This is a genomic window from Caballeronia sp. GAFFF2, from assembly GCF_023631485.1.
Lineage (GTDB): Bacteria > Pseudomonadota > Gammaproteobacteria > Burkholderiales > Burkholderiaceae > Caballeronia.
The window spans coordinates 114,792-214,865 of sequence record NZ_JALQDA010000015.1; the positions used below are offsets into that span (position 1 = coordinate 114,792).

At 60.2% G+C, this 100,074-nt stretch carries 79 protein-coding genes and 1 pseudogene (1 of these 80 cut by a window edge); 28 read left to right on the forward strand and 52 right to left on the reverse strand.

The window, feature by feature from the left end:
• The 6 genes from gmd to NCT04_RS11220 all read right to left on the reverse strand — a co-directional run.
• Nucleotides 1-1,106: the 5' portion of a GDP-mannose 4,6-dehydratase gene (gene gmd / locus NCT04_RS11195; protein ID WP_244826041.1), read on the reverse strand. Its footprint begins 13 nt before the window's first position; the window shows 1,106 of its 1,119 coding nt (coding positions 1-1,106); it begins with the start codon at nt 1,104-1,106; the stop codon falls past the left edge of the window.
• An 88-nt stretch (nt 1,107-1,194) separates the two neighbouring features.
• A complete protein-coding gene (locus tag NCT04_RS11200) occupies nt 1,195-3,423 on the reverse strand; it encodes a polysaccharide biosynthesis tyrosine autokinase (RefSeq protein WP_244826043.1) in 2,229 nt (742 codons plus the stop codon).
• Nucleotides 3,424-3,492: 69 nt separating this feature from the next.
• Entirely contained in the window at nt 3,493-4,686 is a 1,194-nt protein-coding gene (locus NCT04_RS11205) for a polysaccharide biosynthesis/export family protein (RefSeq protein WP_409014955.1), read from the reverse strand.
• Nucleotides 4,687-4,702: 16 nt separating this feature from the next.
• Entirely contained in the window at nt 4,703-6,082 is a 1,380-nt protein-coding gene (locus NCT04_RS11210) for an undecaprenyl-phosphate glucose phosphotransferase (RefSeq protein ID WP_250465406.1), read from the reverse strand.
• A 129-nt stretch (nt 6,083-6,211) separates the two neighbouring features.
• On the reverse strand, nt 6,212-7,741 hold the full coding sequence (locus NCT04_RS11215) for a mannose-1-phosphate guanylyltransferase/mannose-6-phosphate isomerase (RefSeq protein ID WP_244826048.1): 1,530 nt from the start codon (nt 7,739-7,741) through the stop codon (nt 6,212-6,214).
• A gap of 164 nt (nt 7,742-7,905) precedes the next feature.
• Nucleotides 7,906-8,919 carry a GlxA family transcriptional regulator gene (locus NCT04_RS11220; RefSeq protein WP_244826049.1) on the reverse strand — a complete coding sequence of 338 codons (1,014 nt, stop codon included), beginning with the start codon at nt 8,917-8,919 and terminating at the stop codon, nt 7,906-7,908.
• Nucleotides 8,920-10,160: 1,241 nt separating this feature from the next.
• Between NCT04_RS11220 and NCT04_RS11225 the strand changes: the two genes are divergently transcribed.
• Nucleotides 10,161-12,356, forward strand: coding sequence for a hypothetical protein (locus NCT04_RS11225; protein WP_250465408.1), 2,196 nt, complete (start codon nt 10,161-10,163; stop codon nt 12,354-12,356).
• A gap of 169 nt (nt 12,357-12,525) precedes the next feature.
• Nucleotides 12,526-12,978, forward strand: a complete 453-nt coding sequence (locus tag NCT04_RS11230) for a GDP-mannose mannosyl hydrolase (protein ID WP_244826052.1) — start codon at nt 12,526-12,528, stop codon at nt 12,976-12,978.
• Nucleotides 12,979-13,045: 67 nt separating this feature from the next.
• On the opposite strand, the gene galU is transcribed toward NCT04_RS11230, so the two are convergent.
• Nucleotides 13,046-13,996: a UTP--glucose-1-phosphate uridylyltransferase GalU gene (galU, locus tag NCT04_RS11235; protein WP_250465410.1), complete on the reverse strand. Its 951-nt coding sequence runs from the start codon at nt 13,994-13,996 to the stop codon at nt 13,046-13,048.
• A 297-nt stretch (nt 13,997-14,293) separates the two neighbouring features.
• Here galU and NCT04_RS11240 point away from each other — a divergent pair, with 297 nt between their 5' ends.
• The 3 genes from NCT04_RS11240 to NCT04_RS11250 all read left to right on the forward strand — a co-directional run bounded on the left by NCT04_RS11240 (nt 14,294) and on the right by NCT04_RS11250 (nt 17,084).
• The gene (locus NCT04_RS11240) at nt 14,294-15,367 is read left to right on the forward strand and encodes a GlxA family transcriptional regulator (protein ID WP_250465412.1); all 1,074 of its coding nucleotides are present in this window, start codon (nt 14,294-14,296) and stop codon (nt 15,365-15,367) included.
• A gap of 68 nt (nt 15,368-15,435) precedes the next feature.
• Entirely contained in the window at nt 15,436-16,026 is a 591-nt protein-coding gene (locus NCT04_RS11245) for a phosphatase PAP2 family protein (protein WP_244826057.1), read from the forward strand.
• 125 nt (nt 16,027-16,151) lie between these two features.
• Nucleotides 16,152-17,084 (forward strand): LysR family transcriptional regulator, encoded by a 933-nt coding sequence (locus NCT04_RS11250; protein ID WP_250465414.1) that lies wholly within the window; start codon nt 16,152-16,154, stop codon nt 17,082-17,084.
• Here NCT04_RS11250 and NCT04_RS11255 read toward each other — a convergent pair.
• From NCT04_RS11255 to NCT04_RS11305, 11 genes are all read right to left on the reverse strand, one after another.
• Nucleotides 17,008-18,120: a glycosyltransferase family 9 protein gene (locus tag NCT04_RS11255; RefSeq protein WP_250465415.1), complete on the reverse strand. Its 1,113-nt coding sequence runs from the start codon at nt 18,118-18,120 to the stop codon at nt 17,008-17,010. The two genes, NCT04_RS11250 and NCT04_RS11255, sit on opposite strands and share 77 nt — an antisense overlap.
• A 15-nt stretch (nt 18,121-18,135) precedes the next feature.
• Nucleotides 18,136-20,052: a polysaccharide biosynthesis protein gene (locus NCT04_RS11260; protein ID WP_244826062.1), complete on the reverse strand. Its 1,917-nt coding sequence runs from the start codon at nt 20,050-20,052 to the stop codon at nt 18,136-18,138.
• A complete protein-coding gene (locus NCT04_RS11265; RefSeq protein WP_250465417.1) occupies nt 20,049-21,098 on the reverse strand; it encodes an MraY family glycosyltransferase in 1,050 nt (349 codons plus the stop codon). Before NCT04_RS11265 ends, NCT04_RS11260 begins: the two co-directional genes overlap by 4 nt.
• Nucleotides 21,099-21,223: 125 nt before the next feature.
• The gene (locus NCT04_RS11270; protein ID WP_250465419.1) at nt 21,224-22,183 is read right to left on the reverse strand and encodes a UDP-glucose 4-epimerase family protein; all 960 of its coding nucleotides are present in this window, start codon (nt 22,181-22,183) and stop codon (nt 21,224-21,226) included.
• Nucleotides 22,180-23,022, reverse strand: a complete 843-nt coding sequence (locus NCT04_RS11275) for a glycosyltransferase family 2 protein (protein ID WP_250465421.1) — start codon at nt 23,020-23,022, stop codon at nt 22,180-22,182. The genes NCT04_RS11270 and NCT04_RS11275 overlap by 4 nt, the downstream gene beginning before the upstream one ends.
• Before the next feature lie 1,123 nt (nt 23,023-24,145).
• Nucleotides 24,146-25,102, reverse strand: coding sequence for a hypothetical protein (locus tag NCT04_RS11280; RefSeq protein WP_250465423.1), 957 nt, complete (start codon nt 25,100-25,102; stop codon nt 24,146-24,148).
• Between the two features lie 763 nt (nt 25,103-25,865).
• Nucleotides 25,866-26,339, reverse strand: coding sequence for a hypothetical protein (locus tag NCT04_RS11285; protein WP_250465425.1), 474 nt, complete (start codon nt 26,337-26,339; stop codon nt 25,866-25,868).
• A 691-nt stretch (nt 26,340-27,030) separates the two neighbouring features.
• Entirely contained in the window at nt 27,031-27,606 is a 576-nt protein-coding gene (locus NCT04_RS11290) for a nuclease-related domain-containing protein (RefSeq protein ID WP_250465427.1), read from the reverse strand.
• A 1,494-nt stretch (nt 27,607-29,100) separates the two neighbouring features.
• A complete protein-coding gene (locus tag NCT04_RS11295) occupies nt 29,101-30,135 on the reverse strand; it encodes a hypothetical protein (protein ID WP_250465428.1) in 1,035 nt (344 codons plus the stop codon).
• A gap of 792 nt (nt 30,136-30,927) precedes the next feature.
• Nucleotides 30,928-31,584 (reverse strand): hypothetical protein, encoded by a 657-nt coding sequence (locus NCT04_RS11300; protein ID WP_250465429.1) that lies wholly within the window; start codon nt 31,582-31,584, stop codon nt 30,928-30,930.
• Nucleotides 31,585-32,986: 1,402 nt separating this feature from the next.
• A complete protein-coding gene (locus NCT04_RS11305; protein ID WP_250465431.1) occupies nt 32,987-34,267 on the reverse strand; it encodes an integrase domain-containing protein in 1,281 nt (426 codons plus the stop codon).
• 1,269 nt (nt 34,268-35,536) lie between these two features.
• Between NCT04_RS11305 and NCT04_RS11310 the strand changes: the two genes are divergently transcribed.
• The 7 genes from NCT04_RS11310 (at nt 35,537) to NCT04_RS11340 (ending at nt 43,589) form a co-directional block, all read left to right on the forward strand.
• Nucleotides 35,537-36,961, forward strand: coding sequence for a UbiA family prenyltransferase (locus NCT04_RS11310; RefSeq protein WP_250465432.1), 1,425 nt, complete (start codon nt 35,537-35,539; stop codon nt 36,959-36,961).
• A gap of 3 nt (nt 36,962-36,964) precedes the next feature.
• Entirely contained in the window at nt 36,965-38,278 is a 1,314-nt protein-coding gene (locus tag NCT04_RS11315; RefSeq protein WP_250465434.1) for an FAD-binding protein, read from the forward strand.
• Nucleotides 38,275-39,015 carry an SDR family oxidoreductase gene (locus NCT04_RS11320; RefSeq protein WP_250465436.1) on the forward strand — a complete coding sequence of 247 codons (741 nt, stop codon included), beginning with the start codon at nt 38,275-38,277 and terminating at the stop codon, nt 39,013-39,015. The genes NCT04_RS11315 and NCT04_RS11320 overlap by 4 nt, the downstream gene beginning before the upstream one ends.
• 146 nt (nt 39,016-39,161) lie before the next feature.
• Nucleotides 39,162-40,100 carry an NAD-dependent epimerase/dehydratase family protein gene (locus NCT04_RS11325; RefSeq protein WP_250465437.1) on the forward strand — a complete coding sequence of 313 codons (939 nt, stop codon included), beginning with the start codon at nt 39,162-39,164 and terminating at the stop codon, nt 40,098-40,100.
• Between the two features lie 11 nt (nt 40,101-40,111).
• On the forward strand, nt 40,112-41,395 hold the full coding sequence (locus NCT04_RS11330; protein WP_250465439.1) for an NAD(P)/FAD-dependent oxidoreductase: 1,284 nt from the start codon (nt 40,112-40,114) through the stop codon (nt 41,393-41,395).
• The gene (locus NCT04_RS11335; protein WP_250465441.1) at nt 41,392-41,814 is read left to right on the forward strand and encodes a GtrA family protein; all 423 of its coding nucleotides are present in this window, start codon (nt 41,392-41,394) and stop codon (nt 41,812-41,814) included. Before NCT04_RS11330 ends, NCT04_RS11335 begins: the two co-directional genes overlap by 4 nt.
• Nucleotides 41,815-41,948: 134 nt before the next feature.
• Nucleotides 41,949-43,589, forward strand: coding sequence for a hypothetical protein (locus tag NCT04_RS11340; RefSeq protein WP_250465444.1), 1,641 nt, complete (start codon nt 41,949-41,951; stop codon nt 43,587-43,589).
• Between the two features lie 125 nt (nt 43,590-43,714).
• On the opposite strand, the gene NCT04_RS11345 is transcribed toward NCT04_RS11340, so the two are convergent.
• From NCT04_RS11345 to rfbB, 14 genes are all read right to left on the reverse strand, one after another.
• Nucleotides 43,715-45,346, reverse strand: a complete 1,632-nt coding sequence (locus NCT04_RS11345; RefSeq protein WP_250465445.1) for a hypothetical protein — start codon at nt 45,344-45,346, stop codon at nt 43,715-43,717.
• Nucleotides 45,347-45,486: 140 nt separating this feature from the next.
• Nucleotides 45,487-48,198 (reverse strand): rhamnan synthesis F family protein, encoded by a 2,712-nt coding sequence (locus tag NCT04_RS11350; RefSeq protein ID WP_250465446.1) that lies wholly within the window; start codon nt 48,196-48,198, stop codon nt 45,487-45,489.
• Between the two features lie 89 nt (nt 48,199-48,287).
• A complete protein-coding gene (locus NCT04_RS11355; protein WP_250465448.1) occupies nt 48,288-50,456 on the reverse strand; it encodes a class I SAM-dependent methyltransferase in 2,169 nt (722 codons plus the stop codon).
• 143 nt (nt 50,457-50,599) lie between these two features.
• Nucleotides 50,600-52,615: a class I SAM-dependent methyltransferase gene (locus NCT04_RS11360; RefSeq protein WP_250465450.1), complete on the reverse strand. Its 2,016-nt coding sequence runs from the start codon at nt 52,613-52,615 to the stop codon at nt 50,600-50,602.
• 85 nt (nt 52,616-52,700) lie between these two features.
• On the reverse strand, nt 52,701-54,029 hold the full coding sequence (locus NCT04_RS11365; protein ID WP_250465451.1) for an ABC transporter ATP-binding protein: 1,329 nt from the start codon (nt 54,027-54,029) through the stop codon (nt 52,701-52,703).
• Nucleotides 54,019-54,792, reverse strand: coding sequence for an ABC transporter permease (locus tag NCT04_RS11370; protein ID WP_350030008.1), 774 nt, complete (start codon nt 54,790-54,792; stop codon nt 54,019-54,021). The genes NCT04_RS11365 and NCT04_RS11370 overlap by 11 nt, the downstream gene beginning before the upstream one ends.
• Before the next feature lie 87 nt (nt 54,793-54,879).
• On the reverse strand, nt 54,880-55,812 hold the full coding sequence (locus tag NCT04_RS11375; protein WP_250465454.1) for an NAD-dependent epimerase/dehydratase family protein: 933 nt from the start codon (nt 55,810-55,812) through the stop codon (nt 54,880-54,882).
• Between the two features lie 96 nt (nt 55,813-55,908).
• The gene (locus NCT04_RS11380; RefSeq protein ID WP_250465456.1) at nt 55,909-57,690 is read right to left on the reverse strand and encodes an HAD family hydrolase; all 1,782 of its coding nucleotides are present in this window, start codon (nt 57,688-57,690) and stop codon (nt 55,909-55,911) included.
• Nucleotides 57,691-57,759: 69 nt separating this feature from the next.
• The gene (locus NCT04_RS11385) at nt 57,760-59,754 is read right to left on the reverse strand and encodes a glycosyltransferase family 2 protein (RefSeq protein WP_250465457.1); all 1,995 of its coding nucleotides are present in this window, start codon (nt 59,752-59,754) and stop codon (nt 57,760-57,762) included.
• Nucleotides 59,755-59,848: 94 nt separating this feature from the next.
• On the reverse strand, nt 59,849-60,781 hold the full coding sequence (locus tag NCT04_RS11390; protein WP_250465459.1) for a glycosyltransferase family 2 protein: 933 nt from the start codon (nt 60,779-60,781) through the stop codon (nt 59,849-59,851).
• Complete coding sequence (rfbD, locus tag NCT04_RS11395) at nt 60,762-61,667, reverse strand: dTDP-4-dehydrorhamnose reductase (protein WP_250465461.1); 906 nt, start codon at nt 61,665-61,667, stop codon at nt 60,762-60,764. The genes NCT04_RS11390 and rfbD overlap by 20 nt, the downstream gene beginning before the upstream one ends.
• Nucleotides 61,668-61,674: 7 nt before the next feature.
• The gene (rfbC, locus tag NCT04_RS11400; RefSeq protein ID WP_250465463.1) at nt 61,675-62,226 is read right to left on the reverse strand and encodes a dTDP-4-dehydrorhamnose 3,5-epimerase; all 552 of its coding nucleotides are present in this window, start codon (nt 62,224-62,226) and stop codon (nt 61,675-61,677) included.
• The gene (gene rfbA / locus NCT04_RS11405; RefSeq protein WP_250465465.1) at nt 62,211-63,104 is read right to left on the reverse strand and encodes a glucose-1-phosphate thymidylyltransferase RfbA; all 894 of its coding nucleotides are present in this window, start codon (nt 63,102-63,104) and stop codon (nt 62,211-62,213) included. The genes rfbC and rfbA overlap by 16 nt, the downstream gene beginning before the upstream one ends.
• Nucleotides 63,105-63,114: 10 nt before the next feature.
• Nucleotides 63,115-64,176 carry a dTDP-glucose 4,6-dehydratase gene (rfbB, locus tag NCT04_RS11410; protein ID WP_250465467.1) on the reverse strand — a complete coding sequence of 354 codons (1,062 nt, stop codon included), beginning with the start codon at nt 64,174-64,176 and terminating at the stop codon, nt 63,115-63,117.
• Between the two features lie 365 nt (nt 64,177-64,541).
• On the opposite strand from rfbB, the gene NCT04_RS11415 reads away from it, so the two are divergent.
• Nucleotides 64,542-65,408, forward strand: a complete 867-nt coding sequence (locus tag NCT04_RS11415; RefSeq protein ID WP_250465468.1) for a symmetrical bis(5'-nucleosyl)-tetraphosphatase — start codon at nt 64,542-64,544, stop codon at nt 65,406-65,408.
• Here NCT04_RS11415 and NCT04_RS11420 read toward each other — a convergent pair.
• Genes NCT04_RS11420 through NCT04_RS11445 form a run of 6 tightly spaced genes read right to left on the reverse strand, consistent with a single transcriptional unit; the run spans nt 65,368 to nt 70,065 of the window.
• A complete protein-coding gene (locus tag NCT04_RS11420; protein WP_250465469.1) occupies nt 65,368-66,183 on the reverse strand; it encodes a lysophospholipid acyltransferase family protein in 816 nt (271 codons plus the stop codon). The genes NCT04_RS11415 and NCT04_RS11420 overlap by 41 nt on opposite strands.
• Before the next feature lie 15 nt (nt 66,184-66,198).
• Nucleotides 66,199-67,476 carry a dihydroorotase gene (locus NCT04_RS11425; protein WP_244826102.1) on the reverse strand — a complete coding sequence of 426 codons (1,278 nt, stop codon included), beginning with the start codon at nt 67,474-67,476 and terminating at the stop codon, nt 66,199-66,201.
• A gap of 9 nt (nt 67,477-67,485) precedes the next feature.
• Nucleotides 67,486-68,514, reverse strand: coding sequence for an aspartate carbamoyltransferase catalytic subunit (locus tag NCT04_RS11430; RefSeq protein ID WP_244826104.1), 1,029 nt, complete (start codon nt 68,512-68,514; stop codon nt 67,486-67,488).
• A gap of 27 nt (nt 68,515-68,541) precedes the next feature.
• Nucleotides 68,542-69,057: a bifunctional pyr operon transcriptional regulator/uracil phosphoribosyltransferase PyrR gene (pyrR, locus tag NCT04_RS11435; RefSeq protein ID WP_244826106.1), complete on the reverse strand. Its 516-nt coding sequence runs from the start codon at nt 69,055-69,057 to the stop codon at nt 68,542-68,544.
• Nucleotides 69,044-69,490, reverse strand: a complete 447-nt coding sequence (gene ruvX, locus NCT04_RS11440; RefSeq protein WP_250465470.1) for a Holliday junction resolvase RuvX — start codon at nt 69,488-69,490, stop codon at nt 69,044-69,046. Before ruvX ends, pyrR begins: the two co-directional genes overlap by 14 nt.
• Nucleotides 69,487-70,065, reverse strand: a complete 579-nt coding sequence (locus tag NCT04_RS11445; protein WP_244826109.1) for a YqgE/AlgH family protein — start codon at nt 70,063-70,065, stop codon at nt 69,487-69,489. Before NCT04_RS11445 ends, ruvX begins: the two co-directional genes overlap by 4 nt.
• 30 nt (nt 70,066-70,095) lie before the next feature.
• On the opposite strand from NCT04_RS11445, the gene NCT04_RS11450 reads away from it, so the two are divergent.
• On the forward strand, nt 70,096-71,625 hold the full coding sequence (locus tag NCT04_RS11450) for a cryptochrome/photolyase family protein (RefSeq protein ID WP_250465472.1): 1,530 nt from the start codon (nt 70,096-70,098) through the stop codon (nt 71,623-71,625).
• Here NCT04_RS11450 and NCT04_RS11455 read toward each other — a convergent pair.
• Entirely contained in the window at nt 71,615-73,006 is a 1,392-nt protein-coding gene (locus NCT04_RS11455; RefSeq protein ID WP_244826113.1) for a FimL-related protein, read from the reverse strand. The two genes, NCT04_RS11450 and NCT04_RS11455, sit on opposite strands and share 11 nt — an antisense overlap.
• 223 nt (nt 73,007-73,229) lie before the next feature.
• Here NCT04_RS11455 and NCT04_RS11460 point away from each other — a divergent pair, with 223 nt between their 5' ends.
• Nucleotides 73,230-73,406 carry a hypothetical protein gene (locus NCT04_RS11460; RefSeq protein WP_250465474.1) on the forward strand — a complete coding sequence of 59 codons (177 nt, stop codon included), beginning with the start codon at nt 73,230-73,232 and terminating at the stop codon, nt 73,404-73,406.
• Nucleotides 73,407-73,416: 10 nt separating this feature from the next.
• On the opposite strand, the gene NCT04_RS11465 is transcribed toward NCT04_RS11460, so the two are convergent.
• Complete coding sequence (locus NCT04_RS11465) at nt 73,417-73,587, reverse strand: rubredoxin (protein ID WP_025527884.1); 171 nt, start codon at nt 73,585-73,587, stop codon at nt 73,417-73,419.
• Nucleotides 73,588-73,909: 322 nt separating this feature from the next.
• Between NCT04_RS11465 and NCT04_RS11470 the strand changes: the two genes are divergently transcribed.
• From NCT04_RS11470 to NCT04_RS11480, 3 genes are all read left to right on the forward strand, one after another.
• A complete protein-coding gene (locus NCT04_RS11470; protein WP_244828100.1) occupies nt 73,910-74,785 on the forward strand; it encodes a hydroxymethylpyrimidine/phosphomethylpyrimidine kinase in 876 nt (291 codons plus the stop codon).
• Between the two features lie 37 nt (nt 74,786-74,822).
• Nucleotides 74,823-75,599 (forward strand): DUF72 domain-containing protein, encoded by a 777-nt coding sequence (locus tag NCT04_RS11475; protein WP_250465475.1) that lies wholly within the window; start codon nt 74,823-74,825, stop codon nt 75,597-75,599.
• A 73-nt stretch (nt 75,600-75,672) separates the two neighbouring features.
• Nucleotides 75,673-76,056 (forward strand): hypothetical protein, encoded by a 384-nt coding sequence (locus tag NCT04_RS11480; RefSeq protein ID WP_250465498.1) that lies wholly within the window; start codon nt 75,673-75,675, stop codon nt 76,054-76,056.
• 119 nt (nt 76,057-76,175) lie between these two features.
• Here the strand turns inward: NCT04_RS11480 and groL are convergent, their stop codons facing one another.
• Complete coding sequence (groL, locus tag NCT04_RS11485) at nt 76,176-77,816, reverse strand: chaperonin GroEL (RefSeq protein ID WP_244826118.1); 1,641 nt, start codon at nt 77,814-77,816, stop codon at nt 76,176-76,178.
• A gap of 93 nt (nt 77,817-77,909) precedes the next feature.
• Complete coding sequence (locus tag NCT04_RS11490) at nt 77,910-78,200, reverse strand: co-chaperone GroES (RefSeq protein WP_244826120.1); 291 nt, start codon at nt 78,198-78,200, stop codon at nt 77,910-77,912.
• Nucleotides 78,201-78,568: 368 nt separating this feature from the next.
• Here NCT04_RS11490 and NCT04_RS11495 point away from each other — a divergent pair, with 368 nt between their 5' ends.
• Together NCT04_RS11495 and NCT04_RS11500 are read left to right on the forward strand one after the other, a co-directional pair.
• Nucleotides 78,569-78,886, forward strand: coding sequence for a DUF4148 domain-containing protein (locus NCT04_RS11495; RefSeq protein ID WP_250465477.1), 318 nt, complete (start codon nt 78,569-78,571; stop codon nt 78,884-78,886).
• Between the two features lie 184 nt (nt 78,887-79,070).
• Entirely contained in the window at nt 79,071-79,802 is a 732-nt protein-coding gene (locus tag NCT04_RS11500; protein WP_250465479.1) for a DUF2242 domain-containing protein, read from the forward strand.
• Nucleotides 79,803-80,080: 278 nt separating this feature from the next.
• On the opposite strand, the gene NCT04_RS11505 is transcribed toward NCT04_RS11500, so the two are convergent.
• Both NCT04_RS11505 and NCT04_RS11510 read right to left on the reverse strand, forming a co-directional pair.
• The gene (locus NCT04_RS11505; protein ID WP_250465481.1) at nt 80,081-82,204 is read right to left on the reverse strand and encodes a D-(-)-3-hydroxybutyrate oligomer hydrolase; all 2,124 of its coding nucleotides are present in this window, start codon (nt 82,202-82,204) and stop codon (nt 80,081-80,083) included.
• A 257-nt stretch (nt 82,205-82,461) separates the two neighbouring features.
• Entirely contained in the window at nt 82,462-82,824 is a 363-nt protein-coding gene (locus NCT04_RS11510; protein WP_244826125.1) for a BON domain-containing protein, read from the reverse strand.
• A 675-nt stretch (nt 82,825-83,499) separates the two neighbouring features.
• Between NCT04_RS11510 and NCT04_RS11515 the strand changes: the two genes are divergently transcribed.
• The 4 genes from NCT04_RS11515 to NCT04_RS11530 all read left to right on the forward strand — a co-directional run bounded on the left by NCT04_RS11515 (nt 83,500) and on the right by NCT04_RS11530 (nt 87,877).
• Nucleotides 83,500-84,942: a TAXI family TRAP transporter solute-binding subunit gene (locus NCT04_RS11515; protein WP_244826127.1), complete on the forward strand. Its 1,443-nt coding sequence runs from the start codon at nt 83,500-83,502 to the stop codon at nt 84,940-84,942.
• 129 nt (nt 84,943-85,071) lie between these two features.
• Complete coding sequence (locus tag NCT04_RS11520; protein WP_250465482.1) at nt 85,072-85,731, forward strand: 2-hydroxychromene-2-carboxylate isomerase; 660 nt, start codon at nt 85,072-85,074, stop codon at nt 85,729-85,731.
• Between the two features lie 196 nt (nt 85,732-85,927).
• Nucleotides 85,928-86,899, forward strand: coding sequence for a LysR family transcriptional regulator (locus NCT04_RS11525; RefSeq protein ID WP_244826130.1), 972 nt, complete (start codon nt 85,928-85,930; stop codon nt 86,897-86,899).
• A gap of 57 nt (nt 86,900-86,956) precedes the next feature.
• Nucleotides 86,957-87,877 carry an AraC family transcriptional regulator gene (locus tag NCT04_RS11530; protein WP_244826132.1) on the forward strand — a complete coding sequence of 307 codons (921 nt, stop codon included), beginning with the start codon at nt 86,957-86,959 and terminating at the stop codon, nt 87,875-87,877.
• Between the two features lie 9 nt (nt 87,878-87,886).
• On the opposite strand, the gene xdhC is transcribed toward NCT04_RS11530, so the two are convergent.
• From xdhC to xdhA, 3 genes are read right to left on the reverse strand one after another with little or no spacing between them, the layout of a single operon-like run.
• Nucleotides 87,887-88,393: a xanthine dehydrogenase accessory protein XdhC gene (gene xdhC / locus NCT04_RS11535; RefSeq protein ID WP_244826133.1), complete on the reverse strand. Its 507-nt coding sequence runs from the start codon at nt 88,391-88,393 to the stop codon at nt 87,887-87,889.
• The gene (xdhB, locus tag NCT04_RS11540; RefSeq protein ID WP_250465484.1) at nt 88,390-90,753 is read right to left on the reverse strand and encodes a xanthine dehydrogenase molybdopterin binding subunit; all 2,364 of its coding nucleotides are present in this window, start codon (nt 90,751-90,753) and stop codon (nt 88,390-88,392) included. The genes xdhC and xdhB overlap by 4 nt, the downstream gene beginning before the upstream one ends.
• A gap of 15 nt (nt 90,754-90,768) precedes the next feature.
• Nucleotides 90,769-92,292, reverse strand: coding sequence for a xanthine dehydrogenase small subunit (gene xdhA, locus NCT04_RS11545; RefSeq protein ID WP_250465485.1), 1,524 nt, complete (start codon nt 92,290-92,292; stop codon nt 90,769-90,771).
• Between the two features lie 352 nt (nt 92,293-92,644).
• Here xdhA and NCT04_RS11550 point away from each other — a divergent pair, with 352 nt between their 5' ends.
• Nucleotides 92,645-93,859, forward strand: coding sequence for an MFS transporter (locus tag NCT04_RS11550; RefSeq protein WP_244826137.1), 1,215 nt, complete (start codon nt 92,645-92,647; stop codon nt 93,857-93,859).
• A gap of 5 nt (nt 93,860-93,864) precedes the next feature.
• Here NCT04_RS11550 and NCT04_RS11555 read toward each other — a convergent pair whose 3' ends face one another.
• Together NCT04_RS11555 and NCT04_RS11560 are read right to left on the reverse strand one after the other, a co-directional pair.
• The gene (locus NCT04_RS11555; RefSeq protein ID WP_250465486.1) at nt 93,865-94,170 is read right to left on the reverse strand and encodes an addiction module antidote protein; all 306 of its coding nucleotides are present in this window, start codon (nt 94,168-94,170) and stop codon (nt 93,865-93,867) included.
• A 3-nt stretch (nt 94,171-94,173) separates the two neighbouring features.
• Complete coding sequence (locus NCT04_RS11560) at nt 94,174-94,482, reverse strand: type II toxin-antitoxin system RelE/ParE family toxin (RefSeq protein ID WP_250465488.1); 309 nt, start codon at nt 94,480-94,482, stop codon at nt 94,174-94,176.
• A gap of 257 nt (nt 94,483-94,739) precedes the next feature.
• Between NCT04_RS11560 and NCT04_RS11565 the strand changes: the two genes are divergently transcribed.
• The 3 genes from NCT04_RS11565 (at nt 94,740) to NCT04_RS11575 (ending at nt 98,495) form a co-directional block, all read left to right on the forward strand.
• A complete protein-coding gene (locus tag NCT04_RS11565; protein WP_244826142.1) occupies nt 94,740-95,486 on the forward strand; it encodes a GntR family transcriptional regulator in 747 nt (248 codons plus the stop codon).
• Between the two features lie 19 nt (nt 95,487-95,505).
• A complete protein-coding gene (gene mdtD / locus NCT04_RS11570) occupies nt 95,506-96,939 on the forward strand; it encodes a multidrug transporter subunit MdtD (protein WP_250465490.1) in 1,434 nt (477 codons plus the stop codon).
• Nucleotides 96,940-97,220: 281 nt separating this feature from the next.
• Entirely contained in the window at nt 97,221-98,495 is a 1,275-nt protein-coding gene (locus NCT04_RS11575; protein ID WP_244826144.1) for an EAL domain-containing protein, read from the forward strand.
• 9 nt (nt 98,496-98,504) lie between these two features.
• On the opposite strand, the gene NCT04_RS11580 is transcribed toward NCT04_RS11575, so the two are convergent.
• The 3 genes and pseudogenes from NCT04_RS11580 to NCT04_RS11590 form a co-directional block, all read right to left on the reverse strand.
• A complete protein-coding gene (locus NCT04_RS11580; RefSeq protein ID WP_244826145.1) occupies nt 98,505-98,657 on the reverse strand; it encodes a hypothetical protein in 153 nt (50 codons plus the stop codon).
• Nucleotides 98,658-98,856: 199 nt separating this feature from the next.
• Complete coding sequence (locus NCT04_RS11585) at nt 98,857-99,438, reverse strand: superoxide dismutase (RefSeq protein WP_250465492.1); 582 nt, start codon at nt 99,436-99,438, stop codon at nt 98,857-98,859.
• A gap of 198 nt (nt 99,439-99,636) precedes the next feature.
• Nucleotides 99,637-100,005 (reverse strand): annotated as a pseudogene (locus NCT04_RS11590) (exodeoxyribonuclease VII large subunit); the annotation flags it as partial.
• Nucleotides 100,006-100,074: the final 69 nt, after the last annotated feature.

The following is a 100,074-nucleotide window of genomic DNA, read 5'->3' on the forward strand; positions in this document are numbered from 1 at the left end:
TCCAGGGCCTTGAAACCGGCGAGCGTGACGAGTGCGTCGCGTCGGGCAATCTGATAGTCCGCGCGCACCATCTCCTTGACGAGCGTCTGGAAGGTGGTCTGCGGACGCCAGCCGAGCTTGGCATGCGCCTTCGACGGATCGCCGAGCAGCGTTTCCACTTCGGTCGGACGGAAGTAGCGCGGATCGACGCGCACGATCACCTGACCCGGCTTCAGCTTCGTCTCGCGGCCTTCCACTCGATCGACGATACCCACTTCATCCACGCCCTCGCCTTCGAAGCGCACGTGCACGCCGAGTTCGGCCGCTGCCTGTTGCACGAATTCACGCACGCTGTATTGCACGCCCGTTGCAATCACGAAGTCTTCCGGCTGCTCTTGCTGCAGCATCATCCATTGCATCTCGACGTAGTCGCGCGCATGGCCCCAGTCGCGCAGCGCGGACATGTTGCCGAGGTACAGATCGTCCTGCATGCCGACCGCGATACGCGCGATGGCACGCGTGATCTTGCGCGTGACGAAAGTCTCGCCGCGCACCGGCGATTCGTGGTTGAACAGAATGCCGTTGCATGCATACATGCCATACGCTTCGCGGTAGTTCACCGTGATCCAGTAGGCGTAGAGCTTCGCGACCGCATAGGGGCTGCGCGGATAGAACGGCGTGGTTTCGCGCTGGGGAATTTCCTGCACGAGACCATAGAGTTCGGAAGTCGATGCCTGATAGAAACGCGTCTTCTTTTCGAGGCCGAGAATGCGGATGGCTTCGAGAATACGCAGCGCCCCGAGACCGTCGGCGTTGGCCGTGTATTCCGGTTCCTCGAACGACACCGCAACGTGGCTTTGTGCCGCGAGGTTATAGATTTCGTCGGGCATCACGCGCTGGATGATACGCACGAGGCTCGTCGAATCCGTAAGGTCGCCGTGATGCAGAAACAGACGCTGGTCCGGATCGTGCGGATCACGATACAGGTGATCGATGCGGTCAGTGTTGAAGAGCGAACTACGGCGCTTGATGCCGTGCACCTCATAGCCTTTTTCGAGCAGCAATTCGGCCAGGTACGACCCGTCTTGCCCCGTGATGCCCGTGATCAAAGCGACTTTGCGGTCCATGCTTAACCTCTCGTATGCGGTCTGAGTGTTGGCGCGCCCATGCACATGGTGCGCGCCGGTCATTGTTCTTACAGGCGGCGTCCGGTTTTTATTCTGCGATGCTTTCGTAGCCGTAATAGCCAGCGTAGGTGCTGCCCATCAACATCTTCGATTGCGGTACATCCGTGAGCAGTACGCCCTTCATGTTCACGCCGCCGTGATGCAGGCGCTTCATCGTTTCCCCGATTTCCTGCACCTGATTCTTGCCATGCCGCACGACGAGAAGACTCGTGCCCGCATGCTTGCCGATCACCGTTGCGTCGGTCACCGCCAGCACCGGCGGGGTATCGACGATCACGAGGTCATACAGTTGCTTCAAATGCTCGAGCACTTCGCCCAGGCGATCGCTTGCCAGCAGTTCCGACGGATGCGAAGGCAGCGAGCCCTTGGTGATAAGGTCCACGCCCGGCAGGACATCGTGCAGGATCGCGCTCGTCACGTCCGCGCCCATCAGCACATCCGACAGACCCGGCGAATGACGCACGCCGAAATGCGAGTGAATGTCGCCACGGCGCATGTCGCCGTCGATCAGAAGCACGCGCTTTCTCGTCGATGCAACCAGCGTCGCCAGATTCACCGAAAGGAACGACTTGCCCGCTTCAGGACGCGAACCGGTGAGCATCACGACGTTGTTGCGCGCATCGGCCAGTTGCAGGTTGAGCGACGTGCGCAGGCCGCGAATGCCTTCGACAGCGGCATCTTCCGGCGCTTGCGCGGCAAGCACGTGCAGTCCTTCGCGGCGCATGCCCACCTTGCGTTGCAGACGCAGTTGCTGGGTGCTGCGCGGCACGATGGCGAACACACGCACGCCGAGTTGCTTTTCGATCTCTTCCGGACGTTCGACACCGCCGTACAGGGACTTGCGCACGAAGGCGATCAGAATGCCGAGCACGAGGCCGATACCGGCTGCGATCAGGATCACGATCACGCGCTTCGGACGGACAGGATCATCGGGCGCTTGCGCATAGTCGACCACGCGCACGTTGCCAATCTGCCCGGCCTTCGCAATGCGCAGTTGCTGCGCGCTGTTCAGGAGGTTCGTGTAGAGCTCGGTGTTGACACGCACGTCACGCAGATAACGCAGCGCGGTCTGCTCGGTATCCGGCAGCGTCGAGACGTTCTTGCCGAGACGCGTTTGCGCGCCGGTGAGCGATGCGATCTGCGCATCGAGCGCCTGCACCGACGGATGGTTGGCCGTAAAGCGCAGCGACAGTTCGGCGCGTTGCTGTTGCAGGTCCGTGAGCTTGGTCTTGTTATCGACGATCTGTTGCAGCAGCAGGCGGCTTTCCTCGGAAAGGTCGACGGTGCCTTGCTTGTTGCGGAACGTGTTGTACTTCTGCTCGGCTTCGTCCAGTTGCTTCTTCAGAATGGGCAACTGCTGATCGAGGAACGACAGCGTGTTCTCGGCTTCGGCGGAACGCTTGTTGGCGTCCTGCGCGACGTAGCGATTAGCGATGTTGTTGACGATCTGCGCGATTTCCTTCGGGTTGCCGCCTTCGAGGCTCAAACCGATGATGCCCGATTGCAGCGCCGTTTCCGCCACCGTCAGACGCTTCTGGAGATTGTCGATGGTCGTGAGCGTCGAGAAGCGTTGCAGTTCGAACTGCACGCCTGCCGGGCTTTCGAGCTTGTCCACCTTGAGCTTGACCGGACCGAACGCGGTCACGCCCGCGGCTTCCTGGCCGACCTTGCCCGTGAGAATGGAAACGCCGTCCGGGTCGTTCAGCACGTAGGTGCCGTTTTCTCCGGCGACCAGCGTGAACTTCTTTTCGTAGAGTTCCTTCGGCGTGTCGAAGAGCGGCACGTCGATCTGTTCATTGCCCCACGCAAAGCGCGAGAGGTAGCCCGAGGGAATGGGCATGTTGAACATGTTGAACACGCTGCCAACCACACCGCCCACGAAGGGCATGGTGTGCGGAAGCGCGCTGATGTCGAGGTGCAGACGGCGCACCGTGTCGTCGACGACGAGGCGCGAGCGCAGCAGTTCGATCTGCGCGGCCGTGGTCGACTTCGCGTCGAACATCTGCGAGACGGCCTGCAATGCGTTGGGGTTCGCTTGAGCGTTGCCCGCGTTATTCGACTCTTCCACCTGGATCAGCGCGTCGGCCTTGTAAGTAGGCGGCGCGATGAAAGCGTACGCGGCACCCAGTGCGACCACCGCGAGCATCACGGTCATCACGAGCTTCCAGTTGCCCAGTACAGCGGCCAGGTAGTCGGATAATCGCAACTCGTCGCCGGTCGAGACGTCCGAGTATCGTGTATCAAAGTTCATGGCCATGGTCTCGCTCGCTCTTTCTTTAAGTCGCACAAGGTGGACCGGCGCGCCCCTGCGCACCGGTCTTGAGGCTTACTTTGTAATCACGGCCGCGGTCAGGCCTGCATTGATCGCCGGCAGCAACAGGTTAAGCACGCGGCTGAAACGGACGAGTCCGTTGTTATCCACGTAGACGACATCCTTCGGTTGCAATTCGAAACTGTTCGCAAGCAGCATGGACACAGGCGAACGCGCGTCCAGCTTGTAGACTTCAGGCGTATCGGTCTGGCCATTGCGGATCACGTACAGCTCCTTCGGATCCGAAGTCTCGGCGTTGAAGCTGCCGGCTTGCGAGATCGCGTCGGACAAGGTCAGCTTGCCGTTGCGCATCGGGATCACGGTGGCGGGCTTGGTCACTTCGCCCATCACGTAGACGCCGTTCTCGTCGCGCGAATCGATACGCAGCGCATCGCCCGGCTTGAGCATGATGTCCGACGGGCTGCGGCCCTTCGAGGTCATGCTGGCCATGTTGATGTGATACGTGACGCCATCGCGGATCAGCGTGACGCGGCTCTGGTCCGCCGTCGTCGCGAAACCGCCCGCGCGTCCGATCGCTTCGGTCAACGTCATCGGAATGTCGTTGATCTGTTGCGAGCCGGGCGTACGCACGTCGCCGTCGATATACACCTGCGAAGCGCGGAACGAAGCCACGCGCACCGTCACCTGCGGCTTCACGAAAACCTTCGACAACTCCGAGTACAGCTCGCGCTGCACTTGCGATTCCGTCTTGCCCGCGACGTGCAGCGTGCGGTTCACATACGGGAACTGCAAGTTGCCGTCCGCATCGACGATAAAGCCGGGAGCGGCATCCGCGATACGCGTCTGCTGGGCCGGTTGGCCGAGCGCGGCCACGAGTTCCGGGTGATCCCATACCGTGATCTGCAGCACGTCGCCCACGCCGAGCTTGTACGGCGTCGCCTTGCCATAGAGGCTCGCGTTCGGATCGTCGGTGGCCGACGGTTGCGCGGCCTTCAACTTGCGCACGAGCGAGAGATCGATCGGCGTGATCGGAATGTTGACCGTGGTTGCCGGGTCGCCCTGGTCCGTCGAAGTTTCGACGAGAGCCGCGGGCTTCTCCATTTTCATACCCGGTGCGAGACCGCAGCCTGCCATCACGACGCAAAGCGTGGCTGCCGCCGCAAGGCTGCTGAGCCGGAAGCCCGACGACTTCGACATTTGGATATTGGCGGCCATGGAGATGCTGCCTGGTTGTTGTTGGTTGTGCATGTAGGTCGTCCCTGCATCAGTAAGCGTTGGTGTGGCGTAGTCCCTTGAAGATCGTAGCGGCGATGATTCTCATATCGAGTCCGAACGACCAATTACCGAGGTAGTACAAGTCATGAGCGACGCGTCCTTCCATTTTTTCGATGCGGTCGGTTTCCCCGCGAAAGCCGTTGACCTGAGCCCAGCCGGTGATGCCCGGCTTGATCCGGTAACGATGGATGTACCCCGACACGACCTTTTGATAAAGGTCGTCATGTTCGAGTGCGTGCGGACGCGGGCCCACGACCGACATGTCGCCGCGCAGAACGTTGAAGAACTGCGGCAGCTCATCGAGGCTGGTACGGCGCAGGAACGCTCCGACACGAGTCACGCGCGGATCATTGCGCGTGGCCTGACGAAGCACTCCGGCCTGTTCCGTGTGCATGCGCATCGAACGGAACTTGTAGATGTTGAAGACGCGGCCATCCGCGCCTTTACGGCGTTGCGTGAAGAGCACCGGACCGCGCGAAGACAGCTTCACGGCGATGGCGCAGGCAATCAGCAAGGGAGCGACGGCGATGATCGCGGCAAGCGCGAAGGCGCGGTCGAAGAGTTCTTTCTGCAGAAGCGCGCTGGGCGACAACGGCGACGCGACGAGATTGATGGCGGGTTCGCCGAGCAGATCCGTCACACCGCTTTCGAAGAGCGCGAGGCTGCGCACGTCGGGAATGAAACGCACGTTGACGAGGTCGTTGCGGAACTCGTTCACGAAACGAAGGATGGTGCGTTCTTCCGAGAGCGGCAAGGCGAGCCAGACTTCATGCACGTTCTGGGTACGCACGTAGTCGACGAACGCGTCGAAGTCTTCGTACACCGGCACACGCGTGTTGAGACGGCCCTGACCGGGCGTTGCGTTGAACGCGGCGCTGGCGCGAAAGCCGGCGTCGGTCGTGCGGTCGATCTTTCTGACGATGGAATCGCAATGCTTGCCGCAACCGACGATCGCCACCTGGTGCAGGTTGAGACCGGCGTTGCGTACATTGGCGAGGACCGCATGGGTGAGCAGACGGCCGGCGATCAGAAGCGCGCCGGACATCGCGGTCCAGTAGGCGAACCAGAGGCGCGAGACGTAGTCGAGGCGATGCAGCGAGAACATCAGCGCAAGTGCGCAGCCCTGCACGACGAGCCAGCCCAGTGAGACCTGGCACGCGAGCATGAGCTTGCTACGGCCGCGCCACGATTCGTACACGCCGAAGCCGGGAAACAGCGCGAGCGAGAAAGCCGCCGCAAAGGCGACGAACGCCACCGAATAGGCGTGTGCCTCTATGTACTCGAACCGGATCTGCGACGCCACAGCGGCGCCGCCGACGATCATGGCCACGTCAAAAAGACGCGCCAGCAATCCTTGTAAATCGCGCATGTCATTCCCCCGAACGCAATCGCTTGTTGCCTGACACCACCTGCCTCTTTTGTCCTCCCTTCGCGTAACGGTCTTTATGTCGTTGGTTACCGCTGCAAAGAAGACTGCCTTGTTCGTATGCGCCGTCGATCAGCTGCGGCCATACGTATCGTCGAAGCGCACGATGTCGTCTTCGCCGAGATAACTGCCGGACTGCACTTCGATCATTTCGAGCGGTACCTTGCCCGGGTTTTCCAGACGGTGACGCACGCCGAGCGGAATGAAGGTCGATTCGTTTTCCGAGAGCAGGAACTGCTCTTCGCCACGCGTGACGAGCGCCGTGCCGCTCACGACGATCCAGTGCTCCGCGCGATGGTGATGCATCTGCAACGAGAGCTGTGCGCCCGGCGTCACGACGATGCGCTTCACCTGGAACCGCTCGCCATGTTCGATGGAGTCGTAGAAGCCCCACGGACGGCGCACCTTGCGGTGGGTGTCGGCTTCCGGCGCATGCTGCTCGCGGATACGCGCGACGAGACCCTTGATGTCCTGCACGCGGGAACGGTCGGCCACGAGCACGGCGTCATCCGTTTCCACGACGATGATGTTGGTCGTGCCGACGCAGGCCACAAGACGGCCGCCCTCGGAGCGCGCATAGCTCGAGGTCGCGCCTTCGAACACCACGCGGCCGCTTGCCACGTTGCCCGAGTCGTCCTTGTCCATCGCGTCCCACACGGCGTCCCACGAACCGAGGTCCGACCAGCCCGCGACGAGCGGCACCACCACGCCTTCGCACGGCGCGCTCGGCGTGCCGATGTGTTCCATGACCGCGTAGTCGATCGAATCGGACGGCGCGCGGCCGAATTGCGCGGCCTGCGGACGGATGAACTTGCCGTCGTCCTTGCCTTCCGAAATCGCGGCGCAGCAGGCCGAGTGCATGTCGATGTTGAGCTTCTCGAGCGCGGCGAGCCAGACACTGGCGCGCACGACGAAGATGCCGCTGTTCCACCAGTACGTGCCCGCGGCGACGTACTGCGCGGCGAGTTCGGCGGCGGGCTTTTCGACGAAGCGGTCGATCTGATGCGCGCCGTCTTCGAGCGCCTGACCGATACGGATATAACCGAAGCCCGTATCCGGGCGCGTCGGCGGAATACCGAGCGTGGCGATCACGCCGCGCTCAGCGTGTTCGGCGGCAATCGCGATTGCGCGATGCAGCGCCGGCAAATCGGCGATGGAGTGATCGGCGGGCATCGCCACCATGATCGCGTCCTGACCGCCCTTCACGGCTTGCAGCGCGGCGAGCGTGAGCGCGGGCGCCGTGTCGCGGCGTGCCGGTTCGACGATGATGCGTGCGTTCACGCCGCTTTCGCGGGTCTGCTCTTCCGTCGTGAAGCGATGCTCTTCACCGCACACGATGATCGGATCGGCTTCGACCTTGAAGTTGCCGGAGAAGCCCTTGAGGCGTCCGACCGTGGCTTGCAAAAGCGAATCGCGGCCAACGATGCCGATCAGTTGCTTCGGGAATTGCTCGCGGGACATCGGCCACAGGCGCGTGCCCGAGCCGCCGGCGAGAATGACGGGCACCAGGCGCCGGCATGCCTCGGCCGTCGTGGCCGAAGACGCTTCTGCGTTCGCTGCGTTCACCGTCACTTCGCTTTCCGTGCGTGCATCATTGCTCATATCAGGACTCCTGCCTGCAAGTTCGAACGCGCAGCATCTGCCGCCCGAGAATGATTGAGTCCCGGACCAATCTGGTCCGGCCAAATGTTCGACGCTAAACGCCATCCTTGTCCGCTACCCCACAGAAGGCGGGGTCTGTCGAACCGGCGTCCAGTCCGAGTGGATCAACCGTTAGCTTCGCGCCGGCTCTGCATCCGATATTCGGTCGGAGAGATCAGAAGGCGCTTGCGAAAAATCTTGGCGAGCCGGTCGCCGTTGCCCATGCCGCTTCTGCGCGCGATCTTGTCCACCGGCAGTTCCGAGTCGGTGAGCAGCGCGCAGGTCACGGCGAGGCGTGCCTGCAACAGATAATCGGACGGCGTGATGCCCATCTCGATCTTGAAGCGGCGCAGAAAGTTGCGCTCGCTCATGGCGGCGACCTGAGCCGCATCGACGACGGAGATCGGCCGCTCGCAGTTGTCCTGGAGCCAGCGCGCCGCCGCGCGAATCTTGTCGCCCGCGGATGCCGCGCCGCTGTCGCCCAGGATGGACACGAGCTTGGCGGCGGACCCCGGCATCAGGCGTTCGGCCACGTTGCGCGAGATGTCCAGCCCGAGGTCGCGCTTGACAAGCAGGAGCGCGCCCTTCATCGATTCGTAGCGATCGCCGCCATCGGCGGACGGTTCGTCGCGCACGAGGTGGATCATGCTGTTGCCGTAGCGCGCCTGCGGGTCGTTGAGGCCCGGATGCACGCTGCCGATACCCGCGGCTTCCAGCACCTTGCGGCCTTCGGAGATCGCCTTGACGACGGTGGTCTTCGAATTCACGCGGCGCACCCATTCGATGATGCGGTCGTCGCGGGCCGCTTCATCCGCGCCGCGACCGCCGGCCACGAAGAGCGCATCGAAACCGCCGTAGTGACGAGCATCGAGACCGTCGGTCCAGACGCGCACCGACGACGAGCACGCGACGTTGCCGCCCTCCACCGAGAGAAAGCGCACGTCGTACTTGCAGTCGGCCTTCGCTTTCACCGACGACAGTTCGTTCGCCATGTGAAAAACTTCCGCGACGATTCCCGCGCCGAGGAGCGAAAATCCGTCGAACAGCAAAATCGCGATGCGTTTCACCTCGGTCTGAGACGGTCTCGTCGCGGGCGGCATCCAACCCATCACTGCGGGTTCGAGAGTGGCGTAAGGCATGGTCATCCTCTGCTGCTTTTTTGTTCCAGGAGTACGGCTTGCGTTCTCGGCCATTGCATTGCATCAAGGACTTTCCCGAACTGCGCCGGGTTGTCGTGACCGATGGGAACGAGAGGTTGGCGGAATCGATCCGTTGGTGTGAATAATAAGCAGACAAAGTTTTTTGTGGTGCGGATTTTCGCTCTTAAACCACAAAATCTGTTCGGTTGTGAGGGTGACCGCACATTGATATCTATCCCCAAATTCTTTTAGCGCAATCGTCCAAAGACTGACGAAACAAATACCGCGATTCATCATACAAACGTTATGCAAAGCGCCGGCTTGAAAAGAATTCGCGTATCGTAGAAACCGCTTTAGAAACTCCCGCCAAGCCCTAGCGCACGGCCCTGTGCGGCTCACAGACGATTGGGCCCTCGTGGGGGAAGCGTCGAAACTGATTCATCCGTGCAACATCGAAGGCTTGGCGACTGTTCAGACGTTTCATCGAAATCGGAAATTTTTGGTTAATCCTCGATCCGGCGCCTATTCTCCAATTGATTAATTAGCTGTCTTGAATTAGATAAGTTTTGGAACGCTAATAATATTTCCTGGATTATATGAGCGCGCCAATTCGGATTATCAAAAACGCTTTGGACGTGGGAATCAAAAGCCGAAATTAATTAACTTTTGAAACATTTCCTAAGACCTATCCTGCTGCATTGCAAGGCCGCGTTTCGCCGCAAACCACCGTGCACGTTAGACGTGCGCAGCGTGCTTATCCGCCAATGATTAGTCGTTTGCGGCGGTTTCTGTTCTGAGCCCCTTTTTGAATGACCGATTGAAAGAATCTGTAATCTGCAATCTTCGATTCACGATTAATGGGCGTAATCGCGTATTTGACTGATCAGCGAATTCTTCGCACCGAGTCCCGCGCCGGCGGTCAACTTTTCCGCGCCGGCCGGGCCCTTCGTTACGATTTGGAACGCCTCGGGTGTTTCACTCCTGATAAGCGCGCGGTCGTGCTCGAAGATCGGTCTTTTCGACACGATGAAGCTGCTATCGCACGCCGGTGGCCTGTATTCATCGGACGAAGCGGGCTTGCACGTGCGCGCGCGCACGCAGTGGATGAAGAAGTGGACGGCATCATCGCTTGCGAACGGCACCACGCGCGCGCTAGAAACGTTTCAGTTTCGTAGCATCGGCGGCGCTTGGCGTCACGGCTTGCTCCTCATATCTCCCATACGGCCAAGGTCACGCGAACGATGAACGGATTACTCGCACCCCGCTTCACCGCCCTTCGCGTTGGCTGCCTCGCGTTTGCGCTCGCCTTCCTTGGGTCGATGACCGGCTGCGACGACGCCGCGTCCGAGGAAGCGGCGCCTGCCGCCAGCGCGGTGATCATCGACGGCGCCGCGTGGATTCCCTGCGCCGCCGAATACGGCGTCTGCACATTCGGAGGCGCCACGCGCGTGCTGTACGGCACGCCCGCGCAACACGCGATCAAGACCTTCACGGGCAGCGCACGCTGCGACAACAGCGCCTTCGACGACCCCGCTCCCGGCGTCGAAAAACATTGCTGGTATGCGAGCACGACCAAGACGGCAGCGCCCCGCGCGCAGTCCGCCGCGGCCGAACAACAAACCGCTCCCGCCGATACCCCGCCGCTTCGCTGCAGCGCGCCGACACCGCCCGTATCGGCGTCAGTGAGCGGCGATATGCTCGAAGCGGACACGCCCGGCAGTGACGGCACGCGCATGTTCGCGCTGAAGACGCCGGTGCGCGTGGCCATCACCACGCGCGCCAAGGGCGCCGATACCGTCACATGGCAGATCCGCGACGTATGGAACACGGTCAAGGCGAGCGGCCAGTTTGCCGTCGATGCGCGCCCCGCGACTACTACGATCGTCTGCACGTCGGAGGCGGCGGGTTACTTCGCGGTGAGCGCATCGCTCAAGTCGGGTAAGAGCGCGTTGCCAACGCGCGGCACACGGCCCACCGGCATCGCCACCTTCGGTGTGCTGCCGGTGGTGGCTCCGGTGCTGCCGCCCGTGGCGTTCGAGCATCCGGATCAGCATCGCTTCGGCGGACAAGGCGCGGCATATCTCAAGCCGGGTCAAAGCTGCTGTTCCGGCGACGGTTATCGTCCGCTCTATCCCGAGCTAGGTCTCACTTGGGTCAACGACAACCGCAACTGGTACATGACCGAGGAAAAAGGCCCGAACACGTTCAACGCGGCAGCGGACAACCTCGCGCCTTACTTCAAGCCGGGCGATCTGCTGCGCCTCATCCAGCTCGATGGCATTCCCGCATGGGCGAGCCCCACGCACGAGCGCACGCACAGCTACGCGCCTTCCTCGCTCGATGCATACAGCGCCTACATGAAACGTGTCGGCGTGGAATCGAATGCAGTGAGAAGGCGCTGGTTCCCGCAGCAAGCGCACAACTACTACCAGGTAACATGGGAACCGGACTACGAAGGCGGTCTGCCCTGGCGCGACACGGACGCCAATCTCGTCGCGATGTACAAGGCCACCGCCGAGGCCATTCACGCGGGCGACCCCAACGCCGTCGTAATGGGCCTGACGCTGTCGAATCTGGCTTCAAACACGACGTGGCTCAAGCGTCTGGCGCCGCTTGGCATCGGCAAGTATCTGGATGGCGTGAGCGCGCATGGTTATTACGACGTGGGCACGTCGCCGTCGCACCCGCCGGAACGTTTCGATGCCGACGCCTCCACCGCATCGAAAGCGATGCCCGCCGCGATGCGAGAGCTGCGCCGCACGATGACCGAAGTCGTGAAGCCGGGCGCAAAGCTCTTCGTCACCGAGACAGGTATCAGCTACGACCTGAACACGAAGTACGGCCCGGCGACGCCGAACTGGAACGTGCTCTATGCACAAGGCGCGGTGACGGCGCGCGCGCATCTGATATTGCTTGGCGAAGGCGCGGACGTGAGCTTCGTGTTCTATTCCGCCGATCCGCCCGAGGTGGGCTATGGCGTGTTCTTCGATCTCGTGAATGCGCAAGGCGGCTACGGGCAGACGCAGATCAGCCCGAAGCCCGCCGCGATGGCCGTGGCCGCCATGACGCGTCTGATCGACGGCACGACCACGCTCGGCTATGTGAACGGCACGCCCAAAGGCGTCTACGCCTACGCGTTCCAGCGGCTGAATGGCGGCAAGGTGGTCACCGCGCTCTGGACCCATAGCAATGCGGTATGGCCGGGACCGAAGGGCTTCGATGCGTCGCATAGAGCGAACTACAGCCTCATCGTCGATGCGCCCGCGAAGTCCGGCACGGTGACGGTATTCGACATGATGGGCAATGCATCGGCCATGAAGTACAGCGACGGACGCCTGCCGCTCGTGCTGACCGAGGCGCCCATATACGTCGTCTCCGATAACGCCGATGCCATGCGCGCCAACGTCACGAAGCCCGCCGGATACACGGGTCAATGAGCCCTTGGCGAGCGGAAAAACCCGTGGCACACGCGGACGATCTTTCGGCGCTTTTCGCCAGTGTCGTTCATGCCTGTCGCGAGAATTCGCGCGCTACACTGAACGCGCGCCGTGCATATCGCGCGAGCAGCATCCATAACGATTAAAAGCAAAGACCAATGGAGCAGCAATGCTGAACGTGGACGATTTCATGACGGTGGTCCGGCTCACGCCGCTCATTTCGATCGACCTGATCGTGACCGACGGCAACCGCCGGGTTCTGGTCGGTCATCGCCGCAATCGACCCGCACAGGGCACGTGGTTCGTGCCGGGCGGGCGCGTGGACAAGGACGAATCGCTCGATGCCGCGTTCAAGCGCGTCGTCAGTAACGAACTGGGCGTGGCGAGCGTCGAGCGTTCGTCGTCTCGCTTTTATGGCGTGTTCGAGCATCGCTACGACGATAACTTCGCCGGCGAGCCCGGCTTCGGCACGCACTACATCGTGCTTGCCTACGCGATGAACCTGAGCGGCACGGTGCCCATCGGCCGCTTCGATCAGCACAGCGATTATCGATGGCTGCTGCCCGATGAACTGCTCGCACGCGAAGACGTGCACGAGAACACGAAGGCTTACTTCCGCTAAGCCGTGCAGCAAAAAAACGGCGCGCATCGCTGCGCGCCGTTCTCATCGAACCGAAACAGATGATGCTTCAGGCGATGACCGTGGAATCTTCGCTCGTGTCGTCGACATCCACATCGGTGCGGACTTCTTCTGCTTGCGCCGCTTCCAGCTTGCCGAAATGCGCGTTCAGGTAGGCGGCGAACTCATCGCGCACTTCCGGATGACGCAGGGCGAATTCGACCGTCGCCTTCAGATAGCCGAGCTTGCTGCCGCAGTCGAAACGCTTGCCATGATAGCGATACGCGAGCACCTGTTCCTGCTCGAGCAACGCGGCAATGGCGTCCGTCAGTTGAATCTCGCCGCCTGCGCCCGGCTTCTGCTCACGCAGGAAGTCGAACACGCGCGGCATCAGCACATAGCGGCCGACCACGCCGAAGTTCGAAGGCGCGAGCGCCGGTTCCGGCTTTTCGACCACGCGCGAGAGCTTGAAGAGACCGTCGTCCCAGGGCTTGCCCTCGATCACGCCATACGAGCGCGAATCCTTGCGGTCGATCTCCTCGACGCCGATCACCGACGAATGATAGTGGTCGAACACATCGACCATTTGCGAGAGCACGGGCGGCTTGCCGTCGAGCAGGTCGTCCGCGAGCACGACCGCGAACGGTTCGCCGCCGACGAGCTTTTCCGCGCACAACACGGCGTGACCGAGACCGAGCGCTTCGGCCTGACGCACGTACATGCAGGTGACATGGCTCGGCAAGATGCCGCGCACGAGTTCGAGCAGCTTGTCCTTGCCGCGCGCTTCGAGTTCGGCTTCGACTTCATAGGACTTGTCGAAGTGGTCTTCGATTGCGCGCTTGCTGCGCCCGGTCACGAAGATCATCTCCGTGATGCCAGCGGCCATCGCTTCTTCGACCGCGTACTGAATCAGCGGCTTGTCCACGACGGGCAGCATTTCCTTCGGACTCGCCTTCGTCGCGGGCAGGAAGCGCGTGCCGAGACCGGCTACTGGGAATACCGCCTTGCGTACCTTGAGCATCGGCTCACCTCGGTTGTCGGTTGCACGAGGCGTTGCGACGCGTCTTGGAGCGTTCGCGGCCGCCTCTTGTTGTGGGATATGTAGTGGAATCAATCGCCCGATTTCATCAGACGACATGAGTGATGCCAGCTTATCGTCCGAATATCGAAATCATCTGCCAACAGTTCGCCATTATCCGACGATGGCGACGGCGTTTGCTGCCTGCCGCGTATAGTGCCACGCATATAGCTTGGTTTTCCCTCTGCTTTTCGCTCCACCAGGGAGATTACGACACAGGGGATGAACAGGAGAAAGTCGATGGTATATGCCAACGGTATGGCCCGGCTGCAGGTCGTGCGCTCGCCCGAAACCGACGCGCCGCCCGCCGATGTGGCCAGCATGGCGAAGCGAATCGGCATTCTGATCTTCGAGGACTTCTCGCTCGTCGAAGTCAGTTCTATTTCCGAAGTCTTTTCGCTTGCCAACCAGGTTCGCCTGCCTGCTCATGCGGGCTCGAACGCTGCGGCGCCGAACTATTCGCTGATGTTCGTGTCCAGTGAAGGCGGGAGCGTGGCGAGCAGCTGTTCCATGCGCATCTGGAGCGAAAGCCTCGAAAACCGCTGGATGAACGAGTGCGATGCCCTTTTCATCGCGGGCGGCGAAGGCGCGCGGCACGCGCGGCACGACGTCATGTTGCGCAAACGCCTTGGGCGTATCGCACCGAAGATCCCGTTCATCAAGGCTATCGGCGAAGGCGCGCACATTCTGGCGGCGGCGAATCTCACGCTGCAGAACCGTTCGCTCGATTTCGGCGATGAACCCGCGCAGGACGCGTTGTCCTCGGCCTTGTCGCCTGCGTTGTCGAACGCACTTTTCATCGCGGAACAAACGCTTACGCTGGACGATCCTAAAGGCCCGATCGCGGCGGCGTTGTCCATCATCAAGCGCGATCACGGCGCGGCGGTAGCGCGCGAAGTGTCGGAGCGCACGCTGCCGGGCGCGTGGCATAAGCTGGCAACCGTGCTGGAAGACACCGACAGCGGCGGCGTGCGCCAGAAGATCGACGCAGCCGCGCGCTGGATGCGCGAGAACTACGTGAAGCCGATTTCGATCACCGATGCGGCGCGCGTCGCGGCCATGAGCGAACGCAACTTCCTGCGCCGCTTCAAGGCGCAAATCGGGCTCACGCCTTCTGAGTATCTCTTGCGCGCGCGACTGGACGCGAGTTGCATGCTTCTTGCGGGAACGGATTTACCGGTGGACAAGATTGCGCGCCGATGCGGCGCGGGCAGTGGCGACGGCCTCGCGAAGATCTTTCGCAAGCGGCTGTCTATCTCGCCGACGGAATACCGCATGGCGGGACGGCGCAAGCAAGCGGCCGACACGACATAGACTTTATGGCGACATAAGCTTAAACAGCGCATGGACCGATGCGCGCCAGGACGGGGTAACAAAAAAGCATGGAAACGAAAATACTCTGGATTTTTTCCAATCTCGGCGACGCGGCGCTTCTTTTGCCGCTCGCACTCGTTTGCGCACTGTGGTTGCGCTCGGTGGACATGCGGCTCGCCATTCGCTGGGCCGTGCTGCTGACGGCCGGCATGGGATTGGTCGGCCTTTCGAAGATTCTCTATGCAGGCTGCGGCCTCGAAGTGCCGGCCATCGAATTTCGTATGATCAGCGGGCACACCATGCTCGCGGCATCGATCTATACGGTCGCCGCAGGCTTGCTCGCGGGCGGGCTCGGAAGAGCGTGGTATCTGCTGGGCGCGGCAGCGGGACTCGTGCTCGCGGCGCTGATCGGCGCAAGTCGTATTCTGCAGGACGCGCACACGCCCGCCGAAGTCGTGGCTGGCTGGCTGCTCGGCGGCCTCATCGCCTTCCTGTTGTTGCGCCATGTGTTTGCCGTGCCGCGCAAGATGCCGCGCGCGCTCGTGGCGGGCCTCGGGCTGCTCGCCGTCTCTTCGATCGCTTACGGTCATCACGCGCCGTTCCAGCGGATGATCGAACACTACTCGTGGTGGCTGTGCCGCGGACTCGGACTGTCGTGATCGTGCGCGCCGGCCACGGTTGCTGCGCGGCTGGCGGGTTCCAAAGTATGATCCCCGCTTGATCAACAGTTCGACCGCCGTGCATGCCTGCATCTTTGCGCGCGCGGCCGTGATTGCAGACGAGTATGGATCGCTTTCTCGCCATGAAGGTCTTTGCGCGCGTCGTCGAGGCGGGCAGCTTCTCCAAGGCCGCCGATGCGCTGCGCCTGCCGCCCGCGAGCGTATCGCGCACGCTGCAAGCGCTCGAAGCGCATCTCGGCGCACGCCTCATCAATCGCACCACACGCAGCATCAGCATCACCGAAGACGGCGAGGCTTACTACGATCGCTGCGTGCGCGTGCTGGGCGAGATCGACGACATGGAAGCGTCGCTCTCGCATTCGAAGCTCAGTCCCAAGGGCAACGTCAAGGTCAGCCTGCCGCAGGTCATGGCGAAGAGCACCATCATTCCCGCCTTGCCGGAATTCTTCGCGGCCTATCCGGATATCGGCGTCGAATTGCTTTTGACGGACCGCTCGGTCGATCTCGTCGAGGAAGCCGTGGATTGCGTGGTGCGCGTCGGCGCGGTCGGCGATGTCGGCCTCGTGGCCAAGCGCATTGGCGCGTATTCGCAGATCACGTGCGCATCGCCCGGCTATCTCGAGAAGTACGGCACGCCGCGCACGCTCGACGATCTCGAACAGCATCTCGCGGTCGGCTACGTGCTCAACAAGTCGGGGCGCGTGCGCAACTGGGAATTCGTCGTCGATAACGAAACGCGCACCATCGCGATGAAGCACAAGATCGCGGTGAACGACGGCGATTCGTACATTGCGTGCGGCGTCTCGGGCCTCGGACTCATCCAGAGTTCGAGCTACACGCTCGACCCTTATGTGAAAAGCGGCGCGCTCGTGGAAGTGCTGAACGAGTATCCGTCGTATGCGCGCGTGGTGTCGGTGCTGTATGCGGCGAACCGGCATCAGCCACGGCGCGTGCGCGTGTTCATCGACTGGGTGGCGGAGCTGTATGGACGCTTGCCCGCGTTTCAGGCGAGCGGCAAAACGGTCTCGCCGTCGTGACGATCGGCATGGTGCGCCAGTCGTAGGCGCCATACACACGTTCGAGCGCGCGAAGGTCCTGCGCTCGGGCACTCGCGTGAATCCCTTGCAGCTCGCTCAGTTTGAACTCCACTGCATGACAGTTGGCGTAATCGCGCGAGCGTAACGCTGCGCCGATGGTCGTGAAGAAAGCCGTCGTCGGCACGTCGAAGCCCGCTGCGATATGCAGCGCGGCGGTATCGGGCGTCGCCAGATAACAGGCGTGTCCGATCCACGCGATGAATTCCGCCGTATCCCTGGAATGCGCCGCGATGTCGCGATAGTGCGGGTGATCGATCGCGCCGAAGCCATACACGGGCAAGCCGAATTCGTCCCACAGACGCGCGACGATGCGCCCACGCGCCGCCTGCGGCACGCTGCGCACTGGCGTGCTCGCGTTGGGACAGAACAGCACATACGCCGCGTCGGCTGCGTGACGCGCGGGCAAGGGCAAGGCCAGATCACGCAGCCAGCGATTGCGCTTGTCTTCCGGCGCTACGCTTAGCGGGTCCACGCCTAACGCGCGGATGAAGAAATCGATCATCGGCATCGAGGCGAAGCTCGGCCAGAAGAGATGATTGCCGAGGTCGATCTTCGGTTCATCGGCGGGCAGGATTGCGAGCGGCACCGGCAGATCGATCACAACGCCCCCGACGAGCGGCGCGGCCAGTTCATACAAGCGCTTCACGTAGCCTGGCGCATGAGCCGGCCGATAAATCGTAAACGTGAGATGCGGCCAGTGTCGCTTGATCGCGAAGAGCGCGGACAGGCCGATGATCGAATCGCCCAGCGTCACACCGAACGCGTTGATGAGATGAACGCGGCGCGCGGCTGCATAGTTCGCCGTGAAGGGCGTGGAGACGGCGCAGAGAATGTCGCGCCGCGCGTCATGTAATGACGTGAAGCCGGAGGCATCGCTACCGGTGGCTTCGAGATCGTAGGACGCGACGATCTCGCCGTGCCTCGATAACAACGAACCCGCATGGGTCAGCGCATGGACTTCGTCGAAAGTCGTCATGCGCTGTTGGCTCCGTCAGAGCGACGCGCCGCGCTCGTTGGCCACTTTCGCCACTTTCGCCACTTTCGCAACCGGCACGCTCTGCAGCGTGGGGTTGGTCACCGTCTGATACTCCGGCACCCAGCGACGCAGATCGCGCCGCACTTCGTCATCCGCGAGCACGCGATGCTGCATGAGCCACGGCAACAACTCGTCGATGAAGTTTTCTGGCACACCTCGCGCCTGCGCGATCCGCAGTTTGGGATGCGGCGTGCGCGTGGTGGTTTCGTCGTCGGCGAGTAGTTCCTCGTAAAGCTTCTCGCCCGGCCGCAAGCCGGTGAACACGATGCGAATCTGTTCTTCGCTGTAACCGTAGAGCCGGATCAGATCGCGCGCCAGATCGACGATCTTCACGGGCTGACCCATATCCAGAATAAAAATCTCGCCGCCACGTCCCATGCTCGACGCCTGCAACACGAGTTGCGCGGCTTCGGGAATGGTCATGAAGAAGCGCGTGATTTCCGGATGCGTCACCGTGACCGGGCCGCCCTTCGCAATCTGCTGCTGGAACTTGGGGATCACGCTGCCCGCGCTGCCGAGCACATTGCCGAAGCGCACCGTCTCGAACTGCGTGTGCGGCGCGGCCTGCTGCAAGGCCTGACACGCCATCTCGGCGAGCCGCTTGCTGGCGCCCATCACGTTGGTCGGATTGACGGCCTTGTCGGTGGAAATCAAAACGAAGTGGCGCACGTCATGGCGAATCGCCGCGCGCGCGACGCGCAGCGTGCCGAGCACGTTATTGCGCACGGCTTGCCAGGCGTTCTGCTCTTCCATCAGCGGCACGTGCTTGTAGGCGGCCGCATGAAACACGATATGCGGCGCAAAGCGCGCCATGGTCTGATCGAGCAGCAGCGAATCCTTGGCGTCGCCGACGACCGGAATCACCGAGCAATCCGTGAATTTCTCGTGCAACTCCTCGATCAGGCGATACATCGCGTATTCGCTCAGATCGTAGGCGACGAGTTGCGCCGGCGAGAAACGCAGAATCTGCCGGCAGAGTTCCGAGCCGATAGAACCGCCCGCGCCCGTCACCATCACCACACGACCGTGCAGCAACTGTTCGACGTGCGGCATGTCGATTTTGACGGGCTCGCGGCCGAGCAAATCCTCGAGATCGATCTGCCGCACGCGCGACAGGAAACCGCCCTCGCCTTGCGTCAATTGACTAAGCGCGGGCAGCACCATGACCTTCACGCCCGCGCGCACGCACAGCGTGGCGACGCGGCGCTGCTCTTCCGCCGATGCCGAGGGAATCGCGATGATCGCGTAATCGGTCTTGTATTGCTCCGCGACCTGCTGCAAGTCGCCGAAACTGCCGAGCACCTTGTGGCCGAGCACTTCGCGGCCTTGCTTCGAGCGGTCGTCATCGAGCAGGCCGACCAGACGCCATTCGCTCGAACGCGCAAGTTCACGCGCCAGCATGGCGCCCGCAGTGCCCGCGCCGAGTACGATCACAGGCTTGCCCTGCCCGACGAGCCCGCCATAGAGATAGAACTCCTTGGTCGCACGATAGAGCGCGCGCGCGCCGCCCATTGCGAGAAACAGCAACAGCGGCTCGACGATCAGCACCGAGCGAGGAATGACCGGCGTTGGTTGCGCCATGACCGCGCCGATCATGACGACGAGCGCGCCGACGGCGACCGACTTCGAGATGCGCATCAGATCGGGCAGACTCGCGAACACCCACATGCCGCGATAGAGACCGAAGACGCGGAACATGACGCCGTAGACAGGCAGCACCCAGATGAGCGCCATGAATGCGCCGTGCTGAAACTCGGGTGGCACCGCGCCGTTGAAGCGGATCATGTAGGCGACGAGCCATGTCGCGGCAACCGCGCACAGATCGAACGCGAAGGCTCCGGCGGAAAGCCAAGGAGCTTTGTATCGAATCATCCGCGTGTACCTCTAGGTTGTCCGGAGTGAAGCGCTTGATGACGGCGCCAGCAAACATCGACGACTGAGCCTGCCGCCACGACAACGACCACCCATACTGCGACCGCCAGCCACTGGCTCGCGGGAGACCACGCGAGCGCCGAGATGGCGAGCACGACGCCCGCGAGCATCAGCAAATACCACGCAAGCGCCGTCCGCGCGTGGCCGGCGCCGGCTTGAACCATGCGTTGATAGTAATGCTCCCGGTGAGCCTGCCAAAACCTTTCTCCGCGCGCGAGACGCTTGAGCAGCGTCACCGACGCGTCGCCGATGAACGGCGAAAACACCAGCGCCGGAAACCAAACGGGCCACGTGCCCTTGAGCCAGCCCCAATATCCGAGTGCTCCAGCCAAGAATCCTAAGGGAATCGACCCCGAATCTCCCAGAAAAATCCTAGCCGGATGAAAATTGAATAGCAAGAAGCCCGCTGCGGCACCGGCGAGCGCCGCGCTCGCGACGCCTAAATCGATCTGCGGCACGGGCCCGGAGAGTGCCGCGACGGCGTAACCGCCGAAACCGAATAGCGCCATGCCGCCTGCAAGGCCGTCGGAGCCATCCATGAAGTTGTAGAGGTTGACGAGCCAGACCATGAGGAAGCCGACCGCAACCAGCGCCCACCAAGGCACCGGCGCGGGATTCAGCGCGATGAGCAGCGCAACGGCGGCCACGTGCGCGCCGAAGCGCACGCGGGCGGGCAAGCCGCGACGATCGTCGATTTGCGATACAGCCGCGAGCACCACGGTCAAGAGCGCGGCAAGCCACAGCGTGGGCGTGGCGACCAGCATGGCGATGACGGCAACCGGAACGATTCCCCATCCGCCGACACGCGGCGTCGGACGGCTATGAAGCGAACGTTCGTTCGGAATATCAGTGGCGAGGCGCCAGGCCAAGCCCGTGCAAAGCAAGGCTGAGAGGATCGCGGCGCATGCTGCGAGCGATCCCGCCGCGACTAAAGCAGCGGCAATCCATGGAGAACTGACGACAAAGGGTGACAGCGGCTGGGTCATTTCCCGGAAGTTGCAAGGTGAGGTTCTTTCGACTGTGACAAATCATGCCCTCTTCGACGCGGTGCGCGTGTTACCGGGGCTTATCCGTTGTTACCGGACGTTAACTCGACATAATTAGCTCGGAATTATGTTTTCCGCAGACGATACGCGCGATACCAGTCCGCCGTTGCGGCGAGGCCTTCGTCGAGCGTGTACGGCGGGCGCCAGCCTAGCACATCGCGGATGTGAGTCGAGTCGATCTGGAGGCTGCCGGTCAGGCGAGCGATTTGAGGAGATTTGCCGGTGAGTCTGCCTGCCAGTTTCAAGGCGCCGACCGGCACGGAGACCAGCCGCGCGGGCTTATGCAGATGATGCCCTAGACGCCGGGCGAGGTCTGCGACACCGGCATCTTCGCCGTCGGTGATGTGGAATAGCTGATTCGCGGCGCGCGGATGCGTGGCGCAGGTGACGAGCGCATCGGCGAGATTCATCACGTAGCAAAGGCTTCTGCGTGCTTCCACCGCGCCGATGGGCAACGGCATGCCCTTGGCGATCGCGTCCATCAGGCTCAGGAAATTGGCGCGCACATCGGGGCCATAGACCAGCGGCGGACGCGCGATCACGATTTCCAGCCCGGTGCGCGCGCCGAACTCCTTCAGCCTGATCTCCGCTTCGAGCTTGGAGACGCCGTATGGATCGGGTGGATGCGGCGTATCGGTTTCCTTTAGCGGACGGCCATCGTCCAGTTCGGCGAGCGCCTTGATGCTGCTCACGAAGACCAAGCGCCGCGCGCCTGCGCGATGTGCCGCGTCGGCGACGCTGAGGGTGCCATCGACATTGATTGCGCGAAAGGCGGCGAGCGGGTCGGTGGCCGCGTCGCTCATGACGTGGACGCGCGCGGCCAGATGAATCACCGACGCGCACTTTTCGAAGGATGTGGGCGTGATTGCATCGAGCGAGCCGATGTGCACGGGCGTGACGCCCGGCTCGACCGCTGCAGCCTCGCGCACGATGCCTACAGGCTCTTTGCCCGCATCGAGCAGCAAGCGCGACACGGCCCGCCCGACGAACCCGTTTGCTCCGGTCACGCCGATGCGCTCGCTCATAGCCATTTCCAGCCGAAGCGGTTGAAGAACCTGCACGCCGATGTGACGAAGAGCTTGATGTGTTTGAAGCCCTTGCGCGCCGCGTCGCCACCATGATGCAGCACGCGTACCGAGGGCACGTAGGCCACGCGGGCAATTTCGTGGGTACGCAGGCTCAGGTCGTAGTCTTCGAAATAGAGGAAATAGCGCGGGTCGAAGCCGCCGAGTTTTTTGAGAACCTCGGTGCGGAATAGCATGAAGCAGCCGCTGACGATGGGCGGGTCCCAGAGGATGCTTTTATCGCCGATGAGGTCGCGCATTTCGTATCGCGCCAGCCGCGCTTCAAATGGCTTTCTCAGGCTTTCGGGGAGGAAGCCTCGGATGAAGAGGTCGAAGACGGTCGGGTAGCGGCGGCAGAGGAATTGCTGGCTGCCGTCGTCTTCAAGTATGAACGGGGAAAGCAGACCGGCTTCCGGATGCGCGTCCATGAAGGCGATTGCCTGAACGAGCGCGTCGCTTTCCAGTTCGATGTCAGGATTCAGGATCAGGTGGTAACGGCTCGATGTGCGTTCTATCGCGAGATTATGGCCCCGGCCATAGCCGACGTTGCCCTGGCCTTCGATGACGTGCGTTTGAAGCGCCGTTTCGCCGGCAACCTCGGACAGGTTGAACCCTTCGTCCGCTCCGTTGTTGATCAGATACAGCGGCGCAGAGACGCTGAGCTCGGCGGGTAACACACAATGCAACGCGTTATCGAGCGTAGTCAGCGTGCGTTCAAGAAGCTGCCGATGCGGCCGGTACACAACGAGGGATACGCTTATCAATTGAGCTGAGCTTGCGCTGGCGTATAGGGAGTTCAACTGCATCCTTAGCGACTGAGTTCTGAACGCGCCACCCTACCGTCGGACGACGCAGCCGACATTTTCCCTGAAATGCGTCGTGCGTAGGAAATAATCAAACGCGGTTTATGCTGGCGGGATGGTTGCGCCGCCCCTGTGAAAGCCTGCGAACCTCGGTATTTTCCACAAGGTGCTCGACTCGACGCTCTTCCAAATGTTACTCAACTCTTCCGCGGAGCAGATGCTTGGGAATAAGCAGCGCCTGAAGGTTGTGGCTGCTATGGCAAGCGCACGGCCTGCTCTCTCTGATTGGCATAACGCGAACTTTCACCGCGTCACCATAGCATTGAAGAAACGACGTCTGCCTCGGCGCTCCGATGTTGAGGGACGATTCTGAACCGGTAAGCCCAACTGTTGACGTACCGGGTCCCTCGACGTACTCGCTGCGTCAACGTCATCTCTATTTCAGTTCCTTTATGGTCAATCACAGCGAGGAATACACCCGGCATATCCCGGCCATTTTTTCCGCAGTAAGGATTGGCATTTTCCCAGACAGCAAGATACCTTGGGTTCTATCACAAAGTAGCTTCGGTGCTGTGACCGGTACGCATTGTTTCCCTTTCACGATGAAAATGTACGCACAATGACTCCATTACTGGTGCACCACAAAACCTCATGCAATCAACGAAGGGGACACGCGCCGTTGTTATCAGCGTTTAACGCCGCAGCCCGCGCTCTCTCTTTGCTCTTCTCTAACAGCGTGCAGCGTAACCTCGTTGAATTAATGCCTAAGACTTTTAGATGCTGCTTCCGCGAGAGCCTGCGGAGCCTGAGTGCTGCTGGACACACACGTGCTATGACTGGCAGCCCTTAACGAAAAGGAGGAGCGACTGAGGATACGTCCGCGCGGACGCCACCGATCACCTTTTTTCCGTCACGACCGATCGCAATCTGTTCAAGCAAATTAGCCGGGAAGGGCAGCTTGCCAATAAGCCCGCGCATCCAACTAGCATAATCCCGACTGCAGTGAGCGACATACGGACAAGTCGATGGCGAGGCATGCGCGCCGCTAAACGCGGAACGATCGTTAAGCAACAACACACGTCACGTAAGCAGCAATGTTGAACTGCGACCCAATCGCACACTACGCACCCAGTCGGGATATCTGAGACTTCACGTGTAGCCAGATTGACAACTGCCGTTCGAGATATTTGCGAAACTTCCTGTCGCCATTTAGTACGAAGGTAGTAACTGTATTGGCTGTCGCATGCCGCCAATGGCCGAAAATAAGCACAGTGTCGTTTCGCTTGAGCGAATGCAACCATTCAGCTTGATTGGTCCATGCCGTCGCGTGCGCGAGTTCTCCTACCATCGGGTCACGAGAATATGAATGCGCTGCAGACGACTTCATATGCAAAACATACAACGATCGACCATGTCTCTTGATAGCCTCAATTTTTGTTACCGTACCCACCAGCGCGACTGGAAAAGAAGTTGCAGTCTTACCGAGCCAACGATAGGCTGCAAGAAATCGCGCTTCCTCGTAGTAGAAATCCTCCCAATTCACCGACATGCCATTGAAGACGAATTCCAGACGGTCTCTAAGACCGGAATCGCTCGCACACAAACTTCGAAGTTGTATCACTCGCTTCGCCGCGCTAATGTACGCCGACAGAAAACGGCGGGAGTCGCTTGAAAAGAACGCACTGCCGTTTCCTGCCATATCAGCCTTGCAAGATGTTTTCGAACGCTTTGAATGCTGGTCCACGTCGCGTATATCAGCGATCGCGAGCAGACGAAAGCGATATTGTCCCCGTTCGATGGCCTGCAAAAGACCAAAGGAACGACGCGCTATCACTTTCAGTTGTTCCTCGACGTTGAACATGCAGCGCTTGTTATGCGCCACCTTCGGAAATAAGCGGAAATACGCCTTGACCGTGCAGGCTTTGCCCCGACTCTCGCGTGCGTGCTGCGGAACGTAACTGACGGGCGCGCTGCAATACACACATTTCAACGGCGGAGCCTCTTGGAGAGAATCGATCGTCTCGGCGGAGATTTCTTGCCCGTCCATTGTTCTAGCCACCCACATTCTTGCAGCCATCTTTTCCCCTCCTTGTTCGTTTGCTAGACACGGTGAAGACCATGCAATGACGCGATGATTTGATGCCACTTCCTTTCTTTCAGCGCACGCAAGTCAACCCTGGCGTCTCTGCGTGCACTGACCCCAAGACGGAATCGAGGGGCGGATACGAAAGTGCGGGAGACAGCTCGCTTGGTGAAGCCTTGGCTGGCACCTTCAGAAAGCGGACGCTCTGACCCGGCGCCCATCTTTTTCCGCGCGATGCTGTTTTCACGGAGGTTCGCGTTGCTGCTCTTCGGCTGTGGCAGCAGTGACGGTGATGAGCGTCCCGCTGCACACGAACGCCGCTCGCCAACAATGACCACTGAATTCGTGGGCACCGGAGGCACCCTCGCCCTTGATCTCAATGTGCGTCGGTCTTGTAATCCCTGCCTTCGTAGGCCGGGCAAAGCAGAGCATCCCGGCTTAAGTACGCCGACGACCGAGGCTGGACAACGCCTTAGAGATTGACGTTTACAAGATTCTTCGCTGGGGTAACGAAGGGCGCACTGCCGCGCAGGGCCCGACGGTTATGACGTCCGGATTTCTCAGCAAGACGTGAGTGTCCAGATTGATTGGACGCGTAAGTGGCGCGAGCGGAATCGCCAGTCGCTAATGAGGCAGACCACGCCAAGCGGCGTGGTCTGCATAAACAACGTCGATCGACTCTGAAGTCAACGTCGCGTCGACGAACGGGCGAAGCACTGCTAAGAAGAAGCCAATAAGACGAGCTTCAGCATCATCGTCACGTCGATTCGTGATCACCCGGAAAGCACATATGTCCGATGATGAATAAAGCCGCGGACGTGAGGCAAAGCAACGCGGTTTCAACGATCACACCTGCGTCCCAGTCCTTGCTTGACTGAACGAGGTAGCACGCGCCGATCAACGAAAGGGCACTCAGCATATGGGCGAAGCGCCGGTTGAGTCGCCGTTGAGCGCGATTGGGAGTTGCGACACTTTTGAGAATCGTCACTAGACGCTCACCGAAAGGCAGCTTGTCCCCCACGGCAAATTCGCCGTCGGGGGCGCCTGTAACGCGATAGATGACGCCGTCTAGCGAAACTCGAATTGACGTGCGGCGCTCTGTCTTTTCGAGTTCGGTAAGCATCGCGCTCAAGCGCGGCGGCAGCAAAATGCGGAATGACGGCTGAACGACAACGCGGTCGGTCAGGATCAAGCCCCCTGCATAGCGGACTTCTAGTACGGCGATTTTCATAAAGCCTCCTTGGCTAAGAAAGTAGCGGCCTTCGGCGATGTGCCGAGCCAGACTACGGTGGTGAAATTGGACAGCGGTGGATCGTGCGCGACGTATGACCGGTCGCGCAGAGAGCCAGCGTGACGGGGAGTTGCTGAAAACGGACAACGAGCAACGTTCTGCGACCGCGCGTGCGCAAGCGTGGCCGTTGCACAGATGTCTGTTTTCATCCGAGGCAAGGCGTTCGTTCCTGCACAAAGCGCCCTCGACTTGCACGAGAACACGAAGGACGACGGGGCACGGAGACCAGCGCTCGAATGCAACGATGGGAAACGATCGAGGGTCGCTCAACGAGCTCGCGTGCGAACCGGGAGAGCGACTCCCCCGAGAGGCCAGGTATAAAAGAAGTGGCAAGCGCGCGTCAGCCGTGCGCTCAGCTAAGGTCGATGCGTAAATACGCGGTGGGTCCAACCAATATAGCGCGCCCAGTGGACGGTTTCCGCTGGAAAGCTTCGTAAAGACGGCGTCTTTTCAGTCTGATAGCGGATATTGATGTCACGGAGCGGGCGGCTCGAGCGGCGGTTGCCGTTCGAGGGCGATAGAGCTCGGTTGGCCCGACGCCGCACCACGGGCAACTTTCGAGGGTTGGCTTGGTTTTCACGTTGCTGCCACAGCGCTGCGATACAACGAAACAGCGATTCGGGCGCCGGTATCACGGGCGCGTGCGCCTGCGAGAGCAAGACCAGTCGATATGGGAAGCGACGTTGTCCGCATCTAAGTAGCGCCGATGCGTTGCACGAAAGCGGTTCAACCTCATGCGCAGGAAGTAGTGCAAGTCTGGCAGGGTCAAGACGCCATCCGGCACGGTCGGATGCAGGCTGCAGCCCGCTTCGCCTAGAACGGCGATACTCTCGACCGGACAGTCGTGTTGAGCCAACACGCAGCGCAAATGCCGCACGGCCGGCTTCGTTCGGCGCAGCGGCGACGTATGAATCGTTATATCGCCGCGGTCATCGACAACGGCCAGTTCATCTTCGTTGGTGCCCGGTTTGACCAGGCCCGTCCAGTGGAAGTGGTTCAAGATGAAGACGCCAAACGGGGTTATCGCGAGGCAATCAACCTGTGTTGTCGGGTTCTTGGTGCCCGGTGCATGTTCGAGTTCGATTGAATGACGCACATGCGCCCAGCCATCGCACGCATGCTGAAAGATCGGCGCAATGCGCATCAGCAACGCGCGGCTCACGCGTTGACGGTTTTTCGCTCCGTTGGTCGGGTCTTTCCTTGTCATGCGGGAATGGCTGAAGGTTTCGTCAGCGGCGCAGGCTGTCTCGTTCGGTAGGTCGTGCGTCGGCATTCCGTCGTGGTTGTGCTTTCTCACTTAGTCCCTCGGCTTTCGTTCATGGGATGGACTTCCAAGAAGAGTCATCGCATGCCACTGCGATCTCATTTGCAAGTCACGCCGCCTACCGCGCCGCCACGTCTGTCGGCATAGCTCGACCGAGCGTCATTGAGTGAGGCGAGCGGTACTAGGCGAATAAGAAGGTGGGTAGGTTGTGTTACGGAACCACCGCCGGGCGAATCTACGCGCACTGACACTCGCGCGGCTCGCTCTGCAGCAGCAACCTTCGCAATGCCGCGACGCGTTGCTGCTGAGTTGGAATGAGGCAAGTTTTTCGCTCGATTCGCTCGAGCCGTGCGAGCCAATAAGACTGAGGCAAATACTCAGGTAAAAACGGGCCGTGAGTGCCAGTGACGTGACGAATCATCGCTTCAAGATGTCGGATTTCGGTGTCCGCGCACCGCGCGGGTAGACGCACCGTCGGGGACGGTACGCTGAGGGCGGGCGGACTTATTAATCCTGCTAGGCGTTGCCGGAGGGAATGCCCGGGCGCGACGCGCACTGGCGTGTGAGTGCGTTTGCGTTCGGACGGGTGTTCCGTCGAACCGCGACTATCAATGAGTCTTGCTCGTTGGGGGGAATACGCGTGGCGCAAACGTTTCTGTATTGGCATGTCTGCAATGGATTTGGTTGGGACAAATCCAGCATGCCTACTCCCGTGAAAAGTCAAGGCAACGCCTCGGCTTGGCGACAGACGTTTTCAGGAAGTCGAAATGGCGCCTGCCAAGCGCGGTAGCACACAGCAGAAAGCCCTCGCCTTATGAATTGATCGTCGAAACGACGCGATAAAAGGATGCCGTGCCATGCCAAGGCTGCCTTCCCTAAGAGCGTACAAGGAACGTGGGCCGCGCTTAGCAGTTCGGCGGCGTGCCCGACGTTGCTTCGAAAAAATTGCTCAACGCACTTCTTGCTTGACGCACGTTCCGAAAAATAGATACGCGATGACTTGCTCAGAAGGCCAAAATCCTTCCATTGTCCCAATGGTGTGATAGTCTGGGATCGACAAGCGCCGCGCGCCATCACTACACCGTTAGCATAACTACATTCTAGACTGCGCACGGACCGTTCGGCACCGTGGTAGACGCCCGAGAGGTTGATGACGTAGAGCGCAATATCAGAGGGTGGTTGCGAGTTACATGAATCCACGCGCCTTCTCCTGCGGATATCGAGCTACGACGGCAGCCATTGAGCGGGGGATGCGACAAATTGTCGGGCAACACACCGATCTCGCGAACGATTCGAACGCAAGCGGAGATGGACGCGGGTTCGTCAGCCGCCAAAGCGACGGCGAGGACGGGTGTAGCCGCTTCTTGTGCCTTTGCGACAGCGACCGCGCGCGAAGCCGCTAGGCCAGCCGAGGTGAGTTCGTTGCACCGAAAGACCCTACCCTCGAAGCACGCCGGATGGATCAGGATGGACCTGGGCGGAAGGGCGGAATGTACTTGGCAGCCGGTCTACAAAAGGCAAAGCCGCGCGCTGAGTGCTACGTATTCCGCGCATGAACGCAACAAACTCCACATCTGTGACACGCTTCTTCAAGACCTTGCAGATCGCCTTCTCGATCTCGCGGCGGTATCTGAGAATCAATTTCGGATCTTTACATTCGATAACAAGCCGGTTCGCACCTCGTCCCTTCTTGATTTGGATACGCCTGAAGGAGCTCGCCGGCCGAATATTCTCGTCGTTTATTTCGGACAAGATGTTGTCGGAAGTGCGCCCGCCTACGTCGTACATAGAGTCCTTAAATCGCGCCCGCGAAAGTAGTTCGTCAAGGCCGATCTCGCGCTTGAGCGCAAGCAGTTTTCGGCCGACCGAAAAGGTCAACGCTTCCTCATGGAATAGATGGCGGATCGCATCGGGCAGCGCCCGGATGGCAACGGCGTCGCTGATGTTGCGTCGCGGTGTATGCAGTGTCTTCGCGCATGCACTGAAAGAATTCCATTCTCCTTGTGTCACCCCTAAGTGATAGCGGTCAGAGATGTTTTTCGGGAGATTTAAGGTGCGGGACACGATCTTCTCTGGATTTTGTCCAGACCATCGCAGCATTTTTTTCGACTCCAGTGCTTGCCCTTTGACGATACTCAACACCGTCTTTTTAGAGTGTTTTGCGCCGGAAGCCCCACTTTGCTCGATACGGCGTAGGACCGTGCTAAGGCCATCGCGACGGATCGCGTAGCTAATAACGCGGACTGTATGGCTGCTGATGTCGATGTTATCTTCGAACAGGTCAATAATCCTTTCAGGGAGTTCGTGAAGCTGCATCGCCATTGACAGGTCGCCTTGACTGACGCCGAGCGCATTCAACGCGCCAAGTTGTGTGGTCCATTTTCCTTCAGTTAGTCCTTCGCGATAAAGCTGCGCGAGGCGCAAGCAACTTCGACGGCTGATCAATCGATACGGCCTTTTTGGACGGCTCATTATGGTCTCCTTTGGATCAAGCGACCGGATCATTGCATACTGGAAGCATCAATGCGCAACTAATTTTTCCAATTAAATTCGGAATTCCATAATCAAAGGCGAAAGGCGCTTAAAATCACGCGTCTTTCGCTTCGAACCGGTGAAAAGAGGTATAAACCCGCCCTTTCAACTGATGTCAGTCACTGCACTTCACTTCAAATAGCCCGACGCAGGTTGACGCGGACGCAAAGCGCTCGTATTAGTCTGTGGGTGCGAGCGATGGCTTTACGCATGCAGCTTGCACTCAGCTACGAGTCGCGTTAGATTTCGCCAACTGCAGTTCTCAAATGGCACGCTTGTATCGTAGCGGCGCTGTCACAGCCCCCTCCGCTTTCGTCGTTGCACACCCCCACTTCTCAAGTTGAACCGTAAGACCTGGGCTGAAAGAGTTCATCCGGAGAACGCCCCTTCGCTCGCGCTCGCGCGGGCTCCAACCCTGTGATTTCAAGCGGGTAAAGAGCGAATATTGCGAAATCGCCTCGGTGCACTCAGACGTTCAAATTTCGCATCGGCAGCTTACAAATTGCTTTTTCACACGCATGTGGCCGCATAAGATTCTTGGGCGGGATGCAAAAAAGTTCCAAATGCCCGCCGTGTTGTGACTGATGCCACCGTCCCGGCGGGGCCTCGCGCATCTGGGAGCTGATGCAATGGTTGGGCAGTCGACCGGTGGCGGGACTGCGCCGATCGAAGCAACCGACTTGGCCAACCATTGCGCGCACGGCTCTCGTTAGGCGCCAAGCCGGCCCATACCTACGCCTCAGCCACTTCCTTGTCCCAATCACGACACCCCTGCCGGATGCGTGCACTGATCTGGTTGACATCGAAAAAGGACCACTGCACCCCAACGAACGGCGCATACCTTTGGCGCAGGAACTGGTCGAGTTCGTGAAGTTTCATAATTGAAGGGGGAAGGTCGAAATCGATTTTGCATGCGTCCTCGGTTGTAATGGCGATGGCCTCGACAGGGCACTTAATATCGGCCAATAGCGCGGACAGAAAATGCACGACTGGCGCGGCTTGCCAAAGGGGACAGCGAATGGCGTGCTCCGTGGCGGACTCGGTGACGAGCAGCTCATTTGCTTTTGTCGTCAAGCTTAGCGTTCCGACCGACCGAATGTGCGTGATGACGAACACCCCGAAGCGAGTAACAGCCACGCAGTCCGCGCCTGCCGCCCCGCCGGAGAATCCGAGGCTGGTCTGAACCATCATGTGTTCGAGCAATGCATAGCGGTTGAGCAGCAACGGAGCGAAGACTGCGCGAAGCTTGCGTGAGAAGTCGGCGTATTCGCGCCGGCGTTGCCTAAGCGACGGTTCCTGTTGGTAACCCTCGGGGTACCCTAGGTACGCCTGCGTTGGAAAAAAGGCGGTAGGCTGCGTTTGCGCGTGCGAGCGGGATCGTCTTGACATTGCAAAGCTCCAGGTCTGCGGTGGTCACTAGGTTTCGATTTATCGTTTCGGGTGCTGCAGAACCAATCTTAGGTTCGACGTCGCGCTTCAGGAGTTCGCAAAGGCCACGATTTCGTTAGCTCTTTCAATAAAAAGGAAGAAATATCGCTCGTCAGGCTTGCATGCCGCTCGAAACGGTCTCGAGGCGGGATGTACGTGCAGTGCGCACAGGTCTGCGTAGCGCAAACGTGACGTTCAACGCGTCGCAAATGACCGTCGAAGCGAGTGAATTGCTGGCGTCAACCAAATGTGCTCAACCCTTTCGATTAGGCCCAGGCTCTGTTTGTCACGTAGGCCGGCTCACGCGTGTATAGCCGTATGTCCTCGTTGCTTACGCTGCTGAACCTGCGGAAACGTGCTCATTGAATCGCCGCGGTGTGTTCCGGTCGTAACACTTCCTGGAAACGTTATCGGAAGTTTCGAGTTTGAAACGGATGGCGTTTTTGGGGCGATCCGCGAGATTCAAGCAGGCCTCGCTCTTTCCAAGAAGTCGCTGGCGCGGGCAGACTTTTCATGTAGCATTCCTTATCAATTCGACGGACGAGTGGTGGACGTCTTGACGGTGGAGTCGTCCTCGGGCACGTTCCCCGGTTAAAAAACTGGCGTCGGTTTGTCTGTTTGCGGATAAATGCGTTGTCTGGAACAAGCAGCCTTGACGGGGTCACGCTTTGCGCTGCGGAAGTCGCGGTATCAAGGCATTGTCACTACGCTTGTCTAGGTCTAGTGCCGGGGAATTTTGTTGGCCAATATAGTGCAAGGTAGACCATACCTTCGCGGGTGGTGCGTTTTGTTCTTAGCCGACGTCCTTAGCTTGGCGGGCGGCTAGCAACGTGAGCCGCGGTTGTTTGGCCGCGAGCAACGCTCTCCGGAGAGCGTCCCGTTACGTTTCTTCGGCCGAGGCAACCGATTGAATGCAAGAGTAAATTTGCCTGTTACAAAAACGTGCCGAATATTCACCTCCCCATTTCGGCAAGCTTTCACATCGTGAAATGACTCTATTGGGTGGGGAATGGTCGCTTGCGAGTCAAAGGAATAGCTGTGCACGAGAACTTCGACGGGAGCAAACGACACGCTCTTAGAGACGCACCTACACGGCATGTTCCGATTCGAGCATGGCCAGGCGATCCCATAAGCATCGAGTTCATCGAAATCCGCGGCAAGCGCGTTGGTGACACTTTGGCCGACTACCACCGACGACGAGTGACACGGGGTGTGACCAAGCGTACAACATCTTCGTAGCTTGCGCAGAGTCCTATGCTGATGATTGTTCATCATGACCACCGTCGACCGTCAACTGCACCTCGGGGCTGGAAGCCGTCGCGGATGATGACGACCGCGACGTCGTCGGATGGCGACGGCAAACCTACTCGGCGAGCAGTGAAAGCTGGTCCGGTGTGGCGTTGTTGATCGTCAGAGCCAACGGTGGATCTTGGAAGACCTCGTTGGGCGCGGATGTCGGCAGTGCTTCCGTTTCGGCGACGTATGCGGGCGTTACAGTTGGCATCGGGCCGCCTTTTGCAAGTATCCGATAGAGCGCCTGCCGTGAGATTTTCAGGCGCTTTGCCGCCTCCGATTTGACGCCGTTCGCCGCATCAAGAGCCGCGATCGCCTGCTCGAAGGTCACCACAGGTCGCGACAGGCGCTCCGCCGTCGCGAAGGTCGAGATGTAGGCCGTCGCCTTCGCTGCAAGGCTATGCCCCGCGGCTTCGACCAGCTGTTGCATGGCCCTTTGATGAAGTTCCGGATCGGGCCGATGATCGGGCAGTTTGATCGGCGCCGGCACCCCGGTTATATCCTCGTACATCTTCTGGAGGTAAGCGTGGCGCAGTCCGTGCACCGTGACGCCCAAGCCGCTACGCGTGATGCCCTCTTTCTGGAGGACGTGATAGAAATGGCGGTACCACCGCTTGAGCGACCATGGCTCCGGAATCATTGAGCCGGTGCGCGGATTTGCGAGCCTCGCTGCACGGATAAGGACTTCGTATTGCCATTCAGCATCGATCGGCACGAGCCGGGGCCTGCCGCCCTTCGTGCCATCGATGACGTGAAGGTGGCCCGAAACGCGCAGGCATTGCAGTGGCCGCAGGAGCATGCTTTCTTGGGCGCGCAAACCGAACGTCGCTTGCAATTCGACTTGAATCGCGACCCACCGATCATGCTCGCAGAGACGGGAGATGACTTCGTTGACGTCAACGTTAGCCGCTTCCCAGGATTTATCTTCCTGCGCGACGTAATAGCGGCGATAACCGTCGGGACGCTTGATGTAGTCATCGACGGTGCCCACGAGCTGGTGCTTTTTCATCCAAGCGGCAAGCGTGCGCCAATAGGTTAGTTTGTTCTCGACCGTTCCGGGTGCCTGGTCTTTTTCGGCGACCCAAAGCTTGACCAGATAGGCGATGTGTTTTTCGGACAGGTTCCAAGGCGACTGCAATGCGAAGCCGCCCTTGCGTAGTTCGCGAAAGCCGGCAATCAGATGCCGCACGCGATAGCTCTGCGTCTTGATGGAGATTGCGTTCGACGTCACGCGCGTCGTGCTATGGGGTTTCGAAAGGTGCCGATTGAAGAGTTCGGCGAGCTCCTTGGTGAGCCGCTGAGGCAGCCCCGCATTGTCTAACAGGGGTGAAAAATTGAATTGGATCTTCATGGCCGTCGCATCAAAGGCGACGTTCTCACCTATCAGAAGAACGTCCCGGGTTGTTGGAATACTGCACGCTTTGCTTTCCGGGATCTTAGAGATCAGATTTTCGATTCACCCGGCGCAGGGAAGCACTGCCGCCTGATGATCCATGCGCCGGGACAAACCGATGCATGGCTACTTGACCGCGGGCGTAAGCCCGTCGAGCCAAGCAATTCCTTTTGCGCTTTTTTGTATCGGCAGCGCGAGCCGACAGAATGGGATATAGAAATCTGCACACACGGTGCAAATGATTTCCCGTCTTGCGAGCTTGTTCATCACGATCGCCTCGATTTGGAACCGCGCGAGTCAAGCTTGGCGAGAGTCGCCTTTGACGAAAGGCATAGGTGACGTTCGCACTGTCCGTGCGAAGTTGTTCTCAGACGATGCGGTACTGCCTATCGCTCGATCCGCCAGTGCCGATGCGGTTCTGAGCGAACTCAGTCTACAACAGGCATCACGTGGCGTTATGGCAGGGTCACTGCGGAGGGAAAAAGTTGCATCGGACGGACGCTAAGATAGAAATAGAGCGCTGGGCACTCAGGTCGATGCGTCAATGACGCGGATAGGTAATAGGATGATGCGGGTCTTTTCTAGTCAAAGCGCCCGCAAAGCTCACTATTTTTGTACGTCTTTCGGCCGTTTCTTTCGACGTGCGCTATTAGAGAAAGCTCGTGCAGCGCTAAGTCGACCAGTCCGTGAGCCTTTCATTAAGCTTCATTGTTGCCTGACTAAGCCTGGAAACCCCTCGCAACACGCCGGAAAGCGTCGCGTGGTCGAAGGTGCCCGGTTAAGTTTGCATGGCGTCCGTCTTGGGTTAAACAACCATCGGAAAGGCGCCTGCGTCGTGCCAACCAAGCTGAGCGGCCGCTGCGTGGGTTAGTCTTGTATGATACGGCCAGTGCACCGATTCGAACTGCAGGCGCCGGTTTGCCGGATGACTCCGACTTCGTGTGGGCAAAAGCGGCGTCCCACTGAACGGTGGCACGGGAACATTGAACCATGTGATCTAAGCTTGAGCTGATTTCTGCGATCAATGTCCGGCGGCACGCGGGACTCACATTATGAAGAACAACTTTTGCGAGATCTCAACTTGGGGATGTCAACCGATTCAGTTTGTCTTTTCTCATGCCCAAAAGTAGAGTAGCACCCGCGTGACATGTCAAAGGCACCCTTGGCCTGTTTTGCTGCAAGCAACAACGGCTTTTCTCCATATTGTTGGACTCAAAATCGATTTGAATGCGCGATAAACCGATTGTTGTTGATCTTGACGGCACGCTAATTCGTTCAGACTTGCTCGTCGAAAGCGGTTTCGCGTTTTTGAAGGCCGCTCCGCACCGCTTCTACGAACCGGTTGCCTGGCTGTCGAGTGGTGGGAAGCCAGCGCTTAAATCACGTCTTGCAAACGAAGCCCACGTAGACGTGAAGGTCCTCCCCTACGATATGCAAATAGTTTCTTGGCTCAAAGAAGCGCGCGCCGCCGGCCGGCCGATCGTGCTCGCTACAGCGAGTCACGAGCGCTTCGCTGCGGGCATCGCAGAGCATCTCGGAATCTTCGATCGGGTTTTTGCGACCAACGAACAAGTGAACCTCTCTGCGGCCAAGAAGCGCGATGCGCTTGTCGCTGCCTACGGCGAGAAGGGCTTTGATTACGTCGGCAATTCGCATGACGACGTGCCCGTCTGGAAAGCGGCGGACCGCGCTTATGTGGTCAATCCGCTGCCCGGCGTCGAGCGCGCAGCATACAAGCAAGGCAACGTGGAGCGCGTGTTCCAGAACCGCGCGCCGCGCCTGAGGGTTTGGGCGAAATCGCTGCGCCTGCATCAGTGGCTCAAGAACATGCTGATCTTCCTGCCGCTACTCGCAGGACATTTCGCGAATGATCCACATCGCGTACTAGTCGCGCTGATCGCGTTTATTACTTTTGGCATGTGCGCGTCAAGCGTCTATCTGCTCAACGATCTGCTGGATCTTGAAGACGACCGGCATCATCCAGTGAAGAGGAAGCGTCCGCTCGCCTCGGGCGCCATGCCGCTAATGTCCGGCCTCGCGCTCACGCCCGTGCTGCTTTTTGTCGGATTTGCGATGGCCTTCGCTTTGCTGCCCTGGCGCTTCTCCGCGGTCTTGGCGGGTTACTATGTGCTGACGCTTGCCTATTCGATCGTGCTGAAGCGCCGCGTGATGGTCGATGTTGTCGTGCTAGCTGTCCTCTACACCATGCGTATCGTCGCCGGCACTGCGGCGATCGGCGCGCAGCTCACCTTTTGGCTACTTGCCTTCTCGATGTTCATTTTTCTCAGCCTCGCGCTCGTCAAGCGTTATGCCGAGCTGCATTCCATGCGCGAACGCGGGCTCGTGAAGACGCGTGGCCGGGGCTACGTCGCGAGCGATCTTCCACTAATCGCGTCGCTCGGCACGTCATCGGGATACCTCGCAGTGCTCGTGCTCGCGCTCTACATACAAGATCGCGGGACCATGGCGCTCTATCGACATCCGCAGATCATCTGGCTCGCTTGCCCGCTTCTGCTTTATTGGATCAGCCGTACCTGGATCATCGCGCATCGCGGCGGCATGAACGACGACCCGATCGTGTTCGCTGCCAAGGACCGCACGAGCAACGCGGTCGTTGCGCTGTGTGGCCTGATCTTCTGGCTGGCCATCTGACCTATGGCAGAACTCCTGTCCTGGGGTCGTTATCCAAAAGCTCCGCAAGAGTCGCATTCCGTCGCCTGGCGCGACATGACCGCGCGCGTGCTGCAAGAAGCCGCTGCAACGGGGAGCACGCTCGCTTTTGGCAACGGGCGCAGTTATGGCGACAGTTGCCTGGCTGTATCAGGACAAGTCGTGCATATGCTGCCGCTCGACCGCGTAATTGCGGCCAATTGGGAAACCGGCACGTTGCGCGCTGAGGCAGGTATTACGCTCGAACAGATTCTCGAGATCGCCATTCCGCGTGGCTGGATGCTGTCGGTCACGCCCGGCACGAAGTACGCGACCTTGGGCGGAGCGATCGCCAACGACGTGCACGGTAAAAATCACCATGTACGCGGCACGTTCGGCCGGCATGTGAACGCTTTCTCGCTTTTACGCAGCGACGGCACGGCGAAGGAATGCTCGCCCTTGTCCAACGCCACGCTATTCGAAGCGACTATCGGCGGGCTAGGGCTGACGGGCGTCATCACGTGGGCGGAAATTCGCCTGATGCCAATCCGCTCCAGTCTTATCGATGTGACGAGCATTCGCTTCGCCAATCTCGACGAATTCTTCACGCTTTCCGAGGAACTCGATGCGAAGCACGAATATAGCGTCGCGTGGATTGACTGTCTGTCGACCGGCAGCGCGCTCGGGCGCGGCATTTTCATGGTCGGCGATCATTCGATGCACGGCGTGCTCGAGGTCGATCGCCGCAAGAAGCACACGGTGCCGATCACGCCGCCCTTCGCGCCGATCAACGGCCTGACGCTGCGCGCCTTCAACGAACTTTATTTTCGTCGTCAGCGCGGCGACCGCGTCTGGTCGCGCGTCGGCTACGACGGCTATTTCTATCCGCTCGACAGCCTGCTTCAGTGGAACCGCATTTACGGCCGAGCCGGGTTTCAGCAATATCAGTGCGTCGTGCCAACCGAGCAGTCGCGCGACGCGATTCGCGCGATTCTGCAGGCCATTTCGGCAAGCGGGACGGGATCGTTTCTCGCGGTGCTCAAACGCTGCGGCGACGTCGTCTCCCCCGGAGTGCTTTCGTTTCCAATTCCCGGCGCTTCGCTTGCGCTCGACTTTCCGCAACACGACGCGCGTAACGAGCGACTCTTTGCCACACTTGACCGGATCTTGCGCGAAGCTGGCGGCCGCATCTATCCCGCGAAGGATGCGCACATGCCAGGCGCGGATTTTCGAGCAGCGTATCCACGATGGGAAGAACTGGAAGCGCTGCGCGATCCGGTTATGCTGTCGCGCTTCTGGGAGCGAGTCACCAAATCATGAAGAAGATTGTCATCATCGGCGCGACGTCCGCCATTGCCATTGCTTGCGCACGCGAGTGGGCGGCCAAGGGCGCGCGCCTTTTTCTTGTCGCCCGAAACGGCGAACGGCTTGAACAAGTGGCTGCGGACCTCACTGCGCGCGGCGCACAGCTTGTGTCGTGTTACCGGCTAGATATCGACGACCTCGATGCGCATGCCGCGATGCTCACGCAGTGCGTCGCTGAGCTTGTCTCGCTCGATATCGTGCTGGTTGCGCCGGGCACGCTGCCCGATCAGAAGGCCTGCGAAACCGATGCCGCAGTCGCGGTGCGTGAGTTCAACACCAATGCGGTGTCGCTGATCGCGTTGCTCACGCCGCTCGCTAATGTGCTCGAGGGTCAGAGGCACGGTGCACTCGCAGTCATTTCATCGGTGGCAGGCGATCGCGGGCGCCCATCGAATTATCTATACGGCAGCGCCAAGGCCGCGCTTTCCGCGTTCCTCGAAGGATTACGCGCGCGTCTCTTCAAGGCGGGCGTGTCTGTCTTGACCATCAAGCCGGGCTTCGTCGCCACGCCGATGACTGCGGGTCTGCCGCTGCCGGGCCCGCTCGTCGCTACGCCGGACAAGGTCGCCAAGGATATCGTCCGGGGTATCGACGCGAAGAAGAACGTGATTTATACGCCGTGGTTCTGGTGGGGGATCATGGCGATCATCAGGAACGTGCCGCAGTTTTTGTTCAAGCGGGTGTCGCTGTGACGGGTCTGGCAGTGCCGGCCGCCGCTGACTCGAGGCAGCCCGTTCGAGGATCAGCGCCCGTCAAGGAGCGTTACTCGCTCGCGTTAGAATGGCGAGTTCGATCGGCAAGGCCGCGACTTTTCAAGTTTTACTAATCGAGCAAACGCATGAAGCAAACCCGCATCCTTCTCCCTGGTGGCGCTGGCCTCGTGGGCCAGAATCTCGTCGCGCGTCTCAAGGCTCAGGGATACAACAATCTCGTCGTGCTCGACAAGTTCCGGGAAAACCTCGAAGTATTGCGCCAGACTCATCCGGATGTCTTGGCAATCTACGCGGATCTTGCGGAACCGGGCGAGTGGGAGAAGCATTTCGAAGGGGCTGAAGTCGTGGTCATGCTGCAAGCGCAGATTGGCGCGCCGACGCTCGAGCCTTTCATTCGCAACAACATTACTTCTACGCGTCACGTGCTGGAGGCTATCGACCGCTACAAGGTGCCTTACACCGTGCACATCAGCTCGTCCGTGGTGAATTCCGTTGCCAAGGACTTCTATACCGATACCAAGCGCAAACAGGAAGAAACCGTGCTTGCGTCCGGCATCGACTGCGTGGTGCTGCGTCCCACGCTCATGTTCGGATGGTTCGACCGCAAACATCTGGGGTGGTTGTCGCGCTTCATGCATCGCGTGCCCGTGTTTCCCATTCCGGGAAGCGGCAAGTACATGCGGCAACCGCTGTACGTCGGCGATTTCTGCAATGTGATCATCAGTTGCATCGAGTCGCGCATAAAGGGCGCCGCTTACAACATTTCGGGCCTCGAAGAGGTCGACTACATCGACATCATTCGGCAGATCAAACGTGCGACCCGAGCGCGCTGCGCGATTGTGAAGATTCCCTATAGACTCTTTGCGGTTTTGCTCAAACTCTGGGCGCTGTTCGACAAAAACCCGCCCTTCACGGCAGATCAATTGAAGGCTCTCACGGCTGGCGATCAGTTCGAAGTGATCGACTGGCCGGACATCTTCAAGATTCGTCCGACGCCGTTTGCCATCGCAATGGACGAGACCTTTAACGATCCCGTGTATAGCCACATCGCACTCAAATTTTGAACTTGCAGAACATGAACGACGAGCGAATTGCAGTATTGGGCGCGGGACCAATGGGCCTCGGCGCCGCCTACCAACTGGTGAAGGATGGCCGCAGGCCGGTCATCTTCGAAGCGGACGATCGCGTCGGCGGTATGGCTGCATGCTTCGACTTCGGCGGTTTGTCGATCGAACGTTACTACCATTTTCATGCGATCTCAGACCATGCTTTCCTTAAGGTCCTGGACGAACTCGGTCTGCAGGACAAGATGAAATGGCGCGAGACGAAGATGGGCTATTTCTATCAGAATCGTGTGCAGGCTTGGGGCAACCCGATCGCCTTGCTGAAGTTCAAGGGACTAAGTTTCACAGCGAAGTTTCGCTATGGACTCCATGCATTCCTTTGCACCAAACGCAACGACTGGAAATCGCTTGACAACGTGGAGGCGACTAGCTGGATTCGCCGCTGGATTGGGGAAGAGGCTTGGGAAGTTTTGTGGCGAAGACTCTTCGACTACAAGTTTTATGACCACGCGTACAATCTTTCGGCTGCGTGGATTTGGAGCCGTATCCGGCGCATAGGGCGCTCGCGCTACAATCTCTTTCATGAAAAGCTCGGCTTTCTCGAAGGCGGCTCGGACACGCTGCTTAAGGGCATGCGTCGCTATATCGAAGCCAACGGCGGCGAGTTCCGGCTTGCCACGCCCGTACAAAAAGTCGTAATCGAAGGTGGCAAAGTCACAGGCATCGAAGCCGGCGGCGCGTTCCACCCGTTCGATAAGGTTATTAGCACCATTCCGCTTCCGTATGTTTCTAGAATCATGCCTGATCTACCGCCGGCAATTCTTGATGCCTTCGAAAGCAAGAAGAATGTTGCGGTGGTATGCGTGATCGCGAAACTAAAGAGGGCTGTCACTGAGAACTTCTGGCTCAACACGAACGACCCGGAAATGGATATTCCCGGGATTGTCGAGTACACGAATCTGCGGCCACTAGACCAGCATATTGTATATGTTCCGTTCTATGTACCGGGAGAGCATCCGAAATATCAGGAGCCGGACTCGGCGTTCATCGACAAGGTGAAACGTTATCTGATGAAGATCAACCCGGCGCTGCAGGCGGATGATTTCATAGAGGTTCGAGCAAGCCGATATCGCTTTGCACAGCCTATTTGCGAGCCAGGCTATCTAGACCGACTGCCTCCTATCCAGCTACCGGTTGAAGGACTGCTCGTCGCAGACACGTCGTACTACTATCCCGAAGACCGCGGAATCTCGGAGAGTATCGATCTGTCGCGTCAAATGGCCAGAATGCTATGACGCGCACCCATACCTTGGTGACGAAGGCGTTTTTTTCGCGCGAATTTCTTATATTCCTACTGACAGGTGGCTTTGCGGCTGCTGTCAACTGGGGCAGCCGCATTGTGTACAACATCTGGATGCCCTATTCAGCCGCAATCGTGGTGGCTTATGTTACCGGAATGATTACGGCGTTCATCCTTGCAAAACTTTTTGTATTTACGAGCAGTTCGCAATCGACAGGACGGTCGGTTTTTTTCTTCGTGCTGGTGAATTTTGTAGCGGTACTACAAACTTGGGGAGTCAGCGTGGCGCTCGCCTACTATTTCTTCCCTTCAATTGGTTTGCATTGGCACGATAGAGATATAGCTCATCTGATCGGTGTGGTCGTTCCGGTTTTCACTAGCTATTTGGGGCACAAGCGCTTTAGTTTTCGTTAATGAGCCCCGTCGCTTTTCATCCGGTCGGTGGAAACGGACCAACTGCGAGGGAAAAGCGAACTTGCAACAGTCCAGCAGGGCATCAACATATCGATGACTAGTCCGCTGCACATTAGAAACAGCTAAGGAGTCTAATGCCGCGTCTGCTGCCTTTGTGGGCCGCTTTTCTTGCGATCATCATCGTCCTGACCTCGGTCTACGGCGGATATCACTATTATTCGCCAATTCCTTTTTGGGACCAGTGGGACGACTATGTCGGCTTGTTCCGTAGAATCGAGCAAGGACAGTACAGCATCTTCTGGGCTCAGCATATGGAGCACAGGCTCATACTGCCGAGAGCCGTTTTTCTTCTGGACATTCTTCTGTTCGGCGGCTGGAACATATTCGATATCGCCGTTGTCTATGCCTTGTTATTCGGCATTGCGCGCATCTTCTGGAACGAATACACGCGCGGACGCGCGCAACACTACCCGCGTTTGATGATTGGCTCGCTGATCGTAGGCTTTCTCCTCCTATGGTGCCAAAAAGAAAATTTGACTTGGGGGTTTCAGGTTCAGGTGCCGGCCATCTACCTGTTCTCACTTCTCGCTTTCGCTGAGTTTTCGAAACTTGATAAGCGCGCACTGCGTGTTTGCCTCGCTGTCGCGTTCGGAATTCTCGCCACGGCGAGTATGGGCAATGGGCTAGTCGCATTCTTCGTTATGGCGATTCAGGGACTTATCCAACGTCGCCCGTGGCGCGAATCTACCATTACCGCTATTGTTGGTGCTGCAGTCGCAACAATATATTTTCACAACTACATCAAGCCCCAATTGGAGATTGATCCTGTAGTGGCTCAGATAAGTTTCGCCCGAGTGAAGTTCTTCTTCATGTTTCTGGGCAGTCCCGCGTATTACGTCTGGGAAAATCTTTTCTTCAGCGCGAGCGTCGGAATCATGTTTGTGGTGGTGGGTTCGGTCACGACTGCATACCTGTATCTCGCGCGGGCAGTTACACCTTACCGGTCCTTCCTCATTGCAACGTTTGGAATGACGGTAGCTGGCGCGATGGGCGCCGCGAATAGTCGTTGGATGCTGGGCCTAATCGGCGCGTCCGCAAGTCGATATACAACTCCCGTGCTCATTGGCTACATCACGGTCATGTTATTGTTTTTCGATTTGGTCAAGACACGCAGCGCAAGAACAAAAACCGGAATAATTGCGCTGCTCGTGCTAACCTTCTTGGCTGGTGTGCAGCTCAAAGTCGGACGCGATAATGCTTACCTTTATGACTGGAAGCTTGCGGTCCTTGGACAGAAGATCGGCCTAGACCACCCATCGTACGATGGAATGATCTACCCGATGCATATGCACGACAATTACCTTTTGAATAGCGCGTATGCCGCGACGACTTCGATAGGTCCATGGGGCAGCGGGTGGCTGCACGATGCAGGCACCGTAAAATTCAATTCTGCGCAAGTTGATACCACTTTGTGCATGGGATACATAGATACTACGTCGCCCGATGGCAGCGGGACCGTCGCCACCGGGTGGATAGTGCAACGAAAACCCAACTGGCGACGTTCTTCTGCCCTGATCGTGCTAACTGACGCTGCCGGTCAGACGGTCGGCTATGGGGTCACCGGACAGAAACGGACTGATGTCGAAGCACAGGTAGGCGCTGTAGGGATGAATGGGGGCTGGACTGGATTTGCTCAAGGCCGAGCGAAAGATCTGAGCGCCTATGCGTATCTGGAGCGTAAGTTCTGTCCGTTGCAACGGGTCAGTCGCCGCTGAAATACAGATCGAAGCCATCTCGTACGGTGAGGCCGCTGACTTGAGCGTCTAACCTTCGAAAGACGTTTGTAGTTCACCGTACGACCGCGGTACGTTACTTGCCGGCGCGCGAATTTCGATACAGGTTACGCCGAACAGGCAAGTGACACGCCGTCCTTTCGCGGCTGTCCAATATAACCTTGAAAGCCCGACAACGCGGCATCGCGGCCAATCGCGTTTTCCACGTCCGGCCGGCTTGCACCGGTAAGCGCCGCGCCGGTGATGACGTCGTCGGACACGAAGTAAACCACGCGTGGCACCTTTTTCGTGGCAGCGTTGATTGCCCATCCTTGTACCCGGAAGTGGCGGGCGTCGCCGTCTAGCGGGGTGATAACATCCAATGACCCCTGACAAGTTTTCAACCCCATCGACTCCGGCGACTTGCCAAGCCCGTTCCGGATACTTTGTAATGGCTCACGGCCAAACACAGACTTCTTAACCTTGATTGTTCGTTCAGCGATACTTCGGACGCGATCAATACGCCACTGCTCGTCTTCCGGATACACCGTACTGATCATCTCCTTATCCGTCGCGCCCACAGTCAAAGCCAGCGCTGCCTGCATCCGATTCCAACGCTGCGCTTCACTGGAGATATTCAAAGTCGTTAACTGAAAGCCGAACAACATTACCGAAGTAGTCACGCAAAGCGTTCGCATGCCGCCAGCCATCGCTTCGCTGTCGCGGTAAAGATGAGCGAATGACATTATAATCGAGGCGAACGCAAGCAATGCAGGCGTCTCGTAACGACCGGCAAGTGCTGCACCTGCGCCTGCAAAGCCTCGCCCCATCGCCGCGCCAACGCTCGCAGCACCTATATAAGCCAAGAACAGGATCAAAGCGAGAAACAGTGGTTCCCGGCTTTTACCTGAAAACCACGCCATGACGAAAAAAACACCGCTTGCGATGACCGAAACACCCAGTACGAGTGCCAGCGGTTCGCTGTGGAAGATCCACATCGACGGTGCTCCTAAGAACATTAGGACGAAGTGAGCGATTTGTGTTGCCGAAGCGTGAGGATGTGGCTTCGGAATATAATTGTGTTGCCATAACGTCAACGTGATTGCAGTGATCGCAACCAGCGCGATCATTCGCTTTTTGGTCGATTGCCCGCTTATTGGGAGCATGGCGATTAACAAAAACGGTGCCAGCAATCCGTTGGCCATAGTGATGGTTGAGGCTTCACCTAGAAGAACGGACAACCAGAAGCACCACTCTTTCCGTGGATGTTTCAACCACTGAGCCATGGCGATAAGAGCGAGCAGCGGTACCAAATAAGCTAGAAAAAACTGACTTTGATAGCCCCATGTGATGTTCTCAGCCTGAAGCCAAGAGAAGCACAGGATCCCTATAAGGACTGAGCAGTAGAAGGCCAAACTACGCGAGGCTCCCATTAAAGAGTAGGCAATATGGACTAGGGCACTCCACAACATCGCCAGCAAAAGCAGGTTGACCACAATGAGGAATGCGTTAAATCCTCCGAATATCGTCCAGTCCACCCAAAATAGAATCTTCGAGAGAATGATGCGATGCTCGTTTGCCTGTTGAAGGAAAGCCGAAATTCCTGTCGATTCAGCATTTAAGTTGAAAGTGACATATCCATCCCACATGTCCCAAAAGGGCACAGGGGAAAACCACCTGTAAGCGCCGACTATCGTCGTCAACACGAAAAATAGCACAGGTGCAGTCCAGATCATGGTTCGGACGGAATACTTTTTCATTTGCGACTATTCATGGTTTTGGCGTGATGGGCAAGACTACGCAAGTCGACTGCGCACGGCGATTAAAAAAACGAAGAAAGCGTAATGAGCGGTTCAGGAACGGTATCTGCCCAAACCCCTCGTTGCATGGTGTTCTCCGTCTATCTCGATACGCCAGGAATAAAGGTCGAAGCGTAGCGATAACCCTGATACTTTGTAATCGTAGGCAAGATACGCTCGATTGCGTGCAGGATCGATCCGTCAATGGGCAAGGGCTCTCGCGGGTAATCAGTCCACTCAAGCCCGATATCGAAAAGCGGTTGCAGCGCCCTGGGCCGCGCCCAAAACATTGTACCCACCGGAAAGCTCAGCAGCGTGCGAGGTAACGAAGGCACGCCTGTCTTCCGCGCGAGAACTTCGGCAAACGGCCAGTTCAGCCCCCAGCCCACTGCGTGGGGGTCATCTGCATAAACGAGTCCTAGCGATGGATCGCGCGCGAAATGCGACGCGATGATATCTGCTGTTCGATACGTGCCGCCTGCAAGATTCTCGAGCAAAAAAGCCACCCAAGCCTTGACAAACGCCGGGTTCGACACGTGCACGCTTTTTTTGGTATGCAAATGGCCGATGAGGTCGTAGGTCTGCAGTTCGCTCGCAAACTCCGTGAACATCGGACCGATGTCCCGACCTCGATTAGGCACAGTTCGTACCGTTACCGCACCGCGATCAAAACCGGAGATTCGTTCGTCGACTTCTCTTGCAGACTCGATCGACGGCGTGCTGATGAATAGGTCGAAGCGAATCTCGTTGAGTCTTAGGCGATCCAAAATGCCGTCGAGCAAGTCCGAATAGTGAGCATGAATATGTACAGCGCATCGCAACGCATTGGTATCATTGAGCGATCTGCTATTTTCTTCGAACTCCGCAGCGGCCTGTGAAAAGTCGATTACATCACCAAGCCATGGCCCCACCGGACGGCCCGCGCGCACGTAGTGCGCAAACTCGTTTATCGGCAAGTCGGCGAGGTCCTGCGCGAGTCGGTAGGACGGCGCATCGAAGCCGGGAACTGGCTTACGATAATTGATCACTTGACTCACCGACGAACGCACGAATTCGCGGATCGCACCATCACGAGTCTGCCCCACATGCGCCACGGGCGAGACCGAATATCGCTCGTCGAAATCCTGCGACAATCCGAGCGTCAGAACGTCGGCCCGCTCTTGCATGCTGATATCGCTGGCCTCGTTGGCTAGCTCAACCAGTTGCTCAACATACGCGTTCATCTGGAAAACCTTTGCCGCAATTTCCCGAACCCGGCTGGACAAAGCCTCACGCAGTGGCTGCGAATTAAATATCTCGATCACCTTCGCGGCAGCATCTGAAATATTCGAGAACGTCACTGCACACGTCCTCAAGAGCGGGTCTTGAGCCAGGATTTCGGCAATGCCAGTGCCTCCCTCGAAGCAGATGACGGGCAGACCTACGGTCATCGCATCGATACAGACGTTCGGCAGCGGGTCCATGCGCGACGGGAGATAGAACAAGTCGGCGTAACGGTAGACCTCTTCGAGATACGACACTTCGTCTAACAGAATAAATGGGCTATTCTTGCCCGCATCGCGTATCTGCTGCTCGAGGCAACCGGTGTAATTAGGGTCGATAGTGGGATCCCGACCTATCCACACAAAACGGATGTCTGCATCAGGCAACCGGCGGCGTACCTCCACAGCACTGGCAATAAAAAGATCCACACCCTTGCGGAAATGCAGTGTGCCAGCGCCGAGCACGATAAACGGCTTCGCATGCTCAGTGATGCCTAGCGCCTGTAAGAAGTCGTCGATCGACCCAGCATCTTGCCCCGCCTTTCCTTTACCCGATTCGGCGCCGGCAGGAATGAGCGACTTCCCCTGCGGCAGAATCATGCTCTGCGCAATTGCCCCGTGCGTCGTGCCGTTCAGCGCGTTCACCTGCACGACCTTCGCCGAAAACACCGTGCGCGTGGCCCATTGCAAGGCTGCGTCGAATTCGTTGTGAGGCTTGGAGTACGCGTAATACTCGTGAACCAGAAAAACTGAGGGACAAAAAATCTCGGCAAGCGGCTTCAGTACGAAGCGCGACTCAATACTATTGACAATCGCGAATTTGATCGATAGCTGTTCGCACAATGCTTGGATAAAGTAGCGCAGCACCACCGGATGCCGGTTCGATGGAGGTAGCGGGCCGACTAGCGCATCGCATGCTTCCGCAAAATTTTCTTTGAGCGGACCTGGTCCGAGTAGAAGCCCCGCCACGTTGAACTTTGTGCGCAACTCGAGGCAGATGTTCCACGCGAGAATCGGGGCACCGCTACGCGAAGCTTCGTGCGATACGACGAGCACGGTCTCGCGCATTTCGAAACCTTCGCGGCGCGGCTCGCGCCACTGAATATCCGGGACGGGTGGCTGTCCGAGGCGCCCCTCGGCACGGCCATACTTGACGAAGTGCTCATGCAGATCGACGCCGCTTTCAGCGACGTCGACATTCACTTCTGCATAGAACACGGGGTCGAACAAAAGCTTCACCTGTCCTTCAGTGTCTGGCTGCGGCCGCGGCGCCTCGCCAAGCCGGCCTTCGGCTCGCCCGTACATAACGTAATGAACGTAAGGGTCCACGCCGCTGGTCGAGACGTCCGGATACGTCCGCAGGTAGAACTCTTCGTCAAAAGGCTGCGCCGCTTCGTCGAGTTTATCTTGCCCGATCACGAGGCCTGGCTCGTCGAATTCTTCGTCGCCTTCCGCTGCGGCGGTCAATGGCGTCGCCAGACGACTGCTGCTGGAGAACGTATCTGCCGGGTTCGCCTGGCGACGCCGAAAAAGGTTGATCACGCTTTTCATTGTTTAATTGTGCACATACACGTTTAACAGACGACTTGTCTTGGAGTGCTGCTTGGTGATTCCAGTCGGAGCACCGACCATCGGCTGGTTCAGCCGACTCCTCGGCGACGCCGAATCAAGCGCAGGATCTTTTGTGTTGCCCGTTCCATCAGGCCTCCCGCTTTAGGCCGGTCAGCAAAATAACGAAGTCCCTCGGACAGAACGGCGATGCGCCGCAAACCGGTCTCAGTCATGGCATTCGCCTCCTTTAATGATCGCTCCAACGCCGCGATCTGCTCGGATTGGCGGCCATACTGGTCGCTCAGGATACCGAACTCGCGCTGCACGCGTCGTACGCGTAAAGAAACCTGCTCGAGACGCTCCTGCGTCTCCGCCAGATCGTCAAGAGAACGGTCAGCGCGTGATTGGCTGATCGCAAGGTTCGAACGAAGTTCATTACGCTCGACATCCAATTCGTTACACAGCGCCGCGAGATCTTCCACCCGTTGCGCAAACGCGGCCTCAAGAACAGCCCTTTCGTCGGCTTCGGCTTTTATTTGCGCATGGTCGACAGCATGACCCGGCGAGCCCGTCGGCAGATTCGATTCGAACCATTCCTGCGCCGAAACGGACTGTGGATTGCCGGTGGCAAAGGCGAGGAAGTTCGACTCGCGTTGCCAGTAATCGGCGCATGTGTCAGCCGTGAATGTCAGCCCGAGCTCGCGATACACCTCCGCAAACAAGGTGCGCCGATTCAGCAAACCGGGAGTGGCAGGCATCGCATAGCGTGAGACAAAGCCTGAGAGATTCAGCAGCGCGCGAAAGACCATGTAACCCAGCGGTAGCGGGGCTTTGGACCGCCACTCCAGATCATACGGAGCATAGTTTTGTGCTGAAGCTTCTGCTGCTTCCGGGATACAAATGTTGCTCGGAATGAAATCCAGAAGCGCTCCCGCAAGCAGAGTCGATTCGTGCACAGGCGACTCGACATGACACGAGCGTGCATTCGACTCAGTCAACAGCAACTCGATATAACGCCGGAAAAAGTCTGCCAGCGTCGCAACATTCCAACCAGGCGTGGAGACGATGACTTCGAAATCTACGTCGAACGATCGGCCAGTAAGAAATGCTTCGTCTTCGAGCACGAAGAGAAACTCGCTGTCGTTCAAGTCCGGCAAGGCGGTGCCTACCTTTCGACGTTCGACGCGAATGCCATCCTTACGCGTGAAACTCGTGGCTTTACAAAATGCGGCGCGCCGGTCCGTAGAATAGTGATAGGCGAGATCTTCCGCGGAAAAGCACGGCACGAGAGGATTCCAGCGTGCCGCATAGACAAAGGAATTAGCGAGGTCCGCAATTAATCGGTCGCGGCCAGCGGCGCGCCAGGCCGGCTCGATCCCGAAGTGAAGCTCCGGCGGCAAGCTGGGGTCGCGCGAGGCCGACTGCGCGGCGAGCACGGAACCTTCAAACCCGCTATTCGCGCTTAGCCCGGTCGGCGTGAGCAGCGAACGGGTAAGCTTGTGATCAGGAAAAGCCGCCGCGACTTCGGTCTTGACGAAATCTAGCTCACGCAAGGCTGCGAGCACGCTAGTTTTCGAGAAAATATCCGCATTGTCGTATGTCTCGGTTTTGGCCAAACCAGTGAAAAGCTGCGCGTCACGTCCCGGTTCCTTAGCCGAAGCAAGCCACCGCAGTCCGAAACGATTCTCGCATGCCAGAATAAGCAAACCGTCTGGCCGCAGAAGCGACGCCGCCTTGCGCAACATCGCGCGCATGCCGCCACCGCCGTCGGACCATTCGTCGGCGCTTTCTGCCGCATTCAAGATGGTGACAACGTCGAAGCGCGCCTCAGTTTCGAGGCCGCGCAGTGATTCGCACACGACCTGAGCAAAAGGAAGATCGCTAAGCCGCCGCGCAGCGGCGCTGGCGCGCATCGGTACCGGTTCAAGCGCAATGACTCGTGCGCCGGATTCGGCAAGATAGCGCGACGCCACGCCGTATTGCGCGCCTATCTCTAGTACGTCTGCTTGGAGGAACGCTTCGAATGGACGCAATGCGTTTGCTCGTACCGGGCTCAGCGCGTACTCCATTTCGAGATCGGTCCATGACCCTCGCAACTCTTCGGAGAAAAGACTCAGATCGGTGGCGGCGAAAAGTTTGGCGGTTACGCGGCCGCCAGCTGAATCGTCATCGCCCGTCGCCGCACCGAAGCGAAACCAGACCCCACTGTCGGAATCCCTGTGATACCGCTCGCTGAGTTTGATGTCTTGCCTTGCCATTTGTTGGTCCATTGGCATCGACTTTCGAAGCCTTGATTGCGATGGTTCGAAAGTGTGCGCCCTAACTTCGTTCTGCTCGATAACTTCCGCGTTCGCGACGGAACCGGATGTACCCTTGTCCTGATGATGAAATGGCTTCCGGCTTATCGGCGCGTACCGGGAATCAGTAGCGAAGCGATCAGGCTTGCAACTCGTGCCAACTGCTTCGCCGAATGAGGCCGCTCCAGCAATGCGGCACGAATCAGATGCCACTTCGTGTTGAGTAGCGCTTCATGCTGCATGCGCAATGCATTCAGTTCATTCTGTACGCGTTGCAGGTCTTCGCGCCCCCGTCCGTCTTCGGCGGTAGAAGCTGTCGCACGCGTTTGCGCCTGCCTTCTCGCAATGTCCGATCGAAGTTGCTCCAATTGCGCTTCGCGCGCGGCGCATACCGCTCCGAGATGAGCAACCTGATTCTTAAGAAGCCCATAGTTTTCGGACGTTGACGGGACGACGGCGAGTTCAGCGGTGGCTGCGCCTTCGAGATCGATCTCAGAATGCCCGCGTGTGCGCAATTCGAACTCGCGCTCCTTCCGCACATAACGATCGAGGTCGAGCGAAGCCGTATTCGCGTGCAACGGTTCCAGCACGCGCTTGAACAGAGCAGCGAACCGCGTGCTTGTTCCGGCGACCGGTACGGCAACCGACCGAATCTCGGCAAACGCGCAAAATAAGCCACGGAACAGCAGAAAGCCGAGGTCGCACGAATCGCCAAACTTCCATTCGAGTCCAAAAAAATGAGTCGAACCGTCGTCTGCCACGATGAGATTGCGCGGCAGTGCTCCAAGAAAGCGCGCATCGATTTGAGTGGTAAGCACATCGAACCCTGGATTAGACTCGACGCCGGCAAGCAAGAGTACCGCGTGCGCCCACGTCCCATACCACTCGACCAGTTGGTCCGCTGTCCATCCCGGTGTGGCGACGATCTGATTCAGGCGATGCTGCCAATGCCTGCCCATATAAAACGGCAATTCGGCGATCTCGACTTTTTGCACCGATTCGTCTGTGATCGCGGTCGGATGGATTGCCGAATAACGGACTCCGAGCGTGCCGTCTGAGCTCTGGTAGAACTCTGACGCCCGCGTGTACGCCGCGAGCCGGTCCACCGCGTACTGGAAGGCTACCGCATCAGACGCGACAGCTTGCGGCTCTACTTTCGACGCGAGAACGAGAAACGAATTCGACAGTTCGCCAGCCATGCCGTTTCGATACACCGGCTGCCACGCTCGTTCGAGCGCGAATACATGATCGGCCGGCCGCTGGGGGTCGGCCGCCGAAGCACGTGAAATGATAGGGCCGAAGTCGGCTGCGAGCCCCCCTGTGACGGCCGCCTCGCCAAGTACGCAGAGCGGGAGCTTATAATCCGGAAAGGGGTACCACCATTGCTGCAGCGGAAAGCCCGCCTTTTCGATAAACGTGCTCAGTTCGCGTTTCCCAAAGGTAGTGACGCCCTCCTTCTCATATCGCTCCTCGATGCCGAACATCGGAATCCCGACGTGGTCTTCTCCAGCTCCGGCAAAGTACTTGAGGCCCAGCTGATTCTCGATTGCCACAAACAAAAGGCCGTCACCCGCAAGTTGCGCCCTGCAGCCTTCGAGGAGACGCTCCGTGCCGCGCGGCCCCAGGAATTTGCGCGCGTACTCCAGCACACCGATCAGCAGCACCGCATCGAACTTGTCCAGTTCGTCCACTTGATCGCTCGTCGCGCAGATGACCTCAACGTTATCGAGATCACGGCATCGTTCGCGGGCTATGGTTGCGCGCATCATGCTACCTTCGACCGAGATGACGTCGGCGCCGGCCTCGCCGAGAAAGCGCGTGACGGCGCCGCAGCCGCAGCCGATCTCAAGCACTCGCTTGCCCGCGAACCAGGACGCAAAAGGTCGTAAAAGGTTGCCGCGGCGAGGACTCAGGTGATAAGTCGACGGCCAGTCGACCATGCGCGAGACGAGTTCCGTCGACAATGCGCTCAGGTCGCGCGTGGCTTTCAATGCCTCGAGAATGTACTGTTCCTGCGCAGCGCCGTCCGTGTAGTCGAATTGCGCGTATCCACGGCGCGCCCACACCCCCGTGTCTGAATCAAAAGTGAAGAAGCGGGAGAGATCCAATTTTTGCATCATCGTAGTATACATTCGGTTTCGCAGGCCACCGCGCCAGCCTGGGCGGTTAGGCGATGACTCTGTTCAAGGCGCTTCGCATTGGAATTTACGGCGCAGCTACCTCTTTGACGCCCATCGTCATGTCGAGATCGATTAACCCGTAAAACATATGGTTGGGCGCAACCGTGAAATGAACCGCGTCATAGCGCCGGTCGTGAGGAATAATGGTCTCAGTTGTACGCGAGGCCACGCCCAGCGAGATAAAGTAATCGCCCGCTGCCAGACGGCACTGGAAGGTCATGTGCACGACCACGCCGCTTCCGGGCAGTCCCATCCCATGGGTGTGCACTTCCGACGACAACAGCTCGCTGTTCGTGCCCGCGACAGTCACGCCCTCCTTCGTCTTGATCGTGACACCGAAGATAGGCCTGACGACCTGACGATTGAAACGCACAGACACAGACAGCCCGACGGTTTGCCCAATTACCACAAATTGCGGGTCTCTGTGGCCGTCGGCATCGAGCCCGAAGTCGAGAATCGATGCAGCGCCGTCGCCCCATCGATATTCGTGCTGGTTATAGCCGAACTTCTCGGAAAAGACATCATGCGAAAGGCTGAGCGGATTGAGATCGGTGCCGTGCTCACTCGTGCCTGACACAATGAGTTCAGGTGAATTGCGCTCGGCTTCCTCTCGTTCGCGGCCAAACAGCAAATCCATATAGCGATTCACGACTTCGCGCGGTTCGCCCTGCATAACGAGATTGCCACTGTCGAGCAGTACCGCACGCGTGCAGTGATTGACGATCTGGTCGCTTGAATGCGTGACGAGCAGAATGCTCGTGCCGCTTTCTTTGAGCCGCCTTAGGCGATCGAAGCACTTAGCCTGGAAGCGAGCATCGCCGACCGCCAGCGCCTCGTCGACGATCAGCACATCGGGATCGATCTGGGACTGCACAGCGAATGCGAGCCGTAACGCCATGCCGCTAGAATACGTTTTGACCGGTTGATCAATGAATTCGGCGATATCGGCGAAATTGACGATATCGTCGAACCGGTGTTCGGTCTCTGAGCGCGACAGTCCAAGCACTGCTGCACTCATATACACATTTTCCCGGCCAGTGAATTCAGGGTTGAAGCCCGAACCCAATTCCAGCAGCGCACCAACGCGACCCTTGACCTGAATGTTTCCCCTAGTGGTAGACAACGTGCCGCAAATCATCTGCAAGAGTGTGGACTTGCCTGAACCATTTCGCCCGACAATTCCCACCGTTTCGCCACGGCCGACGTTAAACGAGATGTTGCGCAACGCCCAGAATTTGCGGCCGTAGGTTCGCCTGCTACCCCACACCATTTGTAGAAGGCGGTCACGCGGTTTGTCGTAGATGGGAAAACACTTGCTCACATCTTCGACGACGATCGACTTGTCAGAGGACATCGCTGAAGCCTCCTCGAGTCTTCTGGAAACTGGCGTATCCGAGCCATGAAATCACGATGCTGATGGCAAGCAGGAGGCAGTAGACCCCCAAGTCCGGCAGCTTGCCCCATATCAGGACGTCGCGAGCCTGCTCCACGATGGCCGCGAGAGGGTTGAGCACGAACACAATCTGCAGCCGCTGCGGGACTGCCGATGCAGGAAAGAAGATTGGCGTGACGAACATCAGCGTGGTAGTGAGGACGCCAGTGATCTGAGCCACGTCACGAAGATAAACGCCGAGCGCGGCAAGAAACCAGGTTGCGCCCAAAGTGATCAGCACAAGAGGAACGACGATGAAGGGCAGAAGGAGCGCCGTTACCGGCGGGAGCCCCAGCACCGCCATATAGAAGACGAGCCACACGACGAGACTGATCAGCATCTGAAACAAGGAAGCCACGACCGTGACGATGGAAAGAATCTCCAACGGAAACACGACCTTCTTAACGAAGTTGACGTTCGAAACGATTTGTGTCGGCGCGCGGTTGATGCAGTCGGCAAACGTGTTGAATAGCATGAGTCCGGCGAATAAGACCAGCGCGAATTCAGTTTTAGAGTCGGTGTCCACCCGCCATCTGGCCTTGAAGATATAACTGAACACGAACGTGTATATAGCCAACATCAAGATCGGGATGAGCAAGGACCAAACAATGCCTAATGCCGACCCGCGATAGCGAGATGCGATCTCACGCACAACCATTTGCGTGATCAGATTGCGTTGCTTCATGACCAAGAGAGCAAGACCTCGGGGAGATGCTGAAAACGTTTCCATTAACACTAATAGCCAAAGTTAGTAATCCACCATTAGGTGAGATCAATGCTTCATCGCCGCCCATAGCAATGCGCAGCCCTGCTCAAGTGCGATTCTCGGAGTCCAGTCGGTTTCTCCGGTGATTCGGGCAATGTCCAGGTAAATCTCCTGCACATCGAACGCTCGGGCCGGCCGAAAACTGACCTTCGCCTTCTTCCCGCTGATGCGCTGAACAATGTCGAGAATCTCAGTCAGCGAATGTCCCTCTCCGCTGCCGACGTTGTAAAGGTTAAAGCCGTCGAGCGTCGCCGCCGTGAGCATGGCGCCGATCGCATCGTCGACATGGATATAGTCGCGCACCACCGAGCCGTCGCCCCAGATCACTATTTCCTCTTCCGCGGCCACCCTCGCGAAGAAGGTCGCAATGACGCCATGAACGCCGATCCGCGTTTCGCCGGGACCATAAGGATTCGCCAGGCGCAACGCCGTCGCATGGACGCCATGCAGCTTAGCGCCGATTCGCAGATAGTTCTCGATGCCCGCCTTCACGACGCCATACGAACAGATAGGTTCGAGCGGCGCGGTCTCTGGCACCGGCAACACTCGCGGATTGCCATAGACTGTTCCGCCCGAGGACAAAAACACAATCCGGTGCACGCCTGCCGTCTCCATTACTTCGAGCAAACGCAATGTGCCGACGAGATTGCTCGTCACGTCGAAGGTCGGGTCGGCGTCCGACGTGCTCGGAATGGTTGTACTGATCAGGTGAAAGACAACATCGACGCCCGTCAATGCTTCCAGCAGTCTTTGGCCAGTTGCGAAATCACCCACGATGTCTTGGTCGCGCGCCTGAGCATGGTGGCCGCGGTCATAGATTCGCACGCTGACGCCCTCGGCTTCCAAAGCGCGCACCAAATTGCGTCCTAAAAAACCATTACCGCCAAGCAGCAACGCCTTTCGCGGCAAACTCGCGAACTTTGCGCTTCGATTCGTCAATCGTCTTCTCCTTTATGCCCCGGCACCGACTGCGTGCGCCGACCCGAATTGTAACGTTAGCGCAGGCTTCCGCTGCCGTCAGCGCCGGGAGCACTATTAGGCGAGATACTCGTCTAGCCTCATCGCGCGGTTGCGGCTGCTTGCCCAAGCGTCGAAGTTCGTCACGGACGAAAGCAACTTCCTGGTTTCCGCAGACGGGGCCTGCACGAAATCGAGCAGCGGCTTTACGACTTCAAGCGGCTCCGGCGTTACGCCAACTCTCTGGTAAAGCGCACTAGCGTATGCGCCGTATCGTTCGATTCCGCTTGAGATCGCATCTGCGGTCGACGACAATCCCGCCGTGCTGCCGCGCCCCGGATCCTCGACCGCATGCACACGGCGTCCCGCACCAAACTCGTAACCGATGATCGCGGCATGCGGCGCCGAAAAGAAAAGTTCGACGGCTACGCGGTTGGCGTAAAGTCGCTCAACCGCTGCGGTGCCGACCGAGCTGGCGGACAGCAACGACTCCATCCGTAGCATCTTCTTGCGGCGATTACATTCGGGACGCTCGGTCAGACAAAGGTAGTAGCCGAACAACTCGATGTCGTAGAGCCCGTTGAGCGCCTCGTTGAAGGCCTCTTGAGTCGTACCGTTCCAGCCGACATCGACCATCGCCACGCGCATGCCGTCTTTCACGCCTAGTTCGGCAAGATAAGTAAACAAGCCCGCCCTCACGATCCGGCACGTCTTGAGAATGTCCCATCGGCATGCCCACAGGAACGAACGGAACCGATCGACGTTTCGATCGTTGAGGCGCACTTCCGGTCCTAGATCAAGGTCGCGCATGACGTGATCGGCCGGCGGCGTCACGCCAATGCGCTCCAGCAGCTCGAACGGCGACAGTTCTTGCGCGCCGGAGAGCAGAAACGGCAAGCGCGCTTCAAAATTGGTTTCGTTCGTTGCCGCAAGTGTTAGTGCGGTCCGCGAGCTTTTGAAGTATACGGCGCGTGGGAATTCCCCCGCGTTGCCCCGCTTTTCCATTCGTTCGAGGACGTAACCGTCGCGCGCGGTGAACAACACGAGATCGATCGAATCGCGTCGCGCCATCGTTTTTATCCAGTGCAGGAAACTCAGCGCGGCCGGACCGCCCACCTCGAACCCGAGCGCCTCGAACGATCCGGGCTCGATGGTCTCCAGGAACGTGCGTGGCAAGCCAAAAGCGATCGAGGCCGCAGGCGTCAAAGCCCTAGCGGGCAAGCGGTTGCGGCGTAAATCGACGTAATGGAAAGTGCTCAGCCGCTGTTCCGCAGCGCGGCGAATGTCCGATAGTTCGTTGTCGCCCACATGCAGAATTCGCTCCGGCGCCACGCCCATCTCGGCAGATACGAGCTGGAACAACTCACCGGCATCGCGCTTAGTCGCATTTCGTGCTGACGAAATAAAAAGCGGCAACGCCGGCAGACCGTGCTTTGCGAACAGCGTTTCGAAAAACTCCTGCGGCAAGTACATGTCGGAGGTGATGACGACGCGCTTCGTGCGTGCGAGCTCGACGAACCATCCAATCAATTCGGGATTGGGTAGCGTCAGCATGAGTTCGAGTTCGTGCTCTGCCTGCTTCAGCAATTCGGCGTCGACCGGCAGCTTGCCAAACGACTCGTAAATCCCGTCAAGCGTAATTTCCTTCAAACCTCTTGCGTGCATTGTCTGGAACGCTTTAGTCTGAGCGGAGCGGCGTAGCCGTCGGAAGTCTGGAATCTCGAATCGCGCGCCGATCATGTCGAAAAGATCTTCGGGATCGCACAGCGGCCGTACGAAAAGGGTGTCAAAAAGGTCGAACGACACCACTTCGGCTACGGTGGCTTTGGTCGCGAGTGATTCGAGCGAGTGCTGTTGCATGTTCAGTCCTGTCAATACGGTCAATACCAAATGCTATGCCGCGAGAGGTTTCGAGCTGCAAGCCGCATGTCAGCCCGCTGGAATGCGGAAGTGGAGGTCGACAGGCGAAAGGTTTGGATTATGGAACGGATCATGCATGAAAAACTGCGAATGTCTTGCATATAAGCGGCGCCGTTCCTGCGCCAGCCGCTTGAGTCTTGCGGGATCGAGACTATCGTCTCCGCGCGTCAGCGATTCGTGATGCGTCAATTCCACCGACGCGCAGAGCACGTTGTAAAGGCCGCGCTCGACGATCCGAAAGCACAACTCGACATCGTTGTACGCAATCGGGAAAGTTTCGTCGAAGCCGCCGCACTCATCGAACTTTGAGCGGTCGATCATCAGGCATGCACCCGTCACCGCCAACCAGTCGTATTCCAGCATGTTGCGCGCGAATGCAAAGGGCGTATCCGCGTCGCTAGTGAGGAAGGCATGCCCCGGCCCCGCTGCGAGATTGACAATGCCGCAATGCTGAATGGAACGGGATCGTGGAAAGATAAGCTTGGCCCCGACCGCGCCGACATGGGCCTGCTGCGCAAAGCCTGCCATGCGGTCGAGCCAGTCGGCCGAAATGACTTCGGTGTCGTCATTGAGGAACAACAGGATCTCGCCCGACGCGTGACGCACGCCGACATTGTTGATCTCCGAATAATTAAACGGACGATCGTGCGACACGACCCTCACCTGTGCTGTTTTCGCAAGCTTTGCAAGCAACGCAACGCTCTCCGGCTCACGCGAGCCATTGTCCATGACCACGATTTCGAAATTGCGGTACGAAGAGCGGTCAAGGATTGACTGAATACACTGAGTCAACACCGCGCCATTGTCACGGCTCGGAACGATGATCGAGATGAGCGGCATGCCGCGAAGCGCATAACGCACGCGGGCGTGACCGGGCAAATGAGCGACCGGCTCCAGCGTGCCCTTAATTCCACGGCGCTTTAGCGCCGCTTCGCGCGCGCGAACGCTTGCGTCGATTGCGTAAGGCTTTTCGGCAAGGTCTGCCGCTACCGAACCGGGGATGACGCGCCAGTGATAAAGAACTTTCGGTACATGCGCGATTCGCTCGGTTCGTTCTGCGATACGCAGAACCAGATCCCAATCCTGCGCGCCGTCGAACTCGCTGCGCAAGCCGCCGATCTCGTCGAGCAGCGAGCGCCGAACGGCCGACACATGACAGGTGAACATGGTGCTCAAAATGGTGTCTGGAGACCAGTCAGGCTTGAAGAACGGCTCGGAAAACTGGTTCGACGGTAGGAGCTTGTCCTCGTCGCTGTAGAGAAAGTCCGCACTAGTCCGGTCAATCGCCGTGGCGAGTTCCCAGAGACAATCGGCAGTCAGTTCGTCGTCGTGATCGAGGAAGACGATGTAGTCGCCCCTCGCCGCATCGATGCCCGCATTCGTCGCGCCCGAGATGCCGCGATTTTCAGCGAGGTTGATAGCGGTTATTTTGTCGGCGTCGGCGGCGGCCGCCTGAATTGCTTGCCTGACCGCGGCGTCCGGGCTTTTGTCGTCAACGAGAATCAGCTCGTAGTTTTCGTACCATTGCGCGCGTACTGAGGCCAGCAAGCGCTGCAGATAATCCAACGGCGTGTTATAGGCTGGCACGACAATACTGAAGAACGGGCGAGTGCTTAAAGCGGTTATGCGCGCGTCGATATCGTCCGGGCGACGCGGCGGCACATAGGAGTAGTGGTACTTGCTCCAGTCGGTCTCGAGAATGTAGCGACCCTCTTCGGCGGCTGTCAGAAACGGATTCCCGCCTGCGCGCTGCTGCTCAGGTGTAAAGCACAGATAACTTGGCGTAAGCGATCCCGGCGCACCAAGCACGCTGATCGATGCCACACCGCCCAGTTTGCGCCGCACGCGCAGCATCCGCACGCGCTGCGCCATCAGGTGCGGCGTTGCGACCCAGTAAGCCGCCTTCACGGCACGCCGCAGATTGCGCCGCGAAGCGGGAGACAGCTTCCTCAGCGCGTTGCGCACGACGGTAGAGGCGCCGAGTCTTTTCAGTTTTTCTTTCATGAATTCTATCAACAGGAGGTCAGAGTCTTATGCACAGGATCACTTTTGACCAAACTGCACCTGAATTGCCAGATCGTATTCGAACAACCTGTGATCAGCAAAGCGGACCAAGCCGGTTCCTCAAACCATCCGAAATGCCTCGGCAAATCATCGAAAATTGCTTGCGCGGTTCACCGGAGAGCAGCGTATAAACCACCAGGCGCACCGGGAACTTGACAAGTTCTGAGAGCTTCCACGAAAGTGGCATGTAAGAGCGGTAAAGGATAAGCGCCAACGCGTTCCGGAAGATGAAGTAGTGGCGAAACGCCGAATGCATGGCGAACCGCCGCCCAAGGAACGTCGCGGGTTCATCGCCAAGACTGTGTTCCATCACGAGCCACGGCAAGCCGAGCACAGAATATCCGGCTCGGCGGGCGCGCACGCACCACTCGACATCCACAAAATCGATGAACAGTCCCGCGTCCATGGAGCCGACCTCCTGCCACGCCGACAGGTTCAAGCAGGAGCCGGAAGAGATGAGAAAATCAATCTCGAGCGGCTCTTGTCCTGTAATCGGCACCCGTGACATACGCCATTTGCCGAAACGAACGAACGGCGTAATCGTACCGAGTCGCGAATCGTGATAAGCCGGTCCCGCGATCGCGACCTTCTGGCCACGGTGCACGAGGCTCCGGATGGTATTCAGAAGACCGTCGATAAGCGTGGCCGACGCCTCGCTGTCCTGGTCAAAGAGAAACGCTTGTTCACAGCCCTGTGCGCGAAGCATTTCCACCCCACGGTTCAGAGCCGCCGCGATACCTTCGTTCTTTCCGCTGGCAACGTATTCGATTCGCGCGTCCAGTTGGCCGCGTTGCGCCGGATTTGCACCCGGCGTGTTGTCCACCACGACCAAGGGAATGAGCGACGCCAAACGATTTGCTCGTGTGAAACAGGCAGGATCTGGTCGATAAAAGATCACGACCGCCCCTGCCGTAGGATCGCGGAGCCGCCCGCTGTTGTTCTCTTCTTCAGGCAGGGCGTGTGACACCGCCATCCCTTGCAAGACAAAGTTCTAGCGCCACACGCCAGTGCGGTTGCCGAACGTTGAACCGCGCTGCGAGCGCCTCATTCGACAAACGCGAGTTTGCTGGCCTGCGCGCGGGCGTCGAATATTCCTTCGCTTCGATCGGAATCACGCGAGGCGCGGCGTCGCCCATTGCGATCTCGAACGTCGAACGCGCCAGATCGAACCACGAAGCTTCGCCTGCCGCCGTCAGGTGATAAATCCCGGATTTTTCGTTCCAGTAATTTCCATCGGCTGCGTCCAGACCGGATGCGACCACGTGCGCAGTCGAAGTTGCAATCGTGTTCGACCAGGTAGGCGCGCCGATCTGGTCTGCCACCACGCGCAACTCATCGCGGTCAGGGCCTAGACGCAGCATGGTCTGAACGAAGTTTTTGCCACGCGCGCCATACACCCAACTCGTCCGGAAAATCAGGTGCGCGCCGCCGGCTTCAACAATCGCGCGCTCGCCCGCCAGCTTGCTTGCGCCGTAGACGTTCTGCGGATTGGTCGCGTCGTCTTCTAGATAAGCACCTTTTTTCGTGCCGTCGAAGACGTAATCGGTCGAATAGTGAATCAAGAGCGCGTTGCGCTTAGCGCATTCCTGCGCGAGCACTCTAGGCGCTTCGGCATTCAGCAAAAAAGCGGCGTCCTGATCTGACTCGGCCTTGTCCACGGCGGTGTAAGCAGCCGCGTTCACGACAATCGCCGGCTCGAGTTCGCCGAGCGTCCTACGGATGGCGTCGAGATTGGCGAGGTCGAGCCCAGAACTATCCAGCGCGACGACACGCCCAAGACCTTGCATGGTCCGGGCGAGTTCGTAACCGACCTGACCGTTGGCTCCAGTAATCAAAATAATTTTTTCAGTCATGCAGGCCTCACGCGAACAACTCGGCATCGGCAAGGCTTTTGCCCGCCACGTCCTTCGCTGCCAACAACGGCTCAAAGTCAACCGGCCACTCAATACCAATCTCCAGATCATTCCAGACGATGCTTCTCTCGTGCGCCTGATACCAATAATCCGTAGTCTTATAAAGAAATTGCGCCGTCTCCGACAAAACAACAAAGCCATGCGCGAACCCCGCCGGCACCCACAACTGCCGATGATTTTCTTCCGATAGATTCACGCCTACCCACTTCCCGAAGTTCGGAGAGCTCTTGCGAATGTCTACCGCCACATCGAACACTTCGCCTTCTACCACGCGCACAAGTTTGCCTTGCGGGTGCTGAATCTGATAATGCAATCCGCGCAACACGCCCTTTGCCGAACGCGAATGATTGTCCTGCACGAACTCAACGCCCGCTTCGACTTGTTCCGCAAACTCACGGCCATTAAAGCTTTCGTAGAAGAAGCCACGTGCATCGCCGAATACCTTCGGTTCGATGATCTTGACTTCGGGCAGCGCCGTAGCAGTTACTTGGATGGCCATGCGACTTGGTCCTTCGGAAGATTGAGCAGATATTGGCCGTAAGCGTTTTTCGAGAGCGGCTTGGCAAGCGCCAGCAACTGCTCTTCGCCAATCCATTCCTTGCGATATGCGATCTCTTCAGGACAAGCCACCACGAGTCCCTGCCGCTTTTGCAGCGTCGCGATGAACGTGGCAGCTTCGATCAGCGAATCGTGGGTGCCCGTGTCGAGCCACGCATAGCCACGTCCCATGATCTCGACATCAAGCTTTTTGTCCGCGAGATAACGCGAATTTACGTCTGTGATTTCGTACTCGCCACGCGGCGACGGCTTGATGTCGGCTGCAATATCGCACACCTTGTTGTCGTAAAAGTAAAGACCCGTCACCGCGTAGTTCGAACGCGGCTTCGCGGGCTTTTCCTCGATCGACAGCGCGCGGAACTTTTGGTCGAACTCAACCACGCCATAACGCTCGGGATCATGCACGTGATAGGCAAACACAGTCGCGCCCTCGGTGCGCGCGTCCGCACTTTCGAGCTGCTTCGCGAGATCGTGACCGTAGAAAATGTTGTCGCCGAGAATAAGCGCGGACGGATCGTTGCCAACAAAGTCACGGCCGATGACGAACGCCTGCGCGAGGCCATCCGGCGACGGTTGCACCGCGTACTGGATATTCATGCCCCACTGACTGCCGTCGCCGAGCATCGACTCGAAACGCGGCGTATCTTGCGGCGTCGAGATCACGAGCACGTCACGAATGCCTGCGATCATGAGCGTGGACAGCGGATAGTAGATCATCGGCTTGTCGTACACGGGCAGGAGCTGCTTCGACACCGCATGCGTAATCGGATAAAGCCGCGTGCCGGAGCCGCCGGCGAGAATGATGCCCTTGCGCGCCATTGTCAGCTCCTCACGCGCGCTGCGCGTAGTTCGTCTCGACCCACTTCCGATACTCACCGGAAGCCACTTCGTCAGCCCACGCCTGATTGTCCAGATACCACTGAACCGTCTTCTCGAGCCCCGTTTCGAACGTCTCCGCAGGCTTCCAGCCGAGCTCGCGCTCGAGCTTGCGCGCGTCGATAGCATAGCGGCGGTCATGGCCCGGACGATCCTTCACATACGTGATCTGATCGCGATACGAACCGCTCGCCTTAGGCTTCAACTTGTCGAGCAAATCGCACAGCGTATGCACGACTTCGAGGTTCTTTTTCTCGTTCCAGCCGCCGACGTTATACGTCTCGCCAAGCGCACCGCGCGCCAGCACTTCACGAATTGCCGAACAATGATCGCCCACGTAGAGCCAGTCGCGCACGTTCTGACCATCGCCATAAACGGGCAGCGGCTTGCCGCCGAGCGCATTCGCGATCATCAGCGGGATCAGCTTTTCCGGGAACTGGTACGGGCCGTAGTTGTTCGAGCAGTTGGTCGTGACAACCGGCAAGCCGTATGTGTGGTGATATGCGCGCACCAGATGATCCGAGCCGGCCTTCGTAGCCGAGTACGGGCTGTTAGGTGCGTACGGCGTGGTCTCGGAGAACTGCGGATCAGTTGCGGACAGCGAGCCGAACACTTCGTCGGTCGAAACATGCAGGAAGCGGAAGGCTTGCTTCTCGGCTTCAGGCAGCGCGCTCCAGTACTGGCGCGTGGCTTCGAGCAGAACGAACGTACCGACCACATTGGTCTGCACAAAATCTGCCGGGCCGTGGATCGAGCGGTCTACGTGACTCTCGGCGGCAAAGTGCAGAATAGCGCGGGGCTTGTGCTTCGCGAGCAGTTCGTCCATGGCCGCGCGGTCGCAAATGTCGGCACGCGCAAACACATGACGGGCGTCGCCCTTGAGCGACTGAAGCGTTCCGAGATTCCCCGCATACGTCAGCTTATCGACGTTCAAAACGGGTTCGTCAGAGCCATTGAGCCAATCCAACACAAAGTTGGCGCCGATAAAACCAGCACCGCCCGTCACGAGAATCATAAAAGCCCTCTTCACCGCTCACAGTTTTGCTCGACTGAAAGCGCGCTCGAATTATGGAAAAAATTGCGCATTTCGCGCGATGTGCGCCTTCCAGCGAAAACATTGACCGATTGTCACCAATCTTGATTCGCCGGATGCCCCACTTTGGTAAGCCGTCAATTATAAGGCCACCAAGTGCAAAAACTACACGGCTAACAACTTGATACAGCTAGCGATTATCGATTACAAGCCAATCCCGCCGCGTCGTCACGCGCGTAGTAGAAGGTTCGCGGAATGCTTAATGAAGCGGCAGCCAAGTCGTTATCGCCTGTTTCATAATGCTCGTTATCCGACGCCGCGCGTCCACCGTCTCACTTTTTCCATCGATGACCGACGTCACCAACGCCACCGTAACTCACGCTAGCTCCGCCCCGCTCGTCTTCGGCGACCTGCAAGGTTGCTGCGACCCCTACCATCGACTGCTGAAAAAAGCCGCGCCCGATGCCGATACGCCTCTCTGGTTCGCAGGCGACCTCATCAATCGCGGACCGAAGTCGCTGGAAACGCTGCGCGAGATCATCGCGCTCGGTTCGCGCGCCACCGTCGTCCTCGGCAATCACGACCTGAATCTGCTGTCGGTCGCGGCTGGCCTGCGCAAGCCGAAGAAAGGCGACACGCTCGACGACATCCTCAACGCACCCGACGTGGCTGACCTGATCGAATGGGTACGCCACAAGCCCGTCGCGCACTTCGAGGACGGCGCGCTCATGGTTCACGCTGGCGTGCTGCCGCAATGGGACGCGACGATGACGCTCGAACTCGCGCACGAACTCGAAAAAGCGTTGCGCGCGCCCGACTGGAAAGCGACGCTCGCCACGCTGTATGGAAACGAGCCGCATCGATGGGATGAGTCGCTCACCGGCGCCGACCGCCTGCGCGTGACTTATAACGCGCTGACACGCATCCGTTTCTGCACCGCCGACGGCGCGATGGAATTCGCCAACAATGGCGGGCCGGATGCCGCGCCGCCCGGCTATCTGCCGTGGTTCGACGTGCCCGGCCGCAAGACGCAGGACGTGACGGTGGTGTTCGGACACTGGGCCGCGCTTGGTCTGATGGTCCGCAACGACGTGCTGTGTCTCGATTCAGGCTGCGTCTGGGGCAACAAGCTCTCAGCGGTGCGGCTGACCAAAGACCCGGCTCAGCGCGTAATCACGCAGGTGAGTTGCGCGATGAAGCCGAAACAGCGTTGAGCGATTCGGCGAGCGGCACGAGATCAGCCGCCGTCGCCGCGCCGCCACGCATGGTGTCGAGCGCGGCGAGAATCGCGGCTTGGGCTTCGCTCGCAAGCAGACGGCGGTCAGCGCCCGGCGCGAGCGGATTGCACACATAGAGATGCGCCGTGAGCGGCGTCGCGTTCAGAAGCGCGTCGAGGGAGTCGCTCAGCGTCATGTCGCCAATATACGCCGGCGCGAGCGACTGCTTGCCGTGCGCATCCTCGTACATGATGCACACCGGCTGCACCGGACACGATGCCGATACCGCCGCCTGGAACATGTTCGCGTGGAACGGCAGGAGCGCCTGACCATCGCTGGTGGTGCCTTCGGGGAACACGCACATCATCTCGCCCGCGAGCAGGCGGTTCGAGAGTTCATGCATGATGCGCTTCGCGTCGCTACGCTTCTCGCGCTGCACGAACACCGTGCCCAACTGATGCGCGAGCCATCCAACAACCGGCCAGTTGCGTATCTCCGCCTTCGAGACGAACGGCGTCGGCCGCCATGCATTGATGACGTAAATGTCCATCCACGAAACGTGATTGCCGACCACCAGCACGCCGCGATCGAGCCGCGCTTCGTCGTTGTGCACGACGAGTTTCATGCCGGACAGACGCAGCATCTCAAGCGACCACGCGCGATTCATCGCGCTCCGCTCATCCACCGATGCGCGCGGAAAACGCCGCGCGACGACCCACATGCCATACAGCAGATGGACCAGAAGCCGCAGCTTGCGTAATGCCTGGTTCATGCGCGACTCGTACGCTTAACGGCTTTCGTAAGCCAGATGACCGCCGACGATCGTCGCGCGCACACGCGCCGGCAACTCGTAGCCGAGGAACGGCGAGTTGTGGCCCTGGCTCTTGAGCTTCTTCGGATCGACGCGCCACTCGGCGGCGGCATCGAACACGCACAGGTCGGCGAGCGCGCCCACGGTAATGCGTCCGGCCGGCAGCTTCAGCACGTCGGCGGGCGCGGACGTGATGCGCGCCAGCGCCTTCGCGAGCGGCAAGTTGGCTTCGTGCGCCCACTTCACCGTCAGCGAGAGCAGCAATTCGAGGCCGGTCGCGCCCGGCGTGGCTTCGGCGAAAGGCAGGAGCTTTTCGTCGTCGTCGAGCGGCGTGTGATCGGAACAGATCGCGTCGATGGTGCCGTCCGCGAGACCCGCGCGTATTGCTTCGCGGTCGCGTTGCTGACGCAGCGGCGGATCGAGGCGGAACTGGGAATCGAAGTAGCCGATATCCACGTCCGTCAGATGCACGTGGTTGATCGTGACATCGCACGAGACCGCGATGCCTTCGGCCTTCGCCGCGCGCACGAGCGCGACGCCCGCCGCCGACGACAGATGCGACAGATGCACGCGCGCGCCCGTCACGCGCATGAGTTCGAAGATGGTATGCAGCGCGATGGTCTCCGCCGACACTGGCACGCCCGACAGCCCGAGCCGCGACGCCACCGCGCCGCTTGCCGCCACGCCGCCTTTCGCCATGAACGCGTCTTGCGGACGCAGCCACACGGTATAGCCGTAAGTGGTCGCGTATTGCAACGCGCGCAGCATCGTGCGCGTATCGACGATAGGGTTATCCGCCTGCGAAAAGCCGATGCAACCCGCCTCGGTCAACTCGACCATCTCGGTAATCGCCTCGCCCTTCAAGCCGACAGTAAGCGCGCCCAGCGGATAAACATGCGCCTGATGCAGCTTCTGCGCGCGAAACTTGAGCATTTCGACGAGGCCGGGTTCGTCGAGCGTGGGATCGGTGTCGGGCGGACAGACGAGGCTCGTCACGCCGCCTGCCATCGCCGCGGCCATTTCGGATTCGAGCGTTGCCTTGTGCTCGAAGCCCGGTTCGCGCAGACGCGCCGCGAGATCGACGAAACCCGGCGCGATATGCAACCCGTTGGCCGCGATGACCTTGGCCGCGTGAAAGTCGGCCGGCGCGTCGCCAATCGAAACGATGCGGCCCGCCGCGATGAACACGTCCTTGCGCGCTTCCGTGCCGGCAACCGGGTCGATGATCGTGCCGCCTTGAATCTGGATCTTCATGTCGCGTTCTTAGTCACTGTTGCCGGCCACGATGCCCATGACCGCCATGCGCACGGCGATGCCGAAGGTCACCTGATTGAGAATCACCGACTGCGGGCCGTCGGCCACTTGCGAGTCGATTTCCACGCCGCGATTCATCGGCCCCGGATGCATCACGATGGCATCGGGCGCGGCGAGCGCAAGACGCTCGGGCGTCAGTCCCCAGCTCTTGAAATACTCCTGCGCGGAAGGCAAGAGCGCGCCGCTCATGCGCTCGTTCTGCAGGCGCAGCATGATGATGACGTCGACGCCCTTCAAGCCTTCGTCGAGGTTGTGGTAGACGTGCACGCCCATCTGGTCGAGATTGCCGGGCAAAAGCGTGCGTGGTCCGATGGCCCTCACTTCCGGCACGCCGAGCGTGGTCAGCGCGTGAATGTCCGAACGCGCGACGCGCGAATGCAGAATGTCGCCGACGATCGCCACGCGCAGCTTGGTGAAGTCGCGCTTGTAGTGGCGAATGGTGTACATGTCGAGCAGGCCTTGCGTCGGATGCGCGTGACGGCCATCGCCCGCATTGATCACGTGCACGTGCGGCGCGCAATGCTCGGCGATCAGATACGGTGCGCCACTCGACGCATGACGCACGACGAACATGTCGGCATGCATGGCGGAGAGATTGTTGATGGTGTCGAGCAGGGATTCGCCCTTGCTCGTCGACGACGCGTTGATGTTCAGGTTCAGCACGTCCGCCGACAAGCGCTTGGCCGCGATCTCGAAGGTCGTGCGTGTGCGCGTCGAGTTCTCGAAGAAGAGGTTGAACACCGACTTGCCGCGCAAAAGCGGCACCTTCTTCACTTCGCGATCCGTGACGCTCACGAACTGCTCGGCGGTATCGAGAATATGCGTGACGACGGCGCGCGGCAGTCCTTCGATGGTCAGCAAGTGCTTCAGCTCGCCGTTCTTCGTGAGCTGCGGATTGCCGCGTAGAAAGCCGTAGCGGAACTTGTCGGCGGCAGCGGGCGCGCCTGCATCGGCGGAACCCTGAGTTGCGGTGTTCATGATGATCCCGGTGTTGCCTTGAATGGGTTACTGAGCGCGCGATTCAGTGGTGAAGTCGAAGCCGCCGTCCGCGCGTCGCGCGAGCACGAGGCCTTCGTTCGCGGGTACGTCCACCGTGCCGCCGACGAAGCGCGCCGCAATGGGCAACTCGCGTCCGCCGCGATCGGCGAGCACGGCGAGATCGACCGAAGCGGGACGCCCGTAATCGTAGAGTTCGTTGATGGCCGCGCGCACCGTGCGTCCCGTGGACAGCACGTCGTCGATCAGCACGATACGGCGGCCGTCGACCGCGAACGGCAACGAAGTCGGGCTCGCCTGGCTATGCAGGCCCTTCTTCGCGTAGTCGTCGCGATGCAGCGCCACGTTTACCACGCCGAAGTGCGGCGCGTTGAACTCCTTGGCGAGACGCTCGGCAAGCCACACGCCGCCGCTATAGATGCCGACGAGCGCGACACCCTCTTCTTCGGCGAGCGCGTTCTCATACGCGGCATGAATCGATTCGACAAGCGCGCGATACAGCGCTTCGGCGTCAATGGAACTCATGATCGTCGGGAAGTCCGTCGAGGTATTGTTGAAGAATGACGCGGGCGGCTTCGGCGTCGATGTCGTCGAAACGGCCGCGCGCGTTCGGACGCACGCCGCGCGCACGAAGGTCGGCTTTGGCATCGACGGAACTGTAACGTTCGTCGACCCATTGCACGGGCACGTTGAAACGCCCGTTCACCTGATTGCCGAAGCGCTTGGCCTGCGCGCTCATTTCGTGCGGCGTGCCGTCCGGATGCAGCGGCATGCCGACGACCACCGTTTGCGGCTTCCACTCGTCGAGCAGTTTGCCGACTTCATCGAAACGATAGTCGCGGTTGCGGTTTTCGAGCACGGCGAGCGCGCGTGCCTGCTTCGTCAATGTATTGCCAACGGCGACACCAATGCGCTTCTCGCCGTAATCGAATGCCAGCAGCGTGGCTGCCCCGCTCATGCGTGCCCTGCTTCGCCGGAAAGCATGGAACGCGATACGCCGAGCAGCGAGAGCGCCGCTTCGAGGCGATCTTCGGCGGGCACGTCGAAGATGATGCGCGAGTCCGCTTCCACCGTGAGCCAGCCGTTCTTGGAGATTTCTTCTTCGAGCTGACCGGCGCCCCAGCCTGCGTGACCGAGCGTGAGCAAGAAGCGCTCTGGGCCCTTGCCGCTAGCGACTGCTTCGAGTACATCTTTCGAAGTGGTCATGGCGAGGCCGCCGGGTACACTCATGGACGAGCTATACGGTTCGCCGTCGCGTTCTTCGTGCAGCACGAAGCCGCGCTCGGTCTGAACGGGACCGCCGAAGTACACGGGCAAGTGAACGAGAGGTTCGATCTCGAGTTTGAGATCGATACGATTGAACAGCGACTGGAGGTCGATATCGGTCGGCCTGTTGATGACGAGACCCAGCGCACCGCGATCGGTGTGATCGCAAAGGTAGACCACGGTTCCTGAAAACGTCGGATCGGCCATGGACGGCATGGCGATCAGGAACTGATTCGTCAAATTGATGCGATCGGAAGTCTTGGACATAATTCAGGATTTTAACAAAGGCGCTGACAGATGGCCGACTTTGATGTGGGTCTGGTGTGGATTCGGCGGGACCTGCGCGCAGCCGACAATGCTGCACTCTATCACGCGCTTACAAGGTGCCGTCGGGTGCTGTGCGCGTTCGTTTTCGACCGCGACATCCTCTCGCCGCTTGCGCGAAACGACCGGCGCGTGCCGTTCATTCATGCGAGCGTGGTGGAACTGGATCGCACGTTGCGCGACGCTGGCGGGACGCTGATGGTTCGACATGGCGTGCCTCTGCATGAGATACCTGAGCTTGCGGTCGAATGCGGCGCGAACGCGGTGTTTGCAAATCGCGATTACGAACCGAGTGCGAAGGCGCGTGACGAGGCAGTGGCGCAGAAGCTGGCGAGCAAGGACATCGCGTTTTTCACGTTCAAGGATCAGTCGATCTTCGATCATGACGATGTGCTCACAGGCAGCAGCAAACCCTATACCGTCTTCACGCCGTACAAGCGCAAGTGGCTCGCGACACTCACGCCGGACGCGCTCAAGCCGTACGCATCCGAAGATCATTTGAACGTGCTCGCGAAGCCGCCGGGTAACGTCAGGCACGCCATTCCCTCGCTTGACGCGCTCGGCTTCGGCGCGGAGCACGCGCCCGCCTTTCCCGCTGGCACGAGCGGCGCGTATGAGCTTTTCGATGACTTCATCGACCGCATGGCCGACTACGATCACGCCCGCGATTTCCCCGCGCTGAAGGGCCCGAGCTATCTCGGCGTTCATCTGCGACACGGCACGGTTTCGATTCGCGCACTCGCTCGCACCGCGCACGATGCGCAGCGCCACGGCAACAAGGGCGCGGAAACCTGGTTGTCGGAGCTTATCTGGCGAGACTTCTATTTCTCCGTGCTGCACCATTTTCCGCATGTCGGCGTGCCGGGCGATCATCGTGCATTCAAGCCGGAATACGACCGCATCCAGTGGGAGACAGGCGATGCCGCCGACGCGAACTTCGCCGCATGGTGCGCGGGACAAACAGGTTATCCGCTCGTCGATGCCGCGATGCGGCAAATCAACCAGTCAGGCTATATGCACAACCGCCTGCGCATGGTGGTGGCAAGTTTTCTGACCAAGCACCTCGGCCTCGACTGGCGGCGCGGCGAAGCCTATTTCGAAGCGCTGCTGAACGATTTCGAACTGTCGTCGAATAACGGCGGATGGCAGTGGGCATCATCGAGCGGCTGCGATGCCCAGCCGTATTTCCGCATCTTCAATCCGACGACGCAGTCGAAGAAATTCGACGCGGCGGGCAAGTTCATCCGCCATTACGTGCCGGAAATCGCGGGCTTGTCGGACCGGGACATTCACGCGCCGTGGCTCGCCAAGCCCGATGCACTCTCGAAGGCGGGGATTTCGCTTGGCGCGGACTATCCCCAGCCGGTAGTCGATCACGACGCCGCGCGCAAACGCACGCTCGCGCGATACGACGTGGTGCGCGGACCCGCGAAACGCGCCGACGATTCACGCAGCAGCAGCGCGGACGCCGCCGACCAACCGCACGCCGAAGCTAGCGATTGACCGCGGCGGGCCGCTCGATCATGGCGGTGAGCGCGGCAATCGACGCGCGGCCTTCCGACGGCGCAATGCCGGCCGCGGCCTGGTGCAGCATGGAGCGCAGCATCTGGGCCGCGCGTTCGGGAACGGTGGCATCGAGTTCGCGCGCGACGCCATCCGCCGATTCATGCGCGCCCTGATGCGCGACGCGCCGCCATGCGAGACCGAGTGTATCGGCGAGCAACGCGACATGGCCCAAGCCGAGCGCGCAAGCCGCCGCGCCCAGCCGGTGCGACGCGTTCGCCGAGTGCAGCGCCGCGTCCGCGTCCACCGTGCCTGTTTCGCTTGCCTGCGAACCGCGCTCGACCAGTCCCTCGATGGAGGCTTCCGCGCTCTGCAGAAAGTCTTCGTAAGCCGTGGCGTTCACGCGCAGCGCACCTAGATCGCGCGATGAACCGTCGCGGGCGTTTTCCTCGATCGCCTGCGCCGCGCCCTGCTCCCACGCGGCCTCCGACGCGGGATTCGCCGCGACATGCCACGCCACCGTCAGACCGTAGTCCCGCAAGACGTCGACCCGTTCCGCGTCTTCCGGCATCGCGCCGTAGAGTGCGAAGTCGCGCCAGAGGAGCGCAAGCGTCGCGCGTACGAGCGAGCGCGGCGCATAGGTCGACGCGTGCGCCTGATCCGCCAACACGAGATTGAAGCGCGCGTAAAGGCGCTTGGCGTCGGCGTTTGCGGCGAAATCGGCGTCGCCTCGACGCTCCGCGCGCTCGCGCAGCGCCCAAATAGTGTTGAGCGCGAGCCGCCAGAAGTCGTAAGGATCGGGGCCGCCGAGCTCGCCCAGGCACTCGTCGAGGCGCGCGAAGGCATCGGCGGATTCCTGCTCGGGCCCGCGCAAGAGCTTGAGCAGGGCCTGTTCGTAGTGCGCCCGAACACGCGCAAGCCGCTCGGGCGCGATGCCGCGCAACGTCGCGGGCGCGATGGCGCGGCCCGCGAGCGCGAGGTCATCGTAGGAAACCGGCGCGACGCGCGTATGCATGGCGAGCAACGCATGCAGCCCGCGATAGTGATCGAACAACACGGTCGAGCACGACAACTCGCGCAGATTGTGGCGCTCCACCGCCGCGCCGAAGTCCGCGAGCGCAGCCGCGATGCGTGCACGCGTCGGCTCCGATTCCTCGCCGAGCGGCGCGACGAGCGCGAGCGCTTCCGCGAAACGCTGCGCAGGCAGCCAACCCGCCGAATGCAGCGCGGAGATCGCGCGCTTCAACGCGGGCGCGGTTTCGCCCTGACGCTGGAACGCGTGATGGGCGTCGGTCAGCGCCATTTCGGCGAGCCGCACCGAGCCGCCGCGCGGATTGGGCAGAGCTTCGAACGTAACTGGAAGATCGGGACGAGATGTCATATCTGGCGCTCACAAACCGGTTCGCAGGCGCCGTGAGTCGAACATGGGCGCGCGCGGTGAAATAGCATCATCGATGAAAGCGTCGGTACTTGACCGCGCTCACGATTTTCTCGACCGACGGACCGCTTACTGCCTGCGCCCGTCTCGCCGAACCACGGACCAGCCTCAAGCGTATGCCTTCAGGCGCCGGTTCGCATTGGCATCGGCACGCGTCGTGGCGCCCATGCAGCTTGCAGCGGCCAAACATGCGACCGGCGCGCGCATCCATTTCGATGCACGACGCAACACCGGCAGCGCTGCCGGACAAAAACAGCAACGAAAGCAGCGAACGAAAGCAGCGAACAAAAAAGCGGTCCGCAAAAAACGCGCGCCGCATGACGCGAGTCATGCGGCGCGGTAGAGCGTGCGGATCAGATCTGGACCATCTCAAAATCTTCCTTGCGGGCTCCGCATTCGGGACAAGTCCAGTTGATTGGAACGTCCTCCCAGCGCGTACCCGGCGCGATGCCCTCTTCGGGCAATCCCGCCTCCTCGTCATAGATCCAGCCGCAGATCAGGCACATCCAGCTTCTATATTCCATACTTATGCCGCGTCGAAATGGTCGATTGAAATTAGGACATGATGGTACCGTGTTGGCGTGTCAATGCCTAGCGAGATGCCCGTTCACGCGTGGCCAAGCCTTTGACCGCCGTACTGGCTCTCTCAAGCGCCGCCGTACCGGAAAAAAGTGCGCAAAGACTGTAGCCTGACGGCGTTAGGCCGCATAATCGAAACATTGAACCATAGTCGAACCACGGTCGAATCATGACCGAGCTGGCCGCCGCCAGTGCACTTCGAGGCGCGGGCGTTCGCGGCCCTTCCGTTCCATTCGTGCAATCAAGAAAACAATGTCCGCTTTTGCCATGACCGGCGACTCCCCACCGATCGTTCTCACCTTCGGCCTGACGGACCCCACAGGCGGTTCGGGGCTTCAAGCCGACGTGCTGACGCTCGCAAGCATGGGCTGCCACGGCGTGACGGTGCTGACGGGCTACGCGGTGCGCGACTCCGCAAGCTGCGACGAAGTCACCGGCATCGACCCCGACGTCGTCGCCACGCAGGCGCGCATGTTGCTGGAGGACATGCCGATCGCCGCGTTCAAGATCGGCGCGGCAACGCGCGCGGAAGTGGTTTCCGCTATCGCCGAGGTGGTGTCCGACTACGACGACGTACCGCTGATCCTCGCTCCGGACTTCACACTCGACGATGAACACGTTTTGTCCGCCGACGAGCTGCGTGAGTCGCTTGCCGACCTGCTGGTGCCGCAAACGACCATGTTGATCGCCGATCACGCCACGTTGTTGCAGCTCGCGCAACCCGACAGCGACGCCGAGGCGCCAACGCTGGATGCCGCGATCTCGCATATCCTGGCGCAAGGTTGCGAATATGTGCTCGCAATGGAAACCGGCACGCATCGGCATGTGAATACGCTGTACAGCGAAGAAGGCCAGGTGCGGCAAGATACGTGGGATCGCGGTGTGCATCGCATCATGGGGCTGACGGATACGCTTGGCGCCGCGGTCGCGGCCTTGCTTGCCAACGGACAGGAACCCGCCGAGGCCGCACGCGAGGCTCAGGAGTATGTGTTCCAGGCGGCGCGCGCCGCGTTCCGTCCGGGCATGGGCGCCTATTTGCCGGACCGGTTTTTCTGGGCGCGCTCGAACGATGCAGACGAAGAAGGCGAGACGTCGTCCCTCCCCGACGAGTCGGCGGGACTGCCTGGGGAAGTACGCCATTAGCCCAAAACACTGACCAATCGAGTCGCCGGGAGAACGCATGCCGTACCGACTGCCCCATCTGCACAAGCCCGGCCCGCAAGGCGCGATCCGTATCGGCTGCGCGGGTTGGGGTTTGTCGAGCGCCGTGTCGTCGAGCTTTCCGCATGAAGGCACGCATCTCGAACGCTATGCACACGTGCTGACTTGCGTCGAGATCAATTCGAGCTTCTACAAACCGCATCGCGAATCGACTTACGCGAACTGGGCGCAGAGCGTGCCCGAGTCGTTTCGCTTCTCGGTGAAATTGCCCAAGTCCATTACGCACGACGCGCGGCTCGTCGGCACCGAGGCGCTCCTTGACGAATTCTTGCAAAGCGCGGGGCAACTCGGCGACAAGCTCGGTTGCTGGCTCGTGCAACTGCCGCCCAGTCTGCCCTTCGATCAGGCCACGGCCGAAGCCTTCATCAAGGCGTTGCGTGAGCGCACTAAGTTGCCGATTGCAATCGAGGCGCGGCATCCGTCCTGGTTCACCACCTACACGGCCGCGCTCCTGAAGGCGCATCACATGGCTTATGTCGATGCGGACCCGATCCCCGACGAGTGCGAGATCAAGCATCGTGCGGACACTTCGCTCGTGTATGTGCGGCTGCATGGCTCGCCCGAGCTCTACAAGTCTTCCTACAACTACACCTATCTCGACGACCTCGCGCGCACGCTGCACACGCGCGCGAAGAAAACGCCCGAGGTCTGGTGCATCTTCGACAACACCGCCGAAGGCAATGCGCAACCCAACGCGCTGCATATGATCGAGCGTCTGCGCACCCACCATCGTTAAACCGATTCGTTCACGAGGAGCATTCCCGATGCATCGATCAGCAAGACGAATTGCACGCCTTTTTCAAGCCACGATGTTCGCCTCGCTGATTCACATCGCCCTGCCCGCAAACGCGCAGCAAAGCACGGCGCCGCCCGCCACACCGGCTGGCGACGGCACCTTCCTGCTGACCATCTTCCTCAAGCACGATCAAAGCAAACCGCTTCCGAAGATCAACGAGCAGTTGAAGGAGCAAGGCTTCTTCAAGACGTTTCCGCCGCCGGGAATCGAAGTGGTGTCGTGGTACGTGATGATGGGCGTCGGTCAGGTCGTGACCTTGCGCGTGCCGGCCGATCGCCTGCGCGAAGTGAATCGCGCGATCGAAACCACCGCGTGGGGCGGCTATACGACGGAGTTTTATCCGACCTACGACTACAAGGCCGCCGCGCAGAACTTGCGCGATCAGATGAACAAGTAACGGTCCGCGTTTGCCACGGACGAAAAAAAACCCGCATTGCTGCGGGTTTTTCTTTGCGGCGTGAGCTTCTTTCGAAACCCACGCCCTGAGGATGAAGCAAGTAACCGGTCGAAACCGAATTACATGTCCATGCCCATGCCGCCCATGCCGCCGGGCATGCCACCAGGCATGGCCGAGTCTTCCTTCGGCAGTTCCGCGACGGCTGCGTCGGTCGTCAGCAGCAGGCCTGCCACCGATGCCGCGTTTTGCAATGCCGTGCGCGTCACCTTGGTCGGGTCGACGACACCGGCTTCCACCAGGTCACCGTACTCGCCCGTTGCCGCGTTGTAGCCGTAGTTGCCCGTGCCCGCAGCAACAGCCGCCACCACGACGGAAGCTTCTTCGCCGCCGTTCGTGACGATCTGGCGCAGCGGCTCTTCCATCGCACGCAGAACGATGCGGATGCCCGCGTCCTGGTCCGAGTTCAGGCCCTTCACGCCTTCGACAGCCTTGCGAGCGCGGATCAGCGCGACGCCGCCGCCGGCCACGATGCCTTCTTCCACAGCCGCACGGGTTGCGTGCAGTGCGTCTTCGACACGTGCCTTCTTTTCCTTCATTTCGACTTCGGTCGCAGCGCCGACCTTGATCACTGCCACGCCGCCAGCCAGCTTGGCCACGCGCTCTTGCAGCTTTTCACGGTCGTAATCCGACGTTGCTTCCTCGATCTGCGTGCGCACTTGCTTCACGCGCGCTTCGATGCTTGCTGCTTCGCCAGCGCCGTCGATGATCGTCGTGTTTTCCTTGCCCACTTCGATGCGCTTCGCTTGACCCAGTTCAGCCAGCGTAGCCTTTTCGAGCGTCAGGCCGGTTTCTTCCGCGATCACTTGACCACCGGTCAGGATAGCGATGTCTTCCAGCATGGCCTTGCGACGGTCGCCAAAGCCCGGAGCCTTGACGGCAACGGTCTTCAGAATGCCGCGGATGTTGTTCACGACCAGCGTAGCCAGCGCTTCGCCTTCTACGTCTTCAGCGATGATCAGCAGCGGACGGCCAGCCTTCGCGACTTGTTCCAGTACCGGCAGCAGATCGCGGATGTTCGAAACCTTCTTGTCGTGCAGCAGCACGAACGGGTTTTCGAGCAGGGCGACTTGCTTGTCCGGGTTGTTGATGAAGTACGGCGACAGGTAGCCGCGGTCGAACTGCATGCCTTCCACGACGTCCAGCTCGTCTTCCAGCGACTTGCCGTCTTCAACCGTGATCACGCCTTCCTTACCGACCTTGTCCATTGCTTCAGCGATACGGTCGCCGATGGACGTGTCGCTGTTCGCCGAAATCGCGCCGACTTGAGCGATTTCCTTGTTCGTCGTGCAGGGCTTGCTGATCTTGCGCAGTTCTTCGATAGCTGCAGCCACTGCCTTGTCGATACCGCGCTTCAGGTCCATCGGGTTCATGCCCGATGCAACGTACTTCATGCCTTCGCGAACGATGGATTGCGCCAGAACCGTAGCGGTCGTGGTGCCATCACCGGCGTTGTCGCTGGTCCGGGAAGCCACTTCCTTGACCATTTGCGCGCCCATGTTCTGGAGCTTGTCCTTCAGTTCGATTTCCTTCGCGACCGAGACACCGTCCTTGGTGACCGTCGGGCCGCCGAAGCTGCGCTCGAGCACGACATTGCGGCCCTTCGGACCCAGCGTGACCTTGACCGCGTTGGCCAGAATGTTCACGCCTTCGACCATCTTGGCGCGTGCGGTATCGCCAAAAGTGACTTCTTTAGCTGCCATATTCAAACTCCTTGAGTCGATTCAGTTTGGAGGCTTCGGGCGGCAGGCTCCAATGGAGCGGCTCTGCGGCGAAGCCGAAGTGCAGGAAGGTGCTTACTTGACCAGAACGGCCATGATGTCTTCTTCGCGCATCACGAGCAGTTCTTGCCCGTCGACCTTGACGGTCTGGCCGGCGTACTTGCCGAACAACACGCGGTCGCCCACCTTCACGTCGAGGGCGTTCTGCACACCCTTGTCATCGCGCTTACCCGGGCCGACGGCCAGGATTTCGCCTTGATCCGGCTTTTCGGCTGCAGCTTCGGGGATGATGAGGCCCGAGGCAGTCTTGGTTTCCTGATCCAGACGTTTAACGATGACGCGATCGTGCAAAGGACGAAGATTCATACACACTCCTCTCTTGATTGAGACTGAAAACGCGGGGGAAACCCGCCCGGTAAGCAAAGCTGCCCGAGCGGCAATTTGTTAGCACTCTCGTGCAGTGAGTGCTAATTATATGGACCGAGTTTGACAATTTCAAGGACGGGGACAGACGGGCATTCCCTATTTCGCGTACTTTTGTCTAAACACGGGGAAATTTATGGATTTCGTAAGGTCGATTAGCTGGATTAATGTCAATCCGTCAATTCTGATTTCGCTTAATTAGGGTTTCTACCAGGGTCGGCGAGGCCTAGACTGCATTTCAACGACGAAGCAGTGAAGAGACAAACTCTCCACTCGCAACGTTCCCGAGATCAGTACCTAGGAGGTTCATCATGTTCAAGTCGATCATCCCCGCAATCGCCGTTGCTGCCGTCCTTGCAGTCCCCGATTTCGCCCAAGCGCAAGAAAACGCGCCGGTGACGCGGGCTGAAGTGAAGGCTCAACTGGTTCAACTGGAACGCGCAGGCTACAACCCGGCCAGCGATCAAACCCAATACCCCGCCAACATTCAGGCCGCGCAAGCACGCCTGAACGCGCAACAAGGCACGGCGGCATCGTCGTTTGGCGGTGTCGGCGAAGGCGCTGCCGCTTCGGGTGCTGCCCGCCGCGCGGCTATTGACCCGAATCCGGTCGACTTCAATCGCCCGTAATCGTCGATTCGCGTAACGAAGCCCGGCACGCACGCCGGGCTTTTGCTTTTTGCGCATCCCGAAGGAAAAGTTTCTGTAAGCCACGGATTCGACGATGTTTTTGGACTACGTTTTTTTCTCGCGCAGTCGGAGGGCACTACAATTTGTGTTTGTTGCATCACAAATTTCGTCTTCGTTGCCTCTCATGCCTATGTCGTCGTCGCTGCGCCTTGCCTTTCTCTCCCTCGGATTTCTCGCCCTTGCCGCCTGTGGCGGACGCGCGGCGACCACGCCAAGCTATCAGCAGGAACTCTTCGACTCCGGTGCGAGCCCGTTCGCGCGCAACTTCGACGCCACCGTGAACGAAACCTGCGAGGCGGCCCGCCGCGCGCTGCTCTCGCAAGGCTTTCTCACGACGATGGCGCAAGCCGATACCGTCGACGCCACCAAGAACTTCCAGCCGTCCACCGAAACGCACGTGGTCGTCTCATTCCATGTGGTCTGCACGCCCGGCGAAAACACGACTAATACGAGCATCGCTTATGTGAACGCGGTGCAGGACGGCTATGCGCTCAAGAAGAGCGATACCTCCGCAAGCGTGGGCTTGAGCGTCTTGGGCTCGCTTTCGCTGCCGATCCGTTCGAACAGCGATGCAATGGTCAAGATTTCCAGCGAAACCGTGCCCGCCGGCAAGTTCTATGACCGATTCTTCGGGCTGATGGGGCACTATCTGAGCACGGTGCCGCGCAGTTCGCCCATCGCATCGGATGAGGTCAAGAGCAAGCCGCTCGCTCCGTCGCTGATCGTGAGTTCACCGGATCTCACGCCAACGCCGATCGTCGTACAGGCGCCCGCTGCGGCGGCGACGGCCATCCAGTCATCCGACGCGAAACACGCCGCGTCCGAGGGCGTCGCGGCATCGGCGCCGGTTCAGTGAGATCGAGCGCACGCGTCGTTCCGGGAAACGCTTCGTCGATGCAAGCATCAAGCACGCGGGCAACGGCGGCTGCAGCTGCGTGATCAGCTCACCGCGAACCTCATTCAGCACCCGTCGCCGTTCGCAAAATGTACCCGCGTGACCTGTGACGCCCCGCTCATCGCGCAGCTAGCCCACCCGAACGCATCGATGCAGCGCGCTCATCACGCGCCGCCTAAAGCTGAAGCTTCGCCTGCCGCCGACAGCGATGCCAATCCGCACGCCCCTCCCATCACCCCTCAATTCGGCACATTCACCACGCCGCCATTCACCGAAATCGCATTCGCGCCGGGGCTCGCCGCGATCGCCGGGAGATTCGCCACCGTCAATTGAGGCGCCGCGCCCGGCGTGCCGCCGCGCGCCACCGTATGCACGACTTGCGACGGCGGCAACGGCGCGTTGTTCTTCAGGTGAGCCCACATCAAATTGAGCGCCTGAAGGTTGTAGTAGTGCACGGGCAAGAAGCGCGTATCGAAGCCAGCCACGCTCAGGAACGCATCGAAGTGCTGACCGTTCGTGATTTCGTACAGTGAGAGCTGGCTATTGTTGCCTTCCACCACCTTGTTCGCGCCGAGATACGGCCGCGAGGCATGGTTGATCGGCACGAGCGCATCCGACCTTCCCTGCACGATGATCGCCGGCTTGCCACGCAGATTCGCGTTGACGCGAATCGCGTTCACGCTCGCCGTCATCGTCGGATTGCCGTTCGCCCAAAGCGCGCGCAGGCAGGCCGCGCCCGCGAAGCTCGCATCGGGCGTCGCAAGCCGATGATCCGCCGCGCCCGACGTCCCCGCGTTATAAACGAGGTTGATGCCGTTGGTCGGCGGCACGCCATTGCCGTTGCCGAAGACCGTGGGCATCGGCGAAACGAGCGGGTTCACGCCCGCCGCGCCGGTCAGCGCGTTAGTCGTGCCGAAGCTGAAGTTGCACAGGTTGTCGGCGACGCTCGCCAGCATGTAGGCATCGGCGTAAGTCACGGCGACGGCAGGCACGGCCTGCGAGTCCCACATCGGCGCATGTAACGTGTCGGAGTCGGCTTCGTAGCCCGCCTGATGCAGCTTCGCGAGCGCGTCGTTGGCTTGCGAGAGCGTATCGCCGCCGGCAATCGCGCCGCTCGCCGCGAGCGTCGTGCAGCGTGCGGTGCGAATCGCCACGGTGGTCGCGAGCGGCAGTGCCGTTAGATACGGCGCGCCGACCGCCGCCGTCGCTAGCGCCGCGCACGGCTGAAGCAGGTTCGCGTAGGTCATGTAATCGGCAAGCGGACGCCCGAACGAACCGACTGCCTGGCCGCCTTCGCGCACCGCAACCTGCGCCGGCAGATTCATGTTGATCTGCGGTTCGCCGACGACGACCGCGCTTATCCAGCCATCGGTGTCCTGTTCGGCGGCTGCAAGCGCCGCGCCGCCGCCATTGCTCACCGATGCCGCGATCGTCGTAATGCTGCCCTTCGAGTAGCGCGCGGAATGCGTCGAGCCGTTGACCACGCCATAGGTATCGTTGAGCGCCCAGTACGCGAACTGAATCGCCTGCAACGTATTCTTGCCCCAGTCCTTTTCGGGATTCTGCTGCGAGTGCGCGTGTTTGAAAGCGTAGCGATTCGGATACGCCGAGTTGTAAGCCGAAAGCGCCGATTGGCTCAGGTTCGCCTTGAAGATTGCCGAATTGCCCGCAAAGGTCGCATTCGAAAGCGTGCCGTCGATCAGCGTGACAAGATTAGTCGACAACTCGTGCGCGCCGTTGCCGCTGCCTTTGTCCGTGTACGCAACCGCGCAGCCGCGCTTCAAGCCCCACTCGCCCGCTGCCGAAATCGCGCCATATACGCCGCGCGATCCCGACGATGTCGCCGTCACGATGCAAGGCTGATCCGGATTGAAACTCGTCGGAATCTGCACGAGCAGGCTGACGTTCTTCGTGCCCGAACCGTCGTCCGAGAAGGCCAGATACTCCTTGCCCGCGATCTTGCCTTCGCCGAGCGTGTCGCCGCCGTTCAGATCGACATTCGGTCCCCAGAAGCGCCCGTAGCCGCCGTTCGCCGACATATCGACGAGCGCACGATAGTTCGAATAGATAGCCAGCCGCCGCAGTTCCGCCGCTGTCGGCGCGGCCGCATTGGCGATTGAAGGCGGCGTCGCCGACGCAAGTCCTGTCTTGCCGAGTCCGGCGGTCAGCAGGTCGTCGGTATTGCCGTCGTAAGTTTGCGTCTTCACCGTTCCCGAGACGAAACTCGGCAAGGTGTTGGACGGGAACTGCGGGCCGTCGTCATCGCCGCCGTGACAGGCGACGAGCGTGGTCGCCGCAAATGCCGCCAGCACGGCGAGTGTCGCCGCGCGTGACAACCCGTGGACTCGTGCGAATCTTTTCATTGTGTGTCTCCGCCATCCGGTCGCTTGTTGTTGATCGACTTCTGCACGTGCCGCATGCACGGCTTTGCCGACAACAAGTATTACGCGCAAACAGCCATCGCGTAATTGCTGAACTTCCCTTAGAGCAAAGAGAAGTCAGAGGATGTCAGAACGACAACGGGCCCCGGCGTGATGCCGGAGCCCGTCGAGTGACCCGCATGAAGCGCCGCCGATGACAGCGCTAAACCGCGCCGCCAGAAACAACGCAAACGGCGTGCTTAACCTCCGCCGTTCTGAACGCCGAGCGAAATCTTGTTGGAAACCGACTTCACGCCCGGAACGCCCTTGGCCACTTCTTCTGCCTGGGCGATCTGGCCGCCTTCCGGCACGGTGCCCGAGAGCACGACAGCGCCGGAGCGCGCACGGACGAATACGTTGGACACGTCGAAGCCTTGCGCCTTCGACAACGCACGGCGCACGTCGTAGCCGAGCTTGCGGTCGGTCTTCTTGGTCGCCGATTTCTGAGCCTTGGTCGGCGCGGCCGACGTGGCGTCCGCATCGCTCGCTTGAGCATAAGCGCTCGACGCCACGGCCACGCACACCACCACGCCCAGCGCCTTCAACAGATCGACAGCTTTCATGATTTCTCCTTTTGTTTCGCTTATTGACTTCGCACAGTTACTACTTCACTCGTTGGCACATCAAACAAACCGAACCGCTTTCGTGCAACAGCCCGGCGGCGGCCCCGAAGGACACGCCGCAGCCTCGAATGCGCCTTCCACCGAGGATGGCTCGATGACAAGACGCTCGATGCGGCCTGCTGCTGCAATGCGGTGCTGCGAGAGACTGGCGAAATTAACAAACTGACTACGGCCGGTTACTTGGGGCAAGTGCCCGTCGGCTCGAATATGTGGCCTGCCGTATGGCGGATGCGGAACAGGAAACCGTCGCGCGACACTCCGAAGAGCATGGCGTTCGCCCAATTTACCCACATGCCGGGAAACTGTCCGGCGCATGAGCGGGCTACGACGCGCATGGTTCCCGCCAACTGGCGGCGAACGTCAATTTAGCCCAGCGCGGCCTTAAGCGCAAAACATTTAACGTTGCAAGGAACTGGATGCGGCGTGGCGCAACATCGGCGGCACGAGTGCTGCGGCGTGCACACACGCGTGTCACACTCGTGGTTTGCACGGCCGCCGAGCTAACGACTCGCACGCGTGGCATGGCGCAACTCAACGGCATCTTGAATGCGGATGGCTTCAGGTAAGCTCGCGGAAACCTCGAAACTTCCATGCTTATTCAAGTTTGCCGCCGCGATGATTCAACCTCCAGGACACCAACCCGAAGACCCCGCTCACAAAGCCACGGGACGCAAGCCGCAGAGGATCGTCGCGCGCTTCGTCGCGATCTCCTGGCGCGATCTCGCGCTGACCTTCGGTCCGATTCTGCTCGTCAGTATCGCGGCGCTCTATCTTGCCGTGCGGCTGATCCAGCCGGCGCCGCCAAGCACGCTGACGATAGCGGCAGGCCCCAAGGGCAGCTCGTTCTGGAACAGCGCGCAGAAGTACAAGGCAATCCTCGCGCGCAACCGCGTCACGCTCAACGTGCTGGAAACGCAAGGCTCGCTCGACAACCTCACGCGTCTCGAAGATCCGAAATCCGACGTGGATGTCGGTTTCGTGCAAGGCGGCATGACGCCGGACGCGGCGAGCGATCAGCACGCAAACCTGGAATCGCTCGGCAGCGTGTCGTATGTGCCGCTCGCCGTGTTTTATCGCGGCGCGACCGTCACGCGCTTGTCCGAACTGAAGGGCAAGCGGCTCGCCATCGGCGCGGAAGGCAGCGGCACGCGCGCGCTTGCGCTCACGCTTCTGAAGGCGAATGGCATCGAGCCGGGCGGCGATACCGAACTGTTGCCGCTCGCCGGCGACAAGGCCGCGGCCGCGCTCGAAGACGGCACGATCGACGCCGTGTTCCTGACCGGCGATTCCGCACAACCGCCGACGATGGCCAAGCTCCTGCGCACATCCGGCATCCGTTTCATGGACTTCACTCAAGCCGATGCCTACGCGCGCCGCTTCCCCTATCTCACCGAAATCGAACTGCCGATGGGTGCATTCGATTTCGCCCGCAATCTGCCGCCGCGCGCCGTCCACACCATCGCGCCGACGGCCGAACTGGTGGCGCGCGACAGTCTGCATCCCGCGCTCTCGGATCTTTTGATCGAAGCGGCGCGCGAAGTGCACAGCCGCGCCAACCTGCTGCAGCGCGCAAACGAATTTCCCGCGCCGCTCGTCCACGAATTTCGCATCAGCGACAACGCCGAGCGCTATTACAAGTCGGGCAAGAGCTTTATCTACCGGACGCTGCCGTTCTGGATGGCGAGTCTCGCGGATCGCGTGCTAGTCGTGCTGGTGCCGCTGATCGTCGTGCTCATCCCGGGCTTGCGGCTGGTGCCGGGGCTTTATCGCTGGCGCGTGAAATCGCGTATCTACAAGTGGTATGGCGCGCTCATTGCGATCGAACGGGAAGCGATCAGCGGCCCGGACACCGCGCAGCGCGACGCCCTGATCGACCGGATCGACGCGATCGAATCGGCGGTCAATCGCATGAAAATGCCGCTTGCCTTCGCCGATCAGTTCTACGTGCTGCGCGAACATATCGGCTTCGTGCGCGAACGGCTCGCGCATGCGCCCGTCGCCGAAACGGAGCCGCGCCGTGAACCGGCGCAGGCAGACAGCGAGCCGAGCAGCACGTAATATCGCCAGGTAGGATCGAAAGATGCGAGCGGAATAAAGGCGCGGGTCCACGTAGCAGCCTGCGCGATGCGGTCGGACAATGAATAAGCCCGAAAAGCCGGGCGCGGCAGGATCAAGGGAGAAATCTAGATGAGCGCAGCGCATGCCAACGGCCCTGGCCAGCCGTACTTTTTCTTCGATTTCATATCGCCGTTCTCGTATCTGCTGCTGGAGCAACACGAAAAGTGGCCCGACATGCCGTTCGAGTTCGTGCCGGTGCAGTTGTTGAAGCTGCTCGACCGCTGGGGACAGCCGCACGCGGCGACCATTCCGTCGAAACGCGTGTTTACGTATCGGCATGCGCTCTTTCGCGCCGAGCAGCTTGGCATTCCGTTCAAAATGCCGCCCGCGCATCCGTTCGATCCGCTCAAGGCGCTGCGGCTCGCGGTAATCGCAAATGGCGATCTCGTCTGCGTGCGCGAAATCTTCCGCTATATCTGGCGCGAAGGACGCGATCCGTCGACGCCAGAAGGCTTTCGCGGCTTGTGCGAGCGGGTCGGCATGCCCGAAGCGGAAACGCGCGTCGAAGACGAAGACATCAAGGCGAAGCTGCGCGAGAACACCGACCGCGCCGTCGCGATGGGCGTCTTTGGCGTGCCGACGTTCGTCGTCAACGACCAGCTCTTCTGGGGCGAAGACACCTTGCCGATGGTGCTTTACGTCGCGCGCTCGCCGAACTGGCTCGATGGCGCCGAAGTGAAACGCATCAGCGCGCTGCCGGTCGCGCCGCGAGACGCGGACTTCAGCTGACGCTTCGCGGCTCGGCGGCTGATGCCACGCATAGCGCGTGCGCTATGGCGTTAAAAAGCGGAAAGCGTTTAACCTCGGGTTAGCTGCGTGACTATTTTGTGAACGGTGATGCATCGGGGCGCGCAAACGCACGCTCCGGCATTCCGCGTTCGTTGCGATCAGCCGCCGTGTCCGTCTTCAAACCGCAGCTTCGCCCATGAACGATCCCGCCGACTCACTCGATATCTGGCTCATCCGCGTCTTGCGCACGCTGCTTCTGGAGCGCAGCGTGACGCAGACCGCGCAGCGGCTGAACCAGACGCAGCCGGCCATCAGCACCGCGCTGCGGCGGCTCCGCGAGATCCTCAACGACCCTATTCTCGTGCGCGGCAAGCAGGGCATGGTGCCGACCGAGTACGGCGAATCGCTGCTTGCGCCGGCGCAGCGCGCTTTGCGCGAAGTCGAATTCGTCGCGACACCGCACGGCGAATTCGATCCCGCGAGTTCGCGTCGCACTTTTCGCCTTGCCGCGCCGGATTATCTGAACGATTTCTTCATGCCGACGCTCGTCGCCGCCTTCCGCGATGCAGCGCCCAACGCGCGGCTTGAAATCGAATCGCTCAATCCGATGCGCGATCACGAACGCGCGCTCGACGAAGGCGAGATCGACGTGATGATGGCCAACTGGACCAAGCCCGAGCCGCGCTTCGAAAAGCAGGACCTTTTCGCCGACGTATTCGTCTGCCTGATGCGCGCGAACCATCCGCTCGCGCGCGAGCCGCTCACGGTCGAGCGCTACGCACTCGCCGCGCATCTCGCGCCGACGCCTTATAGCGGAGCGAAGCGGCATCCGATCGATATCGGCCTGGCGCGCGCGGGCGTGAAGCGGCGCATCGTCGCGACCATTCCGTACTTCGGACTCGTGCCGCAAGTGCTGCTGCAATCCGATCTGATCTTCACCGCACCGCGCCGTTTCGCGCAGCATTACGCGTCCATGCTGCCGCTTGCGGTGCTCGATTCGCCGGTGCCGTTTCCGCGCATCAAGTGCTATCAGCTCTCGCTGCCGCAACCCGATCAGCCGACAGACGTCGCATGGCTGCGCGAAATGATCGCGAGCGTCTCCGAGACGCTTACCGGGCGCAAGAAAAATGCAAGCATCGAAGAACTGCTGAGCCTCGCCGCCAAGTAGTGACGGCGCGGGCGCATCTCCGCTACCATCGGCGAAACAAGAACTATTCTTTCGCGCATGGACGCCCTCGATCGACTCATTCAGCTTGCGCGCCTTTCCGGTGCGCTCGATCTCCGCTGCCTGCTTGCCGGGCCGCTCGAACTCGACCACGCGCCGGGTGCGCCAGGTGAGGCGCTCTATCACGTCGTGCTGGAAGGTGCGTGCACGGTAGAGCGCAAGGGACATGCGAGCGTCGCGTTGAACGCGGGCGATATCTTCATGCTGCCGCGCGCCGATGCACACGTGGTGAGCGTCGGTCCCGTCGATGCCAGCGAGAAAATCGGCGCCATGACTTCGCGCGATAACGGCGCCATCACGGTGCGGACCAATGTGGACGGTCGGGAAGCGGCGCTGGATTTGTTGTGCGGACGCTTTCTGTATGCGCCGCGCGCCCTTCTCATCGACGTGTTGCCCGACTTCGTGCACGTGTCGTTCACGAATGCATCGGCGCCCTATCTCGGGCCGCTCGTCGCGGCCATGCGGCGCGAGGCGGAGGAAGCGCAGCCCGGTGCGCCGTCGATCGTCACGGCGCTCTCCACCGCGCTTTTCACGATGGTGCTGCGTGCATGGCTCACCGAGCAGCCGTCGCTCGCGGGGGTGCTGGGCTTGTTGGCGAACCGGCGTCTGGGCGCGGCGGTGATCGCCATGCTCGAACGGCCTGCCGATCCGTGGACGCTCGAAATGCTGGCGAAGGAAGCGGCGATGTCGCGCGCCACCTTCATGCGCGCGTTCTCGGCGCATTCGGACAGTTCGCCGCTCGCGTTGCTGAGCCACGTTCGCATGCAGCTTGCGAGCACCATGCTCATGCACACGAGGAAAAGCGTCGCGGATGTCGCCGCGGACGTGGGCTATCAGTCCGAGGCGGCTTTCTCGAAGCGATTCAAGGAGTTGTACGGCGTGGCGCCGGGTCGTTTCCGGCAGACGAACGGCCTGAGCTGAATCCGCGTTTCAGGCGGCCAACCGCGCCGCCTTGAGCGCCGGCAAACCGAGCCGCGCCGTCATTTCCCTCACGCGCAGCAACTGCGCCGCCACCGCCAGCGCGATCGAACCCGGCGCTTTATCGACGATTCCCTCGACGCCGATCGGACACGTGATTTCCGGCAGACGCTCCGCCGAAAGCCCGCGCTCCATCAGGCGCCGCTCGAACTTCACGCGCTTGGTCTTCGAGCCGATGAGACCGAAGTACGCAAAGTCCTCGCGGCGCATGATCCGCTGCGTCAACGAAAAGTCGAGCGAGTGATCGTGCGTCATCACGATGAAATACGCGCCCGCCGGCGCTTCATCGACGATGGCGTCGGGCAAATCCGTGGCTTCGACCTGTACGTTCGCGGGAACTTCGTCGGGGAAAAGTTCGTCGCGCGCGTCGACCCATTGGACGACGCACGGCAGCGTGCCGAGCACTTTCACGAGCGCGTGGCCGACGTGACCCGCGCCGAACAGAACGATATGCATCATGTCCGCGCGCGCCTCACCGCGTTCACTGCCTTAAGAATTTCTTCGGCGGTCGCGGGCGCGTTCAGCGGCGGATTCACCTTGTGATCGCCCACGGCGGATACGGCGTCGCGAATCGCGAAGAACACCGAAAACGGCAGCAGCAACGGCGGCTCGCCCACCGCCTTCGAGCGATGGATGCTGTCTTCCGCGTTGCGGTTCTTGAAGAGCGACACGCGAAAATCAGGCGGCATGTCGTTGATCGTCGGAATCTTGTAGGTGGACGGCGCGTGCGTCATCAGCTTGCCGTTCTGATTCCACCAGAGTTCCTCGGTCGTGAGCCAGCCCATGCCCTGCACGAACGCGCCTTCGACCTGGCCAACATCGAGCGCCGGATTCAGCGATGCGCCCACGTCGTGCAAGGCATCCGCGCGCAGCACGCGCATTTCGCCCGTGAGCGTGTCGATCACCACTTCCGCGACCGCCGCGCCATACGAGTAGTAGAAGAACGGACGGCCCTGCATGGTCGCCTGATCCCAGTAGAGCTTGGGCGTGGCGTAAAAGCCGTCGGACCACAACTGCACGCGTGCGAGGTAGGCCTTCTGCACGATCTCGCCGAACGGAATGACATCTTCCCCGACGATCACGCGGTCGTTCGCAAAGCGCACTTGCGACGCTTCCACCTTGCCGCCGCCGAACTTTTCCGCCGCGAATTTCGCGAGCCGCTCGCGCAGTTGACGCGCGGCGTCCTGCGCGGCCTTGCCGTTCAGATCGGTGCCGGTGGAAGCCGCCGTCGCCGATGTATTCGCCACCTTGCTCGTGTCGGTCGCCGTCACGCGCACGCGGCCGAAATCCACGCCGAGTTCATGCGCGACCACCTGCGCGACTTTCGTGTTCAAACCTTGGCCCATCTCGGTGCCGCCGTGGTTCACGAGCATCGAGCCATCGGTATAGATATGAACCAGCGCGCCGGCCTGATTGAAGTGCGTCACGTTGAACGCGATGCCGAACTTCACCGGCGTCAGCGCCAGCCCTTTCTTCAGGATCTCGTTGTTCGCATTGAACTCGCGCACGGCTTCGCGGCGACGCCGATACTCGCTCGACTCGGCCAGTTCACCAATCAACTCCTGCAGCACGTTGTCTTCGACGGTTTGTCCGTAAGGCGTCTTGTTGTTTTCCGTTTTGCCGTACAGATTGTCGAAGCGCACATCCAGCGAATCGCGACCGACCGACCGTGCGATGTTGTCCATGATGTACTCGATGGCGAACGCGCCCTGCGGCCCGCCGAAGCCGCGAAACGCGGTGTTCGACTGCGTGTTGGTCTTGCCGCAATAGCCTTCGATCTTCACATCCGCGAGCCAGTACGCATTGTCGAAGTGGCAGACCGCGCGCGTCATCACCGGGCCGGAAAGGTCCGCCGAGAAACCGCAACGCGATGTCATGTCGAGCGCGACGCCGTCGATCACGCCGCGATCGTCGTAGCCCACTTCGAAGTCGTACTGGAAGTCATGGCGCTTGCCGGTGATCATCATGTCGTCGTCGCGGTCCGGACGCAGCTTCACCGGACACAACAGCTTCCACGCGGCAAGCGAGGCGCAGCACGCGAAAATGCCCGACTGCGATTCCTTGCCGCCGAAGCCGCCGCCCATGCGCCGGCATTCGACCAGCACGTTGTGCGAATGCACGCCGAGCACGTGCGCCACCAGATGCTGCATTTCGGTCGGATGCTGCGTCGAGCAGTACACGTGCATGCCGTCGTCGTCCTTCGGCACGGCATACGCGATCTGTCCTTCGAGATAGAACTGTTCCTGACCGCCGAGCTTCATCGCGCCGCGTTCGTGATGCGCGGCCTTTTGCAGACGGCTCGCTGCATCGCCGCGCGAGAGCTTGAGCGGATTCAGCACGTAGGATTCGGCTTTGCGCGCGTCTTCGGCGGTCAGCACGGCCGGCAATTCCTCGTATTCGATGTTCGCGCGACGCGCCGCGAGCCTCGCCGTATCATGCGACGTCGCGACGACGATGAACATCGGCTGCCCGACGTATTGCACGATACCCGGCGCGAGCACCGGATCGTCGTGGATGATCGGGCCGCAGTCGTTCACGCCTGGGATGTCCTCGGCGGTGAAGACGGCGACGACGCCGGGCGTGGCGCGCACGGCGTCGAAGTTCATCGACACGATCTTCGCGTGCGCCTTCGGACTCATGCCGAGCGCGGCGTGCAGCGTGCCCGCGACGACGGGGATGTCGTCCGTATAGCTCGCGCGCCCGCTCACATGCAGATGCGCCGACTCGTGCGGACGCGAAACGTGGACCTGCTTGAAATCGTCGGCTTCGTTGGCGAGCGACTGGGCTTCGGCGAGAAAGGCTTCGGCTTGTTGGTTCATGTTCTTATCGGCTCCTTACTTCACTTCGACGAGTTCGATTGCACGCACATCCAGCTTCGACTTGGGCATCGGATTGTGAGGACGCGTCTCCAGCCAGAATCGATACAGCACGCTCTTCGCGGTATCCAGCCGATAGTCGCTGCTCGCGCGCATGTCGGTGAGCGGCGCGTAGTCCTTGCCGAGCGCTAGCATCGCGGCCTGCGCGGTGGCTTCGTGCCAGTGCGCGTCGGCGAGCACGCTTTCGGCGTGCGTGGCGCGCTTGGGCGTCGCGGCCATGCCGCCGAAGACGAGACGCGGCTCGCGGATCGTGTCGCCGTCCGCGATAAACGAGAACGCGGCGTACACGGCGGAAATGTCCGAATCGAAGCGCTTCGAGAGCTTATAGGCGCGAAATTGCAGCTTCGCGCGCTGGCCGCCGCGCGTCGGCACGCGGATGGCGGCGACGAACTCGTTCTCCGCCATGTCCTTCTTTTGATATGCAATGTAGAGATCTTCGAGCGGCATCTCGCGCGGGCCATCGACGCTCATCAACACGACGCGTGCGTTCAACGCGATGAGACCGGGCATCGAATCGCCGATGGGCGAGCCGTTAGCGACGTTGCCGCCGAGCGTGCCCGCATTGCGGATGGGCAGCGAGGCGAAGCGCTGACGCGTCTCTTCGAGTTCGGGATACGTCTTCACGAGTTCGGCATACGCGCGCTCGACCGACACGCCCGCGCCGATCTCGATCCACTCCTCGGTCGTCTCGACATGCTTGAGCGCCTCGATCTGTCCGACATAGACGATGTCGCCGAGATCGCGCAACTGCTTCGTCACCCACAAGCCGACGTCCGTGCTGCCCGCGAGAATGCGCGCCGTGGGCTTTTCGGCTCTGAGTTGCGCGAGCGCGTCGACGGTGCGCGGTGCGTCGAACTGGCGGCCCGCGTGTTCGTAGTGGAAAGTGTCGTCACGCGAGATGCCGTCGAGCGAACGCGCCAGCGCCTCGACGTTCAACGGCGCGAGCGGCGCGTGATCGAACATCTGCTCGGCAGCCTCGATGATCGGCCGATACCCCGTGCAGCGGCACAGATTGCCGGTCAGCGCGTTGCTGATCTCCTGGCGCGACGGCCGCGTTTTGTCGCAAGCCTGCGCACAGCCTTGCGTTGCATGACCATGCTTTTCGTAGAGCGCGAACATCGACATGGCAAAGCCGGGCGTGCAGAACCCGCACTGCGAACCGTGACAATCGACGAGCGCCTGCTGCACCGGATGCAGCGAACCGTCCGGCTGGCGCAGGTCTTCGACAGTGAAGAGCGCGCGGCCGTCGAGCGTCGGCAGAAACTGCACGCACGCGTTGACCGCCTTGAACGCGACGCCGCCCGCGCCGTCCGGTTCACCGATGACGACCGTGCACGCGCCGCAATCCCCTTCGGCGCAACCTTCCTTGGTGCCGGTGCAGCGCGCGTCTTCGCGCAGGTATTGCAGGACGGTGCGCGTGGTCGACGCGCCGCTTACTTCGCGGATCGCATTGCGATGGTAAAAGCGGATCGGCTGGGTCATGAAATTCTGTCTCGCGGGGCTTCGATGATTCTTTTTGCTGGTTGCGCGGAGTGCGCAGCCGGTGGCTTCGGATGGTTCCGGCGCTTTCTCGGATTACTCCTAGCGCTTCGATGATTCGAAAGCTATCACCGCCAAAATCCGGAACCCATAGGCGACATTGCATGTACGACATACTCCCATCGCGATAAGTCGTGAAACCCTTATGCAGAGCGGCTTCCCGACATGCCGCCCGACCGTTCGGACAGGCAATTTGGACCACCTGGTTACAAAACTGGCGCGACATCGGGTCGCAAGCTATGTGACAATCACGCTTTCGCGTCGAAATCAACCCCGTAGTAACCCGCGCCTTTCTATGTCCACCCAACCCGCCACCGCGCCGCAAGGCGACTTCGCCGTCACGCTTCGAATCGTGTCGGTCGTCGTGTACACGTTCCTTTGCTATCTGACCATCGGCATTCCGCTGGCGGTCTTGCCGGGCTTCGTGCATACGGATCTCGGCTACGGCTCGGTAATGGCGGGCGCCGCGATCAGCGTTCAGTACTTCGCCACCTTATTGTCGCGGCCGCTCGCCGGTCGTTCAGCCGATACCGCCGGCCCCAAGCAAACCGTGCTCTACGGTCTCGTGGCCTGCGCGATCAGCGGCGCAATGCTCCTGACCTCCGCGCTCGCGACGCAGTGGCATGCGGTGAGTCTCGTGCTGCTGGTGATCGCGCGGCTCGTGCTCGGAGTCGGCGAAAGTCTCGTCGGCACGGGATCGATCACGTGGGGAATCGGCCGCGTGGGCGTCTCGCACAACGCGAAAGTGATTTCGTGGAACGGTATTGCGACATACGGCGCGCTGGCCATCGGCGCGCCGCTCGGCGTGGCGATCGACAATTCGCTGGGCTTTTCCGCGCTTGCGCTCATCGTGATCGCGCTGGGCGGCCTCGGTTACTGGCTCGCGAAGCGCATGGAAAGCGTGCCGGTGGTGCATGGCGAGCGCATGTCGTACCGCAGCGTGTTCTTCCGCGTGCTGCCGCACGGGATCGGGCTTGCGCTGGGTTCGGCGGGCTTCGGTTCCATTGCGACTTTCATCACCCTCTTCTATGCCGCGCACAACTGGCCGCACGCGGCGCTCTCGCTCACAGTGTTCGGCACGACGTTCGTCGGCGCGAGGCTTTTGTTCGCCAACACGATCAAGGTGTATGGCGGCTTCCGTGTGGCGATCGTCTCGTTCTGTTTCGAATGCGCGGGCTTGCTGATGCTATGGCTCGCAGCCGAGCCGACCTTCGCGCTGGCAGGCGCTGCGTTGACCGGCTTCGGCTTCGCGCTCGTGTTTCCGGCGCTGGGCGTCGAGGCGGTGGGGCTCGTGCCGCCGGCTTCGCGCGGCGCGGCGTTGTCGGCCTACTCGGTGTTTCTGGACTTGTCGCTGGGATTGACCGGGCCTTTGGCGGGTTATGTCGCTGGCGAGTTTGGATACGGGTCGGTGTTCTTGTTTGCCGCGCTGGCTGCGGCGTTGGCGGTGGGCTTGTCGGTGGCGCTTTATATGCGTGGCGGGCGCGGTCTGGGTGGGCCCGCGACGGCGTGAGTTGATCAGGCGCCGGCTTTCGAGCCATGCAATTGCAGGCCGAGGGCTTTGACTACTTTGAGGATGGTTGCGAAGCTGGGGTTGCCGTCTTCCGAGAGCGCTTTGTAAAGCCCTTCGCGGCTGATGCCTGTATCGCGCGCCACCTGCGCCATGCCGCGCGCTCGCGCAATCACGCCAAGCGCGTGTGCAATAAACGCGGAATCGTCGCCGCCTTCTTGAAGACATGCATCGAAATACTCAGCAAGGTCCTCCTCGGTCTTAAGGTGCTCGACCGAGTCCCAGGGACGAGTTTTGATCTTGGTTGGGGTCATTGATTACTCCATGTCAAGGTGAGGCAGCATGGCGTGTGCGGACTTGATGTCTCTGTCTTGAGTCGACTTATCGCCCCCACATAGCAGGATCACCAACACGTCTCCACGATGAACGTAATAAACACGATAGCCTGGTCCATGATCGATCCGCATTTCAATCACCGGTGAGCCGGCCGAGTTAGTGTCGCCTGGATTGCCCGACGCGAGTCGGTCGATACGAGCTTGAATTCGGCGTTTTGCGATGCGGTCCTTAAATGCAACGAACCAGTCGTCAAAAAGCTCTGTGGTCCGAATGTTAAGCCTAAAAGTCATCGTAATCCATGGTTCACAAACCGTCAACCACAGTTGACAGGTCAGTCTATCTAATAGGAAATTCACGGCAAGAATTTGCCTCTGTCTATTTTTCGCAGGGACACTCTAAAAGTCGCCACCCGCGTCAGGGAGTAAGTCTCGAATCGATCGCCGCTGAGAGGCCAGCCGCCGAGCCATCGCGCCGCTCATCAAAAACCCCCGAACGATCCGCACACCTTTGCCTTAAAATCACCGCTCGGCCCACAAGCGTCCGCTTTATGAACCAGACCTCGGAAGACCGCTGGCGTGACCTGCGCCCGGACCCGGACAGCGACACTCCGCTCTATCTGCAACTCGCACGCAAGCTCGCCAACGCCATCCACGACAATCGCTGGAACGCAGGCGAAGCCCTGCCCTCCGAGCGTGTGCTGTCCGAAGCGCTGGGCGTCTCGCGGATCACATCGAGGAAAGCCATCGCGTTGCTCGTCGAACAAGGGCTGATTCGCCGTGAACAAGGCGCGGGCAGCTTCATCACGCCGCGCTACGAAGATCCGCTCTCGCGTCTGTCGAGCTTCTCGGAGATGCTACGCCGCCGAGGTTTTACGCCGAGCTCGCAATGGCTCTCGCGCAAGATCGAGCCCGCCAATCGCGACGAAGTCATTCAACTTGGCCTCTCGCCCGCCGCCGCCGTCACACGCCTTAAGCGCCTGCGTCTCGCCGACGACATCGTCATGGCGGTCGAAAACTCCACGTTTCCTGCCTCGCTCATTCCCGATCCGTTGGTCATCGGCGACTCGCTCTACAGTTATCTCGACACGCGCGGCCTCTCGATCGTGCGCGCGCTGCAGCACTTTCGCGCGGTGAACGCGAGCGCGGAGATCGCGCAGCAAATGGGCATCGCGCCGCACGACGCGCTTTTGCTCATCACGCGCGTAGGCTATACCGCCGATCAACGCGCGATCGAACTCACCGATACCTACTGCCGCAACGACTACTACGACTTCGTCGCCGAGTTGCGCAAGTGACTCACGCGCCGACGCGCCCATGACCGACATCGCCGCCACGCCGCCTTCCGAACGCTCACTCACCGTCATGCTGTGGCTCGTCGCCACGGGCTTCTTCATGCAGACGCTCGACTCGACCATCGTCAACACGGCCCTGCCCGCGATGGCGAAAAGTCTCGGCGAAGCGCCGCTGCGCATGCAAGGCGTCGTGATCGGCTATTCGCTCACGATGGCGATGATGATCCCCGTGTCCGGCTGGCTCGCCGACAAGCTCGGCACGAAGCGCGTGTTCTTCAGCGCGATTCTCGTGTTCACCATCGGCTCGCTCTTGTGCGCGAACGCGCAGTCGCTGACGGCGCTGGTCGCGTTCCGCGTCGTGCAAGGCATCGGCGGCGCGATGCTGTTGCCTGTCGGACGTCTGGCCGTGTTGCGCGTGTTTCCCGCCGAACGCTACTTGTCGGCGCTCGCGTTCGTCGCGATTCCAGGGCTTATCGGGCCACTCATCGGGCCAACGCTCGGCGGCTGGCTCGTGCAGATCGCGTCGTGGCACTGGATTTTCCTCATCAACGTGCCGGTGGGTGTGGTGGGCTGCATCGCGACCAAGATGTTTTTGCCCGATAGCCGCAATCCCGCCACCGCGCCCTTCGATCTTGCCGGCTATCTGCTGCTCGCCGTCGGCATGGTCGCGCTGACGATCTCGCTCGATGGCCTGGCCGATCTCGGTCTGCCGCATGCCATCGTCATCGTGTTGCTGGTGTTGAGCCTCGGATGCTTCGTCGCCTATGGTTTGCATGCAACGCGCGCCGCGCAACCCATCTTCTCGCTCGATCTATTCAAGATCCACACGTTCAGCGTCGGCCTGCTCGGCAATCTCTTCGCGCGCATCGGCAGCGGCGCGATGCCTTATCTGATCCCGCTGCTCTTGCAGGTGAGCCTCGGCTACACGCCGTTTCAGGCGGGCATGATGATGCTGCCGGTCGCCGCGGCCGGCATGCTGTGCAAGCGGCTCGTGACGCGGCTGATCGAAAAGCATGGTTATCGGCGCGTGCTGGTCGTGAACACCGTGCTCGTCGGGCTGATGATGGCGAGCTTCGGACTCACGAGCGAACATCAGCCGCTTTGGCTGCGTCTCGTGCAACTGGCGATCTTCGGCGGCGTCAACTCGATGCAGTTCACCACCATGAACACGCTCACGCTGAAAGACCTCGGCACCGGCGGCGCGAGCAGCGGCAATAGTCTGTTTTCGCTCGTGCAGATGCTGTCGATGAGCCTTGGCGTGACCATCGCCGGCGCGATCCTCGCCACCTTCACGGGCATCCTCCCGCGCGTGACGGAAACCAATTCGCTGCCCGCGTTCCACGCGACCTTCCTTTGCGTGGGCATCATCACGGCGGCAACGGCGTGGATTTTCGGACAGCTTGCGCCAGAAGTACGCTCGACGAAGCGAAAGACAGATCCTTCCGAAGCGAACTAAAGCCGGGTTTCGTCGGCTCGGCCGAAAATTTCCGCCGCGCCATCCGATTGTGCGTTTCGCACCGACAGAGTGCGGACAGCACCGCTACACAACCTTCAAGCGGCATGCCGCCGCATCGTGCATTACCGTCCGGCCGTGCGCCGAGCCAATGTACACACAAAAGCGCGCCGATTAATCGCGCTCCCCCGCTTGCACATTGAATTCGCACGCTTTTTGCTCGAACGTGATGTGCCCGATCTTGTAAACTGTCTCATTAAGTAAATTGCCCGGCCCTCGACACCATGAGCATGGTTGACATCGATCCACCCCGCTTCCAGTCTCCGCGTCCCGTCGCGGGCGATGACGGCTCGCGTCGCACCGTGCTGTACGGCGAGTACACCGTGTTCAGCGTGTTTCAGCCGGTGTTCTCGGTGTCGCATCGGCGTGCGATCGGCTATCACGCGTCCTTGCGTGCACGGGACGAGACACATCGTCATGTACCGTCACACGAAGTGTTCACCCAGGCGGCACGGCGCGGCGATCTTCTGGAACTGGGACGACTGGCCGAGTCCCTTCATCTGGGCAACTTCAACGCGTTCGACAGCCACGACGAATGGCTCTTTCTGAGCCTCCACCCCGCCGCGCTGATGGACACGAGCTACGGCGACGCGCTCCTCGCCGCGTTGAAGGACATCGGCTTGCCGCCGCAGCGCGTGGTGCTGGAAGTGCCCGAACAGGCGGGCGGTGAGACGACGCGCTTCACCGAAATCATCGACTCCATGCGCAAGTCGGGGTTTCTGATCGCGCTGGATGGCTTCGGCGTGAAGCATTCGAATATCGATCGCGTGTGGCAGTTGCGGCCTGACATCGTGACGCTCGACCGCTGCATTCTTCAGCAGGCGACCGAGCATTCGCATATCGAGCGTGTGTTGCCCCGGCTCGTATCGCTGCTGCATGAATCCGGGCAACTCGTGTTGATGGGCGGCCTCGCGACCGAGCGCGACGCGCTGATCGCGCTCGAATGCAATGTCGATTTCGTGCAGGGCGCGTACTTCGCGCAGCCGAGCGTCGATGCCGTGCATCCGCAAGTCGCCGCAGGCGTGATGGATGCGTTGTCGGCTGCGTCGCGCGAACGCGTGGGCGCGCGCGACCGGGCGCAAGCCGCGCGTCTCGAACCCTACGTGAGCGGCCTCGAACGCGCGGCAGTCAAGCTGATGGAAGGCGAAACGCTGGCCGCCGCGACGAGCGAGCTTCTGCAACTGGTCGATACGGCGCGCTGTTTTCTGCTCGATCAGGAAGGCCGGCAGATCGGCGATAACGTCGTGCCGGTCGTGCGTACATCGCAGCGCGCGAAGCGTTTCAGTCCGCTGCTGCATTCGGAAGGCGCGAGCTGGGAGCGTCGGCCGTATTTCATCGAGGCGTTGCGCGCGCCAGGACGCGTGCAGTTGACCGCGCCGTATCTGTCCATCAACGAGGCGCATCTTTGCGTGACGGCATCCATCGCCGCGCAGACGCCGTATGGCTTGCAGGTGCTATGCGTCGATATCAACTGGGAAGCGGTGCCGCGGCGGCGCTGAATCGCGGGATTACGACCGGCGCTCGGCGTCCGGCTTGACGATATCGAACCCTGCAAGCGCGAGCACGCCGGACAGCACGATCAACGCGGTGGAATGGCGTCCGAAATATAAAAGCGCCGCAGCGGACCATGCGGCGAGACAGAGGGCGAGAAAGCGTTTCATCGTGATATCACGCGTGAGGGCCGACCCAAGCGATGCGGCACGGCCGATCAAAGCGACATTCTAGATTTCCCGGCGGCAAGACGCAGAAACCGACGACGCGCGAACGTTCCTCGCCATGCAAAAAAGCCCTCCGCAGAGGGCTTTTTCGTTCGATCCGACATCGCGAACGACGATGCGGGATCGGCGCAAACCGTAAGCCTTAAGCCCCGAAATTCTTCGAAGCGAAGTCCCAATTCACGATGTTCCAATACGCTTCGATGAACTTCGGACGCGCATTGCGGTAATCGATGTAGTAAGCATGCTCCCACACGTCGATGGTCACGAGCGGCTTGGCATCCGTCGTGAGCGGCGTGGCGGCGTTGCTGGTGGAGACAATATCGAGCGAGCCGTCCGTCTTCTTTACAAGCCACGTCCAGCCCGAACCGAACGTGCCGGTCGCGACCTTGGCGAACTCTTCCTTGAACTTGTCGAACGAGCCGTACTTGGCGTTGATCGCATCAGCCAGCGCGCCCGTCGGTGCGCCGCCGCCGTTCGGCGACAGGCTGTTCCAGAAGAACGTGTGATTCCAGACTTGCGCCGAGTTGTTGAACACGCCGCCCGACGACTTCTTCACGATCTCCTCGAGCGGAAGGTTCTCGAATTCGGTGCCCGGAATCAGCTTGTTGAGGTTCGTCACATAGGTCTGGTGATGCTTGCCATAGTGATACTCGAGCGTTTCTTCCGACATGTGCGGAGCAAGCGCGTTCTTGTCGAACGGCAACGGCGGGAGGGTATGTTCCATGATTGCAGCTTCCTTTTCTATGTGATTTGTAGGGACTGTGGGGAGTGAAGCGCTGGAGCAATGGATTGTAGGCGACTTGGGATAACCCCGCAAACCGCCTGCCTTTATGAGCAAGATTGCTTTCCAAAGCTTGAATGCAGCGTCAAAAGTGCTCCTGCGGCACTTGGCGGCTTCGTCAAAAGGCCGGTGTCGAGGCCATCAGAATTCGTCGGACAAACGCGGCTGGACATCGGCGAGAAGGACATCGGCAGAGCCTTCCGCGAGATGCACGGTCATCGGACGCTTCGGTTTGAGTGCGTTCGGCGCGCGCAGCGCACGGCCGGTTTGGGTATCGATCAGGGCGGCGTAACCGCGCTCGAACGTGCGCTGCGGACTCAGCACCTGCAAGCGCGCCGCAAGCTCGGACACACGCGCGTTCGCACGCTCATGACGACGCTCGCGCGCACGCTGCATGCGCTCGGCCAAACGGCCGAGATGCTCGATCTGCGTCGCGACATCCGGCCTTCTGCGTTGCCATCGATACTGCACCAGCGCGAAATGCGCGCGTGCATCGCGAACCGGGGGGGCGGCGGGGGGGGGGGGGGGGGGGGGGGGGGGGGGGGGGGGGGGGGGGGGGGGGGGGGGGGGGGGGGGGGG

Coding starts and splice junctions, on each gene's coding strand:
- groL (WP_244826118.1), bottom strand. CDS start 77,816: ATGGCAGCTAAAGAAGTCACTTTTGGCGATACCGCACGCGCCAAGATG.
- NCT04_RS11270 (WP_250465419.1), bottom strand. CDS start 22,183: ATGAGCGAGCGCATCGGCGTGACCGGAGCAAACGGGTTCGTCGGGCGG.
- NCT04_RS11205 (WP_409014955.1), bottom strand. CDS start 4,686: ATGCACAACCAACAACAACCAGGCAGCATCTCCATGGCCGCCAATATC.
- ruvX (WP_250465470.1), bottom strand. CDS start 69,490: ATGAGCGGGGCAGCCACGCTGCTGGCATTCGATTACGGCGAGAAGCGC.
- NCT04_RS11480 (WP_250465498.1), top strand. CDS start 75,673: ATGTTCGCCTCGCTGATTCACATCGCCCTGCCCGCAAACGCGCAGCAA.
- xdhC (WP_244826133.1), bottom strand. CDS start 88,393: ATGATGCATATCGTTCTGTTCGGCGCGGGTCACGTCGGCCACGCGCTC.
- NCT04_RS11290 (WP_250465427.1), bottom strand. CDS start 27,606: ATGACAAGGAAAGACCCGACCAACGGAGCGAAAAACCGTCAACGCGTG.
- NCT04_RS11530 (WP_244826132.1), top strand. CDS start 86,957: ATGGACGCCCTCGATCGACTCATTCAGCTTGCGCGCCTTTCCGGTGCG.
- NCT04_RS11520 (WP_250465482.1), top strand. CDS start 85,072: ATGAGCGCAGCGCATGCCAACGGCCCTGGCCAGCCGTACTTTTTCTTC.
- NCT04_RS11300 (WP_250465429.1), bottom strand. CDS start 31,584: ATGTCAAGACGATCCCGCTCGCACGCGCAAACGCAGCCTACCGCCTTT.
- NCT04_RS11565 (WP_244826142.1), top strand. CDS start 94,740: ATGAACCAGACCTCGGAAGACCGCTGGCGTGACCTGCGCCCGGACCCG.
- mdtD (WP_250465490.1), top strand. CDS start 95,506: ATGACCGACATCGCCGCCACGCCGCCTTCCGAACGCTCACTCACCGTC.
- NCT04_RS11280 (WP_250465423.1), bottom strand. CDS start 25,102: ATGGCTGCAAGAATGTGGGTGGCTAGAACAATGGACGGGCAAGAAATC.
- NCT04_RS11310 (WP_250465432.1), top strand. CDS start 35,537: ATGCGCGATAAACCGATTGTTGTTGATCTTGACGGCACGCTAATTCGT.
- NCT04_RS11200 (WP_244826043.1), bottom strand. CDS start 3,423: ATGGCCATGAACTTTGATACACGATACTCGGACGTCTCGACCGGCGAC.
- NCT04_RS11450 (WP_250465472.1), top strand. CDS start 70,096: ATGGCCGACTTTGATGTGGGTCTGGTGTGGATTCGGCGGGACCTGCGC.
- NCT04_RS11420 (WP_250465469.1), bottom strand. CDS start 66,183: ATGAACCAGGCATTACGCAAGCTGCGGCTTCTGGTCCATCTGCTGTAT.
- NCT04_RS11560 (WP_250465488.1), bottom strand. CDS start 94,482: ATGACTTTTAGGCTTAACATTCGGACCACAGAGCTTTTTGACGACTGG.
- xdhA (WP_250465485.1), bottom strand. CDS start 92,292: ATGACCCAGCCGATCCGCTTTTACCATCGCAATGCGATCCGCGAAGTA.
- NCT04_RS11385 (WP_250465457.1), bottom strand. CDS start 59,754: ATGAAAGAAAAACTGAAAAGACTCGGCGCCTCTACCGTCGTGCGCAAC.
- NCT04_RS11210 (WP_250465406.1), bottom strand. CDS start 6,082: ATGCGCGATTTACAAGGATTGCTGGCGCGTCTTTTTGACGTGGCCATG.
- NCT04_RS11495 (WP_250465477.1), top strand. CDS start 78,569: ATGTTCAAGTCGATCATCCCCGCAATCGCCGTTGCTGCCGTCCTTGCA.
- NCT04_RS11550 (WP_244826137.1), top strand. CDS start 92,645: ATGTCCACCCAACCCGCCACCGCGCCGCAAGGCGACTTCGCCGTCACG.
- NCT04_RS11335 (WP_250465441.1), top strand. CDS start 41,392: ATGACGCGCACCCATACCTTGGTGACGAAGGCGTTTTTTTCGCGCGAA.
- NCT04_RS11230 (WP_244826052.1), top strand. CDS start 12,526: ATGCTGAACGTGGACGATTTCATGACGGTGGTCCGGCTCACGCCGCTC.
- NCT04_RS11455 (WP_244826113.1), bottom strand. CDS start 73,006: ATGACATCTCGTCCCGATCTTCCAGTTACGTTCGAAGCTCTGCCCAAT.
- xdhB (WP_250465484.1), bottom strand. CDS start 90,753: ATGAACCAACAAGCCGAAGCCTTTCTCGCCGAAGCCCAGTCGCTCGCC.
- NCT04_RS11215 (WP_244826048.1), bottom strand. CDS start 7,741: ATGAGCAATGATGCACGCACGGAAAGCGAAGTGACGGTGAACGCAGCG.
- NCT04_RS11295 (WP_250465428.1), bottom strand. CDS start 30,135: ATGAGCCGTCCAAAAAGGCCGTATCGATTGATCAGCCGTCGAAGTTGC.
- NCT04_RS11505 (WP_250465481.1), bottom strand. CDS start 82,204: ATGAAAAGATTCGCACGAGTCCACGGGTTGTCACGCGCGGCGACACTC.
- NCT04_RS11265 (WP_250465417.1), bottom strand. CDS start 21,098: ATGACCCAGCCGCTGTCACCCTTTGTCGTCAGTTCTCCATGGATTGCC.
- NCT04_RS11240 (WP_250465412.1), top strand. CDS start 14,294: ATGGTATATGCCAACGGTATGGCCCGGCTGCAGGTCGTGCGCTCGCCC.
- NCT04_RS11250 (WP_250465414.1), top strand. CDS start 16,152: ATGGATCGCTTTCTCGCCATGAAGGTCTTTGCGCGCGTCGTCGAGGCG.
- NCT04_RS11320 (WP_250465436.1), top strand. CDS start 38,275: ATGAAGAAGATTGTCATCATCGGCGCGACGTCCGCCATTGCCATTGCT.
- NCT04_RS11340 (WP_250465444.1), top strand. CDS start 41,949: ATGCCGCGTCTGCTGCCTTTGTGGGCCGCTTTTCTTGCGATCATCATC.
- NCT04_RS11490 (WP_244826120.1), bottom strand. CDS start 78,200: ATGAATCTTCGTCCTTTGCACGATCGCGTCATCGTTAAACGTCTGGAT.
- NCT04_RS11245 (WP_244826057.1), top strand. CDS start 15,436: ATGGAAACGAAAATACTCTGGATTTTTTCCAATCTCGGCGACGCGGCG.
- NCT04_RS11510 (WP_244826125.1), bottom strand. CDS start 82,824: ATGAAAGCTGTCGATCTGTTGAAGGCGCTGGGCGTGGTGGTGTGCGTG.
- NCT04_RS11425 (WP_244826102.1), bottom strand. CDS start 67,476: ATGAAGATCCAGATTCAAGGCGGCACGATCATCGACCCGGTTGCCGGC.
- NCT04_RS11255 (WP_250465415.1), bottom strand. CDS start 18,120: ATGACGACTTTCGACGAAGTCCATGCGCTGACCCATGCGGGTTCGTTG.
- NCT04_RS11220 (WP_244826049.1), bottom strand. CDS start 8,919: ATGCCTTACGCCACTCTCGAACCCGCAGTGATGGGTTGGATGCCGCCC.
- NCT04_RS11575 (WP_244826144.1), top strand. CDS start 97,221: ATGAGCATGGTTGACATCGATCCACCCCGCTTCCAGTCTCCGCGTCCC.
- NCT04_RS11580 (WP_244826145.1), bottom strand. CDS start 98,657: ATGAAACGCTTTCTCGCCCTCTGTCTCGCCGCATGGTCCGCTGCGGCG.
- NCT04_RS11460 (WP_250465474.1), top strand. CDS start 73,230: ATGCAGCTTGCAGCGGCCAAACATGCGACCGGCGCGCGCATCCATTTC.
- rfbD (WP_250465461.1), bottom strand. CDS start 61,667: ATGACTGAAAAAATTATTTTGATTACTGGAGCCAACGGTCAGGTCGGT.
- NCT04_RS11445 (WP_244826109.1), bottom strand. CDS start 70,065: ATGTCCAAGACTTCCGATCGCATCAATTTGACGAATCAGTTCCTGATC.
- NCT04_RS11225 (WP_250465408.1), top strand. CDS start 10,161: ATGAACGGATTACTCGCACCCCGCTTCACCGCCCTTCGCGTTGGCTGC.
- galU (WP_250465410.1), bottom strand. CDS start 13,996: ATGCTCAAGGTACGCAAGGCGGTATTCCCAGTAGCCGGTCTCGGCACG.
- NCT04_RS11305 (WP_250465431.1), bottom strand. CDS start 34,267: ATGAAGATCCAATTCAATTTTTCACCCCTGTTAGACAATGCGGGGCTG.
- NCT04_RS11325 (WP_250465437.1), top strand. CDS start 39,162: ATGAAGCAAACCCGCATCCTTCTCCCTGGTGGCGCTGGCCTCGTGGGC.
- NCT04_RS11500 (WP_250465479.1), top strand. CDS start 79,071: ATGCCTATGTCGTCGTCGCTGCGCCTTGCCTTTCTCTCCCTCGGATTT.
- NCT04_RS11415 (WP_250465468.1), top strand. CDS start 64,542: ATGACCGACGTCACCAACGCCACCGTAACTCACGCTAGCTCCGCCCCG.
- pyrR (WP_244826106.1), bottom strand. CDS start 69,057: ATGAGTTCCATTGACGCCGAAGCGCTGTATCGCGCGCTTGTCGAATCG.
- rfbA (WP_250465465.1), bottom strand. CDS start 63,104: ATGGCGCGCAAGGGCATCATTCTCGCCGGCGGCTCCGGCACGCGGCTT.
- NCT04_RS11260 (WP_244826062.1), bottom strand. CDS start 20,052: ATGATTCGATACAAAGCTCCTTGGCTTTCCGCCGGAGCCTTCGCGTTC.
- NCT04_RS11285 (WP_250465425.1), bottom strand. CDS start 26,339: ATGAAAATCGCCGTACTAGAAGTCCGCTATGCAGGGGGCTTGATCCTG.
- NCT04_RS11585 (WP_250465492.1), bottom strand. CDS start 99,438: ATGGAACATACCCTCCCGCCGTTGCCGTTCGACAAGAACGCGCTTGCT.
- NCT04_RS11555 (WP_250465486.1), bottom strand. CDS start 94,170: ATGACCCCAACCAAGATCAAAACTCGTCCCTGGGACTCGGTCGAGCAC.
- NCT04_RS11430 (WP_244826104.1), bottom strand. CDS start 68,514: ATGAACACCGCAACTCAGGGTTCCGCCGATGCAGGCGCGCCCGCTGCC.
- NCT04_RS11350 (WP_250465446.1), bottom strand. CDS start 48,198: ATGAAAAGCGTGATCAACCTTTTTCGGCGTCGCCAGGCGAACCCGGCA.
- NCT04_RS11380 (WP_250465456.1), bottom strand. CDS start 57,690: ATGCAACAGCACTCGCTCGAATCACTCGCGACCAAAGCCACCGTAGCC.
- NCT04_RS11355 (WP_250465448.1), bottom strand. CDS start 50,456: ATGGCAAGGCAAGACATCAAACTCAGCGAGCGGTATCACAGGGATTCC.
- NCT04_RS11525 (WP_244826130.1), top strand. CDS start 85,928: ATGAACGATCCCGCCGACTCACTCGATATCTGGCTCATCCGCGTCTTG.
- NCT04_RS11475 (WP_250465475.1), top strand. CDS start 74,823: ATGCCGTACCGACTGCCCCATCTGCACAAGCCCGGCCCGCAAGGCGCG.
- NCT04_RS11470 (WP_244828100.1), top strand. CDS start 73,910: ATGACCGGCGACTCCCCACCGATCGTTCTCACCTTCGGCCTGACGGAC.
- NCT04_RS11345 (WP_250465445.1), bottom strand. CDS start 45,346: ATGAAAAAGTATTCCGTCCGAACCATGATCTGGACTGCACCTGTGCTA.
- rfbC (WP_250465463.1), bottom strand. CDS start 62,226: ATGGCCATCCAAGTAACTGCTACGGCGCTGCCCGAAGTCAAGATCATC.
- NCT04_RS11465 (WP_025527884.1), bottom strand. CDS start 73,587: ATGGAATATAGAAGCTGGATGTGCCTGATCTGCGGCTGGATCTATGAC.
- NCT04_RS11370 (WP_350030008.1), bottom strand. CDS start 54,792: ATGAAGCAACGCAATCTGATCACGCAAATGGTTGTGCGTGAGATCGCA.
- NCT04_RS11360 (WP_250465450.1), bottom strand. CDS start 52,615: ATGATGCAAAAATTGGATCTCTCCCGCTTCTTCACTTTTGATTCAGAC.
- NCT04_RS11365 (WP_250465451.1), bottom strand. CDS start 54,029: ATGTCCTCTGACAAGTCGATCGTCGTCGAAGATGTGAGCAAGTGTTTT.
- NCT04_RS11515 (WP_244826127.1), top strand. CDS start 83,500: ATGATTCAACCTCCAGGACACCAACCCGAAGACCCCGCTCACAAAGCC.
- rfbB (WP_250465467.1), bottom strand. CDS start 64,176: ATGATTCTCGTGACGGGCGGTGCTGGTTTTATCGGCGCCAACTTTGTG.
- NCT04_RS11315 (WP_250465434.1), top strand. CDS start 36,965: ATGGCAGAACTCCTGTCCTGGGGTCGTTATCCAAAAGCTCCGCAAGAG.
- NCT04_RS11330 (WP_250465439.1), top strand. CDS start 40,112: ATGAACGACGAGCGAATTGCAGTATTGGGCGCGGGACCAATGGGCCTC.